Annotated in this window: 109 protein-coding genes, 1 tRNA gene, 1 other RNA gene and 2 pseudogenes (2 of these 113 running past the window's edge); 63 read left to right on the forward strand and 50 right to left on the reverse strand. The window is 67.1% G+C overall.

The genetic code is table 11. The annotated features are described in order from the left end of the window. Together LCHO_RS04430 and LCHO_RS04435 are read right to left on the reverse strand one after the other, a co-directional pair. Window positions 1-799 carry the 5' portion of a zinc-dependent alcohol dehydrogenase gene (locus tag LCHO_RS04430; protein WP_012345919.1) on the reverse strand. 203 nt of this gene lie to the left of the window's left edge, so 799 of the gene's 1,002 nt are visible here — the first part of the coding sequence; the start codon lies at window positions 797-799; its stop codon lies beyond the left edge, outside the window. A 65-nt stretch (window positions 800-864) separates the two neighbouring features. Further along, a complete protein-coding gene (locus LCHO_RS04435; RefSeq protein ID WP_223210505.1) occupies window positions 865-1,641 on the reverse strand; it encodes a class I fructose-bisphosphate aldolase in 777 nt (258 codons plus the stop codon). Window positions 1,642-1,924: 283 nt separating this feature from the next. Here LCHO_RS04435 and LCHO_RS04440 point away from each other — a divergent pair, with 283 nt between their 5' ends. Both LCHO_RS04440 and LCHO_RS23620 read left to right on the forward strand, forming a co-directional pair. Beyond that, complete coding sequence (locus tag LCHO_RS04440) at window positions 1,925-2,686, forward strand: GntR family transcriptional regulator (protein WP_012345921.1); 762 nt, start codon at window positions 1,925-1,927, stop codon at window positions 2,684-2,686. A gap of 163 nt (window positions 2,687-2,849) precedes the next feature. Next, window positions 2,850-3,011 carry a hypothetical protein gene (locus LCHO_RS23620; RefSeq protein WP_012345922.1) on the forward strand — a complete coding sequence of 54 codons (162 nt, stop codon included), beginning with the start codon at window positions 2,850-2,852 and terminating at the stop codon, window positions 3,009-3,011. A gap of 97 nt (window positions 3,012-3,108) precedes the next feature. Here the strand turns inward: LCHO_RS23620 and LCHO_RS23865 are convergent, their stop codons facing one another. Further along, window positions 3,109-3,336: a hypothetical protein gene (locus LCHO_RS23865; protein ID WP_223210582.1), complete on the reverse strand. Its 228-nt coding sequence runs from the start codon at window positions 3,334-3,336 to the stop codon at window positions 3,109-3,111. Here LCHO_RS23865 and LCHO_RS04445 point away from each other — a divergent pair. The 8 genes from LCHO_RS04445 (at window position 3,224) to LCHO_RS24285 (ending at window position 11,943) form a co-directional block, all read left to right on the forward strand. After that, a complete protein-coding gene (locus LCHO_RS04445; protein WP_012345923.1) occupies window positions 3,224-4,531 on the forward strand; it encodes an ABC transporter substrate-binding protein in 1,308 nt (435 codons plus the stop codon). The two genes, LCHO_RS23865 and LCHO_RS04445, sit on opposite strands and share 113 nt — an antisense overlap. Before the next feature lie 117 nt (window positions 4,532-4,648). Next, entirely contained in the window at window positions 4,649-5,491 is an 843-nt protein-coding gene (locus tag LCHO_RS04450) for a carbohydrate ABC transporter permease (RefSeq protein WP_012345924.1), read from the forward strand. After that, window positions 5,488-6,318: a carbohydrate ABC transporter permease gene (locus LCHO_RS04455; protein WP_012345925.1), complete on the forward strand. Its 831-nt coding sequence runs from the start codon at window positions 5,488-5,490 to the stop codon at window positions 6,316-6,318. The genes LCHO_RS04450 and LCHO_RS04455 overlap by 4 nt, the downstream gene beginning before the upstream one ends. Before the next feature lie 18 nt (window positions 6,319-6,336). Then, window positions 6,337-7,410, forward strand: coding sequence for an ABC transporter ATP-binding protein (locus LCHO_RS04460; RefSeq protein WP_012345926.1), 1,074 nt, complete (start codon window positions 6,337-6,339; stop codon window positions 7,408-7,410). Window positions 7,411-7,439: 29 nt separating this feature from the next. Further along, on the forward strand, window positions 7,440-9,080 hold the full coding sequence (locus tag LCHO_RS04465; RefSeq protein ID WP_012345927.1) for a dihydroxyacetone kinase subunit DhaK: 1,641 nt from the start codon (window positions 7,440-7,442) through the stop codon (window positions 9,078-9,080). Between the two features lie 30 nt (window positions 9,081-9,110). Beyond that, the gene (gene dalD, locus LCHO_RS04470) at window positions 9,111-10,514 is read left to right on the forward strand and encodes a D-arabinitol 4-dehydrogenase (RefSeq protein ID WP_012345928.1); all 1,404 of its coding nucleotides are present in this window, start codon (window positions 9,111-9,113) and stop codon (window positions 10,512-10,514) included. Window positions 10,515-10,563: 49 nt separating this feature from the next. Next, window positions 10,564-11,472, forward strand: coding sequence for an AraC family transcriptional regulator (locus LCHO_RS04475; protein WP_012345929.1), 909 nt, complete (start codon window positions 10,564-10,566; stop codon window positions 11,470-11,472). Between the two features lie 6 nt (window positions 11,473-11,478). After that, on the forward strand, window positions 11,479-11,943 hold the full coding sequence (locus tag LCHO_RS24285; protein ID WP_083772674.1) for a winged helix-turn-helix domain-containing protein: 465 nt from the start codon (window positions 11,479-11,481) through the stop codon (window positions 11,941-11,943). Here the strand turns inward: LCHO_RS24285 and LCHO_RS04480 are convergent. Together LCHO_RS04480 and LCHO_RS21940 are read right to left on the reverse strand one after the other, a co-directional pair. After that, window positions 11,874-13,094, reverse strand: coding sequence for a Fic family protein (locus tag LCHO_RS04480; protein ID WP_012345930.1), 1,221 nt, complete (start codon window positions 13,092-13,094; stop codon window positions 11,874-11,876). The two genes, LCHO_RS24285 and LCHO_RS04480, sit on opposite strands and share 70 nt — an antisense overlap. Window positions 13,095-13,336: 242 nt before the next feature. After that, entirely contained in the window at window positions 13,337-14,998 is a 1,662-nt protein-coding gene (locus tag LCHO_RS21940; protein ID WP_012345931.1) for a tyrosine-type recombinase/integrase, read from the reverse strand. Between the two features lie 429 nt (window positions 14,999-15,427). Here LCHO_RS21940 and LCHO_RS24095 point away from each other — a divergent pair, with 429 nt between their 5' ends. From LCHO_RS24095 to LCHO_RS04495, 3 genes are read left to right on the forward strand one after another with little or no spacing between them, the layout of a single operon-like run. Further along, the gene (locus tag LCHO_RS24095; protein ID WP_012345932.1) at window positions 15,428-15,562 is read left to right on the forward strand and encodes a hypothetical protein; all 135 of its coding nucleotides are present in this window, start codon (window positions 15,428-15,430) and stop codon (window positions 15,560-15,562) included. Between the two features lie 45 nt (window positions 15,563-15,607). Continuing rightward, window positions 15,608-16,261 carry a dienelactone hydrolase family protein gene (locus tag LCHO_RS04490; protein WP_012345933.1) on the forward strand — a complete coding sequence of 218 codons (654 nt, stop codon included), beginning with the start codon at window positions 15,608-15,610 and terminating at the stop codon, window positions 16,259-16,261. Next, the gene (locus LCHO_RS04495; protein ID WP_012345934.1) at window positions 16,258-16,866 is read left to right on the forward strand and encodes a phosphoribosyltransferase; all 609 of its coding nucleotides are present in this window, start codon (window positions 16,258-16,260) and stop codon (window positions 16,864-16,866) included. The genes LCHO_RS04490 and LCHO_RS04495 overlap by 4 nt, the downstream gene beginning before the upstream one ends. Window positions 16,867-16,882: 16 nt before the next feature. Here LCHO_RS04495 and LCHO_RS04500 read toward each other — a convergent pair whose 3' ends face one another. Then, window positions 16,883-17,590 (reverse strand): response regulator, encoded by a 708-nt coding sequence (locus tag LCHO_RS04500; RefSeq protein ID WP_012345935.1) that lies wholly within the window; start codon window positions 17,588-17,590, stop codon window positions 16,883-16,885. Next, window positions 17,587-19,116, reverse strand: coding sequence for a PAS domain-containing sensor histidine kinase (locus tag LCHO_RS04505; RefSeq protein WP_012345936.1), 1,530 nt, complete (start codon window positions 19,114-19,116; stop codon window positions 17,587-17,589). The genes LCHO_RS04500 and LCHO_RS04505 overlap by 4 nt, the downstream gene beginning before the upstream one ends. Window positions 19,117-19,639: 523 nt before the next feature. Between LCHO_RS04505 and LCHO_RS21945 the strand changes: the two genes are divergently transcribed. After that, window positions 19,640-20,503 carry a Crp/Fnr family transcriptional regulator gene (locus LCHO_RS21945; protein WP_012345937.1) on the forward strand — a complete coding sequence of 288 codons (864 nt, stop codon included), beginning with the start codon at window positions 19,640-19,642 and terminating at the stop codon, window positions 20,501-20,503. A 38-nt stretch (window positions 20,504-20,541) separates the two neighbouring features. Here LCHO_RS21945 and LCHO_RS04515 read toward each other — a convergent pair whose 3' ends face one another. Together LCHO_RS04515 and LCHO_RS04520 are read right to left on the reverse strand one after the other, a co-directional pair. Next, on the reverse strand, window positions 20,542-20,811 hold the full coding sequence (locus LCHO_RS04515; protein ID WP_012345938.1) for a DUF2934 domain-containing protein: 270 nt from the start codon (window positions 20,809-20,811) through the stop codon (window positions 20,542-20,544). 131 nt (window positions 20,812-20,942) lie between these two features. Then, window positions 20,943-21,272 carry a DUF3579 domain-containing protein gene (locus LCHO_RS04520; protein ID WP_043703852.1) on the reverse strand — a complete coding sequence of 110 codons (330 nt, stop codon included), beginning with the start codon at window positions 21,270-21,272 and terminating at the stop codon, window positions 20,943-20,945. A 235-nt stretch (window positions 21,273-21,507) separates the two neighbouring features. Here LCHO_RS04520 and LCHO_RS04525 point away from each other — a divergent pair, with 235 nt between their 5' ends. The 3 genes from LCHO_RS04525 to LCHO_RS04535 are packed head-to-tail and all read left to right on the forward strand — an operon-like array spanning window position 21,508 to window position 24,373. Continuing rightward, the gene (locus LCHO_RS04525) at window positions 21,508-22,716 is read left to right on the forward strand and encodes an aspartate aminotransferase family protein (protein WP_012345940.1); all 1,209 of its coding nucleotides are present in this window, start codon (window positions 21,508-21,510) and stop codon (window positions 22,714-22,716) included. Further along, the gene (gene argF / locus LCHO_RS04530; RefSeq protein WP_012345941.1) at window positions 22,713-23,675 is read left to right on the forward strand and encodes an ornithine carbamoyltransferase; all 963 of its coding nucleotides are present in this window, start codon (window positions 22,713-22,715) and stop codon (window positions 23,673-23,675) included. The genes LCHO_RS04525 and argF overlap by 4 nt, the downstream gene beginning before the upstream one ends. Window positions 23,676-23,713: 38 nt before the next feature. Beyond that, the gene (locus tag LCHO_RS04535; protein ID WP_012345942.1) at window positions 23,714-24,373 is read left to right on the forward strand and encodes a hypothetical protein; all 660 of its coding nucleotides are present in this window, start codon (window positions 23,714-23,716) and stop codon (window positions 24,371-24,373) included. Between the two features lie 35 nt (window positions 24,374-24,408). Here LCHO_RS04535 and LCHO_RS04540 read toward each other — a convergent pair whose 3' ends face one another. Further along, window positions 24,409-25,323, reverse strand: a complete 915-nt coding sequence (locus LCHO_RS04540; RefSeq protein WP_012345943.1) for a MipA/OmpV family protein — start codon at window positions 25,321-25,323, stop codon at window positions 24,409-24,411. 173 nt (window positions 25,324-25,496) lie between these two features. Between LCHO_RS04540 and LCHO_RS04545 the strand changes: the two genes are divergently transcribed. After that, entirely contained in the window at window positions 25,497-26,240 is a 744-nt protein-coding gene (locus LCHO_RS04545; RefSeq protein WP_012345944.1) for a metallophosphoesterase family protein, read from the forward strand. A gap of 11 nt (window positions 26,241-26,251) precedes the next feature. Then, entirely contained in the window at window positions 26,252-27,691 is a 1,440-nt protein-coding gene (locus LCHO_RS04550; RefSeq protein WP_012345945.1) for a serine/threonine protein kinase, read from the forward strand. Between the two features lie 74 nt (window positions 27,692-27,765). Here LCHO_RS04550 and argG read toward each other — a convergent pair whose 3' ends face one another. After that, window positions 27,766-29,106 carry an argininosuccinate synthase gene (argG, locus tag LCHO_RS04555; RefSeq protein ID WP_012345946.1) on the reverse strand — a complete coding sequence of 447 codons (1,341 nt, stop codon included), beginning with the start codon at window positions 29,104-29,106 and terminating at the stop codon, window positions 27,766-27,768. A 166-nt stretch (window positions 29,107-29,272) separates the two neighbouring features. Here argG and ppnP point away from each other — a divergent pair, with 166 nt between their 5' ends. The 3 genes from ppnP to LCHO_RS04570 all read left to right on the forward strand — a co-directional run bounded on the left by ppnP (window position 29,273) and on the right by LCHO_RS04570 (window position 32,699). Further along, window positions 29,273-29,587 carry a pyrimidine/purine nucleoside phosphorylase gene (ppnP, locus tag LCHO_RS04560; protein WP_012345947.1) on the forward strand — a complete coding sequence of 105 codons (315 nt, stop codon included), beginning with the start codon at window positions 29,273-29,275 and terminating at the stop codon, window positions 29,585-29,587. Window positions 29,588-29,733: 146 nt separating this feature from the next. Further along, window positions 29,734-30,234 carry a putative pterin-binding protein gene (locus LCHO_RS04565; RefSeq protein WP_012345948.1) on the forward strand — a complete coding sequence of 167 codons (501 nt, stop codon included), beginning with the start codon at window positions 29,734-29,736 and terminating at the stop codon, window positions 30,232-30,234. An 11-nt stretch (window positions 30,235-30,245) separates the two neighbouring features. Next, entirely contained in the window at window positions 30,246-32,699 is a 2,454-nt protein-coding gene (locus LCHO_RS04570) for a response regulator (protein WP_150105414.1), read from the forward strand. On the opposite strand, the gene LCHO_RS04575 is transcribed toward LCHO_RS04570, so the two are convergent. Continuing rightward, the gene (locus tag LCHO_RS04575) at window positions 32,688-33,110 is read right to left on the reverse strand and encodes a hypothetical protein (protein WP_012345950.1); all 423 of its coding nucleotides are present in this window, start codon (window positions 33,108-33,110) and stop codon (window positions 32,688-32,690) included. The two genes, LCHO_RS04570 and LCHO_RS04575, sit on opposite strands and share 12 nt — an antisense overlap. An 85-nt stretch (window positions 33,111-33,195) precedes the next feature. After that, entirely contained in the window at window positions 33,196-34,566 is a 1,371-nt protein-coding gene (radA, locus tag LCHO_RS04580; protein ID WP_012345951.1) for a DNA repair protein RadA, read from the reverse strand. 79 nt (window positions 34,567-34,645) lie between these two features. On the opposite strand from radA, the gene LCHO_RS04585 reads away from it, so the two are divergent. Further along, on the forward strand, window positions 34,646-35,275 hold the full coding sequence (locus tag LCHO_RS04585; protein WP_012345952.1) for a LysE family transporter: 630 nt from the start codon (window positions 34,646-34,648) through the stop codon (window positions 35,273-35,275). 21 nt (window positions 35,276-35,296) lie between these two features. Here LCHO_RS04585 and arfB read toward each other — a convergent pair whose 3' ends face one another. After that, window positions 35,297-35,707, reverse strand: coding sequence for an alternative ribosome rescue aminoacyl-tRNA hydrolase ArfB (arfB, locus tag LCHO_RS04590; RefSeq protein ID WP_012345953.1), 411 nt, complete (start codon window positions 35,705-35,707; stop codon window positions 35,297-35,299). Window positions 35,708-35,722: 15 nt separating this feature from the next. Continuing rightward, window positions 35,723-36,856, reverse strand: coding sequence for an alanine racemase (alr, locus tag LCHO_RS04595; protein WP_012345954.1), 1,134 nt, complete (start codon window positions 36,854-36,856; stop codon window positions 35,723-35,725). 210 nt (window positions 36,857-37,066) lie between these two features. Between alr and lplT the strand changes: the two are divergent. Both lplT and LCHO_RS04605 read left to right on the forward strand, forming a co-directional pair. Next, window positions 37,067-38,341 (forward strand): annotated as a pseudogene (lplT, locus tag LCHO_RS04600) (lysophospholipid transporter LplT); the annotation flags it as partial. Window positions 38,342-38,353: 12 nt separating this feature from the next. After that, window positions 38,354-39,283, forward strand: coding sequence for a DMT family transporter (locus LCHO_RS04605; protein ID WP_012345956.1), 930 nt, complete (start codon window positions 38,354-38,356; stop codon window positions 39,281-39,283). 18 nt (window positions 39,284-39,301) lie between these two features. On the opposite strand, the gene LCHO_RS04610 is transcribed toward LCHO_RS04605, so the two are convergent. Beyond that, window positions 39,302-40,141 (reverse strand): response regulator transcription factor, encoded by an 840-nt coding sequence (locus tag LCHO_RS04610; protein ID WP_012345957.1) that lies wholly within the window; start codon window positions 40,139-40,141, stop codon window positions 39,302-39,304. 260 nt (window positions 40,142-40,401) lie between these two features. On the opposite strand from LCHO_RS04610, the gene LCHO_RS04615 reads away from it, so the two are divergent. Continuing rightward, the gene (locus LCHO_RS04615) at window positions 40,402-41,598 is read left to right on the forward strand and encodes an amino acid aminotransferase (protein ID WP_012345958.1); all 1,197 of its coding nucleotides are present in this window, start codon (window positions 40,402-40,404) and stop codon (window positions 41,596-41,598) included. Between the two features lie 43 nt (window positions 41,599-41,641). On the opposite strand, the gene LCHO_RS04620 is transcribed toward LCHO_RS04615, so the two are convergent. Then, entirely contained in the window at window positions 41,642-42,613 is a 972-nt protein-coding gene (locus LCHO_RS04620; protein WP_012345959.1) for a LysR family transcriptional regulator, read from the reverse strand. Between the two features lie 121 nt (window positions 42,614-42,734). On the opposite strand from LCHO_RS04620, the gene LCHO_RS04625 reads away from it, so the two are divergent. Together LCHO_RS04625 and LCHO_RS04630 are read left to right on the forward strand one after the other, a co-directional pair. Then, on the forward strand, window positions 42,735-42,968 hold the full coding sequence (locus LCHO_RS04625) for a hypothetical protein (protein ID WP_012345960.1): 234 nt from the start codon (window positions 42,735-42,737) through the stop codon (window positions 42,966-42,968). Window positions 42,969-43,009: 41 nt separating this feature from the next. Next, a complete protein-coding gene (locus tag LCHO_RS04630; protein WP_012345961.1) occupies window positions 43,010-43,264 on the forward strand; it encodes a hypothetical protein in 255 nt (84 codons plus the stop codon). Window positions 43,265-43,266: 2 nt separating this feature from the next. Here the strand turns inward: LCHO_RS04630 and LCHO_RS04635 are convergent, their stop codons facing one another. Continuing rightward, the gene (locus LCHO_RS04635; RefSeq protein ID WP_012345962.1) at window positions 43,267-44,751 is read right to left on the reverse strand and encodes an aldehyde dehydrogenase family protein; all 1,485 of its coding nucleotides are present in this window, start codon (window positions 44,749-44,751) and stop codon (window positions 43,267-43,269) included. A 147-nt stretch (window positions 44,752-44,898) separates the two neighbouring features. Further along, entirely contained in the window at window positions 44,899-45,321 is a 423-nt protein-coding gene (gene mscL / locus LCHO_RS04640) for a large conductance mechanosensitive channel protein MscL (protein WP_012345963.1), read from the reverse strand. A gap of 228 nt (window positions 45,322-45,549) precedes the next feature. Between mscL and petA the strand changes: the two genes are divergently transcribed. From petA to LCHO_RS04680, 8 genes are all read left to right on the forward strand, one after another. Continuing rightward, window positions 45,550-46,146 carry a ubiquinol-cytochrome c reductase iron-sulfur subunit gene (gene petA, locus LCHO_RS04645; RefSeq protein ID WP_012345964.1) on the forward strand — a complete coding sequence of 199 codons (597 nt, stop codon included), beginning with the start codon at window positions 45,550-45,552 and terminating at the stop codon, window positions 46,144-46,146. An 18-nt stretch (window positions 46,147-46,164) separates the two neighbouring features. After that, window positions 46,165-47,568: a cytochrome b gene (locus LCHO_RS04650; RefSeq protein WP_012345965.1), complete on the forward strand. Its 1,404-nt coding sequence runs from the start codon at window positions 46,165-46,167 to the stop codon at window positions 47,566-47,568. A 25-nt stretch (window positions 47,569-47,593) separates the two neighbouring features. Continuing rightward, window positions 47,594-48,376 (forward strand): cytochrome c1, encoded by a 783-nt coding sequence (locus LCHO_RS04655; RefSeq protein WP_012345966.1) that lies wholly within the window; start codon window positions 47,594-47,596, stop codon window positions 48,374-48,376. A 113-nt stretch (window positions 48,377-48,489) separates the two neighbouring features. Beyond that, a complete protein-coding gene (locus LCHO_RS04660) occupies window positions 48,490-49,104 on the forward strand; it encodes a glutathione S-transferase N-terminal domain-containing protein (protein ID WP_012345967.1) in 615 nt (204 codons plus the stop codon). A gap of 13 nt (window positions 49,105-49,117) precedes the next feature. Next, complete coding sequence (locus LCHO_RS04665) at window positions 49,118-49,675, forward strand: ClpXP protease specificity-enhancing factor (protein WP_012345968.1); 558 nt, start codon at window positions 49,118-49,120, stop codon at window positions 49,673-49,675. 64 nt (window positions 49,676-49,739) lie between these two features. Further along, window positions 49,740-49,815 (forward strand) — tRNA-Thr (locus LCHO_RS04670). 148 nt (window positions 49,816-49,963) lie between these two features. Further along, the gene (locus LCHO_RS04675; RefSeq protein ID WP_012345969.1) at window positions 49,964-50,629 is read left to right on the forward strand and encodes a transaldolase family protein; all 666 of its coding nucleotides are present in this window, start codon (window positions 49,964-49,966) and stop codon (window positions 50,627-50,629) included. A 22-nt stretch (window positions 50,630-50,651) separates the two neighbouring features. After that, window positions 50,652-51,089, forward strand: a complete 438-nt coding sequence (locus LCHO_RS04680) for a YbaN family protein (RefSeq protein ID WP_420805704.1) — start codon at window positions 50,652-50,654, stop codon at window positions 51,087-51,089. Here the strand turns inward: LCHO_RS04680 and dinB are convergent. After that, complete coding sequence (gene dinB, locus LCHO_RS04685; protein ID WP_012345971.1) at window positions 51,032-52,342, reverse strand: DNA polymerase IV; 1,311 nt, start codon at window positions 52,340-52,342, stop codon at window positions 51,032-51,034. The genes LCHO_RS04680 and dinB overlap by 58 nt on opposite strands. A gap of 142 nt (window positions 52,343-52,484) precedes the next feature. Between dinB and LCHO_RS23625 the strand changes: the two genes are divergently transcribed. From LCHO_RS23625 to LCHO_RS04705, 4 genes are all read left to right on the forward strand, one after another. Further along, window positions 52,485-53,741: a DUF5666 domain-containing protein gene (locus LCHO_RS23625; RefSeq protein ID WP_012345972.1), complete on the forward strand. Its 1,257-nt coding sequence runs from the start codon at window positions 52,485-52,487 to the stop codon at window positions 53,739-53,741. A gap of 162 nt (window positions 53,742-53,903) precedes the next feature. Further along, window positions 53,904-55,367, forward strand: coding sequence for a metalloprotease TldD (gene tldD, locus LCHO_RS04695; protein WP_012345973.1), 1,464 nt, complete (start codon window positions 53,904-53,906; stop codon window positions 55,365-55,367). A gap of 252 nt (window positions 55,368-55,619) precedes the next feature. After that, window positions 55,620-56,741 carry a 3-deoxy-7-phosphoheptulonate synthase gene (locus LCHO_RS04700; RefSeq protein ID WP_012345974.1) on the forward strand — a complete coding sequence of 374 codons (1,122 nt, stop codon included), beginning with the start codon at window positions 55,620-55,622 and terminating at the stop codon, window positions 56,739-56,741. 55 nt (window positions 56,742-56,796) lie between these two features. Further along, window positions 56,797-57,099: a hypothetical protein gene (locus LCHO_RS04705; protein ID WP_012345975.1), complete on the forward strand. Its 303-nt coding sequence runs from the start codon at window positions 56,797-56,799 to the stop codon at window positions 57,097-57,099. Between the two features lie 36 nt (window positions 57,100-57,135). Here the strand turns inward: LCHO_RS04705 and LCHO_RS04710 are convergent, their stop codons facing one another. Then, entirely contained in the window at window positions 57,136-57,711 is a 576-nt protein-coding gene (locus LCHO_RS04710) for a cob(I)yrinic acid a,c-diamide adenosyltransferase (protein ID WP_012345976.1), read from the reverse strand. A 47-nt stretch (window positions 57,712-57,758) separates the two neighbouring features. On the opposite strand from LCHO_RS04710, the gene LCHO_RS04715 reads away from it, so the two are divergent. Next, a complete protein-coding gene (locus tag LCHO_RS04715; protein WP_012345977.1) occupies window positions 57,759-58,523 on the forward strand; it encodes a YecA/YgfB family protein in 765 nt (254 codons plus the stop codon). Window positions 58,524-58,635: 112 nt separating this feature from the next. Beyond that, window positions 58,636-59,058 (forward strand): universal stress protein, encoded by a 423-nt coding sequence (locus LCHO_RS04720; RefSeq protein ID WP_012345978.1) that lies wholly within the window; start codon window positions 58,636-58,638, stop codon window positions 59,056-59,058. Between the two features lie 111 nt (window positions 59,059-59,169). Here the strand turns inward: LCHO_RS04720 and LCHO_RS04725 are convergent, their stop codons facing one another. The 3 genes from LCHO_RS04725 to LCHO_RS04735 all read right to left on the reverse strand — a co-directional run bounded on the left by LCHO_RS04725 (window position 59,170) and on the right by LCHO_RS04735 (window position 62,031). Then, on the reverse strand, window positions 59,170-59,430 hold the full coding sequence (locus LCHO_RS04725; RefSeq protein WP_012345979.1) for a hypothetical protein: 261 nt from the start codon (window positions 59,428-59,430) through the stop codon (window positions 59,170-59,172). A gap of 77 nt (window positions 59,431-59,507) precedes the next feature. After that, the gene (locus LCHO_RS04730) at window positions 59,508-61,148 is read right to left on the reverse strand and encodes an alkaline phosphatase D family protein (protein ID WP_223210507.1); all 1,641 of its coding nucleotides are present in this window, start codon (window positions 61,146-61,148) and stop codon (window positions 59,508-59,510) included. Next, window positions 61,096-62,031, reverse strand: coding sequence for a LysR family transcriptional regulator ArgP (locus LCHO_RS04735; RefSeq protein WP_012345981.1), 936 nt, complete (start codon window positions 62,029-62,031; stop codon window positions 61,096-61,098). Before LCHO_RS04735 ends, LCHO_RS04730 begins: the two co-directional genes overlap by 53 nt. A 156-nt stretch (window positions 62,032-62,187) precedes the next feature. On the opposite strand from LCHO_RS04735, the gene LCHO_RS04740 reads away from it, so the two are divergent. After that, complete coding sequence (locus tag LCHO_RS04740) at window positions 62,188-63,495, forward strand: D-amino acid dehydrogenase (RefSeq protein ID WP_012345982.1); 1,308 nt, start codon at window positions 62,188-62,190, stop codon at window positions 63,493-63,495. 875 nt (window positions 63,496-64,370) lie between these two features. Here the strand turns inward: LCHO_RS04740 and LCHO_RS23290 are convergent. Further along, window positions 64,371-65,294 carry a hypothetical protein gene (locus tag LCHO_RS23290; protein WP_150105415.1) on the reverse strand — a complete coding sequence of 308 codons (924 nt, stop codon included), beginning with the start codon at window positions 65,292-65,294 and terminating at the stop codon, window positions 64,371-64,373. A 391-nt stretch (window positions 65,295-65,685) separates the two neighbouring features. On the opposite strand from LCHO_RS23290, the gene LCHO_RS04745 reads away from it, so the two are divergent. The 4 genes from LCHO_RS04745 (at window position 65,686) to LCHO_RS23295 (ending at window position 67,806) form a co-directional block, all read left to right on the forward strand. After that, window positions 65,686-66,309, forward strand: a complete 624-nt coding sequence (locus tag LCHO_RS04745; protein WP_012345984.1) for a recombinase family protein — start codon at window positions 65,686-65,688, stop codon at window positions 66,307-66,309. Between the two features lie 67 nt (window positions 66,310-66,376). Continuing rightward, window positions 66,377-66,700 carry a hypothetical protein gene (locus LCHO_RS04750; RefSeq protein WP_012345985.1) on the forward strand — a complete coding sequence of 108 codons (324 nt, stop codon included), beginning with the start codon at window positions 66,377-66,379 and terminating at the stop codon, window positions 66,698-66,700. A gap of 4 nt (window positions 66,701-66,704) precedes the next feature. Next, the gene (locus tag LCHO_RS04755) at window positions 66,705-66,914 is read left to right on the forward strand and encodes a hypothetical protein (protein WP_012345986.1); all 210 of its coding nucleotides are present in this window, start codon (window positions 66,705-66,707) and stop codon (window positions 66,912-66,914) included. Window position 66,915: 1 nt separating this feature from the next. Next, entirely contained in the window at window positions 66,916-67,806 is an 891-nt protein-coding gene (locus tag LCHO_RS23295) for a hypothetical protein (RefSeq protein ID WP_012345987.1), read from the forward strand. A gap of 782 nt (window positions 67,807-68,588) precedes the next feature. Here LCHO_RS23295 and LCHO_RS22635 read toward each other — a convergent pair. Further along, window positions 68,589-69,755 (reverse strand): site-specific integrase, encoded by a 1,167-nt coding sequence (locus LCHO_RS22635; protein ID WP_012345988.1) that lies wholly within the window; start codon window positions 69,753-69,755, stop codon window positions 68,589-68,591. 125 nt (window positions 69,756-69,880) lie between these two features. Next, window positions 69,881-70,963 carry an IS5 family transposase gene (locus LCHO_RS04760; RefSeq protein ID WP_012345989.1) on the reverse strand — a complete coding sequence of 361 codons (1,083 nt, stop codon included), beginning with the start codon at window positions 70,961-70,963 and terminating at the stop codon, window positions 69,881-69,883. Window positions 70,964-71,083: 120 nt separating this feature from the next. Between LCHO_RS04760 and LCHO_RS23300 the strand changes: the two genes are divergently transcribed. After that, window positions 71,084-71,407, forward strand: coding sequence for a hypothetical protein (locus LCHO_RS23300; RefSeq protein WP_150105416.1), 324 nt, complete (start codon window positions 71,084-71,086; stop codon window positions 71,405-71,407). Here LCHO_RS23300 and LCHO_RS24290 read toward each other — a convergent pair. The 5 genes and pseudogenes from LCHO_RS24290 to ompA form a co-directional block, all read right to left on the reverse strand. Then, a pseudogene (locus tag LCHO_RS24290) lies at window positions 71,399-71,500 on the reverse strand (hypothetical protein); the annotation flags it as partial. The gene LCHO_RS23300 and the pseudogene LCHO_RS24290 sit on opposite strands and share 9 nt — an antisense overlap. 124 nt (window positions 71,501-71,624) lie before the next feature. Beyond that, window positions 71,625-71,984, reverse strand: a transfer-messenger RNA (tmRNA) gene (ssrA, locus tag LCHO_RS22640). Window positions 71,985-71,997: 13 nt separating this feature from the next. Further along, a complete protein-coding gene (locus LCHO_RS04765; RefSeq protein ID WP_050757289.1) occupies window positions 71,998-72,684 on the reverse strand; it encodes an HAD family hydrolase in 687 nt (228 codons plus the stop codon). Next, window positions 72,663-73,370: a bifunctional 2-polyprenyl-6-hydroxyphenol methylase/3-demethylubiquinol 3-O-methyltransferase UbiG gene (ubiG, locus tag LCHO_RS04770; protein WP_012345991.1), complete on the reverse strand. Its 708-nt coding sequence runs from the start codon at window positions 73,368-73,370 to the stop codon at window positions 72,663-72,665. Before ubiG ends, LCHO_RS04765 begins: the two co-directional genes overlap by 22 nt. 81 nt (window positions 73,371-73,451) lie before the next feature. Beyond that, entirely contained in the window at window positions 73,452-74,183 is a 732-nt protein-coding gene (gene ompA, locus LCHO_RS04775; protein ID WP_012345992.1) for an outer membrane protein OmpA, read from the reverse strand. A 293-nt stretch (window positions 74,184-74,476) separates the two neighbouring features. Here ompA and gyrA point away from each other — a divergent pair, with 293 nt between their 5' ends. From gyrA to lapB, 9 genes are all read left to right on the forward strand, one after another. Beyond that, window positions 74,477-77,134, forward strand: a complete 2,658-nt coding sequence (gyrA, locus tag LCHO_RS04780; RefSeq protein ID WP_012345993.1) for a DNA gyrase subunit A — start codon at window positions 74,477-74,479, stop codon at window positions 77,132-77,134. Further along, window positions 77,134-77,712 carry a DUF2059 domain-containing protein gene (locus LCHO_RS04785; protein WP_012345994.1) on the forward strand — a complete coding sequence of 193 codons (579 nt, stop codon included), beginning with the start codon at window positions 77,134-77,136 and terminating at the stop codon, window positions 77,710-77,712. Before gyrA ends, LCHO_RS04785 begins: the two co-directional genes overlap by 1 nt. Before the next feature lie 102 nt (window positions 77,713-77,814). Then, window positions 77,815-78,939, forward strand: a complete 1,125-nt coding sequence (gene pheA, locus LCHO_RS04790; protein WP_012345995.1) for a prephenate dehydratase — start codon at window positions 77,815-77,817, stop codon at window positions 78,937-78,939. Window positions 78,940-78,967: 28 nt separating this feature from the next. Continuing rightward, window positions 78,968-79,849 carry a prephenate dehydrogenase gene (locus tag LCHO_RS04795; protein WP_012345996.1) on the forward strand — a complete coding sequence of 294 codons (882 nt, stop codon included), beginning with the start codon at window positions 78,968-78,970 and terminating at the stop codon, window positions 79,847-79,849. 20 nt (window positions 79,850-79,869) lie between these two features. After that, window positions 79,870-81,969 carry a bifunctional 3-phosphoshikimate 1-carboxyvinyltransferase/cytidylate kinase gene (locus LCHO_RS04800; protein ID WP_012345997.1) on the forward strand — a complete coding sequence of 700 codons (2,100 nt, stop codon included), beginning with the start codon at window positions 79,870-79,872 and terminating at the stop codon, window positions 81,967-81,969. 161 nt (window positions 81,970-82,130) lie between these two features. After that, window positions 82,131-83,819 carry a 30S ribosomal protein S1 gene (gene rpsA / locus LCHO_RS04805; RefSeq protein WP_012345998.1) on the forward strand — a complete coding sequence of 563 codons (1,689 nt, stop codon included), beginning with the start codon at window positions 82,131-82,133 and terminating at the stop codon, window positions 83,817-83,819. A gap of 19 nt (window positions 83,820-83,838) precedes the next feature. After that, window positions 83,839-84,177 carry an integration host factor subunit beta gene (locus tag LCHO_RS04810; RefSeq protein ID WP_012345999.1) on the forward strand — a complete coding sequence of 113 codons (339 nt, stop codon included), beginning with the start codon at window positions 83,839-83,841 and terminating at the stop codon, window positions 84,175-84,177. A gap of 145 nt (window positions 84,178-84,322) precedes the next feature. Further along, a complete protein-coding gene (locus LCHO_RS04815) occupies window positions 84,323-84,643 on the forward strand; it encodes a LapA family protein (RefSeq protein ID WP_012346000.1) in 321 nt (106 codons plus the stop codon). Further along, window positions 84,633-85,787: a lipopolysaccharide assembly protein LapB gene (gene lapB / locus LCHO_RS04820; protein ID WP_012346001.1), complete on the forward strand. Its 1,155-nt coding sequence runs from the start codon at window positions 84,633-84,635 to the stop codon at window positions 85,785-85,787. The genes LCHO_RS04815 and lapB overlap by 11 nt, the downstream gene beginning before the upstream one ends. 33 nt (window positions 85,788-85,820) lie before the next feature. On the opposite strand, the gene waaC is transcribed toward lapB, so the two are convergent. From waaC to LCHO_RS04840, 4 genes are read right to left on the reverse strand one after another with little or no spacing between them, the layout of a single operon-like run. Then, complete coding sequence (gene waaC, locus LCHO_RS04825) at window positions 85,821-86,804, reverse strand: lipopolysaccharide heptosyltransferase I (RefSeq protein WP_043703867.1); 984 nt, start codon at window positions 86,802-86,804, stop codon at window positions 85,821-85,823. After that, window positions 86,797-87,450, reverse strand: coding sequence for a DUF4254 domain-containing protein (locus tag LCHO_RS04830; protein WP_012346003.1), 654 nt, complete (start codon window positions 87,448-87,450; stop codon window positions 86,797-86,799). The genes waaC and LCHO_RS04830 overlap by 8 nt, the downstream gene beginning before the upstream one ends. Window positions 87,451-87,501: 51 nt before the next feature. Continuing rightward, window positions 87,502-88,554 (reverse strand): hypothetical protein, encoded by a 1,053-nt coding sequence (locus tag LCHO_RS04835; protein ID WP_012346004.1) that lies wholly within the window; start codon window positions 88,552-88,554, stop codon window positions 87,502-87,504. Continuing rightward, a complete protein-coding gene (locus LCHO_RS04840) occupies window positions 88,551-89,543 on the reverse strand; it encodes a class I SAM-dependent methyltransferase (protein ID WP_012346005.1) in 993 nt (330 codons plus the stop codon). Before LCHO_RS04840 ends, LCHO_RS04835 begins: the two co-directional genes overlap by 4 nt. Before the next feature lie 201 nt (window positions 89,544-89,744). Between LCHO_RS04840 and LCHO_RS04845 the strand changes: the two genes are divergently transcribed. After that, window positions 89,745-90,416: a glycosyltransferase gene (locus LCHO_RS04845; protein WP_012346006.1), complete on the forward strand. Its 672-nt coding sequence runs from the start codon at window positions 89,745-89,747 to the stop codon at window positions 90,414-90,416. A gap of 36 nt (window positions 90,417-90,452) precedes the next feature. Then, complete coding sequence (locus LCHO_RS23305) at window positions 90,453-91,295, forward strand: hypothetical protein (protein WP_012346007.1); 843 nt, start codon at window positions 90,453-90,455, stop codon at window positions 91,293-91,295. Window positions 91,296-91,348: 53 nt separating this feature from the next. On the opposite strand, the gene LCHO_RS04855 is transcribed toward LCHO_RS23305, so the two are convergent. From LCHO_RS04855 to LCHO_RS04865, 3 genes are read right to left on the reverse strand one after another with little or no spacing between them, the layout of a single operon-like run. After that, a complete protein-coding gene (locus LCHO_RS04855; RefSeq protein ID WP_012346008.1) occupies window positions 91,349-92,164 on the reverse strand; it encodes a DUF5672 family protein in 816 nt (271 codons plus the stop codon). A gap of 8 nt (window positions 92,165-92,172) precedes the next feature. Further along, entirely contained in the window at window positions 92,173-93,243 is a 1,071-nt protein-coding gene (locus LCHO_RS04860; protein ID WP_012346009.1) for a glycosyltransferase family 4 protein, read from the reverse strand. A 7-nt stretch (window positions 93,244-93,250) separates the two neighbouring features. Then, window positions 93,251-94,198, reverse strand: a complete 948-nt coding sequence (locus LCHO_RS04865) for a glycosyltransferase family 9 protein (protein WP_012346010.1) — start codon at window positions 94,196-94,198, stop codon at window positions 93,251-93,253. A 284-nt stretch (window positions 94,199-94,482) separates the two neighbouring features. On the opposite strand from LCHO_RS04865, the gene LCHO_RS04870 reads away from it, so the two are divergent. After that, window positions 94,483-94,812 carry a ComEA family DNA-binding protein gene (locus tag LCHO_RS04870; RefSeq protein WP_012346011.1) on the forward strand — a complete coding sequence of 110 codons (330 nt, stop codon included), beginning with the start codon at window positions 94,483-94,485 and terminating at the stop codon, window positions 94,810-94,812. A 36-nt stretch (window positions 94,813-94,848) separates the two neighbouring features. Here the strand turns inward: LCHO_RS04870 and LCHO_RS04875 are convergent, their stop codons facing one another. The 3 genes from LCHO_RS04875 to dnaE all read right to left on the reverse strand — a co-directional run bounded on the left by LCHO_RS04875 (window position 94,849) and on the right by dnaE (window position 100,413). Beyond that, entirely contained in the window at window positions 94,849-96,117 is a 1,269-nt protein-coding gene (locus LCHO_RS04875; RefSeq protein WP_012346012.1) for a patatin-like phospholipase family protein, read from the reverse strand. Between the two features lie 66 nt (window positions 96,118-96,183). Then, window positions 96,184-96,705, reverse strand: a complete 522-nt coding sequence (locus LCHO_RS04880) for a hypothetical protein (protein ID WP_043703873.1) — start codon at window positions 96,703-96,705, stop codon at window positions 96,184-96,186. A 141-nt stretch (window positions 96,706-96,846) separates the two neighbouring features. Next, entirely contained in the window at window positions 96,847-100,413 is a 3,567-nt protein-coding gene (dnaE, locus tag LCHO_RS04885; protein WP_012346013.1) for a DNA polymerase III subunit alpha, read from the reverse strand. A 60-nt stretch (window positions 100,414-100,473) separates the two neighbouring features. Between dnaE and LCHO_RS04890 the strand changes: the two genes are divergently transcribed. Next, window positions 100,474-101,217, forward strand: a complete 744-nt coding sequence (locus LCHO_RS04890) for a sulfurtransferase (RefSeq protein ID WP_012346014.1) — start codon at window positions 100,474-100,476, stop codon at window positions 101,215-101,217. A 134-nt stretch (window positions 101,218-101,351) separates the two neighbouring features. Then, complete coding sequence (locus LCHO_RS04895) at window positions 101,352-102,251, forward strand: LysR family transcriptional regulator ArgP (RefSeq protein ID WP_043704853.1); 900 nt, start codon at window positions 101,352-101,354, stop codon at window positions 102,249-102,251. Window position 102,252: 1 nt separating this feature from the next. Here LCHO_RS04895 and rsgA read toward each other — a convergent pair whose 3' ends face one another. Together rsgA and LCHO_RS04905 are read right to left on the reverse strand one after the other, a co-directional pair. Further along, entirely contained in the window at window positions 102,253-103,215 is a 963-nt protein-coding gene (rsgA, locus tag LCHO_RS04900; protein WP_012346016.1) for a ribosome small subunit-dependent GTPase A, read from the reverse strand. A 7-nt stretch (window positions 103,216-103,222) separates the two neighbouring features. Then, the gene (locus LCHO_RS04905) at window positions 103,223-104,488 is read right to left on the reverse strand and encodes a M48 family metallopeptidase (protein ID WP_043704854.1); all 1,266 of its coding nucleotides are present in this window, start codon (window positions 104,486-104,488) and stop codon (window positions 103,223-103,225) included. Window positions 104,489-104,577: 89 nt separating this feature from the next. Between LCHO_RS04905 and orn the strand changes: the two genes are divergently transcribed. Continuing rightward, window positions 104,578-105,141, forward strand: a complete 564-nt coding sequence (gene orn, locus LCHO_RS04910) for an oligoribonuclease (RefSeq protein ID WP_012346018.1) — start codon at window positions 104,578-104,580, stop codon at window positions 105,139-105,141. Window positions 105,142-105,157: 16 nt separating this feature from the next. Here orn and LCHO_RS04915 read toward each other — a convergent pair whose 3' ends face one another. The 6 genes from LCHO_RS04915 to LCHO_RS04940 all read right to left on the reverse strand — a co-directional run. Then, window positions 105,158-105,577 carry a MarR family winged helix-turn-helix transcriptional regulator gene (locus tag LCHO_RS04915; RefSeq protein ID WP_043703876.1) on the reverse strand — a complete coding sequence of 140 codons (420 nt, stop codon included), beginning with the start codon at window positions 105,575-105,577 and terminating at the stop codon, window positions 105,158-105,160. 53 nt (window positions 105,578-105,630) lie between these two features. After that, entirely contained in the window at window positions 105,631-107,424 is a 1,794-nt protein-coding gene (locus LCHO_RS04920; RefSeq protein ID WP_012346020.1) for an acyl-CoA dehydrogenase family protein, read from the reverse strand. Window positions 107,425-107,520: 96 nt separating this feature from the next. Continuing rightward, a complete protein-coding gene (locus tag LCHO_RS04925) occupies window positions 107,521-108,264 on the reverse strand; it encodes an ABC transporter ATP-binding protein (protein ID WP_012346021.1) in 744 nt (247 codons plus the stop codon). After that, a complete protein-coding gene (locus tag LCHO_RS04930; protein WP_012346022.1) occupies window positions 108,264-110,045 on the reverse strand; it encodes a branched-chain amino acid ABC transporter ATP-binding protein/permease in 1,782 nt (593 codons plus the stop codon). The genes LCHO_RS04925 and LCHO_RS04930 overlap by 1 nt, the downstream gene beginning before the upstream one ends. A 1-nt stretch (window position 110,046) precedes the next feature. Continuing rightward, window positions 110,047-111,084: a branched-chain amino acid ABC transporter permease gene (locus LCHO_RS04935; protein WP_012346023.1), complete on the reverse strand. Its 1,038-nt coding sequence runs from the start codon at window positions 111,082-111,084 to the stop codon at window positions 110,047-110,049. A 4-nt stretch (window positions 111,085-111,088) separates the two neighbouring features. After that, window positions 111,089-111,568 carry the 3' portion of an ABC transporter substrate-binding protein gene (locus LCHO_RS04940; protein WP_012346024.1) on the reverse strand. Its footprint extends 663 nt past the window's final position, so the window shows 480 of its 1,143 coding nt (coding positions 664-1,143); its start codon lies off the right edge, out of view; the stop codon is at window positions 111,089-111,091.

The raw sequence follows: 111,568 nt of genomic DNA on the forward strand, positions 1-111,568 counted from the left end.
AGGGCAGCACGTCCACCTTGGTCGCCACCTCGTGCACGCCGACCTGCACCAGAAGCCCGGTCTTGCGGATGTGACGCAGCGCCTGGCGCAGCGCCGGGATCGCACCGGCGGCTTCGAAGATGACCTCGAAGCGTTCGCCATCGCCGAGCTGGCCAGGGGTCAGAGCCCGGTCGACGCCGACGGACAGGGCCATGGCGTGCTTGCCCGGATTCGGATCGACCACTGTGATCTCCGCCGCGCCGAAGTGGCGGCAGATGATGGTGATCAGCAGGCCCATCGTGCCAGCCCCGAGGACCAGGATGCGCCGATCCTTGACGCCGTTTGCGCCACCAGCCGATTCGACCGCATGCAGCGCGCAGGCCAGCGGCTCGATCAGCGCCGCCTCGCCGTGGCCGATGCTCTCGCGGACCTGGAAGGCGTTCTTCGCCGGGACTGCCACCAGTTCGGCCGCCGCGCCGGCGCAGCCCACGCCGATCGGCGTCAGGGCGTTGCAGAGGTGCGGCTTGTTCTCCAGGCACCATTCGCAGTGGCCGCAGGACACGTTCGGGTTGACCGCGACGAAGTCGCCTTCCTTCAGGCCGGTCACGTCCTTGCCGACCGAGACGACATGGCCGGCGAACTCGTGGCCGGGCGTCACCGGGTATTGCGTGCCCGGAAAGCCGTGCTGGCAGATGTGCAGGTCGGTGCCGCAGATGCCGCAGGCGACCGGCCGCAGGATCACGTGGCCGCTGTCGAGGCGGGGTTCGGAGACGTCGACCACCTCGATGAGCCGGTCGAGACCGATACGCACTGCACGCATGCTTGTTCCTTTGTTGGGTGTGAGGACCCCGCGAGGGCGGGGCCCGGTCAGGCGCGATCTTCGGTTCAGTCCTGGAACTGGTACTGGCGTGTGATGGCCGCGACCTCGGCCAGCACCTGCTCACCGGCCGCACGCTCGCGCTGCCAGATGTTGCGGCCGACGATGACGCCGCGGGCGCCCGAGCGGATGGTCTGCGCGACCGCGTCGACGGTGTCCGACGGCGTGCCGGCGAGCGGGCCGCCGGCGATGACCAGCGGCACCTTCAGTTCCGCGACCAGGCGCCTGGTGCGCTCCTCGCCGGGGAAGGCGATCTTGATGATGTGCGCGCCCAGGTCGTAGGCGATGCGGGCGATCTTTTCCTCGGCGACGATGACTTCGTCGCTGCGAGGTGCGCCGATCAGCACCGGCTCCAGCACCAGCGGGATGCCCCAGTTCTCGCACTCTCGCACGACGGCGCCGACGCGGTTGCACATGGCCACGCGTTCCTCGTTGGACATGTTCCAGGGAAACAGCATCTTGACCGCGTCGACACCCAGGCGGACCGCGTCTTCCACGGTCGTGATCAGGCCGTGCGAGCCCTTGCCGTCCTGCTCGCGGTAGTCGTAGTAGGTGTCGATCGTCAGGACCCGCGTCAGGTGCGGGTGGGCGGCGAAGTAGCGCTCGGTCTGGCGCACCTGGCCGGGCGTCATCATGAAGCCGGTGACATCGTTCTCGCCCCAGGCGGTGATGGGTGCCGACGGGGTCTCCAGGCCATCGATGCGGTCGAAGATCAGGCCGTGGTCGACCGGCATGATGATGGCCACGCGGCTGCTGGGGAGGACGCGGCGAAGACGGTATTCCATCGACATCTGGGATTCCTTCTGGGGAGTGAAGCGGCCGGTTCCCCTGGAAACGGCTGCGAGGGTTGGTGGATCTTGATTCGTACGCCTTGTACGTACAAGATGTACATGATCCTAGGGGATGGATCGTGGAGCAGGCACCCGCACAAACCCTAGTGCACTTTTCAGGGGCCGACCAGACACCTCCGAACGTTGCGGAGAGGCTGGGCGAAACAGATGGAGTCCACCGCTTGCCAGTACTGTACGTACACTCGTCGCCTGTCTTCCGCACCAACAGCTGGCTGCCATGAACGAAACGACGCAGGGTCTGGGATCCATCGACCGCACGTCCGAGGTGCCTTACTACCTTCAACTCGCGCGCTTGCTGGAACAGTCGATCGACGCCGGCAGCTACGGGCCGGGCGATCGCCTGCCCGGCGAGACCGAGCTCTGTACCGACTACGGGCTGGCGCGCTCGACCGTGCGCGAGACGTTGCGCCATCTGCTGGACCAAGGGCGCATTAAGCTGGTGCCACGTCGGGGTGCGTTCGTGGCCGAGCGTATCGATCCGGGATGGCGGCTGCAGGGGACACAAGGATTCTTCGAGGTGGAGGTCGACCAGCACCACAGTGTCGAGACGCGGGTGCTGGAGGCGACACGCTGCGTTCTGCCCGACGCGGCCGCCGCCGCGCTGGAACTGCCACCGGCCTCGGCGGGCTTCAAGCTCGCTCGCGTGCGCAGCCTGGACGGCAAGCTGGCGCTCTATTCGATCAACTACCTGCTTCCCGAGGTCGAGGCCGTCCTGCGTGCCAGCGAGGTGATCACGGGTGTCGGCTCGCTGAACCGGACGCTGCAGTCGGCGGGATATGCGACCGTCCGCGCACGCCGGACGGTGGAGGCCGTGGCGGCGGACGAGGTCCTCGCAACGCTCCTCGGTGTCCAGACCGGTCACCCCCTGCTGCTGGTGACGTCTGTTTCCTGGGACCGCGACAACAAGCCACTCGACTTCTACACGTCGTGGTTGCGCAACGACATCGTCAAGGTGACGGTCGAGGCTCAGGCAGCCTGAGCCTTCCAGCGGACCGCTGCTCCCCAGGACAGCGACAGGTATGACCCGAGGCAGGGAAAGCCCTTGTACCTGTTGTACGTACATAGCGTACGCTGCGTACCTGTGCAGTGACCTTGCTGCAGCGTTTCCTGACCGGAGACGCCCCCCCTGCGAAAGGCAAGAGATGTCCATCGATACCCACCTGCGGCACACGCTGCTCAGTCACCGCGTCGCGATCGACGTGTCGACCGAGCAGGCCCTGATCCTCGGCTGCCTCGGCGGCTACGAGGCAGTTGCCGCTGAGCGGCTTTCGCGACCGACTCGAGCCGAACCGTTTGCCGACTGACTGAACCGGGCGCGCCGATTTCCATCGCTGAATCCCAGCCTCGCGTCATCGAGGCAGGGAGCGGTGCGTCCATTTCATTCGGTCATACCCGACAGTGTCACGCCTCCTGAAACCAGCGCGTGTCCCTGAGAGCCACATCTGGATCGGCTCGAAAGTGATCCAGGCCCCCTGACCGTTCATCCACCACCAGAGGAATGAAGGAGATATCGCTCATGAAGAACAAACTCGCAATCATCTCGGCTGCAGCCTTGCTTTCGATCGGCGGCGCCCAGGCTGCGACGACCCTGACCATCGCGACGGTGAACAACCCGGACATGGTGGTCATGCAGAAGTACTCGGCGCAGTACGAGAAGGAAACCGGCGTGCAGCTCAAGTGGCTGGTGCTGGACGAGAACACGCTGCGTCAGCGTGTCACGACCGACATCGCCACCAAGGGTGGCCAGTTCGACATCATCACCATCGGCCTGTATGAAACCCCGATCTGGGGCAAGCAGGGCTGGCTGCAGCCGTTCGACAAGTTCTCGCCGAAGTACGACGCCGATGACATCCTGCCAAGTGTTCGCGACGCGCTCTCGTACAAGGGAAAGATGTACTCGGTGCCCTTCTACGCCGAGAGCTCGATGACCTTCTATCGCAAGGATCTGTTCGAAGCGGCCGGCCTGAAGATGCCGGAGAACCCGACCTGGACCCAGATCGGTGAATTCGCCAAGAAGCTCGACAACAAGCAGGCGGGCGTGCACGGCATCTGCATCCGCGGCCTTCCCGGCTGGGGCGAGAACATGGCGCTGCTCGGCCTCGTGGGCAACGTTTTCGGTGGCACGCAGTTCAACATGAACTGGACCTCGGCCGTCAACAGCAAGGCCTGGAACAACGCCATCAGCTTCTACGTTGACCTGGCGAACAAGTACGGCCCGCCCGGCGTCGTCGGCAACGGCTTCAACGAGAACCTGAACCTGCTCGCAGAAGGCAAATGCGCGATGTGGAACGACGCCACCGTCGCCGCCGGCCTGCTGTTCGACCCGAAGCGCTCCAAGGTGTCCGACAAGCTGGGCTTCGCCCAGAACCCGGTCGAGACGTGGAACAAGGGCGGCGCCTGGCTGTGGGCGTGGTCGCTCGGCATTCCCGCGTCTTCGAAGAACGGCGACGAAGCGCGCAAGTTCATCGAGTGGGCAACATCGAAGGAATACATCAACATGATCGGCGAGAAGGAGGGTTGGGTGACCATTCCGCCGGGAACGCGCAAGTCGACCTATGAGAACCCGAACTACCTCAAGGCCGCACCGTTTGCACTGCCCACGCTGAAGGCCATACAGAGCGCCAGCCTGGTCGACAACACGGCCGTGCCGAAGCCTTATGTCGGCATCAACTTCGCGATCATTCCGGAGATGCAGGCGGTGAACAACTACCTGGGCCAGCAGATCGCCGGAGCTTTGACGGGCAAGTCGACCGTGAAGGCGGCGCTCGACGCCGCCGCGGCCAACTCCGACAAGGTCATGAAGAAGGCCGGCTACATCAAGTAAACCAGGCCATCACCCGGGTCGGTCCATCACCGGCCCGGGGCTGCCTCAACTCAAATGGGACACGCGATGTCAGCATCGGTCGTCAATCACTCAAGTATCCGGAACAAGAACCGAGGGATGAAGCGCTGGCCACTGCTGCTGCCGTCGGTCAGCGTATTGCTGGTCTGGATGATCGTCCCGCTGGTGATGACCATCTGGTATTCGCTGCAGAACTACAACCTCCAGTCCCCGCCCGCGCAATTTGGCGGGCTGTCGAACTTCGAGTATCTGTTCACCGACCCGGACATCCCGATCGTCGTGTGGAACACCTTGCTGCTGATCTTCGGGCCGCTTCTCATCACCGTGTGCCTCGGCATGGCCTTCGCTGTGCTCTACGACGGGCCGTTTCCCGGGCGCAGCATCGCGCGGTTGCTTGTGATCACGCCTTTCTTCGTCATGCCGACGGTTGCCGCGCTGGTGTGGAAGAACCTCTTCTTCCATCCGGTCTGGGGCCTGCTTGCATGGGTGGAAAAACTCTTCGGCATGCAACCGATCGACTGGTTCTCCAGCCATCCGATGGTGGCCGTCATCATCATCGTGTCGTGGATCTGGACCCCGTTCGCGACGCTGATTCTGCTGACCGCCATGCAGTCGCTCGACCGTGAACAGATCGAGGCTGCGCGCCTGGACGGCGCCAAGGCCGTCTCGCGCTTCATCCACGTGGTGTTCCCGCATCTGAAGCGACCGATCTCGGTGCTGGTGATGCTGGAGACGATCTTCTTCCTGTCCACCTACGCCGAGATCTACGTCACGACGATGGGCGGGCCGGGGACTGCCACGACCAACATGCCGTTCTACATCTTCTCGCGCGCACTGCAAGGATTCGACGTGGGTCTCGCCTCGGCGGCGGGCCTGTTCGCGATCCTGATCGCCAACGTGGTCGCGTACTTCTTCATCAAGCGGATCTCGGAGCACCTATGAAGCCCGGTTCAACGCGCGAAAAGCGCGATCCCCTGCGGACCGTCCTCGGCTGGCTCGTCGGCATCGTCATGTCCTTCCCGGTGTTCTGGATGGCGCTGGCAGCGTTCAAGACGGAACAGGATGCAGCCGCCATCCCGCCGAAGTTCCTCTTCGAGCCCACGCTCGAGAACTTCGTTGCGATGAGCGAGCGGGTGAACTACTTTCACCATGCTTGGAACAGCATCGTGGTGTCGTTCTCGTCCACGCTGATCGCGATCGCGCTGGCCGCGCCGGCGGCTTACGTGATGGCATTCCACGCCAACAAGCTCACCCGCACGCTGATGCTGTGGATGCTGTCAATCCGCTTCATGCCCGCGGTGGGTGCACTGATTCCGATCTATCTCATCCTGGTCGCGCTCGACCTGATCGACACCCGGCTCGCGCTGGTAGTGATCACCTGCCTCAGCAATCTGCCACTGATCGTGTGGATGCTGTACTCCTATTTCAAGGAGGTGCCTGCCGAAATCCTCGAGGCGGCGCGCATGGATGGTGCCCGGCCGCTGCGGCAGCTGTGGTACCTGCTGATTCCTCTGACCTTGCCGGGTATCGCCTCGACCGGCCTTCTCGGCATGATCCTGGCGTGGAACGAGGCCTTCTGGAGCATCAACATCACGGCAACCAATTCCGGAACATTGGCACTTGCCATCGCATCGTTCGCCAACTCCGAAGGTCAGTTCTGGGCGAAGTTGTCGGCAGCCTCGCTGGCCTCCATCGCGCCGATCCTGATCTTCGGCTGGATCACGCAAAAACAACTCGTTCGCGGACTCACCTTCGGTGCAGTGAAATAAAAGTTTCGGAGAAAGTCAATGACTGCGCTTGCCCTGAAGAATATCTACAAGCAATACGGAGATGTGGTGGCCATGAAGGGCATCAATCTCCAGGTTCAACCCGAGGAATTCATCGTCCTCGTCGGCCCCTCCGGTTGTGGCAAGTCCACTCTGCTGCGGATGATTGCCGGGCTCGAGGACATCACCTCGGGTGAGTTGTACATCGACAACGAGTTGATGAACGACGTCGAGGCCGATTCGCGCGGCCTGGCCATGGTGTTCCAGAGTTATGCGCTCTATCCGCACATGACCGTGGCGGACAACATGGGCTTCGCGCTGAAGATGGCCAAGGTGTCCAAGGACGAGCGCCACCAGAAGGTTCTTGCGGCGGCCAAGATCCTGCAACTCGAGCACTTGCTCGAAAGAACCCCGAAACAGTTGTCAGGTGGTCAGCGCCAACGCGTCGCGATCGGCCGCGCCATCGTGCGTCACCCGAAGATCTTCCTGTTCGACGAGCCGCTCTCGAATCTGGACGCCTCGCTGCGCGTGCAGATGCGCATCGAACTGGCCGAACTGCACCGCAAGCTCAAGGCCACGATGGTCTACGTGACCCACGACCAGACCGAGGCGATGACGCTGGCCGACCGCATCGTCGTGCTGCGCGACGGTGTCATCGAGCAGGTGGGCACGCCGCTGGAACTGTACAACCGGCCCACCAACACCTTCGTCGCCGGCTTCATCGGCTCGCCGAAGATGAACCTCATCCCGGCCCAGGTGGTCGAGCGCGGCGAGACCGGTGCCCGCGTGCGCATCGGCGAGGCCACGATGCTTGCGCTGCCGGCCCATGCCGGCCTGACCCAGGGCCGCAGCCTCACGCTGGGCGTGCGTCCCGAGCGCTTCGTGCTCGATCCAGCCGGCCCGATCGCAGGTGCGGTCGCGGTGGTGGAGCACCTCGGCGGCGAGACCCTCTGCTACGTCGACATCGGCGCCGCCACGCGCCTGACGGTCAAGCTGGAGGCCCAGGCCTCGCTCCGTGCAGGCGACACGGTGCGGCTCGGCCTGGAGGCTGGCGGGGCACTGCTGTTCGACGCCGACGGCAAGGCCCTGGCCTGAGCGTGGCACCCACCCCTGCGGAGCAAACCATGTCCCAGTCCCAGTTCATCAACGCCCGCGAAGACATCGTCGTCGAGGCGATCGAAGGTCTCGTGCGCATCTCGGGTGGCCGGCTGGCCCGGCTCGACGGCTTCCCGGACATCAAGGTCGTGGTCCGTTCGGACTGGGACCGCAGTCGCGTCGCGCTGGTCTCCGGTGGTGGCTCAGGCCATGAGCCTGCCCACGCCGGCTTCGTTGGCCGAGGCATGCTGACGGCCGCGGTCTGCGGCGAGGTCTTCGCCTCGCCGTCGGTCGACGCGGTGCTGGCGGGCATCCTGGCCGTCACCGGCGAGGCCGGCTGCCTGCTCATCGTCAAGAACTACACCGGCGACCGGCTCAACTTCGGCCTGGCCGCCGAGCGTGCCCGTGTGCTGGGCAAGCGGGTCAGCTTGGTCGTGGTCGACGACGACATCGCGCTGCCCGAGTTGCCGCAGGCCCGCGGCCTGGCCGGCACGCTGTTCGTGCACAAGATCGCCGGTGCGCTCGCCGAGCAGGGCGCCGACCTGGCCAGCGTGACCGAGGCGGCGCAGCGCGTCATCGCGGGCACGGTCAGCATCGGCATGTCGCTGGACACCTGCCGCGTGCCGGGTTCGGAGAAGGAGGAGCGCATCCCCGCCGGCAAGGCCGAACTGGGGCTAGGCCTCCACGGCGAACCCGGCGTCGAGCAGGTCGAGCATGTCCATGCGCGCGGCGCGATCGAAGCCATGCTGGCCCGACTGCTGCCGCATGTGCAGGCCGGCCCGCAGATCCTGCTGCTGAACAACCTCGGCGGCACCTCGGCGCTGGAGATGGCCGTGCTGGCCCACGAGATCACCCGTTCCGAGCTGGGTCATCGGGTGAGCCACCTGGTCGGTCCGGCGGCGCTGATGACCTCGCTGGACATGCGCGGCTTCTCGCTGTCGCTGCTGCCGGCTTGCGCTGCTGACCTGCAGGCGCTGGCCCGGCCGGTCGATGTCATGGCCTGGCCCGGCGTGTCGGCGGTCGTGCCGGGTCGCACGGTCCCGATGCCCGAGGGCCTGCAGCTGCCGGTGCCGACCCCTTCGGAGAACGGCGCGGTGCGGGCCGTGATCGACCAGGTCTGTGACGCTCTGGTCCGTGCGACGTCCGATCTCAACGCGCTGGACGCGAAGTCCGGCGATGGCGATACCGGCTCGACGCTGGGCGGCGCCGCGCGGCGGATCGCCGCCGACATCGACCGTCTGCCGCTGGACGACCTGCCGGCCCTGCTGGGCAGCATCGGCATGACGCTGTCGCAGGTGATGGGCGGCTCCTCGGGCGTGCTGCTGGCGATCTTCTTCGCAGCGGCTGGCGATGCCGCCCGGCAGGGCGCCGGCCTGCAGAAGTCGCTCCAGGCCGGTCTGGCACGCCTGCAGCAGATCGGTGGAGCCCGTCTGGGCGACCGCACGATGGTCGATGCGCTGGCCCCGGCCTTGGCGGTGCTGGGCTCTGGCGTCGATGTCGCGGCGGTTGCAGCGAGACAAGGGGCCGCAGCGACCGCTGCGATGAGCCGGGCCCGGTCGGGTCGAGCGAGCTATGTCAGCGCCGATCGTCTGGTCGGTCACGTCGACCCGGGTGCCGAAGCGGTGGCCCGTGTTTTCGAGGCCCTGGTTCCTCGTTCGTTTGGACTCTGACGAGTTCCCGTCGCTGGACATGGGTAGATCATGAACGTCATCCTCCACCTCGGCCTGGGCTCCTTCCACCGCGCCCACCAGGCCGTCTATCTGCAGGCACTGCACGAGCGCGGCGACATGCGCTGGGTGCTGGCCGGCGGCCACATTCGCCCGGACATGGCGGAGACCATTGCGGCACTGCAGGCCAGCGGCGGGGCCTACACGCTGGAGACCATCTCGCCGCAGGGCGAGCACGCATACCAGCGAATCACATCGATCCAGCGGGTCATCGGCTACACGCCCGACCTGGCCGGGCTGTTGGCAGCGGGCGCGGACCCGGCCACGAAGATCATATCGTTCACGGTGACGGAGGCGGGCTACTACCTCGACGCGAAGAACCAGCTGGATCTGGCCACCTTCGCCGATCTGCGTGCCGACCTCGACGCGCTGCGCAGCGGAGCACCGGCCGACAGATCGCGCGCCTGGACCATCTACGGCGCGCTGACCGCCGTGCTGCGCGCCCGCAAGGACGCGGGCGCCGGCCCGGTCACGTTGATGAACTGCGACAACCTGCGCCACAACGGCGAGCGCTCGCGCAGCGGCCTGCTGCAGTACATCGCGCAACTCGGTGACGGCGAACTCGCGGTCTGGGTCGAGTCCCACACGACCAGCCCGAACGCGATGGTCGATCGCATCACGCCACGGCCGACACCGGCGGTGCGCGAACGCGTGTTCGCTGCCACCGGCATCGACGACCCGGCCGCGCTGATGGGCGAGAGCTTCATCCAATGGGTCATCGAGGATCACTTCATTGCCGGTCGCCCGACCTGGGAAAACGTCGGCGGCGAGATGGTGCAGTCGGTGCAGGCCTACGAAGAAGCCAAGATCCGCCTGCTCAACGCGCCGCACAGCTGCATCGCCTGGGCGGGTACGCTGGTTGGCTACACCTACATCCACGAGGGCACGCTGGACCCGGTGATCCACCAGTTCGCCTACGACTACGTCACCGACGACGTGATCCCGGTGCTCAGTCCGAGCCCACTGGACCTCGCCACCTACCGTGACGTGGTGCTCGACCGCTTCGCCAACACCGCGATTGCCGATACCAATCAACGCGTCGCGATGGACGGCTTCAGCAAGATTCCCGGCTTCATCGCGCCGACGTTCCGCGAGCGCCTTGCGCGCAATGAGTCCATCGACAGCGTGGCGATGCTGCCGGCGCTGTTCCTCGCCTATCTGCAGGTATGGCACCGCGGCGGCATCGCCTACACCTACCAGGACCAGGCGATGGACCCCGCTGTGGCGCACGCCATCTGCGACGCGGTCGATCCGGTCGCGGCCTTCTGCGCCGACCTGCCGCTGTGGGGAAATCTGGCCGGCGATGCGCGGCTGGTCGATGCCGTGCGGGCAGCCAGCGCCAGGGTCGAACGCTTCATCCACGCCACGCGGCGTTGAGCGAGCAGGGCCCGTGGGCGCGCGTTCGGTGGCAGGAAGGGCATCCGTCATGCCACAGCCCCGATGCTCGGTGAACCAGATTCCGCCTGCGCTGGCCAAGGGCGATGGCTGCGACACCCTCAGCGGGCTGATCCATTGTTTCTCGCACGGTTTCCCGACTCCCTTGGCACGTTGGCATCACCATGACGTGCACGAGCTGCACATCATCACCAGCACGTCCGGCCAAGCCTTCGTGGGGGACTGGATCGGCCCATTTCACGCCGGGCATGTCGTGCTGGTCGGCCCACGTCTGCCGCACAACTGGGTGTCGATGGACGTGCCCGTTGGCGGTGTTGTCGAACGCGACCTCGTCATTCAGTTCGATCAGGCTCCGCTGTTGCGTGCATCGGCCACCATCCCCGAGCTGGCTGACCTGAGCCCTCTGTTGGAACGGGCCAGCAACGGCATCGAGTTCTTCGGCATGTCCGATCGCGCGGTCGCGCACTGGCGCCGCACGCAGGCAAGCCAGGGACTTCGGCGCTGGGTGGCTTTCTGCGAGTTCATGGCTGATCTGGCCACCTGTACCCATCACCGCGTGCTGTCGAGCATGCCGATGCAGGGTGGCGATGCGGCCGATATCCTCCCCCAGCTCGAGGCGCTCATCCTGGCGCAGCCGACCACGCTGCTACGGCCGATCTCGGTTGCGGCATGCGCGGTCGAGCTGGGCATGAGCGCGAGCCGGTTCAGCCGTTGCTTCCGCCGTGCCACTGGCAATACCTTCACCGACTTCGTCAACCGGGTGCGGATCCACAGGGCCGGCCAACTGCTGGCGGAGTCGGACCGACGCATCGTGGACATCTCTGGTGAGGTCGGCTTCCAGAATGTCGCCAATTTCAATCGACGCTTCCTGGAGATCCAGGGCATGACGCCGAGCGAATTCCGCAGGCGTTCGCTTGATCGTGGCGTTCTGGGCCGGTGACGAGGCATGCCTGCATCTTCGGCCTCCCAGCCCGCGTCGTGCCGCTCCATCGATCGGGCCTCGTCGGAGCCGTTCTATCTCCAGTTGGCCGAGCAGTTGGGTGATGCCATTCGTCGTTGTGTCCTGAAACCCGGCGACGGCATGCCATCCGAGAGTGCGCTCTGCCGCGATTGGACATTGTCGAGAGCGACGGTGCGGCAGGCCCTCAGGACCCTGGAAGAGCGCGGCACCATCCGGCTCGTCCCCCGGCGCGGGGCGTTCGTGGCGCCGATCCGGGAGACCGACTGGGTCCTGCCTACGTCAGTCCGCTGCGGTTCGAACAATACTGACTTACCGATCAACCTCGGTAAGCCAGCGCGTAGTCCGGCTATGGGATACGGAATCCAGGGGCGAGGTCAGGTTCAATGTCCTGCGTTGCGTCGGTCGGGTTCGTCGTCTGCTTCGGCTTCGGGCCAAAGGGTCGGAAAGTAGAAGCGCAACGCATGCAGGGGCAGGCCGAAGCGCACCGGACCCTGGGGGGTTTCGCTGGTCAGCAGGCCGCGGTCGAGCAGGGCTTTCAGCATTGAGCCTGCCGTGCGCTCGGCCAGACCGGTCATGGCCTTGAACTCTCCGCGAGCCAGGGCGATGTCGGTGACGAACAGGTAGTGCAGCGGCCGCAGTGCGGCCATGCGCACGCCCGATCGCAGGGTGTGTTCCTCATAGGCCAAGCAGGCGGCCACGCGCCGCTCCAGGTCACCGAGTTTCAGCATTCCAGCCATGAATGCGACCTGGTCCTGGCACACCGAGAGCACGTAGCCGATCCAGTCGACCAGTGCACGCTGGCTCAGGTTCCCGCGTCCGTCGAGGTCGCCGCGGCGCGCTTCATCGGCGGCGGCCAGCAGCGCGTAGTAGCGGTCGGTGCTGCGCGCGAAGCCACGCAGGGGCGACCACAGCCCCCCGGTGTAGCCCAGCGCGCTCAGCATGGTGTGGGTGTGCAGTCGCATCACGCGGCCATTGCCATCGACGAAGGGATGGATCCAGCCGAGTCGATGGTGCGCGGCGGCCAGAGCCACCAACGCCGCTTCACCGCGGCGCGTGTTGGCGTAGACGTCGGCCCAGCGTTGCAGAAACTTGGGCAGCGCCGTGAACGCCGGCGCGATGTGCTGACCGACGCTGACGTCGCGTGTGCGCAGCGCCCCGGGAATGATCTCGTCGGCGTTGCCCGCGTTCAGGTCTTCGGGCGTCAGGCGGCCGAACAGTTCATGGTGCAGGTCAGCGATCGCCTGCGCGCTGTAGAGGCGCAGCGCCCCTTCGATGCCGACATAGCGCGCCTCCAGCGCCACCTCGGCTTCGATGTGCGCCACCGCGAGTCTCTGCCGGGTCGCCAGTTCGCGATTGGCGGAGAAGTCCCGCCTCAGCGCCTGCTCGATCTCGAACGGTTTTGTGTGTTGACCCTCGATACGGTTCGAGTGGTACGAATTCATGCTTCGCAGCAATGCACGCAGCCCCGCTGGCACGGGCGTGCCAGCCAACTGCAGCGCCGCACGACCCAGATCGTGTGCCTGGGCCAACAGCGGTTGTTGAGCCACATCGGACGGCATCAGGGGCTCGAACTGGTGAACCGAGTCGTACAGCGCAACCATGATTGCCAACGTAAGGTGTGATCCAACTGTTTGTCAGGCCAACATTTTCTTCTGTTTTTGGACGACTGTTGGCCAACATTTTTTCGCAGCCGGGTTCAGTATCAGCGACTCGCTGATCTCGTTCTTGAAGCGATAGGGCTTCCCTCCCTCTGCCAACGTGGCAAAGTTCTGGAGAGCGAAGGCATCGGTCGCTGGCCAGGTCCGACCGCAGGACCTGGGTCCATGTGCCTATGGCCGCTGGATCACTCAGACATTGGATTGGCAGTGGGCGAGCGAGGTGCGTCATTGACGAGAACTGCCAGTCGTTTCCCCAATGCATCGAACGCCCGGGCCTGATCGGCCTCGCGCCGGTCTTGGATGTAGACCCGTGCCATGCGGTCGCTCTGAATGTGGTTCAGGCACTCGTTGATCGTGTCCGACCCGAAGTTCAGCCGGGCCATCACGGTTGCCGCCGAGCGCCTCAGGTCGTGCGCCGTCCACTTGCCCCCCGGCAGCATCAGTGACGTGGTGGCCTTGGTGCGGTTGCTCATGCGCGCCTCGGGCTCGCGCTGGCGGTCGCTCAGTTGCTTGCCGAACGACTTCACACAGACCGGCTGGCTGTTGTTCGTAGCCGGAAACACCCAAGGGGACAACTCTCCGCTGGTCGAGGTCGTCAATACCTCGCGCAGTTCGTACAGCGTCTCAAGTTGCGCCAGGGCGAAGTCGCTCAAGTGAATGGTGTGATCGCGCTGATTCTTGGTGTCCGGCAAGTACCAGTTGCGGGCAATCACATCGATAACACCGACCTTTACCCTCTCGGGATCGCCGAAAGCTTGGTATGTTGCCAACTGCTGTTTGACGCGCTCAATCTTCTTGGCGTCGCCGTCCTCGACCGCCTTCGCTAGCTTTTTCTGCGCTGCGGTCACCGCCTTGGCGTCGCAAAGTGCTTGCAGTGCATCCAGGCGGGTCTTGCGGGCTTTCGGGTCAGCGGGCAGGGCGTCTGCCCACACCGCGCCCATGAGCTCGCCCACACGCACGCCTGTGGCTAGTGTCAGCCAGATGGCGGTCGAGCTTCGCTGGTGCATCCGAGCACAAGCGATTCCTGCTACCAGGAGCTTGATCTCGTCGTTGGACAGCACCCGGTCACGCTCCACGCTCGCGCCGCCGACTTTGCTTTTCTTGACGGTGGCGAGCGGGTTGCCAGCGATCAACTCGCGCTCCAGGGCGAAGTCGAGCATCTGCTTGAGGTCGGCCAGCAGCACATTGGCTGTGCGCATCTTGCCGGCCGATTTCTGAGCGTCCAGCAGCGACAGCAGATCTGCTTTGCGCACGTCCTCCGCTGCCATCTCGCCGATGGCCGGGAACACATGCCGGGTGAACTGTTCCAGCACGTATTGCCCGCCATCGACGCGGCCGGTGCGCTTGCCATCGGCCCGGACGCGCGGCTGCAGGTCGGCCGCCCGCCAGTCCTCGAACAGGCGCCGCACGGTCAGCCGGCGAGCTTGGGCGAGTGTTGCGGCCTGGGCGGCTTGCTCGCGTTGGCGCTGTTCGTCGGCGATGCGCTGGCGGTCAAGCGCTTGGGCTTCTGCATGGGCCATCCTTGCCTGTTCTGCCGTCAGCACCGGATCGATACCGTCGGCCACCTTGGCTCGCAGCACGGCCGCGCGAGTGGTCGCTTCTTCCAGCGAGGCATCGGGGAACCCGACCACGCCACGTTCGTCATCCGCCCAAAGCTGGGCGCGTACCTGCTTGCCCGTGACAGGTGATGCGTACCGGTAGACCCAGAACGCGCCACCCTCGGTCTTGCGCAGGTACAGCCCTTTGGCGGCCCGGAACTCGTCACCCGCCGCCGCTTTCTTGACCCAGCCCAGCACCTCCCGATGCGTGGTGCCAATGTTGTGCTTCGCTTTGGTCTTGGTGTCCACGATCGCTCCTTGACCTTGAATTGCCATCTGGCAATTCCCTGGCAATTCGGATGAGGCTTTCAGTGTACTTTCTGGGACGCTGTCAGACAATGAATGAAGTTAAGTTGTTGATTTTTATGAAATCACATTTTCGGTCTGGATGACTTTGGATGCCGAAAAATCATGCTTTGCTTGTCTACGAACCAAGGGGTAGTGGGTTCGATTCCTGCCAGCCGCACCATTTAAATCAACGGGTTAGCTTCCACAAGGAGCTAGCCCGTTTGGCTTTGTGGGCCCGCCACGGCTGTTGCCCCACGCGGGGCTGCGATGGGTTTTGTGGCTTGCCGCGCCGTGCTTGCGCATGGTCAACGCATTGCGCCGTCTGCGATCTAGATTCAGGCCACTGACCGTTGCCTCGGGCGACGGCGTTCCATGCGAGGAGCGTCTGCCATGAAGAACTGGCTGCTGATCGCCAATGCCGCGCGAGCCCGCGTGCTCGAACAAGGCCCCGGCAGCTGCACCCATGTGGCCGACTACACCGTCCTGCGCGACGACGAGGTGATCGAGCGCCTGCGCTCGCCGTGATCCACGACCGCCGCTGTCGTCGCGTGCAATCAGTCCGGGGATGCCATGCAGCCATCGATCGAATGCGAGCACGTGCGCATCGGCCCGCGGGGGCTGCGGGGTGAGCTTGCGCTGGTCCCGCACGCGCTGGGCGGGGTGGTGTTCGCGCACGGCAGCGGCAGCAGCCGCCTGAGCCCGCGCAATCGGCTGGTGGCCGACCTGCTGCATGCGCATCGGCTCGATACCCTGCTGTTCGATCTGCTCACCGAAGACGAGGCCGGCGACCGCCTCAAGGTGTTCGACGTCGGCCTGCTCGCCAGCCGCCTGGGCGGTGCGCTCGACTGGCTGCTGGAACGCGCCGAGTTCAGGCGCCTGCGGGTCGGCCTGTTCGGCGCCAGCACCGGTGCGGCGGCGGTGCTGCGCTTGGCGGCCGAGCATCCGGGGCAGGTGGGTGCGGTGGTGTCGCGCGGCGGCCGTCCCGATCTGGCGGGCGGCTACCTCGTCGGCGTGCAGGCGCCGACCCTGTTGATCGTCGGTGGCCTGGATACCGACGTGATCGAGCTCAATCGCCGCGCCATGCGCCTGCTGCGCTGCAACAAGCGGCTCGAGATCGTGCCCGGCGCTGGCCATCTGTTCGAGCAGCCGGGCACGCTCGATGCCGTCGCGCAGCTCGCCGGCGGCTGGTTCGCCGCCCATCTGTCGACCGGACGCTCACGATGAGCCCCCGTTTTGCCGATCGCGCCGAGGCCGCCCGGTTGCTGGCGCGGGAAGTGGCCGCCCGCATGCTGCCGGCGCCGGTCGTGGTGCTGGCGCTGCCGCGCAAGATCGGCGCGCCGTGGCAGCCCGAGCTGGCGATCGCCGCGGTGGTGGACGGGGCCGCGCCCGACATCGTCTTCAACGACGAGGTGATGGCGTGCAGCCGGATCGACCCCGACTACATCGAGGCCCAGGTGCTGGCGCAGCTGCACGAGATCCACCGGCGTCGCGGCCTCTATCTGCAGGGTCGCCCGGCGGTGCCGCTGAAGGGGGCGACGGTGGTGGTGGTCGACGACGGCATCGCCACCGGCACCACGCTGCGGGTGGCGCTCAAGGCGTTGCGGCGCCAGGCGCCGGCCCGCCTGGTGCTGGCGGTGCCGGTGGCGCCGCACGACGTGCTCCAGAGCCTGCGCGGCGAAGTCGACGAGGTGGTCTGCCTGGCCGAACCCGATCCCTTCGTCGCCATCGGCTGCCACTACCGCGACTTCCATCAGGTCGGCGACGCCGAGGTGATCGCCGCACTCGATGCGGCCCATGCCGCGCTGGCGCGCCCGCAGGCCGACGACTGAAGCCGGTCGGTCGCCGTCAGGGCCGATGCTCGGCCAGATCGAGCCCCGGCTCGTCGTCGCGCTGAGCCAGGCCGTGCGCCATGCCGTAGCGGATCAGCGCGGCCATGGTGGGCAGCTGCAGCTTCTCCTGGATGCGGCTCTTGTGCGTGCTGACGGTCTTGACCGACAGGTGCAGCGCCTCGGCGATGTCGGTGATCCGCTCGCCGGCGACGATGCGGCGCAGCACCTCGAGCTCGCGGTCCGACAGCTGTGCGTGACCCGGCGCGGTGGTCGCGCCGTTGAGCTGCAGCACCACCCGCTCGGCCAGGCTGGCGGTGACGTAGGCGCCGCCGGTGGCGACCTTGCGCACGGCGTTGACCAGCTCGGCCGATGCGCCGTCCTTGGTCACGTAGCCGTTGGCACCGGCCTTGAACGCCCGCATGGCGTACTGCTCCTCGGCATGCATGCTCAGCACCAGCACGCGCACCCGCGGGAATTCGGTGCGGATGCGCTTGATCAGGTCCAGCCCGTTCATGCCCGGCATCGACAGGTCGACGATCGCCAGATCGATCGGCTGGTGGCGCATCACCTCGAGCGCCTGGAAGCCGCTGCTGGCCTCGGCCACCACCCAGCCCGCGCCGGTGGCTTCGAGGATGCGCTGCAGCCCTTCGCGCACGATCACGTGGTCGTCGACGATCAGGATGTGCAGATCGTGCAGCGGGTTCGGGCTGGCCTGGGTCGTCATGACGGTTCCCCGCGTTCGGCGGCCACCGTGTCATCCGGGCCGGCTTCGGCACGGGTCTCGTCGGCCGGTGTCAGCGGCAGGTGCACGACCACGCAGCCGCCCTGGCCGGGCACCGTGACCAGCGCAAAACGGCCGCCGAGCATGCGGGTGCGCTCGCGCATGCCCAGCAGGCCGTAGGAGCCCTCGCGCTGCAGCGCGCGGGCCGGAAAGCCGATGCCGTCGTCCTGCACCGTCAGCACCAGGGCGTCGCCCTTCTGCTTCAGGCAGATCTCGACGCGGCTGGCCTTGGCGTGGCGCGCCACATTGGTGAGCGCCTCCTGCACCATGCGGTAGACGGCGATGGCGACCCGCTCGTCGACCTGCGAGTCGTCTTCGGTGAGCTGCACCTCGATCTCGATGCCCAGGCGCCGCGAGGCATCGGTCGCCAGCCACTCGATGGCGGCGTTCAGGCCCAGGTCGTCGAGCATCAGCGGGCGCAGGTCGCCGGCGATGCGGCGCACCGAGGCCACCGTCTCGTCGAGCATCGTCAGCATGCCGGCGAGATGTTTGTCGGTGTCCTTCAGGCCGTTGGCCGCGGCGAGGCCCGACAGATCCATCTTGAGCGCGGTCAGCCGCTGGCCGAGTTCGTCGTGCAACTCGCGGGCGATGCGCCGCCGTTCGGCTTCGCGGGCCTCGACCACGCTGGCCGACAGCTGCCGCAGCGCATGGCGCGAGCGCTCGAGTTCGATGGCCTCGTCGCGGCGTTGCGTGACGTCGGCCACCACCATCTGCACGGTGGTGCGGCCGTGGTCGGGCAGGGCGGCCAGGGCGATCTCGATCTCGCGCCGGCTGCCGTCGGCGCGCGCGATGGTGCCGCGCACGACCTCGGCATCGTTGTCGCCGGCGAGCACGCGCGCCATCTGCTGGCGCAGGTGCGCATGGGCGCGGGGCTCCAGCATCTCGTAGACCGATCGGCCGATCAGCGGCTGGTCGGCATCGCAGCCGAACAGGCGCGCCGCGGCACGGTTGGCGAACACCACCCGGTCGGCATCGGCGATCCAGAGCGCGATCGGGGCCAGTTCGAGCACGGCGCGCAGGCGCTTCTGCAGCGTCTCGAGCGCGTCCTTGAGTTCGCGTTCCAGGCTGAGGTCGCGCAGCAGCGCGGCAAAGTAGCGGCGCGCTCGGCCGTCGGCCCCGAAATCGACCCGCGACAGCGCGATCTCGACCGGGAAGGTCTCGCCGTCGGCACGCACGGCCGTGATGCGGCGGCGGTTTGCCATCTGGCATTCGAGCACGCCGGACGAAGCGAACTCGTGCACGTGCGCCGCGTGCGCCGAGCGCGAGGCGGCCGGGATGAAGCGCGCCAGCGAGGAACCGAGCGCCTGCTCGGCGGTGCAGCCGAACATCTCCTGCGCCGCCGGGTTCAGCGCGACGACGACCTGCTGTTCGTCGATCACCACGATCGCCTCGTGCGAGGCACGGATGATGCCGCCCAGCGGCACGCTGAAGAGGTCGAACGATTGATCCTGCGGCGATACGGCATTCATCGAGGCTCCCACCGGCACGCTGCCATGGCAGGCCCCCGATCTGGCGCCGGGCTCAGTCCTGCGATGCCGGCATTGCGCCTGCTGTGCGGGGTGGTCGGCGCCGCAGCGTGCGCTACCGGATACCCCGCCCGGTGATGGTAGGTCGAGTGCGGTGGCACCGGATAGTGGGCATCGCTTCGTGAGGTCCGTCACAGAAGCGCCAGCTTGATTCAGATCAATCGGCCTGTTGTCAGCCAGTCGCCAGGCGCTTGCGTGCAGCGGTCGATTTTTCGGCAATTTCAGTTCGAGCGCCCGTTCTGATACTTGGCATCGGCCTTGTCGTCATCGACATCGCTGGCGAGTGAAAAGCTGCGGCTGGCCACGCGGCGTTCGGAATAGTCCGAATCGGACGCGCTCCTTTCCTAACGCGCCTGTGTCATGAGTCCCACAGCCGATCGCCGGTGACGCTGATTGCGACGGGGTGCCTCACCGACGAAAGTACATCCCGCGGACGAGGGATCCGCACCGACACGAGCAAAAGGAGATGGCTGTGGTTTCATTGCTGAACGTGCCCGATGAGCACCCCGCGGTTCGCGACGCCTGGTTCGTGCGGCGCTGCACGGTGACACCGGCGTCGGCACCGGGGCCGCTGTCGGATCTGCTGCGTCTGCTGGGCGTGCAGCCGTCCGAGACGGCGGGCGAGCTCGATTTCCTGATCCCGCTGTGGCGGGTGCGCAGCGGTGCCACGCTGCTGCACGAGGGCGCGCCGGCCGAGTGTGTGCACGTCGTGCGCTCGGGCACCTTCAAGAGCCTGAAGACCTCGGAGGACGGCTACGAGCAGGTGCTCGGCTTTGCCGGACCGGGCGAGGTGCTGGGCTTCGAGGCGCTGTGCCGCGGCCAGCAGCCGATGAGCGCGGTGGCGCTCGAGGACTCCACCGTCTACGCCTTGCCGGTGCGCTCGCTCGACGGCTGGCGGCAGGGGTCGCCGGCGCTCGATCACGCGCTGCAGTTCGCCCTCAGCCGCCAGCTGGCGCGCGTCGGCGAGATCACCGAGATGATGGCCGCGGTGGCGGCCGAGGTGCGGCTGGCGCGCTTTCTGGTGTGGCTGTCGGCGCACATGCTCGAGTGCGGCCAGTCGCCGCGCCGGCTGCGCCTGCGCATGAGCCGGCGCGACATCGCCAGCCTGCTCGGCGTGGCCCACGAGACGGTCAGCCGCTCGTTCGGCTCGCTGGTCGAATGGGGCTATCTGCGGGTCGACAACCGCGAGGTCGAGATCCTCGACCTCGACGGCCTGAAGGCCTTCAAGCGCAGCACGCGCGGTTTTGCCGATCAGGTCTCGCGCCGCCACGGTGCCGGCACGGCGGCCAGCCCACCGGCGCGCCACGCGCCTGTCGGCGTGGCGGCCTGACTCGAAAAGAGATCCCGACGGCCCGGCGGCCCGGCGTTCTAGGCGGGGGTGTCTTCGTCGACGCTGCCGGCCCGTTCCCGGTCCACCAGCGATTCGGCCATGAGCCAGTCGTCGAAATCGTGGCCATCGCCGCAGCCGCGCTGCTCGTACAAGGCATAGGCCGCCTGGCGGATCCGCTCGGCACGGTCGGTGACCGCGGCGGGAAGGCCGTCTTCGGCGATCGCGTCGAGGGCCTGGGGCGGTGTGGATGCCGCGACCTGGGCGGCGCGCACGGTCGGCCGGGTGTTCGCGCTGGGGGGTGTCCGCATGCGGTGTCTCCTGCTGCTTGCCATCGGATCCGGGGCGGCTCATGGCGTGAGCCCGGCCCGGCGACAAGGCTAGATCCTCGCGGTGCCGGCCTGCTTGAGCCTGCTCAACGGGCCGTGGCCGCGCGCGCTCGTCAGCGCTTGGGTGCAGGATCGGGCAGCAGGCAGGCTTCGGTGACCTGCAGTTCGTTGTCGCGGGCGAAGTTCATGACGAAATCCCAGGCCATCGGCTCGATGTCGCGCAGGGCTTCGTTGACGACCACGCACTTGGTCTTGCCGATCACCATCGGCACGCAATACGGCGAGTAGCCGATCGCCGCGCCGATGCCGCCTACCGAGCCGCTCGGCCGGAAGCACGACATCGCGCCGGCCAGCCGTTCGGCCCAGTCGCTGGGCCGGAAAGTGCGGCCGTCGCGGGTCAGGCCCTGGATGAAGATTTCTCGCGGTTTGTTGGTCGTGCTCACTGCGCAATTCCCTGGCGGCAGCACGCTGACCGCGCCTTCTGGGCTCTATTGTGCTGCACTGCAGCAGGGTGCTGTGGCCGCACGGGTACAGCACGGCGGAGGTTCTGGGCCGGTTCGGGCCCGGCGGCGCAAGTGTCGCGCCCTTGCCTTGTCACTTGCCTACAATCGATCGGCGCTCTCCGAAACGAGCGCTTTTTCGTTTCTTTTTTCTGTTTGCCAGGCTGGAGATGCCCTCATGACCGCCGCCCCGACGTCCCTCGAACCGCATGTGATGAAGACCTACGGTCGCCTGCCGATCGCCATGTCGCACGGCCGAGGCTGCCGAGTCTGGGACACCGAAGGCCGCGAATACCTCGATGGCCTGGGCGGCATCGCCGTCAACACGCTGGGCCACGCGCACCCCAAGCTGGTGCCGGCGCTGCAGGAGCAGGTCGGCCGGCTGATGCACTGCTCGAACTACTACCACGTGCCCTTGCAAGAGGCGCTGGCGGCCAAGCTGGTCGATCTGTCCGGCCTGACCAACGCCTTCTTCTGCAGCACCGGGCTGGAGGCCAACGAGGCCGCGCTCAAGCTGGCGCGCAAGTTCGGCCACGACAAGGGCATCGAGCGCCCGGAAATCATCGTCTACGAGCGCGCCTTCCACGGCCGCTCGATCGCCACGCTGTCGGCCACCGGCAACCCCAAGGTGCAGGCCGGTTTCGGCCCGCTGGTCGAGGGCTTCGTGCGGGTGCCGCTGAACGATCTGGCGGCGGTCGAGGAAGTGGCGCGCACCAACCCGAACGTGGTGGCGGTGTTCCTGGAAACGATTCAAGGCGAGGGCGGCATCAACGCCTCGCGCTGGGACTACCTGCAGAGCCTGCGCCGCCTGTGCGACCAGCAGGACTGGCTGCTGATGCTCGACGAGGTGCAGTGCGGCATCGGCCGCACCGGCAAGTGGTTCGCGCACCAGTGGGCCGGCATCGTGCCCGACGTCATGCCGCTGGCCAAGGGCCTCGGCTCGGGCGTGCCGATCGGCGCGGTGGTCTGCGGGCCGAAGGCGGCGCAGATCTTCCAGCCCGGCAACCACGGCACCACCTTCGGCGGCAATCCGCTGTCGATGCGTGCGGGCGTCGAGACGCTGCGCATCATGGAAGACGAAGGCCTGCTGCAGAACGCCGCGCGTGTCGGCGGCATGCTGCGCGCCAGCCTGGAGCGCGAGCTCGCCGACGTGGCCGGCGTGGTCGAGATCCGTGGCGCCGGCCTGATGCTGGGCATCGAACTCGACCGCCCGTGCGGCGAGATCCTGACGCTGGCGATGCAGGCCGGCCTGCTGCTGAGCGTGACGGCCGACCGCGTCATCCGCCTGGTGCCGCCGCTGATCCTGAGCGAGGCCGAGGCGGGCGAGATCGTCGCCATCCTGTGCCCGCTGATCAAGAACTTCCTCGCCACGAGCCAGCCGTCATGAAACCCGGGATGAGCCTGATGAAGCACTACCTGCAGTTCAAGGACCTGCGTGCCGAGGAGTACGCCTACCTGTTCGAGCGCGCCCGCAACATCAAGACGCGCTTCAAGAACTACGAGAAGTACACGCCGCTGGTCGACCGCACGCTGGCGATGATCTTCGAGAAGGCCAGCACCCGCACCCGCGTGAGCTTCGAGGCCGGCATGTACCAGATGGGCGGCTCGGTGGTGCACCTGACCACCGGCGACAGCCAGCTCGGCCGCAGCGAGCCGGTGGAGGACTCGGCGCGTGTCATCAGCCGGATGGTCGACATCGTCATGATCCGCACCTACGAGCAGACCAAGATCGAGCAGTTCGCGGCCCACTCGCGGGTGCCGGTCATCAACGGGCTGACCAACGAGTTCCACCCGTGCCAGATCCTGGCCGACCTCTACACCTGGCTCGAACACCGCGGCACGCTCAGCGCGGCGGGCGTCGACCTGTCGTGCCTGAAGGGCCGCGTGGTGGCGTGGGTCGGCGACGGCAACAACATGGCCAACACCTGGCTGCAGGCGGCCGAGATCCTCGGTTTCACGGTGCACGTCAGCACGCCGGGCGGCTACGAGGTCGACCCGGTCGTGGCCGGCATCGCCAGCAGCGACTGCTACAAGGTCTTCGACGACCCGCGCGAAGCCTGCCGCGGCGCCGACCTGGTCACCACCGACGTCTGGACCAGCATGGGCTACGAGGCCGAGAACGAGGCACGCAAGAAGGCCTTCGCGCTCTGGTGCGTCGACGCCGCCATGATGGCCGCGGCCAAGCCCGACGCGCTGTTCATGCACTGCCTGCCGGCGCACCGCGGCGAGGAAGTGACCGCCGACGTCATCGACGGCCCGCAGAGCGTGGTCTGGGACGAGGCCGAGAACCGCATGCACGTGCAGAAGGCGCTGATGGAGTACCTGCTGCTCGGGCGCATCGGCTGAACATCCACCCACCGACCCACCACGACGGAACCCCCCTCATGCGCCGCATCGCCCACACCCTCGCTCTTACGCTGCTCACCGCGCTGGTGGGCTGTGCCGCCGGCAACATCCCGCCCGACTTCTCGTTCGGCGACAAGCCGGCGGTCGGTGTCATCGTGGCGTCGGTGGCGCAGAACGAGTCGGCCAATCCCGGCGCGCGCACCCAGATCTACTTCGACACCCACGGCCGTCCCGGCATGAACCGGCTGCAGTCGTCGGGCGAGTCGCTCGACGAGGCGACGGAGCCCCTGCCCAGGCTGGCGGGCGGTGGCCAGTTGGTCGTGCTGAAGGTGCCGGCCGGCCGCCACACGCTCGACGCCTGGCAGATGCGCGACGGCGTCGGCGGCTGGGTGCAGCCGGCCGGCGTGCTCAAGCCGCTGGCGTTCACGGTGGTGGCCGGCGAGGTGCGCTACATCGGCAGCCTCGAGGGCACGCTGGCGATGCGCAAGAACGCGCTGGGCCTGCGGGTGGTCGACAGCGCCGCGGTCGAGATCAAGGACCAGCGCGCCCGCGACATCGCCGCCTTCGAGGCCGCCTATCCGCAGTTCAAGGGCCAGGTCGTGATCGACCTGCTGCCCACCGGGCCGTGGGCCGCGGCCGAGGGCCTGGAGTTCGCCGACGGCCCGGGCGCTCCGGTGCTGCCGGCCGCGCGCCGCTGAGGGCGCAGGCGCCCGGCCAGCCGGGCGCCGACGCTTCAGCGATCGCGCGGCACCTGCTCGTCGGAGGCCGCGAAGATCCACGCCATCGCGATGCCGGCGCTCCAGTTGTTCCGGCTGCGCACCAGCGGGCTGTCGGCGAACACGGCGCCGCCGACGTGGTCGTAACGCAGGAAGCTGCCGACCCAATGGCGCTCGTAGTGGCGTGACAGCCCCGCCAGCGCCTGCCAGCCGGCGTAGCCGCCGCGCGCCTGGTAGGCCGGGCGCTGCAGGGTCGGGCTCGACACCGCATCGGCCGCGCTGACGCCGTAGTAGTGCGTGTGCAGGTCGCGCGAGCCCCACATCGGCCCGACCTGCAGACCCAGCCGCCACGGCGTGCCGGTCGGCAGCGCCAGGTCGAGGTTGGGCGAGAACACCGTGCCGATGCTGCGCGGCGAGCCCTGCACCGTGATGGCCGCGCGCAGCGGCAGATCCAGGTTCAGCCGGGCGCCGCCGCGGCCAGTCCACAGCGTGGTGCGCAGCTTGGGGCCGATCTCGACCGTGGCGGGCAGGTCGGCCATGCCGGCGCGCACCCCGCCGAGGTCGGCGCGCGCGGGCGGGCCGGCGTTGAGGCTGATGTCGAACTCGACCCGTTCGGTGTCGAGCAGCACGGCGCGTGCGCCGTCGCGGCCGGCACGCAGGTATTTGCCGCGGTAGATGATGTAGGGCACCGGCAGCAGGTAGCGGCCGTAGGTGTCGGAGCCGCGGTAGTCGGGCAGGCGCAACGCGCCGGCGCCGAGGCCGAACTCCCACAGCGGCCGGGTCGACGCCACGGCCGCCGCCGCGGGGGGGGCTTTCGCGTCGACGGTGTCGATCGATGCGCTCGCCTGCGCGAGGGCCGGCGCGCCGGCGCAGGCCAGCAGCAGTGCGGTCAGCGCGCTTGCGGCGTGGACCAGGGGCTTGAGTGGGTTCATGGCTGTCGGATGGGCTCGGCGGTCGGCCGCGAAGGCGGGAGGTTAGCGGCTCGCGGCCGCGCGCGCGCCTGCGGCCGAGGCTGCGCGCTGACTTGTCCCGATATCGGCGCGTGTCGGGCTGTGTTCTCATCCCGGCCGAGCGCATCCGGCGCATCTCGAACCACGACCCCATCATGAAGCTGGCCCTGATCACCGACATCCACGCCAACCGCGAGGCCTTCGAGGCCTGCCTCGAACAGGCCCACCTGCACGGCGCCGACCGCATCGCCCTGCTGGGCGACTTCGTCGGTTACGGCGCCGATCCGGGCTGGGTCGTGACACGGGTGCAGGACCTGGTGTCGCAAGGCGCCATCGCCGTGCGTGGCAACCACGACGAGGCGGTGGTGCAGGGCCCCGGTCCGAACCTGATCGAGGAAGCGCGGCGCGCCATTGCCTGGACCCGCGAGCAGCTCAGCCCCGAGCAGCTCACCTTCCTGTCGGCGCTGCCGTACCGGGTCGAGGACAGCGGTTGCCTGTTCGTGCACGCCAACGCGCATGCGCCGTCGGGCTGGGAATACATCCTCGGGCGCACCGAGGCGGTCCGCAGCATGCATGCCACTGACTGCCGCCACACCTTCTGCGGCCACGTGCACCAGCCGATGCTCTATCACATGTCGAGCACCGGCAAGATCGCCGACTTCACGCCGGTGCCCGGCGTGGCGGTGCCGGTGCCGGCGCACCGCCAGTGGCTGGCGATCCCGGGCTCGGCCGGCCAGCCGCGCGACGGCAACCCGGCGGCCTGCTGGGCGATGTTCGACGACGCCCGCCACACGCTGACCTTCCACCGCGTGCCGTACGACCTCGAGACCACCAGCGCCAAGATCGTCGCCGCCGGCCTGCCGCGTTCGCTGGCCGACCGACTGCACGAAGGCTACTGAGGGCCGTCGCGATGGACGAGCGTGACCTGTCCCAGCAGCCGCTGCGCGGCGGCGAGGTGATCGACGGCTTCGAGCTGATGGAGCGCCTGCACCAGGGCGGCATGGCCAACCTGTGGAGCGTGCGCCACCCCGATCACGCCGGACCGATGCTGATGAAGGTGCCGCGCATCAAGGGCGGCGAGGACCCGGCGTCGATCGTCGGTTTCGAGGTCGAGCAGATGATCCTGCCCACGCTCAAGGGCGTGCACGTGCCGCGCTTCATCGCACGCGGCGACTTCATCACGCGGCCCTACATCGTGATGGAGCACCTGCCCGGCGAGTCGCTGCGGCCGCGTCTGGACGTGGCACCGATCCTGATCGACGAGGTGGCGCGCATCGGCGCGCGGGTCGCCACGGCGCTGCACGACCTGCACCGCCAGCACGTGATCCACCTCGACATCAAGCCGAGCAACATCCTGTTCAGGCCCAGCGGCGAGGCGGTGCTGGTCGACTTCGGCCTGTCGCGCCACGACCAGCTGCCCGACCTGCTCGACGAGGAGTTCAACCTGCCGATGGGCACCGGGCCGTACATGTCGCCCGAGCAGGTGCAGTTCGTGCGCAGCGAGCCGCGCAGCGACCTGTTCGCGCTGGGCGTGATGCTCTATCACCTGACCACCGGCGCGCGCCCGTTCGGCGCGCCGACCAGCGTGCGCGGTCTGCGCGAGCGGCTCTACAAGGAGCCGGTGCCGCCGATGGTGCTGCGCCCCGACTGCCCGCCGTGGCTGCAGGAGGTGATCCTGCGCTGCCTCGAGATCCACGCCGACAAGCGCCACCCGAGCGCGGCGCACCTGGCGCAGGACCTGGCCAACCCGAGCCAGGTCACGCTCACCGAACGCTCGCGCAAGAGCCGCACCGGCGGGCGCATGCAGCACTTCAAGCGCTGGCTGAACGCGGTCGGTGCCGAGCCGGGCGAGCGCCCGACGGTGGCCGAGCAGCTCAAGCGCGCGCCGATCGTGCTGGCGGCGGTGGACGTCAGCGGCGCCACCGACGAGCTGCTCGACCTGATGCGCGAGACCGTGCGTCGCATCGTGCTGACCGAGCAGGGCGCTCGGCTGGCCTGCGTCAGCGTCATGAAGACCAACCGCATCGGCATGGACGAGCTGACCGACCGCGACGGCAACAGCGTGCATGTCAAGCAGCTGGTCGGCCTCAAGCACTGGGCCCGGCCGCTGTCGCAGGCGCTCGGGCTGGCCGACGGGCGGCTGACCTTCCATGTGCTCGAAGCGCCCGACACGGCCGGCGCGATCCTCGATTTCGCGCGCCGCACGCAGGTCGACCATGTCGTGATGGGCGCGCGTGGCAACTCGGCGCTGCGGCGCTACCTGGGCAGCGTGTCGTCGGAGGTGGTGGCGCAGGCCGAATGCACCGTCACGGTGGTGCGGGTGCCGGGCGAATCGGCCGCAGAAGGCTGAGCCCGCAAGAAGAACGGCGCCACGCGGGCGCCGTTGTCGTCATCGCCCGGGCGGGCTGGACGGGCTGAGCGGCCTCAACCCTGCGGCGGCGTCAGCAGCGGGATGCTGCCCTGCGAGTCGGCACCGAGCAGGCCGGTGCGGCTGTAGACGCCCAGCTTGGCGCGGGTGTCGCTGATGTCGAGGTTGCGCATCGTCAGCTGGCCGATGCGGTCGGCCGGCGTGAAGGCGGCGTCTTCGACCTTCTCCATCGACAGGCGCTCGGGCGCGTAGGTCAGGTTGGGGCTGACGGTGTCCATGATCGAGTAGTCGTTGCCGCGGCGCAGTTCCAGCGTCACCTCGCCGGTGATGGCACGCGCCACCCAGCGCTGCGCGGTCTCGCGCAGCATCAGGCACTGCGGGTCGAACCAGCGGCCCTGGTACAGCAGGCGGCCGAGCTTCATGCCGTTCATGCGGTACTGCTCGATGGTGTCCTCGTTGTGGATGCCGGTCACCAGGCGCTCGTAGGCGATGTGCAGCAGCGCCATGCCCGGGGCCTCGTAGATGCCGCGGCTCTTGGCCTCGATGATGCGGTTCTCGATCTGGTCGCACATGCCCAGGCCGTGGCGGCCGCCGATCTTGTTGGCCTCCATGAACAGGTCGACGCTGCTGGCGAACTGCTGGCCGTTCAGCGCCACCGGCACGCCGTCCTCGAAGCGCACGCTCACCGTCTCGGTCTTGACCGCCACATCGTCGCGCCAGAAGGCCACGCCCATGATGGGCTTGACGATGTTCATGCCGGCGTTGAGGAACTCCAGGTCCTTGGCCTCGTGGGTCGCGCCGAGCATGTTGCTGTCGGTGCTGTAGGCCTTCTCGACCGACATCTTGTAGTCGAAGCCGTGGGCGATCAGGTACTCGCTCATCTCCTTGCGACCGCCCAGCTCGTCGATGAAGGTCTGGTCGAGCCAGGGCTTGTAGATCTTCAGCGCCGGGTTGGCGAGCAGGCCGTAGCGGTAGAAGCGCTCGATGTCGTTGCCCTTGTAGGTGCTGCCGTCGCCCCAGATGTTGACGCCGTCGTCGCGCATCGCCACCACCAGCGCGGTGCCGGTCACGGCACGGCCGAGCGGCGTGGTGTTGAAGTAGGTCGCGCCGCCGCTCTTGATGTGGAAGGCGCCGCACTGGATGGCGGCGATGCCCTCGGCCACCAGCTGCGCGCGGCAGTCGATCAGGCGGGCGATGTCGGCGCCGTAGGCCAGCGCCTTGCGCGGGATGTCGTCGTAGTCGCTCTCGTCGGGCTGGCCGAGGTTGGCGGTGTAGGCGCAGGGCACGGCGCCCTTGGCGCGCATCCAGTGCACGGCCGCGCTGGTGTCCAGGCCGCCGGAGAAGGCGATGCCGACACGGACGCCGGCGGGAAGGTTCTGAAGAATGGTCGCGGACACGGCGTGGGCTTTCGGCTGAGGCTCGGGGTGGGCGCTCGCCGGTGCCGTCGGTGCGGCCGGCAAGCGGCGGATCGGTGTATGGATAATCGATCATTTTAGGCGGGCCGTCCGGCATCCCCGGGTGCTGCCGCTGCCGCTTCCTTCATCCCCTTCCTGGAGCTCTTCCGTGACCGACTCGATCGCCGCCACCATCAACACCCGCGCCAACGTCTACTTCGACGGCAAGTGCGTCTCGCACGGCATCACGCTGGCCGACGGCACCAAGAAGAGCGTCGGCGTGATCCTGCCGGCCACGCTGACCTTCAACACCGGCGCGCCGGAGGTGATGGAAACCGTCGCCGGCAGCTGCAGCATCAAGCTCGCCGGCAGCGACAGCTGGCAAAGCTACGGCCCGGGCGAGCGCTTCGACGTGCCGGGCCAATCGAGCTTCGAGATCAAGGTCGAGGGCGAGCCGTACCACTATATCTGTCACTTCGGCTGACATTCGGGCGGCCCGGGCGGCTCAAGAACAGGTACCGTCGTGCCGAAACCAGCGAGGTCGCGCCGCTGTCCGGCGCGGTCCGTCGGGGCCCCGGTTTGAAGGGGGCCCGGTTCGTGCCACTGTCCTTCCTCCCAAGGAGCCCTTCGATGCTCGTCCGCCGCCTCTTTCTTGCCTGCGCCGCCGCGCTGGCCCTGCTGCCCGCCGCGCATGCGCTCGACAAGCCTGCGGGCAAGGTCGTGCTGACCGTCACCGGCAAGGTCACCCAGACCAATGCGCCGGCCAAGGCCGAGTTCGACATGGCGATGCTGGCGGCGCTGCCGCAGCACAGCTTCACCACCCTGACGCCCTGGTACAAGGAGCCGCGCAAGTTCACCGGTCCGCTGCTGCGGGACGTGCTGGCCGCCGCCGGCGCCAACGGCAAGGTGATCAAGGCCGTGGCCCTGAACGACTACAAGGCCGAGCTGCCGGTCGAAGACACCCAGAAATACGCCGTGGTGCTGGCGCGCCTGATGGACGACAAGCCGATGCCGGTGCGCGACAAGGGCCCGCTGTTCATCATCTACCCCTTCGACACCGACGAGACGCTGCGCTCCGAGCGCTACTACAACCGCTCCGCCTGGCAGCTCAAGATCCTCGAGATCGAGTGAAGCCTGCGGTCGTGGACAGCCCGTCGGCCGATCTGCCGCTGTCGTCGACGCCATCCGGGGTCGGGCGCACGGCCGGCCTGGGCCGCTGGCTGTCGCTGCTGGCGCTGGTGCTGCTCGGCGTCTTCGCGGGCGTCGGCTGGGTGCAGTGGCAGTCGATCTCGCTGCTCAACGCGACCGTGCAATACCAGGGCGACAACCTGGTCTGGAGCTTCTACCAGCTCGAAAGCGAATACGAGAAGGTGCGCCTGGCCGCGCGCGAGCTCGACCACGAGACCACCCCCGAGGCGGTGGCCGCGCTGCAGGCCCGCTACGAGGTGTTCGTCAGCCGCATCAGCCTGGTCGAGCCCGAGCGCACCGAGTCGCTGTCGGTGCTGCTGCCGGCCCAGCGCGACGTGATCGCCCGTGTGCACGCCTTCGTCGAACGCACCGACCAGCTCATCGGCCCGGACGCGACGCCGCCGATGGACCCCGGCTTCTGGCGCCAGTTCGCCGACGGCATGGCGCCGCTGTCGGTCGAGATCCACGAGCTGGCCCTGCAGGCCAACCGCGACATCGCCGACCAGGTGGCGCTGCGCAACGAGGCGGTGCGGCGGCAGAACGGCATCGCGATCGGGCTGACGATCTTCCAGTCGCTGCTGACGCTGCTGTTCGCGGTGGTGGTGGTGCGCCAGGTGCGGGCCCTGCAGCAGCGCCGCACCCACCTCGAGGCGCTGGCCGCCAACCTGCAGGAGGCGCGCATCGAGGCCGAGCAGGCCAGCCGCGCCAAGAGCGCCTTCCTGGCCAACATGAGCCACGAGCTGCGCACGCCGTTCAACGGCCTGCTGGGCATGCTGTCGCTGCTGCAGCGCTCGCCGCTCGATGCCCGCCAGGCCGACTACCTGCAGACCGCGCGCGAATCCGGCGAGCACCTGCTGGCCATCCTCAACGACGTGCTCGACATCTCCAAGCTCGAGTCGGGCCGGCTCGAGATCACGCCCGAGCGGACCTCGCTGATCCGCGTGCTCGGCGACGTGCGCTCGGTGATGAGCCCGCAGGCGCAGGCCAAGCACCTGCGCTGGAGCGTCACGGTGGCCGACGACGTGCCGGTGTGGATCCGTGCCGATGCCAAGCGGCTCAAGCAGGTGCTGTTCAACCTGGTCGGCAACGCCTTGAAGTTCACCGAGAACGGCGAGGTCAGCGTGCACGTCGATTGCGTGCCGGCACCGGCCACGGCGAGCGCGGCGCCCGGCGCGGCCGAGGCCGTGCCGGCCGCGACCGCATGGCTGCGCTTCGCGGTCACCGACACCGGCATCGGCATGGATGCGCTGACGCTGGCGCGGCTGTTCCAGCGTTTCAGCCAGGGCGACGAAACCATCAACCGCCGCTTCGGCGGCACCGGCCTGGGTCTGGAGATCTCGCGCACGCTGGCGCGCCGCATGGGCGGCGACATCACCGTGCGCAGCGAAGCCGGCCGTGGCAGCGTCTTCACCGTGCTGCTGCCGTTCGAGCGCATCGATGCGCCGCCGGCCGAGGACACCGCCCCGGTCGTGCGGCCGGTGCCGGGCGGCGTCACCCCGGCGGCCGACGGCCAGTCGGCCGACCCCGCCGGTGGCGCGCCGCTGCGGGTGCTCGTGACCGACGACCACCCCGTCAACCGCAAGTTCATGCAGGCGCTGCTGCAGCAGCTCGGCCATCAGGTGCACCTGCGCGAGAACGGTGCCGAGGCGCTCGAAGCGCTGCATGAGCACACCTTCGACCTGATCCTGATGGACGTGCACATGCCCGTGATGGACGGGCTGGCCGCCACCCGCGCCATCCGTGCGCTCGACGGCGCGGCCGCGCAGGTCAAGATCGTGGCGCTCACCGCCGATGCCTTCAGCGAATCGCGCCAGCGTGTCATCGACGCCGGCATGGACGATTTCCTGGCCAAGCCGGTGCAGATGCAGGACGTCGAGGAGATGCTGCGCCGCAACTTCGGCGCGCGTGCGGTCTTCGAGCCGGCGGTGCCGCCGGCCGACTGGGCGCCACCGCCCGAGCCCGCCGTGGTCGTCGCGCCGTCGCAGCCCGCTGTCGCGACCCTGGCGCCCGAGGTGTCCGCGCCACCCGCACCGCGGCGCCGCTTCAAGCGTGGCGACGCCTCGCGCGTGCTCGATCTCGAGGCCATCGGCGAAGTCTGCCTGGCGGTCTCGATGGTGGGCTACGGCTCGCTGCTGAGCGGCTTCCTGGCCGACGAGTCGCGCACCATCGCCGAGCTGATCGAGGTGCTCGAAAGCCATGACGTCGCCCGGTTCAAGGCGGCCGCCCACAAGCTCAAGGGTGCCGCGGCCAACCTGGGCCTGCGCCTGCTGTCGGCCACCGCGCGAGAGATCGAGCAGGCCGAGGCCGAACCGGACGAAGCCCGCAGCCGCGACTACGCGCTGCGCCTGGCCGAGGAGCTGGACCTGACCCGCGCGCTGTGCACGCGGCTAGGCCTGTTAGCCGGCTGACGGATCGCGGCCCGGCTCGTCGGCTTCATCGGGCGCCCGCGCCACCTCCCAGCGCACCAGCACGTCGCGCCGGAAGATCAGCACCAGATCGTTGCCGGCGGCGTCGCTCCACAGCCATTCGTCGCGGTTGTTGCGCTTGATGCCCAGGCTGCCGGTGATCGGCAGCACCTCGAGCATCGTCATGCCGGGTTCGAGGCGCGACTGCGTCATCACCACGCTGTCGATCTGCCCGACGGGCCGTTGGGCCGCGTTGTGCATCACGCGGGTGGCGCGGTTGAACTGCAGGATCAGCCAGAAGGCGATCAGCGTCAGCGCCAGCGCCAGGCCGGGCCAGCCGTAGGTCCACCACCCCACCACCACGGCCGAGCCGACCAGCAGGCCGTTGATCGGGGTCTTGAAACGTCCATTCATGTGTGGATCTTAGAGCCGGCCGGTGCCCCGGCCGATGCGGGGAGCTGCGTACGGGCCGGCGCCGTCCGACCGGGCTCAGCCGGGCTCAGGTCAGCGAGCGGGTCAGCGAGATCGCCTCCTCGATGCGCTCGACCGCATGCACCGTCAGGCCCTCGATCGGCTTCTTCGGCGCGTTCGCCTTGGGCACCACCGCGACCGAAAAGCCGAGCTTGGCCGCCTCTTTCAGCCGCTCCTGGCCGCGCGGCGCGGGCCGCACCTCGCCGGCCAGACCGACCTCGCCGAAGGCGATGAATCCGCGCGGCAGGGCCCGCCCGCGCAGCGAGCTCTGGATCGCCAGCAGCACCGCCAGGTCGGCCGCCGGCTCGCTGATGCGCACGCCGCCGACCGCGTTGACGAACACGTCCTGATCCGCGCAGGCCACGCCGGCATGGCGGTGCAGCACCGCCAGCAGCATCGCCAGCCGGTCGCGATCCAGGCCGACGCTCAGCCGGCGCGGGCTCGGGCCGCCGTTGTCGACCAGCGCCTGGATCTCGACCAGCATCGGCCGCGTGCCTTCGAGCGTCACCAGCACGCAGGCGCCCGGCACCGGCTCGCCGTGGGTCGACAGGAAGATCGCGCTCGGGTTGGCCACGCCCTTGAGGCCACGTTCGGTCATCGCGAACACGCCGATCTCGTTGACCGCGCCGAAGCGGTTCTTGATCGCGCGCACCAGGCGGAAGCTGCTGTGCGTGTCGCCCTCGAAATACAGCACCGTGTCGACGATGTGTTCGAGCACGCGCGGGCCGGCGATGGCGCCTTCCTTGGTCACGTGGCCGACCAGCACGACGGTGCAGCCGCTCGCCTTGGCGCTGCGCGTGAGGTGCGAGGCGCACTCGCGCACCTGCGACACCGAGCCGGGCGCGGCGCTGAGCTGGTCGGAGTAGAGCGTCTGGATCGAGTCGATGACGCAGAAGGCCGGCTGCTCGGCCTCGAGCGTGGCGAGGATCTTCTCGAGCCCGATCTCGGCCAGCACGCGCAGGTTTTTCCCGCTCAGGCCGAGCCGGTGGGCGCGCAGCGCGAGCTGGGCGGCGGACTCCTCGCCGGTCACGTACAGCACCTTCATCTGCGCCGACAGCGCCTCGGCCGCCTGCAGCAGCAGCGTGCTCTTGCCGATGCCGGGGTCGCCGCCGATCAGCACCACGCCACCTTCGACGATGCCACCGCCGAGCACGCGGTCGAGTTCTTCCAGCCCGGTGGGCGTGCGCGAGACCTCGGCCGCCTGGATGTCGCCCAGCGTGGCGACGGGCTGGCTGCGCGTCAGGCCCTGGAAGCGGTTCTTGGCGGTGCCGGCGGCCGGCTCGGCGACACCTTCTTCGAGCGTGTTCCAGGCGTTGCAGTGCGGGCATTTGCCCAGCCACTTGGCGCTGGTGCCGCCGCATTCGCGGCAGGTGTAGATCGTCTTGTTGTCGCGTGCCATCGGGCGATTGTGGAACACCCGGTCGCGGCAGCACCCGGCCGCCCGGCGTGCTACAACCCGCGTCTGTCCGGAGAAACCCATGGATCTGTCTGTCTGGCTCGCCTTCTTTGCCGCCTCCTGGGCCATCAGCCTGTCGCCCGGTGCGGGCGCGATCGCGGCGATGAGCGCGGGGCTCAACCACGGCTTTGCGCGCGGCTACTTCACCACCTTCGGGCTGGTGCTGGGCATCTGGACGCAGGTGCTGGTGGTCGGGCTCGGGCTGGGCGCGCTGATCGCCACCTCGAGCCACGCCTTCACCGCCGTCAAGTGGCTGGGCGTGTTCTACCTGATCTATCTGGGCGTCAAGCAGTGGCGCGCCCCGGCCGTGCCGATGGTGGCAGCCGACGCCCCGGGCCGCACCGAAACCCGTCGCGCGATGGTGCTGCGCGGCTGGCTGGTCAACACCTCGAACCCGAAGGGCACGGTGTTCCTGCTGGCGGTGGTGCCGCAGTTCCTCGACATGCACCAGGCGCTCGGGCCGCAGTACCTGGTGATCGCCGCGACGCTCGGTTTCACCGACCTGGTGGTGATGGCCGGCTACACCGTGCTGGCGGCGCGGCTGCTGCGGCTGCTGCGCACGCCACGCCAGATCACCTGGCTGAACCGCGGTTTCGGCTCGCTGTTCGTGACCGTCGGGCTGCTGCTGGCGACCTTCAAGCGCGCCGCCTGAGGCCGCGCGCGCCGTGCGGCTTCAGTCGGCGTCGCGGCCGACCCGTCCGCGCAGCGCCTTGACCTGGCCGCGCAGGTTCTTGCCCGCCAGCCGGCGCCGCTGCGAGCCGGCGGTGGCGCGGGTGGGCTTGCGCAGCGTCGGTACGCTGGCGGCCTGATCGATCATCGTCTGCAGCCGCGCCAGCGCGTGTTCGCGGTTGGCCTCGAGGCTGCGGCTTTCCTGCGCCTTGATCACCACCACGCCGTCGCGCGTGATGCGGTGGTCGGGCAGGGCGAGCAGGCGCTCCTTGACCTCGTCGGGCAGGCTCGAAGCGTGGATGTCGTAACGCAGGTGCACCGCGTTCGACACCTTGTTCACGTTCTGCCCGCCGGCACCCTGTGCGCGGATCGCCGTGCAGTGCACTTCGCCGGGCAGCACCTGCAGCGGCTTCATGGCGGGGGCCCGGCTTCAGCGCGGCTCGAGGTCTTGCACATGGGTGGGCACGCGCTGGGCCAGCGCGCACATCAGTTCGTAGCCGATCGTGCCGGCGGCCTGCGCCACCGCGTCGATCGGCAGCAGGCTGCCGTGCGGGCCGTGGCCCCAGAGCGTGACTTCGCTGCCGACGCCGGCCGCCGGCAGCTCGCTCAGGTCGACCGCCAGCATGTCCATCGAGACGCGGCCGACGGTGTGCGTGCGCAAGCCGTCGACCAGCACCGGCGTGGCGTTGCCGGTGTCACCGGGCGCGTGGCGCGGGTAGCCGTCGGCATAACCGCAGGCGACGATGCCGATGCGCATCGGCTGCTGCGCCACGAACCGGCTGCCGTAGCCGACGCTGTCGCCGGCCTGCAGTTGCTGGGTGGCGATCAGGCGGCTGCGCAGCGTCATGGCCGGGCGCAGGTTCCAGTGCCCGATGTCGTGCTGCGGGTGGTCGGGCGAGCTGCCGTAGCTCAGGATGCCGCTGCGCACCCAGTCGGCGCGCACCTCGGCGCGTTCGCAGTGGCGCAGGATCGCCGCGCTGTTGCTCAGGCTGCGTTCGCCCGGCAGGTCGTGCGTGGCCTCGACGAAACGCGCCACCTGGGCAGCGATGCCGTCGGCGCCCGGGCGCGGCGAGTCGGCGTCCGAGAAGTGCGTCATCAGCGAGATCTCGTCGACCTGCGGCAGCGCGTTCAGCCGCACCCAGGCGCTGCGCAAGGCCTGCGGCGTGAAGCCGAGCCGGTTCATGCCGCTGTTCATCTTCAGGAACACGCGGTGCGGCTGGTGGGTCTTGTGCGCGGCCAGCCAGCCGATCTGGTCGTCGTGGTGCACCACGTGCCACAGGTTCAGGCGCGAGCACAGTTCGAGGTCGCGCGCCTCGAAACAGCCTTCGAGCAGCAGCACCGGGCCGCGCCAGCCGAGGTTGCGCACGCGCTGGGCCTCGTCGAGATCGAGCATCGCCAGGCCGTCGGCACCGAGCAGCGCGGGCCAGACGCGCTCGATGCCATGCCCGTAGGCATTGGCCTTGATGACGGCCCACAGCTTGGCGTCACCGGCGTGTCGGCGCGCCTGCAGCAGGTTGTGGGCGAGGGCATCCGGGTGGATCAGGGCTTCGATCGGGCGCGGCATGGCGGTGATTCTGCCAGCCGGTCCGGGCCGGTCCGGCGCACCGGATGCTCGCTTGCGGACACTTCGGGGTGAGTGCTTGCGCCACTGGCGGCGCGCGAACGGCATGCTATAACCCCGCCGCGTCCATCGTGGCCATCAATGAAATCAGGCGCTGGTGCGAGGCATCGGACTCTCAAGTTACCCAGGTTTGCCCCACTTTGCGCCGGATGAAAAAAAGGCTTTCACACGATCATGTCAGCGCAGTTCTGCAGCTCGCTGGCAGACAACGCGCTCTTCGTCGCTGCCGTCGAACTGCTTCGCACATCGGGCGCCGGCGAATGGCAGCGTGCCGCGCTGGTGCCGATGTTCGCGCTGTTCTACGTGGTGCTGGCGCCCTTCGTCGGCGCCTTTGCCGACGCCGTGCCCAAGGGCAAGGTGATGTTCGTCTCGAACACCATCAAGGTGGTCGGCTGCCTGATGATGCTGTTGGGCACCCATCCGCTGGCGGCCTACGCGATCGTCGGGCTCGGTGCCGCGGCCTATTCGCCGGCCAAGTACGGCATCCTGACCGAGCTGCTGCCGCCCTCGCAGCTGGTCAAGGCCAACGGCTGGATCGAGGGCCTGACGATCGGCTCGATCATCCTGGGCGTGCTGCTCGGTGGCCAGCTGGTCGGGCCGCACGTCTCGCCGTGGTTGCTGGGGCTGGACTTCCCGTTCATCGACACCGGCATCGACACCGCGCCGGAGGCGGCGATCCTGTCGCTCGTCAGCCTGTACATCGCCGCGGCGATCTTCAACCTGTTCATCCCGCGCACCGACACCGAGCTGCAGGAGCTGCCGACCCACCCGCTGGCGCTGGTGCGAGATTTCTCCGAGTGCAACGCGCGCCTGTGGAACGACAAGCTCGGCCAGATCTCGCTGGCGACGACCACGCTGTTCTGGGGCGTGTCGGGCAACCTGCGCTACATCGTGCTGGCCTGGGCGGCGGCGGCGCTGAGCTATTCGACCACCGAGGCGTCGGCGCTGGTGGGCGTGGTCGCGATCGGCACCGCGGTGGGCGCGGTGGTGGCGTCGGTGGCGATGCGGCTCGACCAGGCCACGCGGGTCATCCCGCTGGGCGTCGCGATGGGCGTGCTGGTGGTGTTCATGAACTTCATCGGCAACGTCTGGGTGGCGGTGCCGTTCCTGATCGTGCTCGGCGGGCTGGGCGGTTTCCTGGTGGTGCCGATGAATGCGCTGCTGCAGCACCGCGGCCACAACCTGATGGGCGCCGGCCGTTCGATCGCGGTGCAGAACTTCAACGAGCAGGCCTGCATCCTGGCGCTGGGCGCCTTCTACACCGGCCTGACCCGCGTGGGCCTGTCGGCGTTCGGCGCGATCACGATCTTCGGCCTGCTGGTGGCGTCGACGATGTGGCTGATCGCGCGCTGGCACGACCGCAACGTGCAGCAGCATGCCGACGAGGTCGAGCGCCTGCTCGGTCTGGCGCGCAGCGACGGCCACTGAGCGCGGCCGGGCATGTCGTCGAGTCGCCTTCTGCCGGGCAGCGGCCTGGCCGTGCTGGCGCTGCTGTTCAATGCGCTGACCTGGGGCCTGTCATGGTGGCCGTTTCGCGAGCTGCAGGCGGCCGGCCTGCATTCGCTGTGGAGCACGGTGCTGATCTACGGCGCCGCCGCGCTGGTGGTCGGCCTGTGGCGGCCGCGGGCCTGGGGCCAGCTGGCGCGATCGCCGGCGCTGTGGCTGATCATGCTGGCGTCGGGCTGCACCAACCTCGGCTTCAACTGGGGCGTGACGGTGGGCGATGTCGCCCGGGTCGTGCTGCTGTTCTATCTGACGCCGCTGTGGACGCTGCTGCTGGCGCGCTGGCTGCTCGGTGAACACGCCGATGCGGCCGTCTGGCTGCGGGTGGCGATGGCGCTGGGCGGCGCGGTGCTGGTGCTGACCTCGTCCCATGCCGCCGAGTCGGCCGACGGCGCGGCACGGGCCGTCTCGATGCCCTTGCTGGCCGACGTGCTGGCGATCGGCGGCGGCTTCTTCTTCGCGCTCAACAACGTGATGCTGCGCCGCGCCGCCCATCACCCCGACGAGGGGCGGGCGCTGGCGATGTTCGTCGGCGGCACGCTGGTGTCTCTGCTGGTCGCCACGCTGGGTGCGGCGGACGTCGGCGTCATGGCGCTCAGCCGGATCGACTGGCCGCCGATGCCCGCGGCGAGCTGGGTGCTGCCGGCGCTCGGCCTGGCGGTGGCTTTCCTGTTCGCCAACCTGGCGCTGCAATACGGCGCCACCCGCCTGCCGGCCAATGTCACCTCGGTCGTGATGCCCAGCGAGATCCTGTTCGCGGCGGTCTCGGCCGCCTGGTGGGCTGGCGAGGTGATGACGCCGATGCTGCTGGTCGGCGGGGCGCTGATCCTGGGCGCCACGCTGCTCGCGGCCTGGCAGCACGCCTGACGGGCGGTATCGCCGCCGTCAGTGCTGGATCGGCGCGGTCGGCTCGAACACCCGCTCGAAGGTGCGGTCGTGCTGGGCCAGCACCCGCAGCAACTCGGCCTCGTCGAGCGGCGTGGTCAGGTAGGCGTCGCAGCCTGCAAACGTGGCGCGGATGCGGTCGATCGCGCCGGCCCGGTGCGCCAGCGCCACGATCACCGGTGCGAGCCCCGTCAGCGTGGGCCGGCGCTTGATGCGCCGGCAGGCCTGGAAGCCGTCGATGCCGTCCTGGCCGAGGCCGAGGAAGACGAAGCCGTAACACTGCTCGTCGCACATGCGCACCGCCTCGTCGGTGCTGCGCGCCAGCGTCACGCCGTAGCCGTAGCGGCTCAGCAGGTCGTGCAGCACGCGCCGCTCGGCCGGGCTGGCGCTGACGACCAGCACCTCGTCGAGGCGTGATTCGCCCTCGATCAGCACCGAGTTGCTGTAGACGCTGCTGTTGTGGAAGTCGCCGACCCGCTGGTGGGCGTCGACATCCTGCTGGCGGGCCCGCCCGCTCGGGCGCGCCGGGCGGCGCTGTGCCATCGCGTTGAGCGCGCGCATGACCTGGATGGCGTCGATCGGGCGCGCCAGGTGGGCCGCCGCGCTCATCGGTGCGGCCGCGCCGCCGATGAAGATGGCGTCGCGCACCCGGCCGGCGCGGCCGACCGCCAGCACCGCCTCGGGCTGGTCGGCGTCGGCCACCACCAGGTCGCTGTCGTGCAGGTTGGGGATGACCTCGTAACCCCGGTCGTGGGCGCCGGCCAGTCGGAAGTAGCTCTCGAGCGTGCTGCGCTCGAAGCTCGAGAAACCGACGAAGACCACCCGGTGGGCGGAGTGCATAAAGAGCCCCAGAAACGATTGTTACAGACGGAAACCCCGTGGATTCTTTGGGCGGCCCTGCTCGACGTCAAGGTCAACGGTGACCGTGTCGTGTCGAGCACCCGCATCCGGGTGGCTTGGGCCTCGATGGCGCCGCGCGGTTGCGCCGTTTATCAGATTGAGATGGGCGCTGCGGCCCTCCTGTGCGCCGCCGATAATCCGGTCCCCCCAAATGCCCCTGCCGCTGCCGCACAGGCGGTGCGGCGCACCGGAGTCTGTCCATGTTCGAACACGTCGATGCCTATGCCGGCGACCCCATCCTGACGCTCAACGAGAACTTCCAGAAGGACACTCGCGCGGGCAAGATCAACCTGTCGATCGGCATCTACTTCGACGACGCCGGCCGCCTGCCGGTGATGCAGGCGGTGCGCGAGGCCGAGACGCAGATGCTGCAGGCGATCGGCCCCAAGCCCTATCTGCCGATGGTGGGCGCGGGCAACTACCGCGAGCAGGTCCAGCACCTGCTGTTCGGCGCCGACCACGAAGCCGTGCGCAGCGGCCGCATCGCCACCATCCAGACGCTCGGCGGCTCGGGTGGCCTGAAGGTGGGCGGCGACTTCCTCAAGAAGTATTTCCCGGGCTCGGCGGTCTGGGTCAGCGATCCGACCTGGGACAACCACCGCGCCATGTTCGAGGGCGCCGGCTTCGCGGTGCACACCTATCCGTACTACGACCCGGCCACCGGCGGCCTGCGTTTCGACGCCATGCTCGAGACGCTGCGCGGCCTGCCGCGCCACAGCATCGTGCTGCTGCACGCCTGCTGCCACAACCCGACCGGTGTCGACCTGAGCCCGGCGCAGTGGCGAACGCTGATCCCCCTGCTGGCCGAGCGCGAGCTGCTGCCCTACGTCGACATCGCCTACCAGGGCTTCGGTGACGGCGTGGTCGAGGATGCCTTCGCGGTGCGCGCGCTGGCCGACGCCGGCATCGCGTTCTTCGTCGCCAACAGCTTCTCGAAGAGCTTCTCGCTCTACGGCGAACGCGTCGGCGGGCTCAGCGTGGTCTGCCCGACCGCGGCCGAGGCCGGCCTGGTGCTCGGCCAGCTGCAGACCGCCGTGCGCAAGAACTACTCCAGCCCGCCCACGCACGGCTCGCAGATCGTCGCGCGCGTGCTCGGCACGCCGGCTCTGCACCAGACCTGGAACGACGAGCTCAGCGCGATGCGCCAGCGCATCAAGGCGATGCGCGAGCGCCTGCACGCGGTGCTGAGCGCCAAGCTGCCCGGGCGTGACTTCGGCTATTTCCTGAGCCAGCGCGGCATGTTCAGCTACACCGGCCTGAGCGCCGAGCAGGTCGACGAACTGCGCGAGGTGCACGCCGTGTACCTGGTGCGCTCGGGGCGCATGTGCGTGGCCGGCCTGAACTCGGGCAACGTCGAGGCCACGGCGACGGCGATCGCCGCGGTGCTCGCCCGCTGAGTCCGCAGCCAGCGCTCGCAAGGCAGACGGCGGGGACGGCCGTTCAGGTGTCGGTGGCCGCCGCCTCCGGGGCGGTGCCGGCACCGAATTCCTGGCTCACGGCCTGATCGATCAGGGCGTGCAGCCAGCGGTGCGACGGCTCGCGTTCGCGCCGGCGGTGCCACAGCATCTCGACCTGCACCCGGCCCATGTCCATCGGCAGGCGTCGCGTCACCAGTTCGCGCCGGTAGCCGGTGGATTCGATGAATGACGCCGGCAGCACCGTCAGCAGGTCCGAGCGTGTCACCACCCGCCCGGCAGTGAAGAACTGGTTGACGGTCAGCACGATGCGCCGCTGGCGGCCGAGCGCGTTCAGCGCCTCGTCGACAAAACCGTGCGCCCGGCCCGAGAAGCTCACCAGCAGGTGGTGGGCGTCGCAGAAGGTGTCGAGCGTCAGCGGCACCTTGGCCAGCGGGTGGCCGCGCCGCATCACGCAGACGTATTCGGTGTCGTAGAGCAGCTGGTGGCGCAGCAGTGCCTGGCTGCCCTCGGCCACCAGCGCCGTCACCGCGGCCGGAAAGTAGCCGATCGCGACATCGGCCTCGCCCTGTTCGATCAGGCGGTGGGGGTCGCGTGTGGTCAGCGGCAGCAGCCGCAGGTTGGCGAGCGCCCGGGCCTGCTCGATCGCTGCCACCAAGGCCGGCACGATGATCGCCGCGGTGGCGTCGGCCATCGCCAGCCGGAAGGTGGCCGCCTGCTCGCGCGGCAGGAACTCGCCCGGCGCGAGCGCCTGTTCGAGCAGACCGAGCGCTTCGCGCACCCGCGGCCACAGTGCCTCGCCCTCGGCGGTGGGGCGCATGCCGTGCGCGGTGCGCACCAGCAGCTCGGCACCGGCGGCCGCGCGCAGGCGACGCAAGGCGTGGCTCACCGCCGGCTGCGTCAGCGCAAGGGTCTGCGCCGCACGGGTCAGGCTGCCTTCGGTCATGACCGCATCAAACACGCGCAGCAGGTTCAGGTCCAGGGTACGGAAGTTCACGGGGCTCGTCTCATGAACAGGATGAATAGCACTACTGAGCAGAATTCAGTAGACCGACATAGGTGTAAACCCTAAAGTTCGGTCATGGAGAAAACATTTCTCCGCTTTTGGGAAGTGGGACATGAGCACCTTTGTTGCACCGAACCTCGCCGGCCTGCCGGTTCCTGGCGGCCTGCGGTTCCAGGTGGGTCGCGCTTTGCACGCCGTCTGGCGTGGCATGGAGCGCGTCGGCCAGGCGCGTGCCGCCGCCGAGCTGCAGCGCCTGGCTGACGAGCGTCGCGGCATCGACGCCGAACGTGCGGCCTGGTTTGCCGGGTTGGCCGCCGATTGCCGCCGCAACGCGAAGCAGGCCTGAGCGTCAGGCCGCGACCTTCGTTTCGATTTCAGGAGTCCATGATGACCTCGATGACCTTTCAAGCCGCCAGCCCGTTTTTCATGCGTCCGCCGCGTGGCGCGCGCTGGGCCGCTGCCGCCTTCCTGCGCCTGATCGACGCGTTCGATTTCAGCCGGAAATCCGGCGCAGTCCAGCGCGACAGCCGTGCGGAAGAGGCCGAGTCGGTGCGGGAGATGGCGCGCAGCATCGAAGCCTCCGATCCGGGTTTTGCTGCCGACCTCTACGCGGCGGCGAACCGCCACGAAACCCAGGGCTGAGTTCAGCCGTGCGAGATCGCCACGGTCTTGAGCGTCGAGTAGGTGTAGAGCGCTTCCAGCCCCTGCTCGTGGCCATGACCTGACGAGCCGAAGCCGCCCAGCGGCCGTTCGATGCCGGCGCCCGGTCCGCCATCGTTGACATGCACCTGGCCGCACCGCAGGGCCCGCGCCAGCCGAAGCTGCCGTCCGCCATCGCGGGTCCAGATGCTTGCGCGCTGTCCGCCGAAGGTGCCGTTGCCGATGGCGAGTGCCTGGGCCTCGTCCTCGAAAGGCACCAGCACCTGCACCGGGCCGTGGATCTCTTCCTGCACCAGCCGGTGATCGGGGTGCACGGGCGAGAGCAGCGAGGGGCAGACGTAGTGCCCGCCGGCCGTGCCACGGCCACGCTCGATGCGGCCCTGGGCGACGATGTTGAGGCCGCTCTCCCGGGCGAACGCCAGATAGCCCTCGATCTGGTCGCGCCGGTGCTCCGAGATGACCGGCCCGAGGTCGAGATCGGCCAGGGCCGGGCCGACCCGCAGCGCGCGGTAGCGCTGCGCCATGCGGTCGAGCACGTCGACGTAGACCGATTGCTGAACCAGCACGCGCGAGGCGGTCCAGCCGCACTGGCCGGCGTTGTGGATGCCCGCGTTGACCAGCGCCGGCACGGCGAGATCGAGGTCGGCATCGGCGAACAGGAGTTGCGGGCTCTTGCCGTCCAGCATCAGCGACACCGGTTTCGACTGCTGGGCTGCGCTGACCTGAACCTGCCGCCCGACGGTCGGCGAGCCGGCAAACGACACGTGCTGCACGCCGGGGTGGGCCACCAACGCCGCGCCCGCTTCGCTGCCCAGACCCGGTACCACGTTCAGCGCGCCAGCCGGCAGACCCGCCTCGTGCGCGATGTGGGCAAACGCGAGCGCGCTCAGGCAGGCCTGCTCGGCGGGTTTGACGATGCAGGCGTTGCCCATCGCCAGTGCGGCACCCACCGAGCGGCCGAGCATCGGCAGGCTGTCGCTCGAGGGCAGCAGATGGCCGACCACGCCGATCGGTTCGCGCAAGGTGAAGGTGGTGCAGCCTGGTGCCGAGGCCATCGTCCGGCCGCTGATCTTGTCGGCCGCGCCGGCGTGGAACTCCAGGCTGCGCGCCAGTGCCAGCGCGTCGGTGCGGGCCTGCGTGAGCGGCTTGCCGGTGTCGAGTGCCTCGAGGCGGGCCAGTTCGTCGATGCGTTCATGGACCAGCGCGCCGATGCGCTGAAGGCAGCGGCCGCGTTCGGCTGCGCTGGCCTGTGCCCAGGCATCGGGCTCGTCGGCCCGCAGCGCGCGCCGTGCGGCCTGGACGGCCGCATCGATGTCGCTGGCGCCGCCGCGTGCGATCCGGCCCAGTTCACTGCCGTCGGACGGATTGAACAGGGCCAGGGTCTGCGTGCTGTGCCCCGCTTGCCACTGACCGTCGACGTAGATCAGGCTGGGATCGAATGGCAGTTCTCGCGCCGGTGCTGGAGCCACGACTTCCTCCTCATGCTTGCCGCCGCGAGGCCGGGCGCCCTGCTGCCCGACTCGGCGACCGCCGGTTCGCGGCGATCATAGGGCCGGCCTCGGCGGCAAGTCGGGCGGGCGGCGGCGGGCATGTATCCGATTGCAGCCGGCCCGGGTTCAGCGCTTGAGCGAGTCCCGGATCTCGCGCAGCAGCACGATGTCTTCGGCCGGCGGGGGCGGCTCGGCCGGTGCGGGCGCCGGTGCCGGGGCGCTCTGCAGTCGGTTGATCTGCTTGATCATCATGAAGATGATGAACGCCAGGATCATGAAATTGATCGCCACGGTGATGAAGCTGCCGTAGGCCAGCACCGCGCCAGCCTTCTTGGCCTCGACCAGCGTGGTGGCGGTCTGGCCGGCCAGCGGGATGAAGTAGTTGCTGAAGTCCAGCCCGCCGAAGATCTTGCTGACGATCGGCATGATGACGTCGCCGACCAGCGATTCGACGATCTTGCCGAACGCGCCACCGATGATCACGCCGACGGCCAGGTCGACCACGTTGCCCTTGACGGCAAACGCCTTGAATTCGCTCAACACACTCATGGCTGATCCCTCTTCTTCTGTGAACCGACACGGTGCCGGCCCTCGCTCGTGAAGTATTCACGTGGGTCGGATCGTGTCAATCCTGGGTGGCGCTGTTGTTTTTGAGCCAGCGCAGGGGGTGGGTCGTCATGCCTGCGGGTACGCGCTGTCAGGGAAAGCCGGATGCCGTGGACTAGAATCCCGGGTTGCCCCCATCACAGACCGGATCTTCTTTCCCTGAGGAATCACATGAGTGACCAGCAAGTCGACCAAGCCAAACGGACGTGGCTGATTGCGTCGAGCTGCGCAGGCGCCATCGGTGGCGTTGCAGCCGCGGTGCCTTTCGTCAGTACCTTCGCGCCCTCCGAGCGCGCCAAGGCAGCCGGTGCGGCGGTCGAAGTCGACATCAGCGCCATCAAGCCGGGCGAAAAGCTCACCGCCGAATGGCGCGGCAAGCCCGTCTGGATCGTGCGTCGCACGCCCGAGCAGCTGGCCGCCCTCAAGGGTCTCGACAGCCAGATGGCCGACCCCGGCAACGCGCGCACGGCCTATCCCGTGCCCGAGTACGCCAAGAACGAACACCGTTCGATCAAGCCCGAGTTCCTCGTCGTCGTGGGCATCTGCTCGCACCTCGGTTGCTCGCCGTCGGACAAGTTCCAGGCCGGCCCGCAGCCCTCGCTGCCCGACGACTGGCAAGGCGGGTTCCTGTGCCCCTGCCATGGCTCGACCTTCGACCTCGCCGGGCGTGTCTACAAGAACAAGCCTGCGCCGGACAACCTCGAGGTGCCGCCGCACATGTATCTGTCGGACACCAAGTTGCTCATTGGCGAAGACAAGAAGGCTTGAAAAGGATCCGAGGTCAACATGGCTGAATTCAAAGAAGCGCCCGCCGACGCAACGGCGGCCGTCAAGCTGATGACATGGGTGGACAACCGGTTTCCGGCCACCAAGCTCTACAAGGAGCACCTGTCCGAGTACTACGCGCCGAAGAACTTCAACTTCTGGTATTTCTTCGGCTCGCTGGCGCTGCTGGTGCTGGTGATCCAGATCGTCACCGGCATCTTCCTGGTGATGCACTACAAGCCCGACGCCAACCTAGCGTTCGCTTCGGTCGAGTACATCATGCGCGATGTGCCGTGGGGCTGGCTGATCCGCTACATGCACTCGACCGGCGCCTCGGCGTTCTTCGTCGTGGTCTACCTGCACATGTTCCGCGGCATGATCTACGGCTCGTATCGCAAGCCGCGCGAACTGGTCTGGGTGTTCGGTTGCCTGATCTTCCTGTGCCTGATGGCCGAAGCCTTCATGGGCTATCTGCTGCCCTGGGGCCAGATGTCCTACTGGGGCGCGCAGGTGATCGTCAACCTGTTCGCTGCCGTGCCCTTCGTCGGTGAAGACCTCGCGCTGCTGATCCGTGGCGACTTCGTCGTCGGCGATGCCACCCTGAACCGCTTCTTCAGCTTCCACGTCATCGCCGTGCCGCTGGTGCTGCTGGGCCTGGTGGTCGCGCACATCATCGCGCTGCACGAAGTGGGTTCGAACAACCCCGACGGCGTCGAGATCAAGGCCAAGAAGGATCCCAAGACCGGTCATCCGCTTGACGGCATTCCTTTCCACCCGTACTACAGCGTGCATGACCTCGTCGGCGTGACCGTCTTCCTGATGGTGTTCACCGCGGTCGTCTTCTTCGCGCCCGAGTTCGGTGGCTACTTCCTCGAGTACAACAACTTCATCCCGGCCGATCCGTTCAAGACGCCGGCGCACATCGCTCCGGTCTGGTACTTCACGCCGTTCTATTCGATGCTGCGTGCCACCACCGACACCATGATCAACGTCCTGAGCGTGATCATCGCGGCAGCGGCCGTGCTGGGCGTGCTCAAGGGTGGTCTGTCGGGCAAGGGCAAGCTGATCGCCCTGGTCGGCGCCGTGGTCGCGATCGGCCTGCTGAAGATCTTCGATGCCAAGTTCTGGGGTGTCGTGGTGATGGGCGGTGCGGTCATCATCCTGTTCTTCCTGCCTTGGCTGGACAAGAGCCCGGTGAAGTCGATCCGTTATCGCCCGACGTGGAACCTGTACCTCTACGCGGTGTTCGTGGTCTTCTTCCTGGTGCTGGGCTACCTCGGCATCCAGCCGCCTTCGGACATCGGCACGCTGGTTGCCCAGGTCGGCACGCTGTTCTACTTCGGCTTCTTCCTGCTGATGCCCTGGTGGACTCAGCTCGGCACGTTCAAGCCCGTGCCCGATCGTGTGACCTTCGCGGCCCACTGAGCCAGGACCACGGAGCAACAACATCATGAAAAAGCGTTTCGCCTCCCTGATTGCCGGGCTTGCTGCCTGTTTCGTGCTGGCCGTGCCGGTGGCCCAAGCGGCGTCCGGTGGCATGCCTCTGGACCGGTTCCCGGAAGAGAAGCTGCAGGACACCGCTGCCCTCCAGCGTGGTGCCAAGCTGTTCGTCAACTACTGCCTCAACTGCCACTCGGCCGCCTTCATGCGCTACAACCGCATGCAGGACATCGGTCTGACCGTCGAGCAGATCAAGACCAACCTGATGTTCGCCACCGACAAGGTCGGCGACACCATGAAGGTCTCGCTCGATCCCCGGCAGGCCAAGGACTGGTTCGGCGCCACGCCGCCCGACCTGACCGTTGTGGCGCGCTCGCGTGCCGGCCTGGGTGGTTCGGGCGCAGATTATCTGTACACCTACCTGCGCACCTACTACCGCGACGACACCAAGGCGACCGGCTGGAACAACCTGGTGTTCCCCAGCGTGGGCATGCCTCACGCCCTGTGGGAGCTGCAGGGTGAACGTCGCGCGGTCTACGAAGAGCACGCCGATGCGCACGACGCCAGCAAGGTGACGCACGTGTTCAAGGGTTTCGAGCAGATCAAGCCCGGCCAGATGACTGCTGCCGAATACGACAGCGCAGTCGGTGATCTGGTTGCCTACCTGCAATGGATGGGTGAGCCTGCACAGGGCTACCGGGTCAAGCTCGGTGCCTGGGTGCTCCTGTTCCTGTCGATCTTCACGCTGTTCGCCTGGCGCTTGAACGCGGCGTACTGGAAAGACGTGAAGTGATGCCCTGACATCGACCGACCCGGACGGGTCGGCTGTCAGCGCGCAGGGGTGGCTTGGCCACCGCTGCGCGATTTTCTTTTTTCTGAACCGCACTGCAAGGAGCGACCCCAGCCATGATGGTGCTTTATTCCGGCACGACCTGCCCGTACTCGCATCGCTGCCGCTTCGTCCTGTTCGAAAAGGGCATGGACTTCGAGATCCGCGACGTCGATCTCTACGCCAAGCCCGAGGACATCGCGCTGATGAATCCGTACAACGAGGTGCCGATCCTCGTCGAGCGGGAACTGATTCTGTATGAATCGCACATCATCAACGAGTACATCGACGAGCGTTTCCCGCATCCGCAACTGATGCCCGGCGACCCGGTGGCACGTGCTCGCGTGCGCCTGTTCCTCTTCAACTTCGAGAAGGAACTGTTCACGCACGTCAACCTGCTCGAAGGCCGTGGCGGCGTGAAGGGCAACGACAAGCAGCTCGAGAAAGCCCGTTCGCAGATCCGCGATCGCCTGACGCAGCTCGCACCGATCTTCCAGAAGAACCGCTACATGCTGGGCGACGACTTCTCGATGCTCGACGTCGCGATCGCGCCGCTGCTGTGGCGCCTCGACTACTACGGCATCGACCTCTCGAAGAACGCGGCGCCGCTGCTCAAGTACGCTGAACGCATCTTCTCGCGTCCGGCCTACATCGAGGCACTGACGCCGTCCGAGAAGGTGATGCGCAAGTAAAGGCGAAGTCCAGATGCCCACCCCCGTCGCGCCCGATGCCCAGGGCACCTCGACCCGGCCCTATCTGATCCGTGCCTTGCACGACTGGTGTACCGACAACGGCTTCACGCCGTACTTGGCGGTCTACGTCGACGCCAGCGTGCAGGTGCCGATGGAGTACGTGAAGAACCACGAGATCGTGCTGAACGTCGGTTTCGACGCCACCAGCGGGCTTCGCCTGGGCAACGAGTTTGTCGAGTTCAAGGCGCGCTTCGGCGGGGTCGCGCGCGAGATCGTCGTGCCCATCGACCATGTGATCGCGATCTACGCGCGTGAAAACGGTCAGGGCATGGCGTTTCCGGTGCCGACCGATGCATCGCAAGCCGGGGCTTCCGCCGGTGCCGGCACCGAGATGTCGCCCGGCTCGACCACCGTGCCGACGGTGACCGGCCTGCGCCTGGCGAGCGCCCCGGTTGGCGACTCGCCGTCGCCGACGGTGGAACCATCGCCGGCGCCGGTCGCCGACGACCACGAGCCCACGCCGCCGCCATCGACGGGTGGCAGCCGCCCGTCTCTCAAGCGGGTGAAGTGACGCGGCGTTGCGTCGCTGCGCTCGCTCTACAATCCCGCTTCGTTTTCGATCGTGCCTCTGACGTGCCGGCTTAGCTCAGCTGGTAGAGCACCCGCCTTGTAAGCGGAAGGTCGTCCGTTCGATTCGGACAGCCGGCACCACAGCCGTCCTGGCACGGACATCCGCCTTTCCACCGTCCGTGCAGGCGCTCGCCGCGATCGGGTCTGCGCGAGCCGTCTTCGGCGCCGACTTGCGCCGCACCCCTGCGTGTGACCGACGCATCGACGGCGCTGCCGCAGGACTCGCATCATGGACCGATTCCACCTCTATCTCGACAGCGCCGATCTGGGCGAGTTGCGGCGCTGTCTGCCGCATCCGGTCGTGCATGGCGTGACCACCAATCCGACCTTGCTGCGGCGCGCGGGTGTCCGGCGGGCCGGGTTGCCGGACCTGCTCGGCGAGATGCTCGCGATGGGCGCCCGCCAGGTTCAGGCGCAGGTCCAGAGCCAGGATGCGCCGGGCATGCTCGACGACGCCCATGACCTGCTGCGGCACTTCGCGCCCGGGCAGCTGGTGATCAAGATCCCGGCCACGCGCGAAGGCCTGCGCGCAGGCGCGCAACTGGTGGCACGCGGCGTGCCGGTCACCTACACCGCCGTCTATGCGCTGGAGCAGGTGCACTTTGCGGCCCAGCTCGGTGCCAGCTATGCCGCGCCGTACCTCGGGCGACTCGACGACTCAGGCGTCGACGGCCTCGCCCTGATCGCCCGGATGCAGGCCTTGCTGCAGTCCTGCGGCGGCGCGACGCGGCTGCTGGTGGCCAGCGTCCGCGACCGCGAGGCCTACCTGAACCTGCTGCGACTGGGCGTGGGCGCCATCACCATCCCGCCCCGGCTGCTGGGCGAGCTGCTCGACCATCCCGCCACCCTGCAGGCCGAGCAGGCGTTCCTCGCCGACGCTCAGGCCTCGGACTGATCCCTTGCATCGCTGGCTCTGGTTGCTCGCCGGTGCCCTGAGCCTGCTGCTCGGGGTGATCGGCATCGTCGTGCCCCTGTTGCCGACGACCCCTTTCGTGCTGCTCGCCGCAGCGTGTTTCTCGCGTGGCAGCGCGCGCTGGGAGCGCTGGCTGCTCGCGCATCGACAGTTCGGTCCGATCGTGCGCGATTGGCGTGAACACCGTGCCGTGCCGCTGCGCGCCAAGCAGTTCGCGACCGTGATGATGGTGTTCGGCAGCGCCTTTGCCGCCTGGCGCCTGCCGATGCTGAACTGGCTGCCGGCTCTGTGCTGCAGCATCGTGGCGCTCTGGTTGTGGCGCCTGCCGACACGACAGGCTGCCGCCTCGATCGCACCGGTGTCCGAATGGCGCGCAATGGACCGTCAGTCCGGTGCCGGTGGGGCCGGATCGTCCCACTCCGGAAACAGCGACAGCGACTGACCCTGCGCACCGGCTTCGACGGGGGCGGGGGCTGCCTTGCGCTGTGCCGCCGCGGTGGGGCGCCGGATCGGTGCGGGCTCGGGCATCGGCGCGCGCGCGGTGGCCGTCGGCGGGGTGTCGATGCCGACCGCGTGGCTCAGGTTGCCCACCCGCACGCCCAGCAGGCGCAGGCGCCGGCTGAGGTTGATGCGCTTCAGGCATTGCCCGGCCGCGGCACGGATCAGCTGCCCGTCGGCCGTCGGCAGCGCCACCGTGTGATCGCGCGTGACGGTGCGGAAATCGTCGAACCGCAGCTTGATGCCGATGGTGCGCCCGACGTAACCCTTGCGTCGCAGGTCGTCGCCGACGCGCTCGCACAGGTCGGTGAAGATCCGGCCGAGCAGGGCGCGATCGGTGCGCGGATGCAGGTCGCGCTCGAAGGTGGTCTCGCGGCTCATCGACACCGGCTCGCTTTCGGTCACCACCGGGCGGTCGTCCTGGCCGTGAGCGGCGGCCAGCAGCCACTCGCCGTGATGAGCGCCGAAGTGATCGCTCAGCCACGCCGGGCTCTGGCGCGCCAGCTCGCCGATGGTGTGCACGCCCAGGGATTCGAGCCGAGCACTGGCCTTCGGGCCGACGCCGTGGATGCGCCGCACCGGCAGCGGCCAGATCCGGCTGGCGACGTCTTCGGCCATCACCACCGTCAGGCCATCGGGCTTGTCGAGATCGCTGCAGATCTTGGCCAGCAGCTTGTTGGGCGCCAGACCGACCGAGCAGCTCAGACCGGTGGCACGCCGCACGTTGTTCTTGAGCTCCTGCGCCAGCGCACGCGCGCCGCCGAGCGGGTCGTGGCCGACCGCCTCGCGCGCGCCGGGCACGTCGCTCAGGTCGATGTAGATCTCGTCGATGCCCCGGTCCTCGATGGCCGGCGCCAGTTCGGCCACGGCGGCCTTGAACAGGCGCGAGAGCCGCCGGTACTCGTCGAAATCGGCCGGCAGCAGGATCGCCTGCGGCGCCAGCGCCGCCGATCGCATCAGGCCCATGCCCGAGTGCACGCCGAGCGCCCGCGCCTCGTAGGTCGAGGTGGTGACGACACCGCGGCCGGTGTAATCGCGCAGCCGCGGCCAGTCGTCGCCCGCAGCAGGCGACGCACGCCGCCCGCCCACCACCACCGGCAAGCCGCGCAGTTCAGGCCGGCGCAGCAGTTCGACCGAGGCGTAGAACGCGTCCATGTCGAGGTGGGCGATCAGGCGTGGGGGCAGCGCGTCGGCCATGCGCGATTGTGTTTCATTCAGCTTGTGGGGCCACGATCGGGTCTGCCGCTTGTGGTGTCCTGAAAAAGATGGGATGATTTCCCACATGAAAGGCAGAAACGCCTGCTGCGAGCGCCAAACCCGTCCGACCCAGGAGAGACTCATGTCCGCACCGATCCCCCATTCGCGCCGCGCGCGACTCGTTCAACTCAGCCTGGCCGCACTGGCCGTGGCCGCGATCGCTGCCTGCGGCGGGGGCGGCGGGGTCGGGGCGGGGGGCACGGGCATCACCTCGGGCACGGTCAACGGCTTCGGTTCGGTGATCGTCGGCGGCGTGCGCTACGACGACAGCAGCGCCTCGATCAGCCGTGAAGATGCCAACGACGACGGCAAGCTGCGCCTGGGCATGTCGGTCGACGTGAGCGTGGACGACAGCTGTGGTCTGGCCGCCACGTCCTGCGTGGCACGCGGATTCGAGATCCGCAGCGATCTGGCCGGCGAAATCACGGCTGACGCGCTCGACCCTGTCTCTGGCAACGGCACGATCACCGTGATGGGCCAGGACATCGCGGTGACGGCGAGCACCTTCATCCACCGCTCCTCGGGTGTCGCCTCGGGCCTCGGTCTCGACGCGGGTCAGATCGTCAAGGTGCACGGCCGCCGGGCGGCAGCCAGCGGTGTGACCGACTGGGTGGCGACCTACATCGAGATCAAGGCGGCCAGCGATGCTGGCCTCGGCACGCTGAACAGCAGCTTCCAGTTCCGCTTGGCGGGCACGCTCACGGGTACGACCGGCAACTACCAGATCGGTGGCGAGCCGGTGGACCTGGCGGGCCTCACCGTGCCGACCGGCACGAACCCCTTTGTACGGGTGCGGATCACGCCAGCGGCAGATCGTCCGGTGGGCGGCTGGGACGTCGTCGAGATCAAGTCGCAGCGCAGCCGAGCGCTCGATCAGCGTGGCCGCTCGCGTGTCGAGGTCCAGGGTTATGTCGAGTCGGCCACCGTCGGTGCTACCAGCACGGTGCTGGTGATCAACGGCGTCGACGTGATCGTCGCAGACAGCCCCGCCGTCGAGTTCGATGACGGCGCCACCTACGACGGACTGGCGACCACCACGAGCGTCGTCGAGGTCAAGGGCTCGATCAACGACGCCGGTCAACTGGTGGCAACCAAGGTCGAACTCAGCGACGAGGCCGAGCGCGAGTTCCACGTGCGGCCCAACGAGGTATCGGCCGTCACGGCGACGACGTTCACGGTGTCCAAGGCCAACACCGATCCGTTGGTCGTCGAATTCGATGCCGGCGACTTCGACCGTGCCACGGCTGCGGACATCGGCAACAGCATCCTGGAGATCAAGGGCAACATCGACCGCACCACGGGCCGCCTGATCGCCACGCGCATCAAGCGCGACGACTGAGTTTCTCCCCGGTTGCGGTCTCGCTCGTTCCGGTCCTTCGGGGCCGGCAGGCAGAACCGTTTCGAGTGCCGGCAAGCCCCCCGAGCTGGCCTCACACCCCCACGCTTTGTCGTGGGGTTTTTTTTGCCTGCGCCACCCGGGCCCGCTGCCTAGAATGAAGCCATGATTTCCCGCGAACCCACCCTCGAACGCCTGGTCACAGCCCGTCAACTGCTGCTGGAGCCCTTCGGTCTGACCGATGCCAGCCTCACGCAGGCGCTCAACACGGTCGCGGCCCACAAGGTCGACGATGCCGACCTCTACTTCCAGTACACCCGCAGCGAGGGCTGGAGCCTGGAAGAGGGCATCGTCAAGAGCGGCAGCTTCAGCATCGACCAGGGCGTGGGCGTGCGTGCCGTGGTGGGCGAGAAGACGGCGTTTGCCTATTCGGACGACATCTCCGAGGCCGCCTTGCTCGATGCCGCACGCACCGTGCGCACCATCGCCTCGGCCGGCCTGAGCCGGCGCGTCAAGCTGGATGTGCCGCAGCAGGTGGCCGGCAGTCGCACGCTCTACGCCAACATGGACCCGATTGCCACGCTCGACAGCGCGCAGAAGGTGGCGCTGCTGGAGCGGGTCGAGAAACTCGCCCGCGCCAAGGACCCGCGCGTGGTGCAGGTGATGGCCGGTCTGGCCGCCGAGTACGACGTGGTGCTGGTGGCACGCGCCGACGGCACGCTGGCCGCCGACGTGCGCCCGCTGGTGCGCCTGTCGGTCACGGTGATCGCCGAGCAGAACGGCCGCCGCGAGGTCGGTTCGTCGGGTGGCGGCGGGCGCTTCGGCTTCGGCTATTTCCAGGACGACGTGATGTCGCGCTACGTCGACCTGGCGGTGCACGCCGCGCTCACCAACCTCGAGAGCCGCCCCGCGCCGGCCGGCGAGATGACGGTGGTGCTGGGTTCGGGCTGGCCCGGCATCCTGCTGCACGAGGCGGTCGGCCACGGGCTGGAAGGCGACTTCAACCGCAAGGGTTCGAGCACCTTCTCCGGCCGCATCGGCCAGCGCGTGGCAGCCAAGGGCGTGACGGTGCTCGACGACGGCACCATCGCCGATCGCCGCGGCTCGCTCAACGTCGACGACGAGGGCCACGCCACGCAGCGCAACGTGCTGATCGAGGACGGCATCCTCAAGGGCTACATCCAGGACTCGCTCAACGCCCGCCTGATGAAGACCGCGCCCACCGGCAACGGCCGGCGCGAGAGCTACGCCCATGTGCCGATGCCGCGCATGACCAACACCTACATGCTGGCCGGCGACAAGACGCCCGAGGAGATCATCGCCAGCATCGACCGCGGCCTCTACGCCAGCAACTTCGGCGGCGGCCAGGTCGACATCACGAGCGGCAAGTTCGTGTTCTCGGCCAGCGAAGCGTATTGGGTCGAGAAGGGCAAGATCCTCTACCCGGTCAAGGGCGCGACGCTGATCGGCAACGGCCCCGAGGCGATGATGCGGGTGTCGATGATCGGCAACGACATGGCGCTCGACCCGGGCGTGGGTACCTGCGGCAAGGACGGCCAGAGCGTGCCGGTGGGCGTGGGCCAGCCGACGCTGCGCATCGACGGCATCACCGTCGGCGGCACGGCCTGAGTGCGGCACGGGCGCCACAGCATCGGGGCACCCCCGATGGCATCGTCAGGGCGCCGTGCTAGATTCCAGCTCATGTCTCGTTTTGCGTTCTTCTTTTCGTACTTTTGGTTCTCGCACCGCACCGGCGGAGGAGAGGCCTGAGCGTACGCAAGACAGCACGCCAGACACCTTCAAAGACCGCCGGATGCCCCGGCGGTTTTTTTTTGCCTCGTCGATTCGTTCTTTCCGTTTTCAACTGACCTGGACCCGCACATGAACGCCAAGCACAGCCCCCACGCCGCCGATCATTGGCCTGCACCCGTGGACAAGACCTCGCAGACCGATGACGAAAGGATTGTTGACGTGGTGCCATTGCCTCCCCCCGAACACCTGATCCGCTTCTTCCCGATCAGCGGAACGCCGGTCGAGACCCTGATCGGCCAGACCCGCCACACCATCCGCGAGATCCTGCATGGCCGCGACGACCGCCTGCTGGTGATCATCGGCCCGTGCTCGATCCACGACCCCGCCGCCGCGCTCGAATACGCCCGCCGCCTGCTGCCGTTGCGCCAGAAATACGCCGGCACGCTGGAGGTGGTGATGCGCGTGTACTTCGAGAAACCGCGCACCACGGTCGGCTGGAAGGGCCTGATCAACGACCCGTACCTCGATGAGAGCTACCGCATCGACGAGGGCCTGCGCATCGCGCGTCAGCTGCTGCTCGACATCAACCGCCTGGGCATGCCCGCCGGCAGCGAGTTCCTCGACACCATCAGCCCGCAGTACATCGGCGATCTGATCGCCTGGGGCGCGATCGGCGCGCGCACCACCGAGAGCCAGGTGCACCGCGAACTGGCCTCGGGCCTGTCGGCGCCGATCGGCTTCAAGAACGGCACCGACGGCAACATCAAGATCGCCACCGATGCGATCCAGGCTGCCGCCGGCGCGCACCATTTCCTGTCGGTGCACAAGAACGGCCAGGTGTCGATCGTCGAGACCCGCGGCAACAAGGATTGCCACGTCATCCTGCGCGGTGGCAAGGCGCCCAACTACGACGCCGAGAGTGTCGCCGCCGCCTGCAAGGACCTGGCGGCGGCCAAGCTCGAGCAGCGTCTGATGGTCGACTGCAGCCACGCCAACAGCAGCAAGCAGCACCAGCGCCAGATCGACGTGGCCCGCGACATCGCCGCGCAGATGGCCGGCGGCAGCCGCTCGATCTTCGGCGTGATGGTCGAGAGCCACCTGGTGGCCGGCGCGCAGAAGTTCAGCCCCGGCAAGGACGATCCGCGCAACCTGGCCTTCGGCCAGAGCATCACCGACGCCTGCATCGGCTGGGACGACTCGGAGCAGGTACTGGAAATCCTGCATCAGGCGGTTCAGGCGCGCCGCGGCTGAGGCGCTACGATGACCGACGGCCCATCTGCGGGCCGTCTCGTTTGGAGGAAATCAAATGCCGTATGTGAACGTGGTCTGGGGGCCTGAGCTCGAGCAGTCGATCGTGGTCGACAGCGCGATGCCGCAAGCCGATGCGCGGGCCTGGCTCGACGCCCAGTATCTGGCGCTCGACTGCCAGCCCCTGCGCGCCTCGGGCAAGGTGCTGGTGGCCGACAAGCTGCTGTCGATCGCCGACACCGGCGGCCAGAAGCAGTTTGCCGACGCCGCCTGGGCGCAGTCGTTTGCGCAGGCGGCGACCGGTTCGACCGGCCGCGATCACGTCAGCATCGACATTGCCGGCCTGACCGTGCGGTTCTGAACCGGATCGGTGCGCCGTGCGCGGCGCCCGTTTCGATCAGCCTTGCGCGCGCTCGAGCCGCTCGCTGTGCCAGTAGACGTCGTCGCCGCCCAGGCCGTCGAGGTTGGCACGGTTGAGCACGCGGGCCAGCACGAACAGCAGGTCCGACAGGCGATTCAGGTAGTGGCGCGGCGCTTCGTTGATGGCCTCGGCCGCCGCCAGCGCCACCACCGCCCGTTCGGCCCGGCGCGCGATCGTGCGGGCCACGTGCGCCAGTGCCGCGCTGCGGGTGCCGGCCGGCAGGATGAATTCCTGCAGGCGCGGCAGTTGCGCGTTGTAGTGCGCCAGCGCCTCGTCCAGGCGCAGCACGGCCTCGGTCTTGAGCAGCGTGTAGCCGGGGATCGAGAGCTCGCCACCGAGGTTGAAGAGCTCGTGCTGGATCACCACCAGCAGCTCGCGCACGTCGGCGGGCAGCGGTTCGGCCAGCAGCACGCCGAGCTGCGAATTGAGTTCGTCGACGTCGCCCATGGCCTGCACGCGCAGGTGATCCTTGGGCACGCGTTGTCCGTCGCCCAGGCCGGTGGTGCCGTCGTCGCCGGTGCGGGTGCTGATTTGTGTGAGTCGATGTGCCATGGCGCGATCGTAGCGCCGGCACAATGCCGGTTTTGGAGACCCTGACCATGACCCCAGCCGCCGACCTGAACGACGCCGAGATCGGTGAACTCGACGATCTGCTTGCCGCCATCCCCGAACCGCTGGAGGCGCTCGATGTCGTGATGCTCGACGGCTACCTGTGCGGCGTGCTCGCACAGCCGATGGCGCTGCCGCCCGAACAATGGCTGCCACCGGCGTTCGACTGGAACCTCGCCGTCGACGAGGACGGCTCGGTCAGCGGCCAGGTGCTCGGCCCCGACACCGTCGGCTGGCACTCAGCCAAGCACGAGCGGCTGGTGAGCCTGGTGATGCGCCGCCATGCCGCGCTGAACCAGTCGCTGGTGGCCGACGGCTGGTTCGACCCGCTCGTGATGCAGCCCACCGACGACGATGGCAATCCGCTGAAGGGTCGCGAGGCGATGACGGCGGCACTCGCGCCCTGGGTGATCGGTTTCGAGCACGCGCTCAACAACTTCCCGGCGCTGCAGGACATGGCGGCGCCCGAACTGCCCGATCTGCTGGCCTGCCTGTGGCGTCACCTGCCGGAGCAGACCGAAGACGAAAAGGCCTACACCAAGGCGCTCGACGACGAGCATCCGTTGAAGTCGCTGGATGCGGCGATCGAGGACCTGGTCGCCAACGTGGTCGAGATCGCCGACCTCGGCCGCGGTCAGATGCTGAAGGTCGAAACCGTGCGGCGCACCGAGCCGAAGGTCGGTCGCAACGATCCGTGCCCTTGCGGCAGCGGGCGCAAGTTCAAGCAGTGCCACGGCCGCAGCGAAAGTGCCTGAGCGGACGGGTTGATGTGGGCATCGCCGGGTGCCGCATCGGCTTGATGATCATCAAGGCCGACGGCGGTCTCGATGTCACACTGAAACCCGTCGAACGAGTTGGAGACCTGAAATGAAAATCCTGGTTGCTGTCGATGGCAGCGAATACACCCGCCGCATGGTCGCCTATTGGGCTGCCCATGATGAATGGCTGGGGCCGGCGCACGAGTACACCGTGCTGACCGTGGTGCCGACCATTCCGCCTCGTGCTGCGGCCGTGCTCGATCGGGAACTGCTGCAAGGCTATTACGCCGATGAGGGCGAAAAGGTTTTCAAGCCGCTGCGCACGTTTCTCGATGCCCAGCGCATCAGCGCGACTTTCCTCAGCAAGACCGGTCATGTGGCCGATGCCATCGCCAAGACCGCCGACGAGGGGCATTTCGATCTGGTCATGATGGGCTCGCACGGCCACAACCAGCTGGGCAATCTGGTGATGGGCTCGGTGGCGACGCGCGTCATTGCGGCTTGCAAGACGCCTGTTCTGCTGATTCGCTGATGCGATGTGCGGTGGAGCCGTTGCGGCTTCTGCGCAGAATGTTCGGCAAAGCGGCCGTGATCGGCGGTTCGCCAGGAGCCCGCGGGATGCGGGTCTCCGATGCCTTCCGTGTCAGCGGATCGGCGTGACAGCCTCTCGGGCGACAGCCTTGCCGGGCTTGGTCTTGGCCTTGCGTCCCGGTTTTGATGCCGGCGCTTCGATCTGGTCGGATGCCGCCTGATTGGTGAGGCTCATCTCGAGGCCGAAAGCGGTGCCGTAGTCGGCAAAATCCTGCGGATGCTTGCGCACTGCCGGACGCTTGCCTGCCTTGACGGGTTTGGCCTTGCGGCCGAAAAAGCCGAGCCAGCGTGACCATGAAAAAAGTGTGCTCATTCTGGTTTCTCCCTGGCCGTTTTCAGGCCTTTCACTGAACGCCGGTTGCATGCGCAGGCCGGGCCGCAGAGTCCGAATCACGCGGGTCGAGGACCGGCTCGACCTGATTCAACGCTGTAACTGGCTTGCGTATGCAGAAGCGATGATTCTGTAACCGGAAACCCCGTGGCTCTCGCAGTCAAGTGTAGCGATTGGTTTCCAAGCTCGATCAGGGCATAACCCCTCTCGTCACTGCGCCCGTGCAGGATGTCCGGGTTGCTGCTTCGTATCAGCGACATCCAGCTTTCCGGGATGCCGCGGGTCGTGAGCGAGGTGGTGACGAACTCGCTGGCCACCACCGCGGAACGTTCGTCGTTGGGCCTGACACGCAGGTTGGCCGCCACATGCCGGTGCACGTCGCCGCCGAGTGCGACGACGTCCTGCACGCCGCTGTCGACCAGGTGCTGCAGCAGCCGTGCGCGCGATGACGCATAGCCGTCCCAGCCGTCGGTGTGCACCAGTTGCCGGCCCAGCGTCTCGAGCCCAGAGGCGCTCATCTGCGTGGCCTGGCCGATCAGTTTCCAGCGCCGCTGGCTGTGTGCGAGCCCTCGGTGCAGCCAGTTTTCCTGCGCGGGGCCGAGCATCGTTCGGTGCCGGTCTGCCAGTTCGTCGCAATGCCAGCGCAGATGCCCGCCCGATTCGTCCGCCGCGTTGCAGGCTTGCACGCTGCGGTGCTGGCGGCCGTCGAGCGTCCACAGCTCGGCCAGTCGGCCCCACGTGTAGCGGTCGTGCATGCGCATGCCCCGTTCGCCCGGGAACTGATCGAGCGCGAGCGGCAGGTGCTCGAAGTAGGCCTGGTAGGCCGCCGCGCGGATGCTCACGAACTCGGCCGCCGACAACTCGCCGGTACCCAGCGCGGCGGCATAGTCGTTGCGCACCTCGTGGTCGTCCCAGGCCAGGATCCACGGGTGCGCCGCATGGGCCGCCTGCAGGTCGTGGTCGAGTTTGTAGGTGGCGTGGCGGGCCCGAAACTGGTCCAGCGTTTCAGGCGCAGGCCCTTCATGCGGCCTGCGCAGAAAGCTCGGGTTGCTGGAGTCGTAGACATAGTCGCCCACGAACAGCACCAGATCGAGGTCGCTGGCCGCGATCTCGCGGTGCACCGTGAAGCGGCCTTGTTCGTAGTGCTGGCACGACGCCAGCGCCAGGCGCAGCCGCGCCGGCTGGCTGTCGGCCGGTGGTGCGGTGCGTGTGCGTCCGATCGGGCTCACCGCGTTGCCGGTGATGAAACGGTAGTGGAAGACCCGCCCCGGCGGCAGCCGATCCACCTGGACCCGCACGCTGTGCGCCAGGCTCGGCAACGCCACCACCTCACCGGTGCGCACCGGCTGGGTGAAGGCCTCGTCGTGCGCCATTTCCCACCGCAGCGGGAGCGGCAGCGGGTCCATGCCGCCGCCATCGGCATGCGGTTCGGGGGCGAGCCGGGTCCACAGCACGACGCTGTCGGGCCGCGGCTGGCCGCTCGCGATCCCGAGCGTGAACGGATAGCGATCGAATCGGGGAGGGGTCGAAGGCAGCCGCATCTGCGACGGGCTTTCGGACGACCGAAGGCGTCCCGCCGCGAGCAGCAGCGCGGTGCCCGATAGGCGGCGGACCGCATCGCGACGAGAGATCAGCATGGCGGCGCGATCATAAAAGCATCGGCTCGAGCCCCCGTGCGCCGCTGGCCAGGGCCGCGCCAATGCGGTCGAGCAGCGATGCGCGGCCGCCGCTGGCACTGTCGATGCCGGCGTCGCCGAGCAGCTTCCACTGATGCCAGTGCAGCGCGATGTCGATCGTCACGTGCGGGTGCAGCACCTGCAGTTCGCCGCGCTCGACCTGCCGGCTGACGAGCGGCCAGGCGGCCACGCCGATGCCCCAGCCCAGCGCCACCGCCCGCACATACGCTTCGGCCGACGGCACGAAGCGCTGCTGCAGGCGGGGCGCGGGCAGGCCGAAGGCGCGCGCCACCCATTGCGCCTGCACGTCGTCCTTGCGGTTGAACACCACGAACGGCAGCTGCGCAAAGTTGCCGCGGTGCAGCCCTGCGGTGCCGAGCTGCCCTCCGACGAACGCCGGGCTGGCCACCGCCACGTAGCGCATCACGCACAGCGGTGTCACGCGGCAACCGCGCAGCGCCTCGCTGACCGTCGAGACACAGCCGAGCACCCGACCCTCGCGCAGCCATTCGTGGGTGAAGTCCTGGTCGTCGACCACCAGTTCGAGCGACACGCCCGAATCGACCAGCACCTGCAGCGCCGGCAGCACCCAGGTCGCCAGGCTGTCGGCGTTGACGGCGATCGGCACGCGCTCGTGGGTGTGGCCTCGCTCACCCAGCTCGCGGCTGACGTCGGCGTGCAGGGCCTGCATCTGGCGCGCGTAGCGCAACAGGATCTGTCCCGATCCGGTCAGCCGCAGCGGCCGTGAACGCACCACCAGCGGCTGGCCGACCTGTGTCTCGAGCGCCCGCAGGCGTTGCGAGACCGCGCTCTGCGTGATCGACAGCCGGCGGGCCGCGCGCTCGAAGCCTCCTTCGTCAACCAGGGCGGCCAGGCATTCGAGGGCTGCGGGATCGAGGATGTCCATCAGGCTTGCTTATCAATATTGAAAGATATTAATCCTGCTTTTCAAGCGAGCGACCGTCTTGCACCATCCGCCGCAATGGCTTCCGACGTGAATCGTCACGCATGTCGCGTGTCGGTGTCGCCTGCGGCGGCGTCGGAAAACTTGCAGGAGCGCAGCATGCGTGTGGTGGTTTTGGGGGCCGGCATCATCGGCGTCAGCACGGCCTGGCATTTGATGGAACAGGGCCACGAGGTCACGCTGGTCGATCGCCAGGCCGATGCCGCGATGGAAACCAGCTTCGCCAACGGTGCGCAGATCTCGGTGAGCTTCTGCGAGCCGTGGGCCAATGCCGCTGCACCGTTCAAGGTGGCCAAGTGGCTGCTGCGCGACGACTCGCCGCTGCTGTTCCGGCCCCGGCTCGATCCGCACCAGTGGCGCTGGGGGCTGTCGTTCCTGGGGCAGTGCAGCGATGCGGCGTTCGAGCGCAACGTGCGCCAGCTGGTGGCGCTGGGCCGCTACAGCCACCAGTCGCTCAAGACGCTGGTGGCCGCCACGGGCATCGAATACCACCGCCTGGAGCGCGGCATCCTGCATTTCTTCTCCAGCCAGGCCGACATGGATGCCGGCGCCGAGGCGGCTCGACTGATGCGCGAGTTCGGTGTCGATCGACGCATCCTCGACCGTGCCGAGGTTCTGGCGGTCGAGCCGGCACTGGCCTCATGCGCCGATCGCCTGGTGGGCGGGACCTACACGCCCAGCGACGAATCGGGCGATGCCTGCGTCTTCACCCAGGCGCTGGCACGCCGTTGTGCCGAGCGAGGGCTGGTGACCCATTTCCGGCACGATGTGCATAGCCTGGACGTGCGTGGCGGTCGGGTGCACGGCGTGGTCGTGCGCAGCCAGCACGACGCACGGCGCATCACGGTGGCGGCTGATTCGGTCGTGGTGGCGCTCGGCTCGTTCACGGCACCGCTGCTGCGCCAGGTGGGGGTGAACCTGAACATCTATCCGGCCAAGGGGTACTCCGCCACGTTCAAGCTCCGGCATCCCGAGCGCGCCAGCACCGTCAGCATGATCGACGATGCCCGCAAGATCGCGATCTCGCGCCTGGGGGACACCATCCGGGTGGCCGGTACTGCCGAACTGGCCGGCTATGACGCGTCTCTCGAGGGCGCCACCGCGCGTGTCCGCTGCGAGGCGTTGCGACGGCGCTACGAAGAGCTGTTTCCCGGCGTGGCGGACACGACGGAGCCCAACTTCTGGGCCGGTCTGCGCCCCAGCACGCCGACCAACATCCCCTACATCGGTCAGACGCCGATCGCAGGGCTCTGGGTCAATGCGGGCCACGGCACGCTCGGGTGGACGCACGGTGCCGGGTCTGGCCGGGCGCTGGCCGAACTGATCAGCGGAGGCCAGCCCGAACTGGATTTCGGCTTCTACGGAGTCCGGCGTTCAGCGGCGGGTTGGCGGATCGCGGCAGCCTGAGATCAATTGAAAGTGGCCGTGTCAACCCCGCATTCTGTGATATTCGTGAATTATTCCCGCCGCAGCCTCACCTTCGTGGGGATGTTTAGTCTGGACAAGTCCACTTAAAGTACCAGCTAATAGCTGTCACACGGCATCACGAGTCCAGTCGCCAGAGTCTGCGTCCTGTCCCAACAAAAATATCGACAGACAGTGCGCAGACCGGACGTCCGGTACCAATGATGTTCATTTTTTGAACATCCATCAGCCCACCGCAAGGTGGGCTTTTTTTTGCCAAGTTGTTGATTGAATTGAGTTTTATGGGTCGCGCGGCCTGGCTGCGCGAGCTGTCCACGTCGCTTGTGAGCCGACATGCTGCGCATCGACGTTCTGAGGCTGTGCTCGCAGCCCGTGGACACTGGGCCGTTTTCGCGTGTCGTCGGGCTTGATGCCGCGGGTCGTCACCTCACCAGGGATCAGGTCGCGAGCCATGCAGGAACGTTCTTGATGCGGGAGCCCGGATCGGATGGTTCCTGCAGAAGTTGCTGCATGAATGCGTGGAAGTCGGCGCACTTCGGTGCATGTCAATGCACGGAAAAAAGGCCCAAGGTGTTGATTTCCTTGAGCCTTTTGGACTTCCTCGGTCCTCTTCGGACCCTTGTATGGTGGAGCCGGGGGAGGCGAATGCACCAATTTCCCCGCCATCGCGCCCAGCGCCGCCCTCTGTGGCGAGCCTTCTGCCGGTGTCCCGATTGGGACACCGCATTGTGATGCGACGCCGGCCGCCCGTGTTGCCAATGTTCGGTTCCTGGCTACGGACGCCGGTTCAATTCCTGATTGAAGAGACAGCTCGGGGTCCGAGCAATAGGCGATCCACACAAGAAGGTTGGGTGACATCACTGCTCAAAGGGGATGGATGGATCGTTGCAATATGGATATTGGAGCGTTGCCGCTGGCCCTTCGATTCGTTCAAGAACGCGGCAGAGGCGTTTAGGACTAACTCCCACGATTCCAAATGGTGGTGCGCGGCTCTCAACCTTTCGTTGCATTAGCATATGGACGGAGGCACTCGCGTTGCGACCATTTTCCCCAGCAAAGTAGATTGCCCATGCCAACTCAAGGAGCCTGTCTCTAGCGCCCAGTGGAATAGCTGCATTCGCGGGAAATTGCCCAACCATTGCGTTGATCATCTCAACGATCCGAGGAATGGCCTCGGGATAACCAACTGCGGCAGCGACTTGCGCGGCGCCGGTTCCAAGTGATGTTTCGCTCGACATCTGCCGCACCGCCACATCTTGAAACGCAGCGGCACTCTTCCCGAAGGTGGCGAGAGTGGATCGAGCCATTGGGCGAATATCCGTGCGCAGAAAAAGTTCAGAGTATTGCGTTGACTCATTGAAGGCCGTTTTGCCGACTTGCTCGACAACAATTTTATTCGGCATAGGTATTTTTTCTGCCAATTGAAGCTGGTACTCAACTAATCGCCCGCCGCCAAAGCCCTGCCGCTCTTTGATTAACGAGCCAACCTTCTCCATTATTGAGTCGGGAGTGCAGACAAAAATACTCGACCCTGCCAGTCTGCGGGTTAGACCGTACCCTAATGTCTTTTGAGCGCCAATTGTCAGCGAGTTTTGAATGGGTCCGTGGTCCAGTGCAATTGCTTCTACAGCCGTCTCGATAATCTTTAGCTCGTGCTCCGATGGAGTCTCGCAGTTTGTCATTAGGGTCCACGGCTGGGCAAGACTCAACTCGGCGGACGATTGCTGCCCACACGCAGTCAGGAAGACACAAAACGCAATGACTAGTAGTGGCTGGAACATTCAGGTGATTCTATTTTCAAACGTAGATCGAATCCATGCATACCAATTCAACGCAATTTCATTGCGCTCTCTGTTGGCAATACGTGGATTCATGACGCGCCATGATAGATCCGGCCGCCGACGATGAGAGCAGTTTTGTCATCCACATTCTTGGGGATGGTCTCGCCGATTGCGGTCGCGATAACTCATGGGGTTGCCGCGTGCAGTGTCGGTGCACTACTTGCGGTCAGTGCTGCGTCGTGAGCGCGAATGCGGGACAAGACTAGTTTTTTACGGGTGTACTTCAGGCAGACCGGCTACAGACCGTCAAAAAGGCCCGGAAAAGATATATCAGACCAGTCTAAACGCACTACAATTAGCACATCACTTAAAACAGACCGTGAGTCCTGAAATGTTCATCCGCGCTTACCTCAGAGCCTCGACCGAAGACCAGAACGCCGACCGCGCCCGCGCCGACCTTGAGAAGTTCGCTGCCGATCATGGCGTGAAGATCGTCGCCCTCTACAGAGAGAACGAATCGGGCGCAAAGCTCGACCGGCCGAAACTCTTCGACCTCATCAACGACGCGCACCCCGGTGACGTGCTGCTGATTGAACAGGTCGACCGCCTGACGCGCCTCAACGCCACTGACCGGGAAAAGCTGTTCAAGGCGCTGGACGACAAAGGCATTCTCGTGGTGTCGCTCGACCTGCCGTTGTCGCATCAGGCGCTCAAGCAAGACACGGCAATGGACGAAACCACCCGCGACATACTGAAGGCGATGAACCGGATGATGTTGCAGATGTTTGCCGCGTTCTCCCGCAAGGATTACGAAGATCGCCGCCGTCGTCAGGCTCAAGGAATCGCCACGAACAAGGACAAATTCAAGGGCCGTCCCGAAGACACCAAAACGAATGACCACGTGCGTGACCTGCTGCTGACCGGGAAATTCTCATGGACGTACATCGAAGAGCATGCGAAGGTCAGCCGCTCCACGATTGCCAAGGTTGCAAAACGCATCAACGAAGGCGCTTAGCACGGAATTTGACAAATCCTATATCCCCCGTGACACTGTGGTTTTAACACAAACATGGGGACATCGAATGTCAAACCATCAGAACGTCACTGCTGTACTCAGCACGGAAACCAAGACGCTCATTACTGACCTGAGCGTCATCACCAGCGCCACGCCTAGCAAGCTGGCGCGCTTCATTCTCGAATCGTGCAACGACGATTTGCGCGCCGTGTGCGAAGAATTGGGCAAGTACGGCGAAGGCAGTCCGCAGCACCGGGCATTCAACAAAGCGTTGAACCAAACCAAATATGCCCAGCTTAAGCAACTCTACCCGCTGCAAGACGCCTATCAGGCCGAAATTGCCCGGCTCAACCAGGAAGCGGCCGAACTCGTGGCCGAACTGGAGGTTTGAAATCATGGTGCCCGCTATCGACATGGTGCGAGTGGTCGACTCGGAATTCATCACCCAGACCATCGGCGAGTCCGATCTTGAATTCAGCATCGGCATGAACGATGACATGATTCTGCACACCGGCACCCGCTTCGGCCACCAGATCGTGATTGTCGAAGTTGCCCGCCCTGGCGCTCAGGGGCTGGTGGTGCTGCCCGCTGGATTTGACGACTGATATGGACTTTGCTGATTTCAAATTCGGCGCGTGCGTGGACTGGGTAGAAGTGCGTTTCGACGTGCCCGACCCGGCCACCCGCAGGGATATTGAGAAGAAGTTCGGCACGGGCTCGCATGCGAAACCGCTAGACGCAAACGAAGAAGGCTATGCGCATGCGTTCATCGTCCGGATTCAAGACCCTGCACGGTGGGCTGACGTACGGCAGAAGCTCGATTCTGTTCGTGCCCGCTCGGTCGCGGCAACCGGCATTGAGATTGCCTTTGACGCCTACGCACGCAACCCAGAAGCCGGAGCGGCAAAGCTGCCCGAACTCTGTGCCCACATGCTCAAAGGGTCCAGAACCCCATACATAGACGCTCGGTTCATGAAGGGCGGCAAGGGAACAACACGGACGTTTCCAAGAGATTTTGCCGGCTCGATCAAGCTGTTTTCAGAAGATTATCTGCTTTATCTCGGCAAGCTGGATTCCAGTCATACTCAGCGGATTTACTTTAAAACTACCGATAAAAATGGAAAGATCAAACTGCCGATAAAATCACAGCGGGCTAGATTTGAAAATACTTATCTCGGAGTATCTTTGAATGGAGTCATGTCGGGCTCTCTGCGCGAGATAATCGGTGATACTGATTTCTCTTTTCGAGAGGTCGAGTATATAGACGACAAGGCCATGCTAAATCAGATACTTCGCGATTCGCCCAGAATTAATGCAAGCGGCAGGCGTAGAACTGAAGTTGGCTACCGAGAGCATCCTCTCAACACGAAGGCTGACAGTGCGTTGAACGATCGTGCGCGCGATGCCTTGCGCCGGCTGGCGAAGTCATGGGCGGCACAAGACCCATTGCAGAAATCCGGGTTTTCTGACTTTGGACCTGTGGCGCTAAGCCATTGATTTGCAAGAGATTTTCAGCAAATCGGCTGGCGCTGAAAATGACTTTAATATAACCACATGTACCCACATCACACGCGAAGAGTGCCCAACCTGGGCGCTCTCGCCCCTGCCGGGGCTCACTCACTCGCAGCCTAAATCTGATACTGTCAGTTATTACTGATATACAGATAGGGGATAGAGGGGAAATAAAATGGATAGTATTATCATAACTCCAAACAAGGAATAATAATGAAGGTACTATCTCTCCAAGAAGTAGCTGATTTTCTTGAAACAGCAGAAATCACAGAAACCCTCAACAGAGGTCAAGCCGTCGTCCACATCGGCAAGACCGATGCGGGACACCGGTTCGTGCTGATCAACGACATGCAGGGCAACTCTTGCGTCAGCCTATACCTCTAGAACGCTCTAAAACAGCCCTACAAGCCACGATCAAGGATCAACCAAGGGCAGGGTAGCACAGAAGCAAACAGAGCCCTCAAGGGGCTCTTTTTCGTTCATGGGCTCAACTGACTGAAAGTGCGCCATGACATGCGGGAATCTTCATTTCAGGACACCCCCTGAATAGGGGTGAAGAGACAGATACTGCGATTTCTACAATCTGGGGGAACGGGGCTCACACCGATTAACTCACCACTGAGAATGGCACGCACATCTATCAAGAAACTTTCAACGCTGACCGAGAAAACTCCGGGCCGTCTATATACCCGCACAGAAGTGAAGGTCTTAGAAAAACCTCGAATGTGTCAGGGTGAGCGTGAGTAATTTATTTATCAAGGCAAACCTTAAGATTGTACTTCGGCAGGTTTTCGTTTTGCTTTGATAACTGGTTTCTTTTTCTCTGCCGCTTCCGGTTTGGCTTTTGTAAACGTCACTGCCTCAATTTCTGGAATTACTGCCCGAACAGATTCAGGCAGAGTGAATATCTCCACAACCCGCAGAACGTCTTTTGCATCTCGATCAGTCCAGTACGAATCACCCGTGACCGTGCCGGTTTCATGTCCGACGATGTGAGCGATCTTATGTAAAACAACATCGGCATTCATCAACTGAGAAATTAGGCCAGAACGAAACGAATGGAAAACCTTCGATTGCGTTTCAACGATCCCGCAGGCTTTGCGATATTTTCCGAACCATTTGCTGACCGCTTGCCCGTGCCCATCCCGGCCCGGCTTGAGTTCATCAAACAGATTCACGCCACCCGCAGCACGTTGAGATTCAACCCAGCGCAGCAAACCCAGTCGGATCAACTCCGGGTGAATCGGCACGCGACGCCGGGCATTCTTGTTTTTCTTCCGCAGTCCTTCGCCTTCTTCATCGGCGATGCTGATGACATCAACGCCTTCGACCTGGAAGAAGTCCACGAGTCGCAACTGACACAATTCGTTCAACCGTGCGCCCGTGAACAACCCCAGAAGCATGACCCAGTAGTAGTGCGGATGCAGAAACGACCGGTTTTGCCAGTCCTTGCGCCCAAACAGCGCCAGCAACTCGGATTCTGTGAACGGAATTCGCTTCGTGGTTTCGACTTCTGCGATCTGTAACCCGGCAGCGGGGTTTGATTTCAGTTCGTAGTGTGTGACCGCCCACTTAAAAAACCCAGAAATTCGGGTCATGTGGTCATTCACGGTTCCTTCACTCAGCACCTCGAATCCTTCGATGTCGGGCGAGGTCAGTTCTAGAAAGTTCTTGCCCTTGAGTGCCGCCATCTTGTTTGCGTTCGAGGGCAGGCGTTGCAGTCGCTGGAAAAAGTCTCGACAAGCAGGGCGCTTGATCGAGTGGATAGGTATGTCACCAAGAAACTCGGTCAAGTTGCGAAACGTCACCACCCAGCGATCACGCGTTTTCTCGGTCCACTTTTTGCCCGCTTGGGCTTCATCAATGAATTCATCGATCGCCACCGACAGCAGGACACCCGCAGGGGCACTTCCTAAAACTATCGTGCCGACCATCTCCGGCACGTGATCGACGTCATGACGGCTCGCACGGCGTCATCGCATGCCGAATTCGAAGATCAGTTCTACCCGGCGGCCTGTCTTTCAGCCCTTCGCGCCCCTCGCGAAGGGCTTTTCTGCCCTCACACCGGCCTCGCAGACGCACCCGTGCTCTTGACCAGCCACACCAGCCTGCGCGCGTTGTAGGCCGCGCACTGCAGCGTGATGGCCAGCGCATTGCGCGCCAGCGTCATCGCCCGCACGCACTTGCCGCCCTGCTGGGCCAGGCTGGCGAAGACGTGCTCGACGCGCGAGCGGGTCCGGTTGATCGTGCGATTGCGCTGCTTCAGTCGGGTCTTGGCGGTCTGCCCCGGCCTGGCCCGCCGCGCGATGCCGTCGACCAGGCCCTGCTGCGCCAGCACCTGCCGGTTGGCCTGGCTGTCGTAGCCGCGGTCGGCCAGCAGGCGATCGCGCGTGTTGGCCGACTGCAGCACGTGGGGGAGCTGCTGGCCGTCGTCGGCATTGGCCGCCGTGATCTTCAGGGTGCGGATGAGCTTGTAGCGCGCATCCGCGTTGGCGTGCAGCTTGTAGCCGTAGTAGCTCTTGCCGTGCTTCTGCGTCCAGCGTGCGTCGCCATCGGTGTGCGCCATGCGCTTCTTGCTCCAGCCTTCGGGCGTCTCGCCCTTGTTGAGCGCCTCGCGCTCGGCGGTGTTGGCCTGGGTGATGGGTGCGGCCACGATGCTGGCGTCGACGATCTGCCCGCCGCGCGGGATGAACCCGTGCTGCTGCAACTGCTGACTCAGCGTCTCGAAGATCGCCCGTCCGCCCAGCCCGCCCTGGGCCAGGCGCTGCCGAAAGCTCCACAGCGTGCGGGCGTCGGGGATGTTCAAGGCGCCGTCGAGCCGGCAGAAGCGCTGGAAGCTCAGCCGGTCGAGCACCTGGTGCTCGCACTGCTCGTCCGACAGGTTGTAGAGCCCTTGCAGGAAGACCATGCGCACCAGCACCTCGCTCGGGTACGGCGGGCGGCCACCCTTCTTGCGGTCGGCGCGCGGACACGCCGCATCGACCGCCGCGGCCATCGCCGTGAAGTCCACCAGCGCGTCGATCGCCGCCAGCGTCTGCACGTAGCCCTCGAGCTTGGCCTTGCGCTGGCGCGCCAGGAACAGGTCGTCCACCGCTTCCTCCTCAGGGAAGAAGCTCGAGGGCTTGATGCGCGGCGTGATCATGGCTGCGCATCTTGCCGGCTCAGGCTGCGGGCGAACAGGGAGGTTTCGAGAAGTGCCCGCAGGCACCGCAGGGGCTGGCGCTGGTGGTGCCGCAACCTTGCTGCGCTCAAGCAGCAGAAGTTGGATTGCCTTGTCGCGCTTGCGGATGCCGTCTTCAAGGGCTGCAGTCTTGGCCGCCGCTGCCGCTGCTTTCTTTGCTGCCTTCAGCTCTTCCATCTGGCGCTCGAACGCTGCATCTTGGTCGGCCCGTTCGTCGGCCTCGATCACCTGCGCCTTGCGCTCTTTCACCAGACGCAAGATTGCAAGCGTCTCTTTGCTCAACTCGCTCAAGGGGTGCCCCGATCGTGTGTGGTGAAGAACCAACAACACCGCCATGCGCAGGGGCAACGCGTTCGCTTGCGCTTCCCGCTTGCTGGCCGTGCCCAGCGATCGCAGCAGTTCTGACGCGCCGACCGCTTGCCGAACATCAGCAGGCACGACCCAGCGCCAGCACCACACACCGCAGCGATTGCGCCGCAGACCTTCACCGTAAGACATGAAAAAGCGCCCTGTGACCAACTGGATTGGGAAATCCAATTGGGACACCGGGCGCCCTGTGCGGCATCGCCGAAACGAAAAACCGCTTATAAATCAACCACTTACGAGAGTGATTGACATGTGCTGGTGGAGCCGGGGGGAATTGAACCCCCGTCCGCAAGCCATCCTCAGGTAGTTCTACATGCGTAGTTCTCTGATTTGAATCTCACGTCGCTGACGGGCAGGAACACCCTTCAGGCAACGCCAGTCACTAGATCTCGTACCCGACTGAGTGACCCCATCGGATACCAGCCAATGTAGATTACCTCTCAGCCCTTGCGGGCCCGGCCCATCGGCCAACCGTTGAGAGGCTCACCGGTGTTAAGCGGCGAGGGCGTACGTAGAGTCGTTCGCAGTTACTTTGTTTCCAGTGGTTTTACGAGCGAACTGGTGCTCGGCATGCCCTACTCCAATTCCGTACCCACGTCGAAACCAGGTCGGCCCCAGAGATGCGTAGTTTAGGCCATCGCGGCCAGTTTCAAGAGCTCGGCGGGTGTGTCGATCAAATGATCGGCGCCCCAGTCGGCGATCGCCTCGCCCAGGCCGAGGTAGCCCCAGGCCGCTGCCACCGTGACCATGCCGGCGGCACGGCCAGCCTGAACGTCGCGCAGGTCGTCGCCGACGTAGGCGCAAGCCGATGGTTCGACCCGGAGTTGGCGGGCCGCCTCGAGCAGTGGATCGGGGTGCGGTTTGGCGCGCGCCGCCGTGTCGCCACAGATCAGAACGCGGCTGCGATGGGCGAGTCCGACCGCTTCAACCACCGGTTGCGCAAAGCGGCTGTGCTTGTTGGTGACGATGCCCCAGGCGATGCCCAGCGTGTCGAGGCGGTCGAGCACCGGCCGCATGTCGGTGAACACCTGCGTCAGGCGGGTCATGCGGGCCTCGTAGAGCGCGAGATATTCGTCCCGGATCGACTCGAAGTGCACGTCGTCGGGGCCGATGCCCAGCGCAACGCCCACCATGCCACGCGCGCCGGTGCCGGTCAGGGGCCGGTAGTCCGACAAGGGCAGGGCGGACAGGCCGCGCGTTGCCCGCAGTTCATTGGCGGCCTCGCCCAGGTCGGGGGCGCTGTCGATCAGGGTTCCGTCGAGGTCGAACAGCACCGCCCGCCAGGTGCCGCCGCTCACGCCGTTTCCTTCCGGCATGCCACCAGGTAGTTGACGCTGGTGTCGGCGCTGAGCCAGTAGCGGCGCGTCAGCGGGTTGTATTCCATGCCGCGGGTGTGGCGCAGATCGAGGCCGGTGTCGCGACACCAGCGCAGCAGTTCGCTCGGGCGGATGAACTTGGCGTATTCGTGGGTGCCGGCCGGCAGCATCTTGAGCACGTACTCGGCGCCGACGATCGCGAGCAGGAACGACTTCGGATTGCGGTTGATGGTCGACAGGAACACCCAGCCGCCGGGTTTGACGAGCTGCGAACAGGCCTGGACGATCGACGCCGGATCGGGCACGTGCTCGACCATCTCCATGCAGGTGACCACGTCGTAGCGGGCGGGCTGCTCGGCCGCCAGCGCCTCGGCCGCGATCTCGCGGTACTCGACGCGGGTCTGGCCGGACTCGAGCGCATGCAACTGGGCGACCTTGAGCGAGCGCTCGGCCAGATCGATGCCCAGCACCTGTGCGCCGCGCTGAGCCATGGCTTCGCTCAGGATGCCGCCGCCGCAGCCGACGTCGAGCACCTTCAGGCCATCGAGCTTGCCGACGGTCTGTTCGATCCAGTTCAGGCGCAGCGGGTTGATCTGGTGCAGGGGGCGGAATTCGCTCTCGGGGTCCCACCACTTGTGGGCGAGCTCGCTGAACTTGGCAAGCTCCTTCGGATCGGCGTTTTGCATGGCGCTATCGTAAATGCAGGCGAAAAAAAACCCCGCCGAAGCGGGGCTCTGGTACGAGCAGGGCTGGCCTGCTCAAGTACCTCACTTCTTGATGGTGCGCGTGCCGACCACTTCGATTTCGACGCGGCGGTTCTTGGCCTTGCCTTCCTTGGTGCCGTTGTCGGCGACAGGCTGCTTCTCGCCCTTGCCTTCGGTGTACACGCGGTTCTGCTCGACGCCCTTGCTGACCAGATACTTCTTCACGGCTTCGGCGCGGTTGACGCCCAGCTTCTGGTTGTAGGCATCCGAGCCGTCGGAATCGGTGTGACCGACGGCGATGATGACTTCGAGGTTGATGTCCTTGACCTTGCTGACCAGATCGTCGAGCTTGGATGCGGCATCGGGCTTGAGCACGAACTTGCCGGTGTCGAAGAATGCGTCGGCTGCGAAGGTGACCTTTTCGCTGACGGGCGCGGCAGGTGCTGCAGGCGCCGGAACGGGTGCCGGAGCAGGCACGGGAACCGGGACGACAGCCGGCGCGGGCGCGGGTGCCGGCGCAGGAGCGGGGGCCGGTGCGGGTGCGGGCGCCGGTGCCGGAGCAGCCGCCACCGGAGCCGGAGCAGGTGCCGGCGGCGGGGGGACGCCGTCGCAACCTTGCACGCCGGAGCCGGGCGTGAAGAAGCCGTTGCGCCAGCACAGTTCGCTGGTGCCATTCTTCCAGGCGCCGACGCTGCTGCCGGTATTGCCGTTGTCGACCTTGCCCGTGCCCATAGAGCCGCAAGCTGCGAGTGCCGCCGTTGCGAACAGCAGTGCGACCTTGTTGAGTTTGTTCATGGTTCTCCTCTCGATTGACCGCAACCAGCGGGGAAAGCGGGGTGAAATTGCAGTCTTCGCCGGGGGCGACTGACCGTTGCAAATCGTCAAAACATTGTGCCATAGGGCCTATGCGCCACCAAAGATTGGCCAACTGCCGGCAAATCACCGTTTGGTCTGTCGCTGACTGACAACATCGGCGCCACCTTAGAATGCAAGGTTGACGCGAGCGCAGGTGCGCCAGCAGGCCGGCGCGAGGGCAATCCTTGCGCAAGGGCGGGGTGCTGCGCTCGTGCTGGCCAGCCTGAGATCGCATGACGCAATTCGCCAAAGAAACCCTGCCCATCAGCCTCGAAGAGGAGATGCGCCGTTCCTACCTCGATTACGCAATGAGCGTGATCGTCGGACGTGCCCTGCCTGATGCGCGTGACGGACTGAAGCCGGTGCATCGCCGCGTGCTGTTCGCGATGCACGAGTTGAGCAACGACTGGAACCGGCCTTACAAGAAGTCGGCCCGCATCGTCGGCGACGTGATCGGTAAGTACCACCCGCACGGCGATACCGCGGTCTACGACACCATCGTGCGCATGGCGCAGGATTTTTCGCTGCGGCACATGCTGGTCGACGGCCAGGGCAACTTCGGCTCGGTCGACGGCGACAACGCCGCGGCGATGCGCTACACCGAAATCCGCCTGGCCAAGATCGCCCACGAGATGCTGGCCGATCTGGACAAGGAAACCGTCGACTTCGGTCCCAACTACGACGGTTCCGAAAAGGAGCCGCTGGTGCTGCCCAGCCGCCTGCCCAACCTGCTGGTGAACGGCTCGACCGGCATCGCGGTGGGCATGGCCACCAACATCCCGCCGCACAACCTCAACGAAGTCGTCGATGCCTGCCTGCATCTGATGAAGAACCCCGAGGCGTCGATCGAGGAGCTGATGGAGATCATCCCGGCGCCCGACTTCCCGACCGCCGGCATCATCTACGGCATCAACGGCGTGCGCGAGGGCTACCGCACCGGCCGCGGCAAGGTGGTGATGCGCGCCAAGGTGCACTTCGAGGACATCGACCGCGGCCAGCGCCAGTCGATCATCGTCGACGAGCTGCCCTACCAGGTCAACAAGAAGACGCTCCAGGAGCGCATGGCCGAGCTGGTGCACGAGAAGAAGATCGAAGGCATCAGCCACATCCAGGACGAGTCCGACAAGTCGGGCATGCGGCTGGTGATCGAGCTCAAGCGCGGCGAGGTGCCCGAGGTCGTGCTCAACAACCTCTACAAGCAGACCCAGCTGCAGGACACCTTCGGCATCAACATGGTGGCGCTGATCGACGGTCAGCCCAAGCTGTGCAACCTCAAGCAGCTGCTCGAGATCTTCCTCGAGCACCGCCGCGAGGTCGTCACCCGCCGCACCGTGTTCGAGCTGCGCAAGGCGCGCGACCGCGGCCACGTGCTCGAAGGCCTGGCGGTGGCGCTGGCCAACATCGACGAGTTCATCGAGACCATCAAGAACTCGCCCACGCCGCCGGTGGCCAAGCTGGCGCTGATGAGCAAGAGCTGGGATTCGTCGGTGGTGCGCGAGATGCTCACCCGCGCCGAGGGCGACACGCCGGGCGGGCGCGCCGCCTTCCGCCCCGAGGGCCTGGCGCCGCAGTTCGGCATGCAGGCCGACGGGCTGTACCGCCTGTCCGACGACCAGGCCGGCGAGATCCTGCAGATGCGCCTGCAGCGCCTGACCGGGCTGGAGCAGGACAAGATCGTCGGCGAGTACAAGGACGTGATGGCGCAGATCGCCGACCTGCTCGACATCCTGGCCAAGCCGGCGCGGGTCACGGTCATCATCGGCGACGAACTGACGGCCGTGCGCCAGGAGTTCGGCCAGAGCAAGATCGGCGTGCGCCGCTCGGTGGTCGAGCACAACGTGCAGGAGCTCGGCACCGAGGACCTGATCACGCCGACCGACATGGTGGTCACGTTGAGCCACACCGGCTACATCAAGAGCCAGCCGCTGGCCGAATACCGCGCGCAGAAGCGCGGCGGGCGCGGCAAGCAGGCCACCGCGACCAAGGACGACGACTGGGTCGACGAGCTCTTCATCGCCAACACCCACGACTGGATGCTGTGCTTCAGCAATCGCGGCCGGGTCTACTGGCTGAAGGTCTGGGAGGTGCCGCAAGGCGGGCGCAACTCGCGCGGCAAGCCGATCGTCAACATGTTCCCGCTGCAGCCCGACGAGAAGATCAACGTCGTGCTGCCGCTGACCGGCGCCAACCGCAGCTTCCCGGCCGATCACTACATCTTCATGTGCACCGCGCGCGGCACGGTCAAGAAGACCGCGCTCGACGACTTCAGCAACCCGCGCAAGGCCGGCATCATCGCGGTCGACCTCGACGAAGGCGACTTCCTGATCGGCGCGGCGCTGACCGACGGCCAGCATGACGTGATGCTGTTCTCCGACGGCGGCAAGGCGGTGCGTTTCGATGAAGAAGACGTGCGCCCGCTGGGCCGCCAGGCGCGTGGCGTGCGCGGCATGGCGCTCGACGAAGGCCAGAGCGTGATCGCGATGCTGGTGGCCGAGGACGAGACGCAGAGCGTGCTGACCGCCACCGAAAACGGCTACGGCAAGCGCACCAGCATCCTCGAGTACACGCGCCACGGCCGCGGTACCAAGGGGATGATCGCGATCCAGCAGACCGAGCGCAACGGCAAGGTGGTGGCGGCAACGTTGGTGCGGCCCAACGACGAGATCATGCTGATCACCGATCGCGGTGTGCTGGTCCGCACACGCGTTGCTGAAATTCGCGAATTGGGACGCGCCACCCAGGGCGTGACGCTGATCGCGCTCGATGAAGGTGCCAAGCTGTCGGGTTTGCAGCGCATCGTCGAAAACGATGCCAACGAGTCGATCGCCGATCCCGGCGTCGACGCCAACCCCGAAGCCGATGCCGGAGTCCCCGGCGAGGAGAGCACCTGATGTTGATGCGTACGCGCGCCCTGCTGGCCGCCCCGTTGCTGGTTCTGAGTCTGGCCACGGCCCATGCGGCCGATTCGCCGGCGGCCAAGAAAGCCCTGGTCCAGAAGGTTCTGCAGATGCAGCAACCGGGCATCGACGGCATCGCCCGCACCCTGGCCGAACAGCCGGTGGCGCCGATGATGCAGCAGGTCGCCGGCCTGCTGCGCACCCGGGTGCCCGAGGACAAGCGCGAGGCGCTGTCCAAGGAAATCCAGGGCGACTTCAAGAAGTACATCGACGCCACCGTGCCGCTGCTGCGTGACCGCGCCAAGGCGCTGGCGCCGACCACCATCGGTGCCGTGCTCGAGCAGAAGTTCAGCGAAGACGAGCTCAAGCAGCTGGTGACCTGGCTCGAGTCGCCGCTGGCGCGCAAGTACCAGACCGCGTTCCCCGAGTTCCAGCGCTCGCTGACCGAGAAGCTCGTGGCCGAGACCCGTCCGATGGTCGAGCCCAACCTGCGCGAGCTCAACGAATCCATCACCCGGCGCCTGGCGGCCCATGCGGGTGCGCCCGCTGCTGCCGGCGCGTCCAAACCCTGAGCATGACGGCGCTGTCTGCTTCCCATTGCCTGTCGGCCGGCTTCTGGCGGCTGACCGGCTGGCGGGCTGCGCCGATCCGCTCGCAGACAGCACCGATGACCCATGTCTGATTCCAACCCGTCTCCCGCGCCTGTCGCCGCTGTCGATCCGGCCTTGCTGGCCTTGCGCACGCAGATCGACGCGCTCGACCGCGAGCTGCTGGCGATGCTCAACCGCCGTGCCGGCCTGGCCCAGCAGGTGGGCGAGATCAAGAAGCACGAGGGTTCGGTGGTGTTCCGCCCCGAGCGCGAGGCGCAGGTGATCGACGGGCTCAAGGCCGTCAATCCGGGCCCGCTCAAGAGCGAGAGCGTGGCGCCGATCTGGCGCGAGATCATGAGCGCCTGCCGCTCGCTCGAGACGCCGACCCGGGTGGCCTATCTCGGCCCGGCCGGCACGTTCAGCGAGCAGGCCGCGCTCGGTTTCTTCGGCAGCTCGATCGTGCGGGTGCCGTGCGGCAGCATCGACGAGGTGTTCCGCGCCACCACCGCCGGCGCGGCCGATTTCGGCGTGGTGCCGGTCGAGAATTCGACCGAAGGCGTGGTGGCGCGTTCGCTCGACCTGTTCCTGACCACGCCGCTGTTCATCATCGGCGAGACCAGCCTGTTCGTGCGCCACAACCTGCTGCGCAAGCAGGACACGCTGGCCGGCATCAGCGCGGTGTGCGCGCATCCGCAGGCGCTGGCGCAGTGCCACGGCTGGCTGAGCTACCACCTGCCCGACGTCGAGCGCCGGCCGGTGTCGAGCAACGCCGAAGGCGCCCGCCTGGCCGGCCTCGATCCGAGCCTGGCGGCGATCGCCAGCGAGCGCGCGGCCAGCGAATGGGGCCTGCACGTGGTGTCGCCGGCGATCCAGGACGACGCCAACAACCGCACCCGCTTCGCCATCGTCACGCACCCGGAGCGCCATCCGGCGCCGCAGGCCTCGGGCCACGACTGCACCAGCCTGGTCGTGTCGGTCATCAACCGCCCGGGCGCCGTGCACGACATCCTCGTGCCGCTGAAGGTGCACGGCGTGTCGATGAGCCGCTTCGAGTCGCGCCCGGCGCGCTCGGACCAGTGGGAGTACTACTTCTACATCGACGTGCAGGGTCATCCCGAGACGCCGGCCGTGGCCACCGCGCTGAAGGAACTGCGCAGCGTGTGCGCCTACTTCAAGGTGCTGGGCACCTATCCGATCGACGTGCACTGAATCCGTCCAAGAAAGCGCAGGCATGGCGATGTTCAAACAACTGGGCGTGATCGGCTGCGGCCTGATGGGGGGCAGTTTTGCGCTCGCCCTCAAGCGTGCGGGCCTGGTGCAGCGGGTGGTGGGCTACAGCAAGTCGCCGTCGACGGTGGAGCGCGCCAAGCGCATGGGCGTGGTCGACATCGGCGCCGAATCGGCGCTGCTGGCGGTTTCGGGCTCCGACATCGTGCTGATCTCGGTGCCGGTGGCGGCCAGCGAAGCCACCTTCAAGGCGATCCGCCACGGCGTCGAGCCGGGTGTGCTGGTGATGGACGTCGGCAGCACCAAGCGCGAGGTGGTCGATGCGGCGCGCCGCGTGCTCAAGGAACGCCTCACGAGCTTCGTGCCGGCGCACCCGATCGCCGGCAAGGAAGTCGCCGGAGTCGATCACGCCGATTCGCAGCTCTACCAGGGCAAGCAGGTCATCCTGACGCCGCTGGCGCAGACCGATCCGGTGCTGGTCCAGAAGGCCACCGACGTGTGGGCGGCGATCGGCTGCCAGGTGCTGCGCATGACGCCCGAGAACCACGACACCGCGTTCGCCGCCGTCAGCCACCTGCCGCACATGCTGGCGTTCGCGTATTTCAACGCGGTGATGTCGCAACCGGCCGGGCGCGAGTTCCTGTCGCTCGCCGGCCCCGGTTTCCGCGATTTCACGCGCATCTCGGCCAGCGATCCGACGGTCTGGCGCGACATCCTGCTGAGCAACCGCGAAGAGGTCATCAAGCAGTCGCAGCGCCTGCGTCACGCGCTCGATGCCTTCGAGCACGTGATGCGCTCGGGCAACCAGGAGGCGCTCGAGGACCTCATCCGCACCGCCTCCGACGGCCGTGCCGGCTGGCAGATGAATGCCCGACCCGGCCCGCCGCGCTGAAACCTCCTTTCCCGGTCCGCATGTATCCGATTCCCTATCTCGACCTGCCGCCGCTCGGCGCGGCTGCCGGCACCGTGCGCCTGCCCGGCTCCAAGAGCATCTCCAACCGCCTGCTGCTGCTCGCCGGCCTGAGCGCGGGCGTGACGACGCTGGTCGATCTGCTCGATTCCGACGACACCCGCGTCATGCTCGACGCCTTGCGCGGCCTGGGCTGCCGCATCGAGCAGCAGGGCCGCCACACCCGCATCACCGGCGTGGCCGGCAAGCCGGCGGTGCTGGAGGCGGATTTCTTCCTCGGCAACGCCGGCACCGCGATGCGGCCGCTGACTGCCGCGCTGGCCGTCATCAGCACCCAGAACGGTGGCCGCTACACGCTCAGCGGCGTGCCGCGCATGCACGAGCGGCCGATCGGCGACCTGGTCGACGCCCTGCGCGCGCTGGGCGTGGCGGTCGAGTGCCTGGGCAACGAGGGTTATCCGCCGCTGCGCCTGGCCGGCGGCAGCCTGCTGCTCGACGCGCCGGTGCGTGTGCGCGGCGACGTCTCCAGCCAGTTCCTGACCGCCCTGCTGCTGGCGCTGCCGCTGGCCGCGGGACCACGAGCCCCCACGCTCGGCACCGACGGGTCCTCGCTGCCCCCCGAGGGGGCGTCGCCGCCTTGGGGCGGCCCGGCGGCGGGCCGCGACGTGGTGATCGAGGTGATCGGCGAGCTGATCTCCAAGCCCTACATCGAGATCACGCTGAACCTGCTGGCGCGCTTCGGCATCGCGGTGCGGCGCGAGGGCTGGCAGCGCTTCACGATTCCCGCCGGCAGCGCCTACGTCACGCCCGGCGAGGTGCACGTCGAGGCCGATGCCTCGTCGGCCTCGTATTTCATCGCGCTCGGCGCGCTGGCCGGCGTGGATGCGCCGGTGCGCATCGAGGGCGTGGGCGCGGCATCGATCCAGGGTGACATCCGCTTCGTCGAGGCCGCCCAGGCGATGGGCGCGCGGGTGATGGCCGAGCCCAACGCGCTCGAGGTGCGCCGCGGCGCCTGGCCATTGAAGGCCATCGAGCTCGACTGCAACCACATCCCCGACGCCGCGATGACGCTGGCCGTGATGGCGCTCTACGCCGACGGCCCGAGCACGCTCACCAACATCGCCAGCTGGCGCGTGAAGGAGACCGACCGCATCGCCGCGATGGCCACCGAGCTGCGCAAGCTCGGCGCGCAGGTGGAGGAGGGGGCCGACCACATCCGCGTCTGGCCGCTGGCGCAGTTCAAGCCCGCCGCCATCCACACCTACGACGACCACCGCATGGCGATGTGCCTGTCGCTGGCGGCGTTTCACACGCTCAAGGGCGCGGCGCCGGTGCCGGTGCGCATCCTCGACCCGAAGTGCGTGGCCAAGACCTACCCGGACTATTTCGAGACCCTGTTCGGCGTGGTCGCGGCCGACGCCGCGCAGATCCCGGTCATCACGATCGACGGCCCGACCGCCTCTGGCAAGGGCACGCTGGCCGCGGGCGTGGCGCAGGCGCTGGGTTACCACACGCTCGACTCGGGCTCGCTCTACCGCGTCACCGCACTCGCCGCGCGGCGCGCCCAGGTGGCGGCCGACGACGAGGCCGGTCTGGCCGCGGTCGCGCGTGGCCTGCACCTGCAGTTCGAGGGCACCAACGTGATCCTCGACGGCGTCGACGTGACCGAGCGCCTGCGTGACGAGGCGGTCGGCGCGATGGCCTCGCAGATCTCGGTCTGGCCGCAGGTGCGCGCCGCGCTGTTCGACCTGCAATGCGGCTTCCGCCAGCTGCCGGGCCTGGTGGCCGATGGTCGCGACATGGGGACGGTGATCTTTCCGCAGGCCGGGCTCAAGGTCTTCCTCACCGCGACGCCTGCGGCGCGCGCCGAGCGGCGGCATAAGCAATTGATTTCCAAGGGAATTCCTGCTAGCCTCGACAGTCTTCGCGCCGACTTGGAAGCGCGTGATGCGCGCGACAAGAATCGCAGCACCGCGCCACTCAAGCCAGCGCAAGACGCGCTTTTGCTCGACAACTCCCTGCTCGGCATCGAGGCTTCGGTGCAGCAGGTGATTGCCTGGTGGAACGCGCGTTTGCCGTTTGACGGCTCGGCTGGCTGCTGAGCTTCGAGCGGCGCCCTGGGTCCGGCACCTTCCCGCCTGTGCGTCCTGCACGCCGAGGTGCCGGTTCAGCAACCTAACCCGCCACGGAAGTGGTCCCAGTCGTCGGCCCGCCCGACGCAGAAAGCCAATCAATGTCCCAAGCAGCATTTGCCTCAGAAGGCATGGAATCCTTTGCCGCGATGTTCGAAGAGTCGCTGCAGCGCTCTGACATGCGCGCCGGCGAGGTCATCTCGGCTGAAGTCGTGCGCGTCGAACACAGCTTCGTCGTCGTCAACGCCGGCCTGAAGTCCGAGGCCTATGTGCCTCTCGAAGAATTCAAGAACGACAAGGGCGAGCTCGAAGTCCAGGTCGGCGATTTCGTTTCCGTCGCCATCGACGCGATCGAAAACGGGTACGGCGACACCATCCTGTCGCGCGACAAGGCCAAGCGCCTGGCTTCGTGGCTGTCGCTCGAGAACTCGCTGGAATCGGGCGAGTTCGTCACCGGCACCGTGTCGGGCAAGGTCAAGGGCGGCCTGACCGTGCTGGTCAACGGCATCCGCGCCTTCCTGCCGGGTTCGCTGCTCGACACGCGTCCGGTCAAGGACATGAGCCCGTACGAGGGCAAGACCATGGAGTTCAAGGTCATCAAGCTCGACCGCAAGCGCAACAACGTCGTGCTGTCGCGCCGTGCCGTGGTTGAAGCTTCGATGGGCGAAGAGCGCGCCAAGCTGCTCGAGACGCTGCGCGAAGGTGCCTTCGTCAACGGCGTGGTCAAGAACATCACCGAATACGGTGCGTTCGTGGATCTGGGCGGCATCGACGGCCTGCTGCACATCACCGACATGGCATGGCGCCGCGTGCGTCACCCGAGCGAAGTGGTGACGGTCGGTCAGGAACTGACCGCCAAGGTCCTGAAGTTCGACGCCGAGAAGAACCGCGTCTCGCTGGGCCTCAAGCAGATGGGCGACGACCCGTGGATCGGCGTCTCGCGCCGCTACCCGTCGGGCACCCGCATCTTCGGCAAGGTCACCAACATCGCCGACTACGGTGCATTCGTCGAGATCGAACCGGGCATCGAAGGCCTGGTGCACGTCTCCGAAATGGACTGGACCAACAAGAACGTGGCTCCGTCGAAGATCGTCGCCCTGGGTGACGAAGTCGAAGTCATGGTGCTCGAGATCGACGAGGACAAGCGCCGCATCTCGCTGGGCATGAAGCAGTGCAAGCAGAACCCGTGGGACGAGTTCGCGCAGAACTTCAAGCGCGGCGACCGCGTCAAGGGCCCCGTCAAGTCGATCACCGACTTCGGCGTGTTCGTCGGTCTGGCTGCCGGCATCGACGGCCTGGTGCACCTGTCCGACCTGAGCTGGAACGAGACCGGCGAAGCGGCCGTGCGCAACTTCAAGAAGGGCCAGGACGTCGAGGCGATCGTCCTGGGCATCGACGTCGAGCGCGAGCGCATCTCGCTGGGCATCAAGCAGCTCGACACCGACCCGTTCACCAACTACACCACGCTCAACGACCGTGGCGCGACGGTGACCGGCAAGGTCAAGACGGTGGACGCCCGTGGCGCTGAAATCCAGCTCAACGAAGAAGTCACCGGCTACCTGCGCGCTTCCGAAATCGCCCGCGAGCGTGTCGAAGACGCCCGCAACGTGCTCAAGGAAGGCGACGAAGTCACGACCATGATCATCAACGTCGACCGCAAGCTGCGTTCGATCCAGTTGTCGATCAAGGCCAAGGACAGCGTCGAGCAGCAGGAAGCCATGCAGCGCCTGTCGGCCGACAACCGCGAAACGGTCGGCAATGCCGGTACCACCAGCCTGGGCGCCCTGCTCAAGGCCAAGCTGGACCAAGGCAACAACTGATCGATAGCCGATCTCGCGCATGACCCGCTCCGACCTTGTCGCCTTGCTGGCTGAACGTTTCAGCCAGCTGACCCATCGCGATGCCGAGTTCGCCGTCAAGACGATGCTCGACGCGATGAGCGACGCACTGGCGCGCGGTCACCGCATCGAGATCCGCGGATTCGGCAGCTTTGCGATCAACCGCCGCCCGCCGCGGGTGGGGCGCAATCCCCGCTCCGGCGAGCAGGTGGTGATCCCCGAAAAGCTGGTCCCCCACTTCAAGCCGGGCAAGGCCCTGCGCGAAGCGGTCGACCAGCGTCAGGACGACGCGCAGGAGGTGCTGGACGTGCGTCCGGCCCGCCTGCAATCGGTCGACTGAGCGCCTCGCATCCCCGCCCCTGTCGAGTGTTCCGGCCCGCCGGCTCATGGATTGAGCTGTCGGGCCGGTTGCGTTTGTGCTCCAGGCGTGGCCGCGTGGGTCGTCGCACGGACGACCAGGGGTGCAGCACTAGAATCCCCGAGTTATGCGCATCATTCACTGGATCTTCCGCGCAGCGGTGTTCTTCGTGTTGTTCGCCTTCGCGCTGAACAACCAGCATGCCGTCGACCTGAACTGGTTCTTTGGCGTGTCGACCCATGCGCCGATGGTGCTGGTGGTGCTCGCCGCGTTCGCGGCCGGCTGCGTGGTCGGCGTCCTGGCGATGCTGCCCGGCTGGTGGCGCCAGCACCGTCGTACCCGTGCCCTCGAGGCCGCCGTGCCGCGATCGGCTGTCCCGCAACCTGCGACCCCCGCAGGCCAGCCCTCCGAGGCAGAACTGCCACATCCCCCCCGCGATGGACTTTGACCTGCAATGGCTGCTGCTGGGCCTGCCGGTGGCGTTCGCGCTCGGCTGGCTGGGCTCGCGCCTCGACCTGCGCCACCTCAGGCGCGAAACCGAATCCTCGCCGCGGGCCTATTTCAAGGGCCTGAACCTGCTGCTCAATGAACAGCAGGACAAGGCCATCGATGCCTTCATCGAGGCGGTGCAGCAAGACCCGGGCAGCACCGACCTGCACTTCGCGCTCGGCAACCTGTTCCGTCGCCGCGGTGAATACGAACGCGCCGTGCGGGTCCACCAGCACCTGCTGGCACGCGCCGATCTGCCCACCAGCGAGCGCGACCGCGCCCAGCATGCCCTCGCCCAGGATTACCTGAAAGCCGGCCTGTTCGACCGTGCCGAGGCGGCCTACAAGGCGCTCGAAGGGACGGCCTTCGCCACCGATGCGCGGCTGGCGTTGCTGACCTTGCACGAGTCCGCGCGGGACTGGAAATCGGCCATCGAAGTGGCCCGCGGGCTCGAGGCCACCGCTGCCGGCAGCTTTGCCCAGCGCATCGCCCACTACTGGTGCGAGCTGTGTCTGGAGGCCGATGCGGCGGGTGACGGCGCCGCCGCCGACGCCGCGCTGACCAAGGCGCGCGAAGTGGCCCCGCAGTCGGCACGGCCGCTGATCCTGTCGGGCCAGCGCCTGGCGCGTGCGGGCCGGCACACCGAGGCCCTGGGCCTGTGGACCGCGCTGTCGACCGTGCACCCGGAAGCCTTTTCAGTCATCGCCGGTGACTATGCCGCCAGCGCCCAGGTCTGCCAGCGTGCCGACGAGGCGCTGGTCCGGCTCAAGGCCCTGCATCTGGCGGCGCCCTCTGCCGACCTGCTGCTGGCTGCGCTGAGCCTGGAGTCCGACGCCGCGGCGCGGCGCCGGATGCTGGTGCAGCACCTCAAGGAAAATCAGAGCCTGAGCGCCGCACTCAAGCTGTTGCAGGACCCGGCCGCCGCGCCGGACGACGATGGCGGCGAAAGCCTGGCCATGCAGCAGGCCGTCGGCAAGGCCTTGCGCCCCTTGCGCCGCTACCACTGCGCGGCTTGCGGTTTCGAGGCACAGAACTACTTCTGGCAATGCCCCGGCTGCCACGGCTGGGACACCTATCCGCCGCGTCGACTCGAGGACATGTAGTCGGCGCGTCGGCCGGCGCCGGGCGCGCTGCGCTCAGGCTTCGACGTGTGGCAAGGCGGCGCGAAAGGCCGCCAGCACGTCGGCCCGGCTCGGCACCTGCCCCTTGCCGCCCAGGCTGCGCACGAAGCCCGCGCCCGTCACACCGGCCAGACCGGGTTCGTGGTCGCAGTAGATGCCCACGGTCGGCCGGTCGAATGCCGCGGCCAGATGCGTGAAACCGGTGTCCAGCCCGACCACCAGCCGCGCGCCGGCGAGCACCGCCGCGCTGTCGCCCACGCTCAGGAACGGCGGCACCACCGCGCCGCTGTCACCCGCGATGCGCCGGGCCAATGCCTGTTCCTGCGGGCTGCCCCACAGGATGACCGGCGTCCAGCCCTGGGCTTGCACCTGCGCGAGCACGGCTTGCCAGTCCGCTTCGGGCCAGAGCTTCTCCGGCCGGCTGGCGCAAGGGATCAGCACGGCATGGGGCGACGGCGGCTGCCAGGTCGGTGTCGGCGCCCGCAGCCCGAAATCCGGTGCGCCGGACGGCAGCGCATAAGCCAGGTGCGCGGCGGCCAGCCGGCGGCTGCGGTCGACCGCATGCAGCGATCGCGACACGGCGGCGCGCCGCTGGTAGAACAGCGCCGCCAGCGGTTCACGGATGCTCTTGCGGTCATAACCGGCGCGCGGGCCGTTCGCCTGCACCGCCCACAGCACGCTCTTGAGCAGGCCCTGGAAGTCGATCACCAGGTCATAGGTTTCGGCCTGCAGGTCGGCGCGCAGTTGCCGGATGGCCGCGCGGGTGGCCGGGTTGCGCAACGACTTGCGCCACTTGCGCCAGGCAATCGGCAGCACCCGCCGCACGGCAGGATGCAGCGCGGCGATCGCCGCGAACGGCGCCTCCACCAGCCAGTCGATCACGGCGCCGGGATGCGCGCGGGCGATGTCGGTGATCGCCGGCAGCGTGTGCACCACGTCGCCCATCGAGGTCGTCTTGACGACCAGGATGCGCAGCGGCCGCTCAGCAACCTCAGCCACGCGCGGCCAGCCGCTCGGCCACCAGGGCGGGGTTGAAGCGCGCGTCGTTGTACATCTTGAACTGGCGGTAGACCTTGAAGCAGGCGCGGCCGGCCACGCACTCGGCCAGCAGGCCGTCGAGGCAAGTCGACAGGTCGACGCGCTGCAGCAGCAGGCGGTCGAGCTTGATCTGGCTGCTGGCGCGGTGTGCATCGTCGACATCGGTGCGCTGCGTCTGCTTGCGCATCGCGTCGATCTTGAGCGCCATGATCGACATCCGATCGACCATGCTGCCGGCGGTCTCGCTGTTCAGCCGTGCGGTGGCGGGCGCGGTGCTCAGCGGTGCGTCGCTGCTGGCCGAGGCCGGATCGACCAGGCCGAGCGCGATCAGCAGGATCTCGTCGACCCGCTCGGTGGCGTCGTTGCGCGCCTGGTTGTAGCCGTCGATCGCACGCTTGTTCTTGGCGATCTCCGCGTCGCTCACCGTGGTGCGCCGGGCCAGATCCTCCTCGGCCCACAGCAGGCAGTTGTTGCGGTGGTTGGTGGCGATCCAGTGCCAGAGCGGCTCGGCAGGGATGAGGTCGACGCTCGCGGGCCAACCTGGATTGGCCAGCAGGTTGTCGTGCAGGTCGGTCACCGCGCGTGCGGTCAGAACGGGAGTGCTCATGGGGCTGGAGCCAGCACGAAGGCCGGCTGGGGGCGGATCGAGAAGCGCGAATTATCGCCGCGCGTCCTGCAGGCCGAGGGCCTTTGCCCAGTCGGCAGCAATCTGTGCCAGCTCGTAGGCGTTCCGAGTCAAGGCTTGCGCGGCGCTCAGATCCGATTCCCGTCGAGATCGGTCGTGTAGATAGTCGCCCAAGCCGTGGGGCCAGTCATCGAGGACCGTGCAGCCACGGAAGTCCTCGTAACTCGGGATCGCGTCGGCAATCACGTTCAACCCGTGCAGACCGGCCGTGAGAACCCGGTTCGCGGTCTTGCACTGCGTGAACGGATTGGACTGGATCGGAATGATGGCTGCGCTGTGCAGCCGCAAGGCGGTGGAGAAGGTGGATTGCGACCAAGGCAGATAGGCGGTCGGCAGACGCCAGCCGTGCAGCAAGCTCCGATAGGCCGTCTCGCTGTTGCTGACGACGGTCAGCGACAGCGGCGCCTCGGCGGCTGCCCGTTCAAGGCTGCTGCGAACCGTCAACAGATCTGCCATGCCACCGTCCACACCTGCACTGCCGTGATTGCCGAACCAGATCAGCCGACGGGCCGGATCGACCCGGGCCTGTGCGAGCCAGCGGCGCAACCGGTGCAGGCGGATTTCGGCTCGAGGTTCGCGCAGGCGTGCCAGCCACGACAAGTCATCGGGCGGTTCTGCCGCGTCGGCAACGACGGCGATGTCTGCCTTCGGCGCCTCTTGTCGGACGACCTGAGCAAGCGATCGAGAGCAGACGATGACCTGATCGACGCGCTGGCAGGCATTTCGGAGGCGATCGGCGCGCTGCTGCAGTGTTCCGTCGGGATCGGCGGAAAAGAAGAAGTGGTTGTCGCAAAGATCGAGAATCAGGCGGGTGCCCGATCGGCTTCGGTACTGCGTCGCCTGTTCGAGCGTCCTGGCGTCGTAGCGCTTGGAGAGCACCAGGGTGTCGGGCACAGGCCCGCCGGGCCGGTGCAGACCGACATCATGGCCCTGATCGCGCAGGGCCTCGACGATCTGAGCACACCGCAGGCGATAGCTGGCAATGCGCGTATCGGTGGTGTGTGGCCACCATTCGATGCGACTCAAGCCTTGGCCTCACGATCCTGCGTGCGCTTGGGCCGAGCCCAGAACTCCATGCGGCCGCTCTGGTGCGTGACGCCCAGGGTCCACGCCAGCCAGCGTCGCAATCTGCGTGCACCACGCGCCTCCTTCAGCCAGAGAAGACATTTTTTTGCGGTCGGCCGATTCCGGCCCGCCAGCCACCACTCCAGGCTGATGAGAAGGTTGCGTTCGTTCGGTTGCCACCGGGTCTGGACGAGTTCCCATCCGGCTGTGTCCAGGACTTGCCTGAGCGTGGCCGGGGTGTAGTGATAGAGGTGCGACGGCAGTTGCAGTGCGTACCAGAGTTCACCAAACAGCCTGCGGTCCAAGGCATTCGCGTCAGGGACCACGCCCACCAGATATCCGTCCGGTTTGAGCCATCGACGAATCTTCACCAGCGCCTGAACCGGGTCATGAAGGTGTTCCAGCACCATCCATGCGGTGGCGACATCCGCCGTTCGCTCAGGGTCGCGGGCCGTCTCGACGCTCGCGGTCTGAACATGGATCCCCATTTCACGAGCGCTTTGAGCTGCCGCATCCGAGTATTCGATGCCCTCGACAGACCATCCTTGCGCGCGCATCTCCTTGAGATAGGCCCCCGAAGCACAGCCGATCTCCAGCATGTGGCCGGGCTCGATCGGTGGCAGTCGCCGGACATCGCGACCCAGCAACCTGGCGATCTTGTCCTTGAACCGGTGACGCCACTTCCTGACCTTGGGCTTGGACACTGCATCCACCGCGCGGTGTGGGGCGTAGTCAGCTGGGTAGTACGCGCCGATCGTCTGCGGTGTCGGGCGCGGATCTGTCCGCATCAAGCCGCAGTGCTGGCAGCGCACCACCGTGAATCGGCCCGGGATGCCGTGAATCCTGTCCTGCCCGACGAGCACGGATTGGTCGGCCGGTTCGCATCCGTTCGGGCATGGCCTGCTTTCCAGGCTCACACCTGCGGGGTAGTTCGGCTCGGGTGATGTCATCAAGTCCTCATTGGCTGCGGTTGTCCCGTCATCCGCACGCGATGGCGCATCAGCTGCAGACCGCGCGATTATCGATCGAAGCATCCATGAACAACCCGTTTGCGCCAAGTCGCGTCCGGTGTCGAGAAGCGGGGTAAAGTCTTGGATCAGGTTCGGGTGCAGCAGATCTGGCCCACGGTCATTGACTCAGGAGTTAGGCGAGTGATCAGATTATTTGTCGGTTTCGATCCGCGGGAGGCCGTGGCCTACCACACGTTCTGCCAGAGCGTTCTGGAGTCGGCGTCGGTTCCTGTGGCCTTCACTCCGTTGGTGCTGCAGTCATTGCCGCGATACAAAGAAACACACAACGATGGCAGCAATACCTTTATCTATTCGAGGTTCCTGACCCCGCATCTGTGCGAATTCGAAGGTTGGGCGATTTTTGCGGACGGCGACATGGTCTGCCGATCGGACATTGCCGAACTGTGGAACTTGCGTGACGAGAGCAAGGCCGTACAGGTCGTGCAGCACAGTTACCAGACCAAGGCCACGACCAAGTATCTCGGTAACAAGAACCAGAATTACCCGCGCAAGAACTGGTCGAGCGTGGTGCTCTGGAATTGCGGTCATGCCAAGCATCGAATGCTGACACCCGAGTTCGTGATGGGCCAGACGGGCGCATTCCTGCATCGCTTCAGTTGGCTGGGCGATGCCGACATCGGAGCGCTGCCCGTCGAATGGAATTGGCTGACGACCGAATACGAAGACAATGCCGACGCCAAGTTGCTGCACTACACATTGGGAACGCCCTGTTTCAAGGATTATGTCGATGCCGACATGGCCGAGGAATGGCACGCCGCCCGTGCGCGATCTCAGGACGGAATGAATGTCTAGCCCGCCGCATCGAACTACTCTGGGCGAACGGCCGGCATGCTCGATGTCCTGATCTGTACCAATCTGGTCAATTACACCGTGGCAGTGCACGGTGTACATGCCGGGCAGGATCGACCGGCAATCGTGCTCCACGAGCCATGGCGGTTTTCGACACGGCACCTGAAGCGGGTCTGGCATCTGCCGATCAATATCTGGACTCTGCGTCTGTTGCGTGCTCTCGTGAAGACGGGCGTCGTGCATACCCTGTACCTGCCGCACGATCGATTCAATCGGCGTGTGGTCTGGAGCCGCGATCATGCTCGACGACTGGCGTATCTGGATGATGGCCTGGATACCCATCGTCGAATGCCGCGCAATTTTGATCTGCCGATTCAACCTGGCCGACTCGCTTATCACACGTTTGCCGAGTTCAAGGATCTGCCGGCGTGGCTCGATGGTTTCAACATTGAGCGCGGCACTCGACTGAATGATCTGGTCGCCATGTCTGATCGACCCGTGCTGCCCCTGAGCGGGATTGCGCACGTGTTTGTCGAGTCGCCGGGCTTGCAGGTCGGAGACATCATCGAGCGCCTTCACCTGCCTCATCCGGCGGTGTTGGTGGTTCGTCACCCTGTGCCTGAGAAGCGTGGGCACCTGCCGGCGCAATGCCGCGTGGTGGAGGGCAGTCAATACAACCTCGAGGCCAGTCTTCTGGCGGCAGGCGGTTTGTGTTTCTATTTCGGCGAGACGCTCGCGCTGATGTTTGCGGCACATGCAGGTGCCGCACGGCGCAATCGGATTCACGCTCAGTTGTCGGCCGAGCAGAGGAAAAACCTCACCGGTCTGGCCTGGGTTCAATCCGCCCCCGATGCGACAGGCCTGATGGTCTTGGCCGGTTGACCCGGCCGCACATGCCTTGCCGATCGGACAGCACCTGTGCGCCGACGCGACGACTACGGGCGGTTGAACAGACGCGCCCACGCCATCTGCACGTGCAGCCGCAGCGTGCGTCGATCCCGCATGCCCAGGCGCTTGCGCTTGCCAAGTATCTCGGCCGCCGTGTCGAGTCGATTCGATGCAATCAGGCTGCGGCACAGGTCGTGGGCATCCAGTCCGCGTCCGAATGAATCGGGCAGGTCGCAGATCAGTCGATGCAGCGCGGCTGGTGCCAGCACCTGGTGCATGTTGAACAACCCGTGAAACCCGAACGTCGGCCCGTCAGGCGCCAGTCGTTCGTAGGCAAAACGGGCCGCCAGTCCGGGTTCGGCAAAGCGGATGCCGTGGTCGCGCATCAGACGCTCGCGGTTGTCGTGGCAGATGCAGATGTCCTCGGGGTGGCGGATCACCATCGCCGGGTCGTGCATCGCGCGCAGCAATTTCTTCGATCGCAGCGAGAAGCCGCCGTTGCCCACGCTGCGCTCGGGCGGCTCGCCGCGCAGGGGGGCGCCGATGTAGTCGCAATCGAGGAACTCGGGCTGCCATCGTGTGGCGTCGAGCACGTAGCCATCCCACTGCACGACCAGCACGTGGCGGGTGCCGATGTGCGCATCCAGCCCCTGCAGCATGAACTGCGAGTAGGCCGCCACCGAGTCGATTTCCAGCGGCACGGCGGTGATGTCCGGCGGCATGCGCGCCAGCCAGTCGGGACTGGTGAAAAGCAGGGCGCGGGCAAAGCGCACCTGCGACATGCAGTGCTGCATGGCCGCCAGGGCGAGCGCGGGCGTGCGGGTGTCCACGCAGGCGAGGGTGACGTCGGGCAGGTGCAGCATCGGTCGCCTCAGCGGGCCAGCAGGCGGCAATACAGGGCGATGTGCGCGTCCGCGCAGCGCTGCCACGAGAAGCCGCGGGCATGGGCGGCGATGGCCGCGGCGCGTCCGGGTTGCCGATCGGCCGCCAGCCCGGCCTCGACGACCGAGCGCATCTGCGCACCGTCGAAGCGGTCGAAATAGTGCGCCACGTCGCCGCCCACCTCGGGCAGCGAGGTCAGCCGCGACAGGAACACCGGCTTGCCGAAGTGCATCGCCTCGATCGGCGGCAAGCCGAAACCCTCGGCCAGCGACGGGAACAGGAAACCGGTGCAGTGCGCATACAGCCAGGCCTTCTGCGCCTCGCTGATGTCGAGCCGGATGACGACGTTGCCGAGCGCACGGGCCGCAACCTGCTGCTGCACTTCGGTGCTGTACGGACTGGTCGCGCCGGCCAGCACGATGCGCTGTTCGGGCCAGGCGGCGGCCAGGTCGAGCAGCGCGGCGATGTTCTTGGTCGGCGCCATGCGGCTGATGTGCAGCAGGAAGGGCCGATCGGCCAGGCCGTCGAGCGGCTGTTGCGGCGAGCGCGTCAGGTCGGTGGCGCCGTTGTGGATGACCTGCGGCGCGGTGCGCAGCGGGCCCAGTTCGCGTTCGATGTCGCCGGCCACATGGTGGGTGATCGCGATCGTGGCGTCGGCGTGCGCCAGCCGGTCACGCATGCGCTCGCGGTAGCGCGCCAGCTTGGTGCCGCTCTTGGTGTGCAGGAAGTTCAGGTCGTGCACGGTCTCGATGCGGCGCTGCGTGCCCAGCGGTGCGCGCAGCCGGTTGTGCTGGTGGAAGGTGTGCCACAGCGCAAAGCGCTGCGTGCGCAGGTGCAGCCAGCGCTGCGTGGTGTGGGTGTCGAGGTAGCCGACCGCATCGCCGAATTCGCCGTGGTACGCACGCGGCAGGTGGACGTGGAAGCGGATGCCGTGCTCCTCGCGCAGCCGTGGGGCCTGCTGCGCCAGCGCGAGCGTGAGCTGGCGCGAGAACTCGCCCAGCCCGTCATGCCAATGGCGGATGCGGCCCAGCCCCAGGCCGATGTGCTGCAGCGTCGTCACCGCGGGGTCAGGCTGCGAGCCGGTCGTCGACGCGGGAGAGCACTTCGTCGACCGTCGGCCAGTCGGGCCAGCGGCGCACCACCGTCACGGTCGGCCCCCAGGGCGCCCATTGCTCCGGCTTGGTCGGCCCGAGCACGCTCAGCACCGGCGCGCCGACGGCGGCGGCCAGGTGCGCCGGCCCGGTGTCGTTGGACACCACCAGCGCCGCGCGCCGCAGCAGGCCGCCGTAGACACCCAGCTTGACGCCGGGCAGCAGTTTCACGCCCGGATGCTGCTCGGAGATGATGCGATCCTCGTCCGGCCCGGGGCAGGCGATCACCTGGTGGCCGCGCTGCAGCAGCGCCTGGGTGAACGCGGGGAAGGCCGGCCAGGTCTTGTCCTGCTTCTCGAACTGGCCACCGGCGAACGGGCAGATCACGACGAAGCCGGGGCGCAGGCCGTGGCCGGCGAGCAGCGCATCGGCCTGCTGCTGGTCGGCCGGCAGGGTCTTCAGATCGATCGTGGCTGGCGGTAGTGCGTCGATGTGCAGGAAGCGGCAGGCCAGTTCCCAGTAGCTGGTGAGCGCGTGGCCGCCGTAGGTGATCGGCTCGCTGCGCGCAAGCAGGATGCCGCGCGCCTCCTGCGCATAACCGACCGCCCGCAGGCCGGCCAGCCGCATCTCGAGCGCGCCGGAGAACGAGGTCGGCAGCACCAGCGCGTTTTCGCGGCGGTCGAAACCGCTGTCGATCGCCCGGGCCTGGCGGCGCAGCTCGCGCAGCTGCTGCACACGCTCGCGCAAGGTGGCCGGGCGGCTGTGGGTGGGCCAGCCGTGGCCGGCCAGCAGCGCCTTGGCCCAGCCCTTGCCGACCAGCTGGGGGGCGTATCCGTGGGATTGCAGCAGTTGCAGCGCGGGTACGCCGAGGATCACGTCGCCCACCCAATTGCGCAGACGAATGATCAGAGGACGTGAATTCATCGGCCAACTTTACCATTTGACCCTTGCGGCTCCGGGGTGGCGCGGGGGTGTTCCCCGGCCTGCACACGAGGCCCTCACCACACTCTGGCCGGCCTGTCACTCGCCCCAACGGGTGCCCCCATCGGTGTGACCCTTCAGAGGGATGTCCGCCGGCGCGCGCCCGACTATCTTTGATCGCGTGGCATCCGTCGGGTGCCGCGGGTTCCGCAAACCGCTTGCGGGCGTCGGGCGGCCGGACAGCTCATGAGACAGCTGCCGCGTCGCTGCCATTCGGGGGTACTGTCATGTTCAAGCTCGTGCTGTCGTTTTTCCTGGCCTTGTGCGCCGCGGCGACTTTTGCCGCCGCCGATGTCAACAAGGCCAATCAGGCCGAACTCGAGGCGGTCAAGGGCATCGGGCCGGCGATGTCGGGCAAGATCCTCGACGAGCGCAAGAAGTCGGATTTCAAGAGCTGGGACGACTTCATCGGCCGCGTCAAGGGTGTCGGGCCGGGCAATGCGGCCCGGTTTTCGGAAGCCGGCCTGACCGTCAACGGATCGGCATTCGCCGCGGCAGCCACGGCGGCCAAGCCGGGTGTCGTGGCCAAGGCCGACAAGGCCGTCAAGGACAAGTAGGCCGGCACTGCGGCCAGACGGCCAGGCGGGCGGCGCTCAGGCCGACGCCAGCTGGCGTGCAGTGTTCTGGCCGAGTGCGCTGCGCCAGCCGAAGAAGTCGATCACGTCCTGACGGCGGGCCTGGGTGTCGGCCACGCCCAGCGCCATCAGGGCCTTCGTGTAGTCCGATTCGAACAGCAGATAGCTGGCCAGGGCACCGCCGCGTGCCATGACGCCCTGGCCGCTGACGCCCACCGCACGCAAGAGCGTGCGCACGGCCACCGGCAAGGCGTCGATGTGCTGGGCGGCCAGGTCGTCGAGGCGCTGGCTGGGCGAGATCACCAGCGCCTCGATCGGCCGCAGCGGTGTGCGTGCCCGCGCTTCGGGCGACAGCAGTCGCAGCGTGGCGTTGATGCGCTGCAGCCGTTCGATGTCGACCGCCAGCGCGTCCAGGAAGATGTTCGACAGTGCATGGCCGGCAATCTGCGCCACGCTCGGGTAGCCGTTGCTCTCGGTGCGGCGCCCGGGCGGTTCGTGCATGCGGCCCGCGCCGATGATCAGCACCCGCTCGGCCCCCAGGTGCACGGCCGGCGAGATCGGCGCAGCCTGTCGCATCGAGCCGTCGCCGAACCACTCGGTGTCGTCGACCAGCGGCAGGTTGACGGCCGGGAAGACGAACGGAATCGCCGCCGACGCCAGCAGGTGCTGGGTGCTGAGCGTGGCGCGCACGGCGATGCGCTGCGAGCGGGTCCAGGGTGGCAGGTCGTCCTCGCATTCGTAGAAGGTGACGTGCTGGCCGCTGCTGTAGCTCGATGCCGTGACGGCCAGCGCCCGCAGATGGCCTTGCGCCATCAGCATCGGCAGGCGCTCGAACTGCACCAGCCGGTGCAGCAGCGCCTGCAGCGGACTGTTGTCGAGCAGGGATTTCGGCTTGATGCGCCGCCAGCGGTTGACGGCCCAGCCGATCGACATCATCGTCAGCCACGGCGCGCCGGTGCGGATCATCGACAGCGAATCGGCCCGGTAGACCTGCGCCGCATGCATGTGCCGCCAGACGTCGGCGATTTCCAGCACGGCCCCCTGGAAATGGTCGGCTTGGCAGGCCAGCGCAGCGGCGTTGATCGCGCCTGCCGAGGTGCCGGTGATGACCTGAAACGGATTGACGTCGGCTGCGCCGCAGTCGCGGGCGATGCGGGCAATCGACTTCAGGACACCGACCTGATAGGCCGCCCGTGCGCCGCCGCCTGTCAGCAGCAGCCCGACCGTGCCGCTTGCGGCAGCGGGTGCATCCGAATCGATGGTGCGAGGTGGCAGGGCTGCACTCATGCGTGCAGTCTAGCCATCTCACCCTGCTTGAACCATGGCCTTGGATCGGCGCCGAAGCGGCGGTTTTCAGTCGTGGCCGCGTCCGTGGCCGTGGCCGCGGCCATTGTCATTGCCGTGACCACGCTCGCGCCAGTCGTCACGGCCGTCACGTCGGTCATCGCGGCGATCGTCACGTCGGTCATCCCGGCGGTCATCTCGCCAATCGTCACGGCGGTTGTCTCGCCGGTCGTCGCGGCCGTGGTCACGGCCATGTCGCACGTGCTTGTCGTACCACGTGTGCTGGACGAAGTAGACCGGCACGCCGCAGGCGTCGTAACGCGAACAGTGGCGACGCCAGTTGCGCCGATGCTCGTAGGGCACCCACAGGTAGACCGGATCCTGCCGAACCACCACCGTGCGCGGTGGCGGCATCACGATCACCGGTTGCTGCACCACCACCTGGGGTTGGGGGAAACGACCGATGTCGACTCGACCGAACACGCCGGGTTGGCTGATCTCGATCGAGACTCCCACATCCGGGCCGGCCTTACTGGCCGCTGCGGCACTGAACATCACCACCGCGAGAGCGGACCTGATCCATCGTTTCATCGTTTGACTCCAAAGGCCCGATCGGCCTCGCACTGACAACGGTGCAGTGTCAGGGCGGGATGACGTGTAGGGGTATCAGCGTGTATCTGCCCTTGACGCCAGGCCTCGGGCCGCTGCATGCGTCTTTTTGCATTTCGGGCTTCAGGCCTGTTCTTCGCTGTAGACCAGCCGGGCCTTGCCCTGGCTGCCCACCTGCCAGAGCTTGAGCGCCTCGTCGCTGGGATAGAAGCGCGCGGCTTCGCCGAGATCGACCTCGCCGCAGGCGGATTCCCGCTCGACCACCAGCCGGATCGGCACGCCCTGCACCAGCTCGCCGTGTTCGGTGCTGATGCTCCTGGCCGGAAAGTCGCGCAGCACCTGATCCACCGGCGGCAGGTTGTCGGTGGCCGGCACGCGCAGGTAGCGGCCGTGGCGGCAGCGGGCGGTGGGCAGGTCGAGGATCTGGATCACGTTGAAACGCACGCCGCCGCTGAAACGGTCGGGCTGCGCCTTGCCTTGCAGGATCAGCAGCTCGTCATCCTTGAGCAGCGCGGCGTTGGCGTTGAGCAGTTCCTCGGCCACCACCGCCTCGATCGCGGCGGTCTTGTCGTCGAGCTTGAAGATCGCCACCTTGCCGCGGTGGCCGTTGACGATGCGCAGGTCGGTGACGATGCCCGCCAGCGTCTGCGGATCGCGGCTGTCGGACAGGTCCTCGATGCGGCGCTTGGCGAACTGGCGCACCTCGGCCGCCACCTGGTCGAACAGGTGGCCGGACAGGAAATAGCCGATCGCGATCTTCTCGTGCGACAGCCGCTGCTTGACGTCCCAGGTCTCGGCGGCCACGTAGTCGGGCTCGCGGGTCGAGCTGCCGTGGTCGTCGCCGCCACCGAAGTCGAACAGCCCGCTCTGATCGGCGTGGGCGGCCTGGGTGCCGGCGTATTCGAGCGCCAGGCCGACGCTGGCCAGCAGCTCGGCGCGGCCGTCGAGGCCCTTGGGGTGCAGCTTGTCGAAGGCGCCGGCCTTGACCAGCGCCTCGATCACGCGCTTGTTGATGCTCTTGCGGTCGACCCGGGCACAAAAATCGAAGATCGAGCGGAACGGCCCGCCCTCGTTGCGCGCGGCGATGATGGCCTCGATCGCGCCCTGGCCGGTGCCCTTGATCGCGCCCAGCCCGTAGCGGATCAGCTTGTTGCCGGCCTTGCCCGGTGCGGGCTCGAAGCGGTAGACGCCCACGTTGACATCCGGCGACTCGAACTGCACGCCGAACTTCAGCGCATCCTGACGCAGCACCCGCAGCTTGTCGGTGTCGTCGAGCTCGATCGTCATGTTGGCCGCGAAGAACTCGGCCGTGTGGTGCACCTTGATCCAGGCCGTGTGATACGCCAGCAGCGAGTAGGCGGCGGCGTGCGACTTGTTGAAGCCGTAGCCCGCGAACTTCTCCATCAGGTCGAAGATCTCGTCGGCCTTGTCCTGGCTGATGTTGTTGCCCGCCGCACCCTTGCGGAAGATGGCGCGGTGCTCGGCCATCTCCTCGGCCTTCTTCTTGCCCATCGCCCGGCGCAGCATGTCGGCGCCGCCCAGGCTGTAGCCGCCCAGCACCTGGGCGGTCTGCATCACCTGCTCCTGGTAGACCATGATCCCGTAGGTCTCCGACAGCACCCATTCGACCATCGGGTGCGGATACTCCACCGGCTCCTTGCCGTGCTTGCGCGCGACGAAGCTCGGGATCAGGTCCATCGGGCCGGGGCGATAGAGCGCGTTCAAGGCGATCAGGTCTTCCAGCCGGCTCGGCTTTGCGTCCTTCAGCATGCGCTGCATGCCGCCCGATTCGAACTGGAACACCGCCTCGGTCAGCCCATCCGAAAACAGCTTGTAGACCGCCGCGTCGTCGAGCGGGATGGTCTCGAAGGCGAAATCCTTGCGGTTCTCGTGGCGCGCGACGATGAATTCCTTGGCCAGCTCCAGGATCGTCAGCGTCGCCAGGCCCAGGAAGTCGAACTTGACCAGGCCGATCGCCTCGACGTCGTCCTTGTCGTACTGGCTGACCGCCGAATCGCTGCCGGGCTGCTGGTAGAGCGGGCAGAAGTCGGTGATCTTGCCCGGCGCGATCAGCACGCCGCCGGCGTGCATGCCGATGTTGCGCACCATGCCCTCGACGCGCATCGCCAGGCTCAGCAGCTCGGCGACTTCTTCTTCGTTCTTCTCGCGCTCTTCCAGTTCGGGTGCTTCGAGGCGGGCGTAGATCACGCCGCCGTCGCGGTCCTCGGCCTTCTCGGGCACACGCGCCAGCGTCACGCTCTTGCCCGGCGGCGCGGGGATCAGCTTGGCGATCGAGTCGACGTGGCCGTAGCCCATGCCCAGCACGCGGCCGATGTCGCGCAGCGCCGCCTTGGCCGCCATCGTGCCGAAGGTGGCGATCTGGCTCACGGCCGGGCGGCCGTAACGATCTTTCACGTAGTCGATCACGCGGTCGCGGTTGCCCTGGCAGAAGTCGATGTCGAAGTCGGGCATCGACACCCGCTCGGGGTTCAGGAAACGCTCGAACAGCAGGTTGTAGTGCAGCGGGTCGAGGTCGGTGATCGACAGCACGTAGGCCACCAGCGAGCCCGCGCCCGAACCCCGGCCCGGCCCGACCGGGCAGCCGTTGGCCTTGGCCCAGCGGATGAAGTCCGACACGATCAGGAAGTAGCCCGGAAAGCCCATCTTCAGGATGGTGGTCAGCTCGAATTCGAGCCGCTCCAGATAGCGCGCCCGCTCGGCGTCGCGTTTTTCCGGTTTCGGATACAGCAGCGCCAGCCGCTCCTCCAGCCCCTCGTACGACAGCTGGCGGAAGTAGTCCTCCATCGGCATCGACGAGCCGTCGGCCAGCGTCGGCGTCGGAAAGTTCGGCAGCTGCGGCTTGCCCAGCACCAGCCGCAGGCTGCAGCGGCGGGCGATCTCCAGCGTGTTGGCCAGCGCGGTGGGCACGTCGGCAAACAGCGCCTCCATCTCGGCCTGGGTCTTGAAATGCTGGTCGCGGCCAAAGCGCCGCGGGCGCTTCGGGTTGGCGATGGTCTCGCCCTCGGCCACGCACACGCGCGCCTCGTGGGCGTCGAAATCATCGGGCGCCAGATACTGGATCGGGTGCGTGGCCACCACCGGCAGCTGCAGCTGCGCGGCCAGCGGCACGGTGGCGAGCACCAGCGCATCGTGGCCGGGCAGGCCGGCGCGCTGCACCTCCAGATAGAAACGGCGCGGGAAGATCGCCGCCAGCTTGCGCGCCAGCTCGGCCGCTCGCACCGTGTCGCCCTGCGCCAGCGACTGGCCGACGCAGCCCATCAGCCCGCCCGACAGCGCGATCAGGCCGCCGTTGAGTTCGTCCAGCCACTCCCACTTCACCCACGCCTGGTTGCGCTGCACGTTCTGCACCCAGGCGCGCGACAGGATCTCGCACAGGTTCAGATAACCGGGCTCGTTCTGCACCAGCAGCAGCAGCCGTGTGGCGGGGCGCACCTCGCCGGCGGCGCCGATGCCTTCGGGTTCGAGCCAGATGTCGGCGCCGATGATCGGCTTGACGCCCCGCTTGTTCGCTTCCTTGTAGAACTTGATCGCGCCGAACAGGTTGGCCAGGTCGGTGATCGCCAGCGCCGGCTGGCCATCCTTGGCCGCGGTCTTGACGATCTCGTCGATCCGCAAGGTGCCGTCGACGACGGAGTATTCGGTGTGGGTGCGCAGGTGGACAAAACTCATCGCCAGATTGTAGGGAGGGCGTTTTCGGGCTTTGACGCAGGTCTTTTTACAATCGCCGGCGTGAAACCGCCCATCCTCAACCTCTCGTCCTACAAGTTCGTCACCCTGGCCGACGCCGCCACGCTGCGTGCGCAGATCCAGGGCCAGGCCAACGCCTGCCGCCTCAAGGGCACCGTGCTGCTGGCCGAGGAGGGCATCAACCTCTTCGTCGCCGGGCCCGAGGCCGGCGCGCGGGCCTTCATCGACTACCTGCGTTTCGATCCGCGCTTGGCCGATCTGGCGCCCAAGGAAAGCTGGAGCGAGGCGGTGCCGTTCAAGCGCATGAACGTCAAGCTCAAGCGCGAGATCATCCGCATGAACGAGCCGGCGATCCGCCCCGAAGCCGGCCGCGCACCCAGCGTGGCGCCGCAGGTGCTGGCGCGCTGGCTGGCGCAGGGCCACGACGACGCCGGCCGGCCGGTCGTGACGCTCGACACCCGCAACGCCTTCGAGGTCGACCACGGCACCTTCGAGGGCGCGATCGACTGGCGCATCGGCAAGTTCAGCGAGTTTCCGGCCGCCGTGCAGGCGCACCGCGCGCAGCTCGAAGGCAAGACGGTGGTGAGCTTCTGCACCGGCGGCATCCGCTGCGAGAAGGCCGGCATCTACCTGCAGGCGCAGGGGCTCGACAACGTCTACCAGCTCGAAGGCGGCATCCTCAAGTATTTCGAGCTGACCGACGGCGCGCCGGGCTGGCGCGGCAGCTGTTTCGTGTTCGACGAGCGCGAGGCGCTGGGCGCGCAGCTGGTGCCGACACGCACCTGAGCGCCTGAACCGGAGCTTGCGGCTCGGCGCCGCAACAGACCGCCGGCGCCGACCGCGATCGGCACGCCATCCGACTGCGGGCATAAAATGAAGTGCAGCTAAACCATCTGCAAAAAGATTAGAGGAACTAAATGATGTTGGACCTCCAAGCCTTGCGCGCACTGGCCGCGGTCCTGCGGGAAGGCAGCTTCGAACGCGCCGCCCGGCAGATGCATGTCACGCCGTCGGCGGTGTCGCAGCGCATCCGCGCGCTCGAAGAGCGCCTGGGCTGCGTGCTGCTGGTGCGCACCTCGCCCGTCACCGCCACCGAAGAAGGCGCGCGGCTCTATTTGCATTTTTTGCAGATCGAGGTGCTCGAGGCCGATCTGGCGCGCGATCTGCAGCCGCTCGGTGATGCCGCCTCGCGGCGTGGTCGCAGCATCCGGGTGGCGGTCAACGCCGACAGCCTGGCGACCTGGGTGATCCCGGCGCTGGCCGATTTCCATGCCCGCAGCGGCGACACGGTGGCGCTGCACGTCGACGATCAGGACCACACCCGCGAGTGGCTGCGCTCGGGCACGGTGTTCGCCGCGGTGACGGCGGCGTCGGAGCCGGTGGCCGGCTGCAGGGTCGACCCGCTCGGCTCGATGCGCTACTGCGCCGCCGCCAGCCCCGAGTTCGCGAAACGCTATTTCGAAGCGCGCGATCTGCAGGCCGCATTCAGCGAGGCGCCGATGCTGGTCTTCAATCAGAAGGATCAGCTCCAGCACCGGTTCCTGAACGAGCTGCTGGGGGATGCCGATCCGCACCCGCCGGTCTGGTGGCTGCCGTCGACGCATGCGTTTCTCGACGCCGCCCGCGCCGGCCTGGGCTGGGGCCTGCACCCGCTGCCGCTGGTGGCCGACGATCTGGCCAGCGGCCGGCTGGTCGACCTGAGCCCCGGCCACAGCCTGGACGTGCCGCTGTTCTGGCAGAGCTGGCGGCTCGACTCCGAAACCGTGCACACGCTGCGCAGCTGCATGCTGCGCGCGGCCGAGGGCGCCTTGCTGCAGTGAGTCAGCCGCGGCGGTCGAGCTCGGCGCCGAGTTCCTGGTAGATCCGGTAGCGGTTGGCGGCGATCTCGCCGCGCTCGAGCGCGGCCAGCACGCCGCAGTCGGGCTCGTGGGTGTGGCTGCAGTTGGCGAAACGGCAGTGGCCGAGGTGGGCACGCAGGTCGGGCATCCAGTGCGCCAGATCCGGCCGCTGGATGTGCTGGATGCCGAACTCCTGGAATCCCGGCGAGTCGATCAGCGCGCCCTCGCGCCCGCCGTCGAGCCAGTACCAGCGCGTGTGCGTGGTGGTGTGACGTCCGGAGTTGAGCGCGGTCGAGATCTCGGCGGTGGCCGCCTGGGCCTGCGGCACCAGCAGGTTGACGAGCGTGCTCTTGCCGGTGCCCGACGGCCCCAGCACCAGCGTCGAACCTTTGGCCAGACGCGGCGTCAGCATCGCCAGCGCCGCATCGCGGTGGCTGCGCAGCGGGTCGGCGTCCGCGCTCTTCAGACCGGCCTCGCTGCGCGCCTTCAGCGCCACCTCGAGCACCTCGTAACCCATCGCCCGGTACGGCGCCAGGCGCTCGCGCGCCAGGCTGGCCGCCGGCTCCAGGTCGACCTTGTTGAGCAGGATCAGGACCTCGATGCGCGCCTCCTCGGCGGCGATCAGGGCGCGGCTGAGCTGGCTTTCGCTGAACACCGGCTCGGCGGCGACCAGCACCAGCAGGCGATCCAGGTTGGCGGCAAACGACTTGGTCTTCCACTCGTCCTGGCGGTAGAGCAGGTTGCGGCGCGGCTCCATGGCCTCGATCACGCCGGCGTCGCCGCGGCTGTCGGTCACCTGCCAGCGCACCCGATCGCCCACCACCACCTGGCTTTTCTTGCCGCGCGGCTGGCAGATCACCTCGCGGCCTTCGGGCGTCATCACCACGTAGTGGCGCCCATGTCCGGCCACGATCAGGCCGATGTCGAGTTCTGCGTGTTGGGTCATCGAGGCGTCAGTGGCCGGGCAGGGCGGCGAGCCGCTCGCTGGCCGGCGGGTGCGAGTAGTGCACGCGCACGTAGATCGGATCGGGCGTGAGCGTGCTGGCGTTGTCTTCGTAGAGCTTGAGCAGCGCGCCCGACAGGTCTTGCGCGCGGGTCTGGGCGCAGGCGTAGGCGTCGGCCTCGAACTCGTGGCGGCGCGACAGCGCCGCCGTCAGCGGCGTGACGAAGAAGCTGAACACCGGGCCGACCATCATCAGCAGCACCAGCGCCAGGCCGTGGTTGGGCGCCAGGATGTCGGGTGTCACGCCCAGGCCGACGTAGAACGCCGGCTGGCCCATCAGCCAGCCCAGCAGCGCCAGGCTGAACAGCCACACCGCCATCACGGTGGCGATGCGCTTGGGCACGTGGCGGTGGTGGAAGTGGCCGAGCTCGTGCGCCAGCACCGCCTCGATCTCCTCGGGCGACAGGCGCTTGAGCAGGGTGTCGAAGAACACCACCCGCTTGCTCGCGCCGAAGCCGGTGAAGTAGGCGTTGGCGTGCGCCGAGCGCTTGCTGCCGTCCATCACGTACAGGCCCTGGGCCTTGAAGCCGCAGCGCTGCATCAGCGCCTGCACGCGCTGCACCATCGCGGTGTCGGCGAGCGGCTCGAACTTGTTGAACAGTGGCGCGATCACCGTCGGGTAGAGCACCTGCATCAGCAGCGTGAAGGCCGCCAGCAGCGCAAACGCCCACAGCCACCAGAGGCTGCCGGCGCTGGCCATCAGCCACAGCAGCGCCGCCACCAGCGGCAGCGTGATGACCAGGCCCACCGTGCCGCTGACCAGCAGGTCGCGCAGCCACAGGCCGGGCGTCATGCGGTTGAAGCCGAAGCGCTGCTCGATGCGGAAGGTGCGCCACAGGTCGAACGGCAGGTCGAGCGCCGCGCCGATCAGCGTGACGCCCAGCAGCAGGCCGAGCTGATAGGCCATGTCGCCCCAGGCCGGCCGGACCGTGTCGAGCATCCAGGCGTTGAGGGTGTCGAGCCCGCCCAGCAGCGTCCAGCCGACCAGCGCCGCGGCGCTCCAGGCGGTGGTCAGCAGCTCGAAACGCTGGCGCGCGATGGTGTAGTCGGCGGCCTTCTGGTGCGATGACAGGCTCACCACGCCGACGAACGCCGGCGGCACCGCGCCGCGATGCTGCGCCACGTGGCGGATCTGGCGGCTGATCAGCCAAAGGCGCAGACCCAGCATCAGCACCAGGGCGACGGCAAAGAGGATCGTCAGGAATGCAGAACTCATCGAATCATTCTCGCCCATGGTCACGGCCCGGGCGGGCCGGGTGCCCGCAAGAGCCCATGGGAGAATCGCGCCCCGCCCTGGAGGAACCGATGACCGAGCCCGTGCAACTGCCCCGCAATGACCTGAACCTGATCTGGATCGACATGGAGATGACCGGTCTCGACCCGATGACCGATCGGGTGATCGAGATCGCGGTGGTCGTCACCGACGCCCAGCTGACCGTGCGCGTCGAAGGCCCGGTGATCGCGGTGCACCAGAGCGACGAGGTGCTCGACCGCATGGACGCCTGGAACCGTGGCACCCACGGCAAGAGCGGCCTGACCGAGCGCGTCAAGGCCTCGACCATCGGCGAGGATCAGGCGCAGGATCAGATGATCGAGTTCCTGAAGCAGTACGTCAGCAAGAAGACCTCGCCGATGTGCGGCAACAGCATCTGCCAGGACCGCCGCTTCATGGCCAACTACATGCCCCGGCTGGAAGAGTTCTTCCACTACCGCAACCTCGACGTGTCGACGCTCAAGGAGCTGGCGCGGCGCTGGAAGCCGGAGATCATGGACGGCTTCAAGAAGCACCAGAAGCACACCGCGCTGGCCGACATCCACGAGTCGATCGACGAGCTGCTGTACTACCGCCAGCATCTGCTGACGGTCTGAATCCCGAGGGCTGGCCTCAGCCGCGGTGCGAGGCGGCCACCTTCTTCAGCAGCTCCATCAGCATCGCGCGCTCGGCGGGGCTGAGCACGTCGTCGAGGCTCATCTCGATCAGCCGCGCGGTGTCGCTGCCCTGCCGGGCCAGCTCGGCACCGGCGTCGGTCAGCAGCACGTGCTGCGAGCGGCCGTCGGTGTCGCTGCGCACGCGGTTGATCAGGCCGCGCTCCTGCAGGCGGTCGAGCAGGATGGTGAGCTTGGGCGCGGTCAGTACCAGCGTCTGCGCCAGCTGCTTGGGCGTGACCTGCTCGTTGGCCTGCAGCAGCAGCAGCAGCGAATATTCGACCGGCCGCAGGTCGAGCGGATCGCCGACGTGCCGCATGAACAGGGCGTGGGTGGTGATCTGCGCGCGCACCACCTGGTAACCGACGATCTCGCCCAAGACGCCCTCGTCCAGTCCGTGGCGGGAGGATGAATTCTTTTTCGACATGCCCGTCAGGCTAACACCCAGGGCAGCGGCCGCTGCCACTGGCGCAGCCGCATCCAGCGTCCGGCTTGATCGTCCATCAGCCAGGTGAGGCCAAAGCGCGACAGCTCGCGCTTGCGCTGCGCCGCGCGTGGGTCGGGGTGGCGCTCGGCGCAGCGCGCCATGCGCGCCCAGGCCCAGGCCAGCAGCGCGTGGCCGAGGCCGTGCAGCGCGTCGTCGGCGACCGCCAGCACGGCCTGCGCGTCGTGGGCGCGGGCGGCGTGCAGGTCGATGCCGGCCAGGCGGATCGCGGCGATCTGCTCGCGCAAGGCGGCGGCCTCGATCGCCAGATCCGCGCGCGCCTCGCAGGCGGCTGCCTCGGCTTCCATCTCGTCGAGCAGCGCCTCGATGCGCCGCGGCGTGTCGAGCCACTTGCGCATCACCAGGTCGATCGCCTGGATCTGATTCGTGCCCTCGTAGATCATCGCGATGCGGCTGTCGCGCACCTGCTGCTCGATGCCGTATTCGTGCACGTAGCCGTAACCGCCGAACACGCCCAGCGCATCGTCGGCGCCGCGGTGGCCGAGATCGGTCAGAAACGCCTTGGCGACCGGCGTCAGCAGCGCCACCAGATCGGCGGCGCGCGCGCGCTGCGCGGGCTCGGGGTGCTGTTCGGATTCATCGAGCAGCAGGCCGATCCAGCCGGCCAGCACGCGCGCGCCTTCGGTCTGCGCCTGCAGCGTCAGCAGGATGCGGCGCATGGCCGGGTGCCAGACGATCGGGTCCGGCCCGCCGCTCGCTCCACCGGATGGCATGGCATCGGCCGGCCGGCCGGGTGCGCGCAACTGCACGCGTTCCTGCGCGTAGGCCAGCGCCTTCTGCGTCGCGCCTTCGAGGTGCGCCAGCCCCTGCATCGCCACGTGCAGCCGGGCCGAATTCATCATCAGGAACATCGCCGCGAGCCCCGTGCCCGGCTCGCCGAGCAGCCAGCCGGTGGCGCGCTCGAAGCGCATCTGGCTGGTCGAGCTGCCGTGGATGCCCATCTTGTGTTCGATGCCGTCGCACCAGGCCGCGTTGCGCGTGCCGTCGGGCAGGAACTTGGGTACCAGGATCAGGCTCAGGCCCTTGGTGCCGGCCGGTGCATCGGGCAGGCGGGCCAGCACCAGGTGCACGATGTTGGCGGTCATGTCCTGATCGCCGCCGGAGATGAAGATCTTGTTGCCGCTCACCGCCACGCGCGAGCCGCTGGTCAGCGTGCCGTCGAGCGGCTCGGCCTTGCTGCGGATCAGGCCCAGGTCGCTGCCGGCCTGCGGCTCGGTCAGGTTCATCGTCGCCAGCCACTCGCCGCTGACCACTTTCGACAGATAACGCTCGCGCAGCTCGGGTGTCGCGGTCGCCTTGATCGCCTCGTAGGCGCCGTGCAGCAGGCCGGGGTACATCGTCCAGGCGTGGTTGGCGGCGATGAGCATCTCGAACAGCGCCGCATTCAGCAGCTGCGGCAGGCCCTGGCCGCCGACCGCCGGGTCACACGCCAGCGCCGGCCAGCCGCCGTCGACAAACGCTTGCCAGGCGGCCGGATAACCGTCGGGCGTGCGCACCGTGCCGCCGTCGTCGGGGCTCCAGCGGCAACCTTGCCGATCGCCCGGGCCGTTCAGCGGCGCGATCACCTCGGCGGCGAAGCGCCCGCCTTGTGCCAGCACCTCGGCCGCGGTCTCGGCATCCAGATCGGCAAACGCCGGCTGCGCGCGCCACGAGGCTGGTGCATCAAGCACCTGTTCGATCACGAAACGCCAGTCTTCGAGCGGGGGGGTGTAGGTCGTCATGGTGAACTTCCGGGTGACGGGGTCTGCATGCGGCGGCCCGTGCCGACCCGTGTCCGCACGCCGTCCGGCGTGATGGAACGTGATGGAACGCGGCGCTCAGGCCGCGGCTTTTTTCTGCGCGCCGAGGTAGGTTTCGATCACCCGCGCGTCGACCGCCAGCTCGCTGGCCGGCCCTTCGAGCGCGATCGAGCCGGTTTCGAGCACGTAGCCGTAATCGGCCACCTCGAGCGCGGCGCGGGCGTTCTGCTCGATCAGCAGGATGCTGACGCCGGTCGAGCGCAGCGTGGAGATGATGCGGAAGATCTCGCGCACGATCAGCGGCGCCAGCCCCAGGCTGGGTTCGTCGAGCATCAGCAGCTTGGGCCGGCTCATCAGCGCGCGGCCGACCGCCAGCATCTGCCGCTCGCCGCCCGACAGCGTGCCCGACAGTTGCAGGCGGCGCTCCTTCATGCGCGGGAACAGCGTGTAGACCTCGTCGAGCGTGTCGCGCCACTGGGCGTTGCGCAGCCGCATCTGGCGGAAGCCGCCGAGCACCAGGTTGTCCTCGACCGTCATGCTCGAGAACAGCTCGCGCTTTTCGGGCACCAGCGCCAGGCCCATCATCACGCGCTCTTCGAGCGTGGTGTTGGCGAGGCTCTGGCCGTCGAACATCAGCTGGCCGCGTGCCGGCAGCACGCCCATCAGCGCGTTCAGCGTGGTCGACTTGCCGGCGCCATTGGGGCCGATCACGGTGACGACCTGGCCTTTGGCGAGGCGCAGATTCAGGCCCGACAGCACCTCGGCGCGGCCGTAGCCGGCGTGCAGGTCTTTGACGGACAGCAGATCTTGTGGCGTGTTCATCAGTGTTCCGTCCCGAGGTAAGCGGCGCGCACTTGCGGGCTCTCTTGAACCTCCAGCGGCGTGCCTTCGACCAGCTTGGTGCCGAACTCCATCACCACGATGCGGTCGGTCAGGTTCATCACGAAGTCCATGTCGTGTTCGACCAGCAGGATGCTCATGCCTTCGGCCTTGAGCTGCTTGAGCACCTCGGCCAGCGCCTGCTTTTCCTTGTGGCGCAGGCCGGCGGCGGGCTCGTCCAGCAGCAGCAGCGCCGGGTCGGTGCACAGCGCGCGGGCGATCTCCATCAGCCGCGCCGGGCCCAGTGCCAGGTTGCCGGCCAGCTCGTGCATCTGCGCGCCCATGCCGATGCGCTGCAGCTGGCGTTCGGCCTCGGCGAACAGGCCGCGTTCTTCGTCGCGGTCGAGCCGCAGCATCGCCGCCAGCACGCCCTTCTTGCTGCGCAGGTAGCCGCCGAGCGCGACGTTCTCCAGCACCGTCATGTCGGGCAGCATCTTGACGTGCTGGAAGGTGCGCGACATGCCGCGCCGGGCGATCTCGCGCGAGCTGTGCCCGCCGACCTTCTGGCCGCGGAACAGCACCTCGCCGCGGGTCAGCCCCAGCACGCCGGTGATCAGGTTGAAGGTGGTCGACTTGCCGGCGCCGTTGGGCCCGATCAGGCCCATGATCTCGCCGGCCCGGATCGAGAAGCTGACGTCGTTGACCGCCACCAGCCCGCCGAACTGCTTGCGCACCGCCTGCACGTCGAGCAGCAGCTCGCCAGGTTGGGGCTTGTCGCGCTCGGGCAGCGGGGCGGCGCCATCCCAGTCGCGCACGCGTTGGCTCGACGGCAGCCAGCGTGCGCCGAGCCGCTCGATGAAGGGCCACAGGCCTTGCGGCGCGTACTTCAGCACCACCACCAGCACGATGCCGAAGACGATGATCTCGTAGTTGCCGCTGCCGCCGATCAGCCGGGGCAGCAGCACCTGCAGCTGGTCTTCGAGCAGCTTGACCACCGCCGCGCCGGTGAAGGCGCCCCAGACGTTGCCGATGCCGCCCAGCACCGCCATGAACAGGTACTCGATGCCCTTGCTGAGCGCAAACGGCGACGGGTTGACGGTGCGCTGCAGGTGCGCAAAGAGCCAGCCCGAGAGGGAGGCCAGGATCGCCGCCAGCACGAACGCCAGCACCTTGTAGCGGTAGGTCGAGATGCCCATCGCCTCGGCCATCGTCACGCCGCCCTTGAGCGCACGGATGGCGCGGCCGCTGCGCGAATCGAGCAGACGGATCACCGCCACCGCGCTGAGCAGCGCGACGATCCAGATCAGGTAGAAGTAGCTGCGCCCCGAGGCCAGGCTGAAGCCGAACAGGCTCATCGCCGGCACGCCCAGGATGCCGTCGTACTTGCCGAGGAACTCCATGTTCGACATCGAGTAGTACAGCGACAGCGCCCAGGCGATCGTCGCCAGCGGCAGGTAGTGGCCCGACATGCGCAGGGTGATCGCGGCCAGCACCAGCGCGGTGATCACCGTGATGCCGACACCGATGAACACCGTCAGCCACGGCGACATCGCCCACTGCGTGGTGAGGTAGGCGGTGGTGTAGGCGCCCAGGCCGACAAACGCCGCCTGGCCGAACGAGGTCAGCCCCGACACGCCGGTCAGCAGCACCAGGCCGAGCGAGACGATGGCGTACAGGCCGATGTAGTTGAGCTGGGTGATCCAGAACTCGGGCACCGGCAGCTGCGGCAGCAATGCCGTCAGGACCACCAGTGCGATGAACAGGCGCGAGCGGGTCATCAACATCTCACTCTTCCTCGGTGTGCGGATCGCGCAGGCTGCGCCACAACAGCACCGGCAGGATCGAGGTGAACACGATCACCTCCTTGAAGGAACTGGCCCAGAACGAGCCGAAGGACTCGAGCACGCCCACCCCGAGCGCGCCGACCATCGCCAGCGGATAGCTCGACAGCCCGGCAAACACCGCGGCGACGAAGCCTTTGAGGCCGATCAGGAAACCGCTGTCGTAGAAGATCGTGGTGGTCGGTCCGATCAGCAGGCCCGACAGCGCGCCGATGAAGGCCGCCATCGTGAAGCTGAGCCGGCCCGCGCCGGTGGTCTTGATGCCCATCAGCCGCGCGCCCAGGCGATTCACCGCGGTGGCGCGCAGCGCCTTGCCGTACAGCGAGCGCTCGAAGAACAGCCACAGCATCACGATCAGCGCGCCCGAGGCCAGGAAGATGATCAGCGTCTGGCCGCTCAGCATCAGCGGGCCGGCGGCGAAACGCTCGTCCCAGAAGCTCGGGTTGCGGAAACCCTCGGCGCCGAAGAACAGCAGACCCAGGCCGGTCAGCGCGAAGTGCACGCCCACCGACACGATCAGCAGCACCAGCACGGTGGCATCGGCCAGCGATTCATAGGCCAGCCGATACAGCAGCGAGCCCATCGGCGTGACGATCGCCAGCGTCAGCAGCGCCTGCAGCAGCAGCGGCAGCTGCTGCGGCGCCGCCCAGCCCGCCAGCAGCGAGATCGCTACCGGATAGGCCAGCGTGGCCAGCACCGCGCCGGCCAGCTTGGCCGCCGGCAGGCGGCGGCGCAGGCCGTGGAACAGCTCGGTCGCCGCAGCCAGCCCCGCCATGATCAGCAGAAGCCAGACCGTGCCGGGCACCTGGCCCATCTGCAGCATGGCGAGCGTGAGCGCGCCGAAGGCCACGAACTCGCCCTGCGGGATGAAGATCACCCGTGTCACGGCGAACAGCAGCACCGTGGCCATCGCCAGCAGCGCGTAGATCGCGCCGTTGGTGAAACCATCGAGTGCCAGGATGCTGGCGATCGAGAAGTCCATGGTGTTATTCGACCTTCCAGTCGCCGTTGACCACCTTCAGGATCACGCCGGTCTCGGTCGTGAAGCCCCAGTGGTTGTCCTTCGTGTAGTTCAGCACGCCGTGCGCGACGACCGTGCGGCCCATCGTCTCGGTGGCTTCCTTCAGCGCGGCGCGGAATTCCTTGGTGCCCGGCTTGGCCTTCTTGAGCGCCATCGGCACGATCTTCTCCAGCACCACGGCGGCGTCATACGCGTGGCCGGCGAACTGGTTGCGCGAGCCGGCGCCGTAGGCCTTCTCGTACTTCTGCACGAACTCGAGCGCGATCTTCTTGGACGGATGGGCGTCGCTCAGCTGCTCGGCCACCACCGCCGGGCCTGAGACCACGAACGCGCCTTCGACGTCCTTGCCGCCGATGCGCATCAGGTCGCGGGTGGCGGCGGCGTGGGTCTGGTAGATCTTGCCCTTGAAGCCGCGTTCGACGATCGCCTTGTGCGGCATCGCCGC

Origin of the sequence: Leptothrix cholodnii SP-6, from assembly GCF_000019785.1 — a bacterium.
Taxonomy (GTDB): Bacteria; Pseudomonadota; Gammaproteobacteria; order Burkholderiales; family Burkholderiaceae_C; genus Sphaerotilus; species Sphaerotilus cholodnii.

Coding starts and splice junctions, on each gene's coding strand:
- LCHO_RS04880 (WP_043703873.1), bottom strand. CDS start 96,705: ATGAAACGATGGATCAGGTCCGCTCTCGCGGTGGTGATGTTCAGTGCC.
- LCHO_RS04800 (WP_012345997.1), top strand. CDS start 79,870: ATGTATCCGATTCCCTATCTCGACCTGCCGCCGCTCGGCGCGGCTGCC.
- LCHO_RS04935 (WP_012346023.1), bottom strand. CDS start 111,084: ATGGACTTCTCGATCGCCAGCATCCTGGCACTCGATGGTTTCACCAAC.
- LCHO_RS04565 (WP_012345948.1), top strand. CDS start 29,734: ATGCTCGTCCGCCGCCTCTTTCTTGCCTGCGCCGCCGCGCTGGCCCTG.
- LCHO_RS04650 (WP_012345965.1), top strand. CDS start 46,165: ATGGCTGAATTCAAAGAAGCGCCCGCCGACGCAACGGCGGCCGTCAAG.
- LCHO_RS04715 (WP_012345977.1), top strand. CDS start 57,759: ATGACCCCAGCCGCCGACCTGAACGACGCCGAGATCGGTGAACTCGAC.
- LCHO_RS04875 (WP_012346012.1), bottom strand. CDS start 96,117: ATGAGTGCAGCCCTGCCACCTCGCACCATCGATTCGGATGCACCCGCT.
- LCHO_RS04675 (WP_012345969.1), top strand. CDS start 49,964: ATGGACCGATTCCACCTCTATCTCGACAGCGCCGATCTGGGCGAGTTG.
- LCHO_RS04925 (WP_012346021.1), bottom strand. CDS start 108,264: ATGAACACGCCACAAGATCTGCTGTCCGTCAAAGACCTGCACGCCGGC.
- petA (WP_012345964.1), top strand. CDS start 45,550: ATGAGTGACCAGCAAGTCGACCAAGCCAAACGGACGTGGCTGATTGCG.
- LCHO_RS04440 (WP_012345921.1), top strand. CDS start 1,925: ATGAACGAAACGACGCAGGGTCTGGGATCCATCGACCGCACGTCCGAG.
- LCHO_RS22635 (WP_012345988.1), bottom strand. CDS start 69,755: ATGGTCGGCACGATAGTTTTAGGAAGTGCCCCTGCGGGTGTCCTGCTG.
- LCHO_RS04840 (WP_012346005.1), bottom strand. CDS start 89,543: ATGACATCACCCGAGCCGAACTACCCCGCAGGTGTGAGCCTGGAAAGC.
- LCHO_RS04815 (WP_012346000.1), top strand. CDS start 84,323: ATGCGCATCATTCACTGGATCTTCCGCGCAGCGGTGTTCTTCGTGTTG.
- LCHO_RS04445 (WP_012345923.1), top strand. CDS start 3,224: ATGAAGAACAAACTCGCAATCATCTCGGCTGCAGCCTTGCTTTCGATC.
- orn (WP_012346018.1), top strand. CDS start 104,578: ATGACCGAGCCCGTGCAACTGCCCCGCAATGACCTGAACCTGATCTGG.
- LCHO_RS04480 (WP_012345930.1), bottom strand. CDS start 13,094: ATGGTTGCGCTGTACGACTCGGTTCACCAGTTCGAGCCCCTGATGCCG.
- LCHO_RS04540 (WP_012345943.1), bottom strand. CDS start 25,323: ATGAACCCACTCAAGCCCCTGGTCCACGCCGCAAGCGCGCTGACCGCA.
- LCHO_RS04495 (WP_012345934.1), top strand. CDS start 16,258: ATGAGCCCCCGTTTTGCCGATCGCGCCGAGGCCGCCCGGTTGCTGGCG.
- LCHO_RS04745 (WP_012345984.1), top strand. CDS start 65,686: ATGTTCATCCGCGCTTACCTCAGAGCCTCGACCGAAGACCAGAACGCC.
- LCHO_RS04855 (WP_012346008.1), bottom strand. CDS start 92,164: ATGCTGCACCTGCCCGACGTCACCCTCGCCTGCGTGGACACCCGCACG.
- LCHO_RS04585 (WP_012345952.1), top strand. CDS start 34,646: ATGGATCTGTCTGTCTGGCTCGCCTTCTTTGCCGCCTCCTGGGCCATC.
- LCHO_RS04605 (WP_012345956.1), top strand. CDS start 38,354: ATGTCGTCGAGTCGCCTTCTGCCGGGCAGCGGCCTGGCCGTGCTGGCG.
- LCHO_RS04710 (WP_012345976.1), bottom strand. CDS start 57,711: ATGGCACATCGACTCACACAAATCAGCACCCGCACCGGCGACGACGGC.
- rpsA (WP_012345998.1), top strand. CDS start 82,131: ATGGAATCCTTTGCCGCGATGTTCGAAGAGTCGCTGCAGCGCTCTGAC.
- dnaE (WP_012346013.1), bottom strand. CDS start 100,413: ATGAGTTTTGTCCACCTGCGCACCCACACCGAATACTCCGTCGTCGAC.
- LCHO_RS04755 (WP_012345986.1), top strand. CDS start 66,705: ATGGTGCCCGCTATCGACATGGTGCGAGTGGTCGACTCGGAATTCATC.
- LCHO_RS24285 (WP_083772674.1), top strand. CDS start 11,479: ATGCCTGCATCTTCGGCCTCCCAGCCCGCGTCGTGCCGCTCCATCGAT.
- dalD (WP_012345928.1), top strand. CDS start 9,111: ATGAACGTCATCCTCCACCTCGGCCTGGGCTCCTTCCACCGCGCCCAC.
- LCHO_RS04500 (WP_012345935.1), bottom strand. CDS start 17,590: ATGACGACCCAGGCCAGCCCGAACCCGCTGCACGATCTGCACATCCTG.
- LCHO_RS04615 (WP_012345958.1), top strand. CDS start 40,402: ATGTTCGAACACGTCGATGCCTATGCCGGCGACCCCATCCTGACGCTC.
- LCHO_RS04895 (WP_043704853.1), top strand. CDS start 101,352: ATGTTGGACCTCCAAGCCTTGCGCGCACTGGCCGCGGTCCTGCGGGAA.
- LCHO_RS04740 (WP_012345982.1), top strand. CDS start 62,188: ATGCGTGTGGTGGTTTTGGGGGCCGGCATCATCGGCGTCAGCACGGCC.
- arfB (WP_012345953.1), bottom strand. CDS start 35,707: ATGAAGCCGCTGCAGGTGCTGCCCGGCGAAGTGCACTGCACGGCGATC.
- radA (WP_012345951.1), bottom strand. CDS start 34,566: ATGGCACGCGACAACAAGACGATCTACACCTGCCGCGAATGCGGCGGC.
- LCHO_RS04515 (WP_012345938.1), bottom strand. CDS start 20,811: ATGCGGACACCCCCCAGCGCGAACACCCGGCCGACCGTGCGCGCCGCC.
- LCHO_RS04465 (WP_012345927.1), top strand. CDS start 7,440: ATGTCCCAGTCCCAGTTCATCAACGCCCGCGAAGACATCGTCGTCGAG.
- LCHO_RS04505 (WP_012345936.1), bottom strand. CDS start 19,116: ATGAATGCCGTATCGCCGCAGGATCAATCGTTCGACCTCTTCAGCGTG.
- argF (WP_012345941.1), top strand. CDS start 22,713: ATGAAACCCGGGATGAGCCTGATGAAGCACTACCTGCAGTTCAAGGAC.
- LCHO_RS04490 (WP_012345933.1), top strand. CDS start 15,608: ATGCAGCCATCGATCGAATGCGAGCACGTGCGCATCGGCCCGCGGGGG.
- gyrA (WP_012345993.1), top strand. CDS start 74,477: ATGACGCAATTCGCCAAAGAAACCCTGCCCATCAGCCTCGAAGAGGAG.
- LCHO_RS04435 (WP_223210505.1), bottom strand. CDS start 1,641: ATGGAATACCGTCTTCGCCGCGTCCTCCCCAGCAGCCGCGTGGCCATC.
- LCHO_RS04455 (WP_012345925.1), top strand. CDS start 5,488: ATGAAGCCCGGTTCAACGCGCGAAAAGCGCGATCCCCTGCGGACCGTC.
- tldD (WP_012345973.1), top strand. CDS start 53,904: ATGATTTCCCGCGAACCCACCCTCGAACGCCTGGTCACAGCCCGTCAA.
- LCHO_RS04735 (WP_012345981.1), bottom strand. CDS start 62,031: ATGGACATCCTCGATCCCGCAGCCCTCGAATGCCTGGCCGCCCTGGTT.
- ompA (WP_012345992.1), bottom strand. CDS start 74,183: ATGAACAAACTCAACAAGGTCGCACTGCTGTTCGCAACGGCGGCACTC.
- LCHO_RS04720 (WP_012345978.1), top strand. CDS start 58,636: ATGAAAATCCTGGTTGCTGTCGATGGCAGCGAATACACCCGCCGCATG.
- LCHO_RS04545 (WP_012345944.1), top strand. CDS start 25,497: ATGAAGCTGGCCCTGATCACCGACATCCACGCCAACCGCGAGGCCTTC.
- LCHO_RS04810 (WP_012345999.1), top strand. CDS start 83,839: ATGACCCGCTCCGACCTTGTCGCCTTGCTGGCTGAACGTTTCAGCCAG.
- LCHO_RS23295 (WP_012345987.1), top strand. CDS start 66,916: ATGGACTTTGCTGATTTCAAATTCGGCGCGTGCGTGGACTGGGTAGAA.
- LCHO_RS04625 (WP_012345960.1), top strand. CDS start 42,735: ATGAGCACCTTTGTTGCACCGAACCTCGCCGGCCTGCCGGTTCCTGGC.
- LCHO_RS04450 (WP_012345924.1), top strand. CDS start 4,649: ATGAAGCGCTGGCCACTGCTGCTGCCGTCGGTCAGCGTATTGCTGGTC.
- LCHO_RS04870 (WP_012346011.1), top strand. CDS start 94,483: ATGTTCAAGCTCGTGCTGTCGTTTTTCCTGGCCTTGTGCGCCGCGGCG.
- alr (WP_012345954.1), bottom strand. CDS start 36,856: ATGCCGCGCCCGATCGAAGCCCTGATCCACCCGGATGCCCTCGCCCAC.
- LCHO_RS23305 (WP_012346007.1), top strand. CDS start 90,453: ATGCTCGATGTCCTGATCTGTACCAATCTGGTCAATTACACCGTGGCA.
- LCHO_RS04655 (WP_012345966.1), top strand. CDS start 47,594: ATGAAAAAGCGTTTCGCCTCCCTGATTGCCGGGCTTGCTGCCTGTTTC.
- LCHO_RS04930 (WP_012346022.1), bottom strand. CDS start 110,045: ATGTTGATGACCCGCTCGCGCCTGTTCATCGCACTGGTGGTCCTGACG.
- LCHO_RS04460 (WP_012345926.1), top strand. CDS start 6,337: ATGACTGCGCTTGCCCTGAAGAATATCTACAAGCAATACGGAGATGTG.
- LCHO_RS04760 (WP_012345989.1), bottom strand. CDS start 70,963: ATGATCACGCCGCGCATCAAGCCCTCGAGCTTCTTCCCTGAGGAGGAA.
- lapB (WP_012346001.1), top strand. CDS start 84,633: ATGGACTTTGACCTGCAATGGCTGCTGCTGGGCCTGCCGGTGGCGTTC.
- LCHO_RS04905 (WP_043704854.1), bottom strand. CDS start 104,488: ATGAGTTCTGCATTCCTGACGATCCTCTTTGCCGTCGCCCTGGTGCTG.
- LCHO_RS04700 (WP_012345974.1), top strand. CDS start 55,620: ATGAACGCCAAGCACAGCCCCCACGCCGCCGATCATTGGCCTGCACCC.
- LCHO_RS04535 (WP_012345942.1), top strand. CDS start 23,714: ATGCGCCGCATCGCCCACACCCTCGCTCTTACGCTGCTCACCGCGCTG.
- LCHO_RS04785 (WP_012345994.1), top strand. CDS start 77,134: ATGTTGATGCGTACGCGCGCCCTGCTGGCCGCCCCGTTGCTGGTTCTG.
- LCHO_RS04865 (WP_012346010.1), bottom strand. CDS start 94,198: ATGAATTCACGTCCTCTGATCATTCGTCTGCGCAATTGGGTGGGCGAC.
- LCHO_RS23865 (WP_223210582.1), bottom strand. CDS start 3,336: ATGACCACCATGTCCGGGTTGTTCACCGTCGCGATGGTCAGGGTCGTC.
- LCHO_RS04795 (WP_012345996.1), top strand. CDS start 78,968: ATGTTCAAACAACTGGGCGTGATCGGCTGCGGCCTGATGGGGGGCAGT.
- LCHO_RS04750 (WP_012345985.1), top strand. CDS start 66,377: ATGTCAAACCATCAGAACGTCACTGCTGTACTCAGCACGGAAACCAAG.
- LCHO_RS21945 (WP_012345937.1), top strand. CDS start 19,640: ATGGCTGTGGTTTCATTGCTGAACGTGCCCGATGAGCACCCCGCGGTT.
- LCHO_RS04630 (WP_012345961.1), top strand. CDS start 43,010: ATGACCTCGATGACCTTTCAAGCCGCCAGCCCGTTTTTCATGCGTCCG.
- ubiG (WP_012345991.1), bottom strand. CDS start 73,370: ATGCAAAACGCCGATCCGAAGGAGCTTGCCAAGTTCAGCGAGCTCGCC.
- pheA (WP_012345995.1), top strand. CDS start 77,815: ATGTCTGATTCCAACCCGTCTCCCGCGCCTGTCGCCGCTGTCGATCCG.
- mscL (WP_012345963.1), bottom strand. CDS start 45,321: ATGAGTGTGTTGAGCGAATTCAAGGCGTTTGCCGTCAAGGGCAACGTG.
- LCHO_RS04475 (WP_012345929.1), top strand. CDS start 10,564: ATGCCACAGCCCCGATGCTCGGTGAACCAGATTCCGCCTGCGCTGGCC.
- LCHO_RS24095 (WP_012345932.1), top strand. CDS start 15,428: ATGAAGAACTGGCTGCTGATCGCCAATGCCGCGCGAGCCCGCGTGCTC.
- LCHO_RS23620 (WP_012345922.1), top strand. CDS start 2,850: ATGTCCATCGATACCCACCTGCGGCACACGCTGCTCAGTCACCGCGTC.
- LCHO_RS23625 (WP_012345972.1), top strand. CDS start 52,485: ATGTCCGCACCGATCCCCCATTCGCGCCGCGCGCGACTCGTTCAACTC.
- LCHO_RS04525 (WP_012345940.1), top strand. CDS start 21,508: ATGACCGCCGCCCCGACGTCCCTCGAACCGCATGTGATGAAGACCTAC.
- LCHO_RS04705 (WP_012345975.1), top strand. CDS start 56,797: ATGCCGTATGTGAACGTGGTCTGGGGGCCTGAGCTCGAGCAGTCGATC.
- LCHO_RS04765 (WP_050757289.1), bottom strand. CDS start 72,684: ATGCCGGAAGGAAACGGCGTGAGCGGCGGCACCTGGCGGGCGGTGCTG.
- LCHO_RS04660 (WP_012345967.1), top strand. CDS start 48,490: ATGATGGTGCTTTATTCCGGCACGACCTGCCCGTACTCGCATCGCTGC.
- LCHO_RS23290 (WP_150105415.1), bottom strand. CDS start 65,294: ATGTTCCAGCCACTACTAGTCATTGCGTTTTGTGTCTTCCTGACTGCG.
- LCHO_RS04665 (WP_012345968.1), top strand. CDS start 49,118: ATGCCCACCCCCGTCGCGCCCGATGCCCAGGGCACCTCGACCCGGCCC.
- LCHO_RS04830 (WP_012346003.1), bottom strand. CDS start 87,450: ATGAGCACTCCCGTTCTGACCGCACGCGCGGTGACCGACCTGCACGAC.
- LCHO_RS04610 (WP_012345957.1), bottom strand. CDS start 40,141: ATGCACTCCGCCCACCGGGTGGTCTTCGTCGGTTTCTCGAGCTTCGAG.
- LCHO_RS04575 (WP_012345950.1), bottom strand. CDS start 33,110: ATGAATGGACGTTTCAAGACCCCGATCAACGGCCTGCTGGTCGGCTCG.
- LCHO_RS04725 (WP_012345979.1), bottom strand. CDS start 59,430: ATGAGCACACTTTTTTCATGGTCACGCTGGCTCGGCTTTTTCGGCCGC.
- LCHO_RS04550 (WP_012345945.1), top strand. CDS start 26,252: ATGGACGAGCGTGACCTGTCCCAGCAGCCGCTGCGCGGCGGCGAGGTG.
- LCHO_RS04920 (WP_012346020.1), bottom strand. CDS start 107,424: ATGACGACCTACACCCCCCCGCTCGAAGACTGGCGTTTCGTGATCGAA.
- rsgA (WP_012346016.1), bottom strand. CDS start 103,215: ATGACCCAACACGCAGAACTCGACATCGGCCTGATCGTGGCCGGACAT.
- dinB (WP_012345971.1), bottom strand. CDS start 52,342: ATGGCCGACGCGCTGCCCCCACGCCTGATCGCCCACCTCGACATGGAC.